The sequence below is a fragment of the Stenotrophomonas sp. VV52 genome, assembly GCF_002893095.1.
GTDB lineage: Bacteria > Pseudomonadota > Gammaproteobacteria > Xanthomonadales > Xanthomonadaceae > Stenotrophomonas > Stenotrophomonas aracearum.
On sequence record NZ_PKQQ01000007.1, the window covers coordinates 57,672 to 169,986 of the forward strand.

The following is a 112,315-nucleotide window of genomic DNA, read 5'->3' on the forward strand; positions in this document are numbered from 1 at the left end:
GCCACGCCTTCACCCCGAAGCTGCGCACCAACCTGATCTACGCGCGCAGCGATTACGACAACGACAGCGTGCTCGGCCCCCTGGTCACCAAGAGCGTGCAGAGCATCCGCGGCAACATCTTTTACACACCGATGCCCAAGGTCGATATCGGTGCGGAGTACATGTACGGCGTGCGCGAGATCGAAGACGGTCGCAAGGGCGACATCAACCGCGTGCAGTTCACCACGAAATACAGCTTCTAAATACAACGAACGCCGGTCCACGGGCCGGCGACATCCACGATTGCTTCGGAGGGGAAGCGTCCCATGTCCACCACACCATTGCCTGCAAAGTCAGAGCTCACCAAGGGCCACAAGAAGGTCATCTTCGCGTCCAGCCTGGGTACCGTTTTCGAATGGTATGACTTCTTCCTGTACGGCTCGCTGGCGGCGATCATCGCCAAGCAGTTCTTCAGCGGGGTCAACGAAACCACGGGCATGATCTTCGCCCTGCTGGCCTTCGCCGCCGGCTTCTTCGTACGTCCGTTCGGCGCGGCCTTCTTCGGCAGCCTCGGCGACCGCATCGGCCGCAAGTACACCTTCCTGGTCACGATCCTGATCATGGGCATCTCGACCTTCCTGGTCGGCGTGCTGCCCAACTACGCCTCGATCGGTTTCGCCGCCCCGGTGATCCTGATCGTGCTGCGCCTGGCCCAGGGCCTGGCGATGGGCGGCGAGTACGGTGGCGCGGCCACCTACGTGGCCGAACATGCACCGGAAGACAAGCGCGGCCTGTACACCAGCTTCATCCAGTGCACCGCCACGCTCGGCCTGTTCATGTCGCTGCTGATCATCCTGGCCTGCCGTTACTTCCTGGGCAACGAAGCCTTTGAAGCCTGGGGCTGGCGCATTCCGTTCCTGGTCTCGATCATCCTGCTGGGCATTTCGGTGTGGATCCGCCTGCAGCTGAGCGAATCCCCGCTGTTCCAGCAGATGAAGGCCGAAGGCAAGGGCTCCAAGACCCCGTTCCGCGACAGCCTGAAGGGCGGCAACCTCAAGCTGATGCTGCTGGTGCTGCTCGGTGCCGCGGCCGGCCAGGCCGTGGTGTGGTACGGCGGCCAGTTCTACGCACTGTTCTTCCTGAGCAGCATGCTCAAGGTCGATGCCACCACCTCCTACCTGCTGATCGCCGCGGCGCTGGCCCTGGGCACGCCGTTCTTCATCTTCTTCGGCTGGCTGTCGGACCGCATCGGCCGCAAGAAGATCATCCTGGCCGGCTGTCTGCTGGCGGCGGTGACCTACATCCCGATCTTCAAGGGCCTGACCCACTTCGCCAACCCGGGCATCGAAGAAGCCCGCAGCGGTTCGCCGGCGCTGGTCATCGCCGACCCGAACACCTGCTCGTTCCAGTTCGATCCGGTCGGCCTGCGCAAGTTCACCAGCTCCTGCGACGTGGCCACTGCCGCGCTGACCAAGGCCGGTGTGCCGTATGACGTGCAGCCTGCCGCCGCCGGTTCGCTGGCGATGGTGAGCGTGGGCAACACCCAGGTGACCTCGTTCGAAGCGGCCGGGCTGACCAAGGACGAGCTCAAGGCCAAGGGTGATGCGTTCGGTAGTGAGTTGAAGGGTGCATTGACCGCGGCGGGTTATCCGGCGAAGGCCGACAACGCCCGCATCAACATCGCCGGCACGGTGTTCATGCTGTGGCTGCTGGTGCTGTACGTCACCATGGTCTATGGCCCGATCGCGGCCTACCTGGTCGAGCTGTTCCCGACCCGCATCCGCTACACCTCGATGTCGCTGCCGTACCACATCGGCAACGGCTGGTTCGGTGGCTTCCTGCCGGCGATCTCGTTCGCGCTGGTGGCCGGTACCGGCAACCTGTACTACGGCCTGTGGTACCCGATCATCATCGCGCTGATGACGGTCGTGGTGGGCGGGTTGTTCCTGCGCGAAACCAAGGGTGTGGATATCACCAAGTAAGTTCCATGGGTGATTGATGGACCGAGGGGCCGTGGCGTTTGCCGCGGCCCTTTTTCGTTCGGGTGCCCGTGGGACACGCATGGCGTGTCGCTACGCGGGTGGCGACGATGGTCATCCCGGGCGGCGTAGCGACACGCCATGCGTGTCCTCGCGGTGCCTCCCGAAACCATTGCTATATTCCCCCCATGGACCCCACCCACACCGCCCCCGCTGCGCTCCCGGCCCTTCTCCGCACCCTGCGCCAGGCGTGGCAAAGCAACCGTCCATCCCTCGACCAGCGCCGCAACGATCTCCAGCGCCTCCGCACTACGTTGAAATCGCGCCTGCCCGAAATGGCCGAGGCCATCGCCGCCGACTTCGGGCACCGTTCCACCCACGAATCGCTGATCGCCGACGGCATGACCGTGCTCAACGAGATCGACCACCTGCTCGGCCACCTGCGGGGCTGGATGCGCCCGCGCCGGGTCGGGGTGGGCTGGCGGTTCTGGCCAGCGCACGCGCAGACCCGGCCGGTGCCGCTGGGCGTGGTCGGGGTGATCTCGCCGTGGAACTACCCGGTGAACCTCGCGCTGATTCCGCTCGCCACCGCGATTGCTGCCGGCAACCACGTCATCCTCAAGCCGTCCGAACACACCCCGCGCACCAGCGCGTTCCTGCAGGACCTGCTCGCATCGGTATTTCCGGCCGACCGCGTGGCGGTGGTGCAGGGCGACGGCGAACTCGCCGCTGCGCTGTCCGGCTCACCGCTGGACCATCTGGTATTCACCGGCTCCACCGCCGTGGGCCGCAAGGTCATGGCCGCCGCCGCCCGGCACCTGACTCCGCTCACCCTGGAGCTGGGCGGCAAGTCGCCGGCCATCGTCTGCAGCGACTACCCGCTGGACAAGGCCGCCGCGCGCCTCGCCACCGGCAAGTGGTTCAACGCCGGGCAGACCTGCATCGCGCCGGATTACGTGCTGATCGACGGCCGCCGCCAGCGCGAGCTGGTGCAGCAGCTGCAGACCCGGGTGCGGGAGCGCTACGGCGATTTCAGCGACGCCAGCGACTACACCCGCATCATCCACGAGGGCCAGTACCAGCGCCTGCTCGGCTACCTGGCCCAGGCCCGCGAACGCGGCGTGCCGGTGATCGAACTGGCCACTGTCGACCCCGAGCGCGCGCGCCGCGAACGGCTGATCGTGCCGACCATCGTGCTCGACCCGCCGGCCGACCTGGACCTGATGCAGGAGGAAATCTTCGGCCCGATCCTGCCGGTGTGCGCCTATCCGGACCTGGATGCCGCGCTGGCCGAGGTGCAGGGCCGCGACCGGCCGTTGGCGTTGTATGTCTTCAGTGATGAGCGAGACGTGGTGGAGCGTGTGCTGGGCCAGGTCGTGGCCGGTGGCGTCACCGTCAACGACACCCTGCTGCACTTCGCGATCAACGGCCTGCCGTTCGGCGGGGTGGGTCCCAGCGGCATGGGCGCGTACCACGGGCGGGCCGGGTTCGATGCGATGAGCAAGCAGCTGCCGATCCTGTGGCAAGCACGCTGGGCGGCGAGTGATCTGTTGAAACCGCCGTATTCAAAGATCGCGGGGTTGTTGAAGGCGTTGGTGCGGTAGGGGCGGGTAGAATGCCCCCATGAAAATCGCCTCCTGGAACGTCAACTCCCTCAACGTGCGCCTGCCGCACCTGGAACAATGGCTCACGGCGTTCGCGCCGGACGTGGTCGGAATCCAGGAAACCAAGATGGAGGACCACAAGTTCCCCGACGCGGTGCTGGCCGGGCTCGGCTACCGCAGCGTGTTCGCGGGGCAGAAGACCTACAACGGCGTCGCGCTGCTCTCGCGCGAACCGGCCCAGGACGTGCAGATCGGCATTCCCGGCTTCGAGGACGAGCAGAAGCGCGTCATCGCCGGCACCGTCAACGGCGTGCGCATCATCAACCTGTACGTGGTCAACGGCCAGGACGTGGGCACCGACAAGTATGAGTACAAGCTTCGCTGGCTCGAAGCGGTGCATGCCTGGGTCGCCGCCGAACTGGCGAAGTACCCCGAACTGGTGGTGATGGGCGACTTCAACATCGCCCCGGAAGGGCGCGACACCCACGACCCGCTGGTCTGGAACGAGAACCACATCCTCACTTCCACCGCCGAACGCGGCGCGCTCAACAAGCTGCTGCAGCTGGGCCTGCACGACGCGTTCCGCCTGCACAGCGAAGAACAAGGCGTGTTCAGCTGGTGGGACTACCGCGCCGCCGGTTTCCGCCGCAACCTGGGCCTGCGCATCGACCTGACCCTGGTCTCCGACGCGCTCAAGGCACGCGCACTGGCCTCGGGTATCGATCGCGAACCGCGCACCTGGGACCGGCCGAGCGACCATGCCCCGGCGTGGGTGCAGCTGGGCTGAAAAAGAAAAGGCCCGGCGGGTGCCGGGCCTTTCCCTTGTCCACCGGCGTTGTTTACCGGATGCGCTTGCGCGTAAACAGGTTCACGATGGCCAGCAGGATCACCGCGCCGATCAGCGAGTACAGGAACGACCACAGCGAAATGCCGTCGTTGATGTTGCCGCCGAACAGGAACCCTGCAATCAACGCACCCACGATGCCGACCACGATGTTCAGGATGATGCCCTGCTGCGCGTCGCGACGCATGATGATGCTGGCCAGCCAGCCCACGATGCCACCGACGATCAACCAGATGATGATGCCCATGTTGGTGACTCCCTCTGAGTGGATGAAGCGGCGCCAGTTGAAGGCAACCCCCGTGAAGTCCCCGTGCAGTGGGCTTGGCGGGGCCTTGGCATGAGCCTGCCGGCCACCCTGGACGGCCCCTGGCGGTTCGGCCCGGTCACGGTCTGGCGGCTGCCGCACGTGCCCGGCACCCGCGGCGAGCCGCAGGCCCGGGTGCTGCTGGCCGAGCAGCTCGGCGGCGGCCCCGAGACCCTGCCGCTGCAGCGCGACCCGCGCGGCCGCCCCGAGCTGCACGGCCCGCTGGCGCACATGGGCACCGGCTGGAGCCACAGCCACGGCCTGCTGCTGGTCGGGCTGGGCGAGGGCGTGCGGCTGGGGGTGGACCTGGAACCGCTGCGGCCCCGCCCGCGCATGGCCGAGATCATCGAGCGCTTCTTCCACCCTTCCGAAGTGGCCTGGCTGCTCGGCCTGGACGACACCGCCCGCAACCATTGGTTCTTCCGGGTCTGGTGCGCCAAGGAAGCCATCCTCAAGGCGCAGGGCCAGGGCATCTCGTTCGGCCTGCATCGCCTGCACCTGGCCCCGGGACCGGACGGCGCCCTGCACCTGGCCTGGGCCGACCCCGAACTGGGCCCGGCCGCGCGCTGGCACCTGCACGAATGGCAGGCAGCGGATGATTTCCGCGCCGCGCTGGCCTGGCACGCGCTCTGATCGCGCCGAATCCGCGCAGTACGACCGGCGCCACCCTGCGATAATGGGCGCATGACCGAGCACACTCTTCCTTCCAACGTGGCTGCCGAGCTTGAAAAAGGCCTGGCCGCCATGGGCCTGGACGCCGCCCTGGCGCCGCCGCTGCTGACCTACCTGACCCTGCTCAACCGCTGGAACAAGACCTACAACCTGACCGCGATCCGCGATCCGCTGGAGATGGTCACCCGCCACCTGCTCGATTCGCTGGCGATGCAGCCGTACCTGGAGCAGGGCACGCTGGCCGACCTCGGCACCGGCCCGGGGCTGCCGGGCATCCCGCTGGCCATCGCCCGCCCGCAGCTGCAGGTGACCCTGGTCGAAAGCAACGGCAAGAAGGCGCGCTTCATGCGCGAAGCGGTGCGCCAGCTGGGCCTGGGCAACGCCCGCGTAGCCGAGTCGCGCGCCGAAGCGCTGGACGAGCCGGCCGCGTATGACAACCTGACCGCGCGCGCGATGGACACCCTGGCCGGGATCATTGCGGTCGGCGGCCACCTGCTGCGCCCGGGCGGGCGCCTGTTGGCGATGAAGGGCGTGTACCCGCACGACGAGATCGCCCAGCTGCCGGCCGGCTGGCAGGTCGAACAGGTGTTGCCGCTCAAGGTTCCCGGCCTCACCGGCGAGCGTCACCTGGTCGTGGTGGCCGGGCCATGAAGGGGCCCGGCGCGCATCTCACAGTGCATGACACGGCCGCTGACCGCATAATGCCCAGTCCCACTCCCTGCCGATGAGGCTCACCCGCATGGCTCGCATCATCGCCATCGCCAACCAGAAAGGTGGCGTCGGCAAGACCACGACGGCCGTCAATCTGGCCGCCGCCCTGGCTGCTGCACCCAAGCGCGTGCTGCTGGTCGACCTCGATTCCCAGGGCAATGCGACCATGGGCAGCGGCGTGGACAAGCGCGAAGTGGCTGCCTCCACCTGCGACCTGCTGCTCGGCGAGAGCACCGCGGCGGAGATCCGGGTGACCACCCCGGAAGGCTTCGACCTGCTGCCGGGCAACATCGACCTGACCGCCGCCGAGATCCAGCTGATGGACCAGGGCGAGCGCGAACAGCGCCTCAAGCGCGCACTGGCGCCGATCCAGGAGGAGTACGACTTCATCCTGATCGACTGCCCGCCGGCGCTGTCGCTGCTGACCCTCAACGCCCTGGCCGCCGCCGATTCGGTGATCGTGCCGATGCAGTGCGAGTACTACGCGCTGGAAGGCCTGAGCGCGCTGGTGGAAACCATCGACGCGCTGCGCGCCAACCTCAATCCCAGCCTGGAGATCGAGGGCGTGCTGCGCACCATGTTCGACGTGCGCAACAACCTGGCCAATGCCGTGTCGGCTGAACTGACCGAGCATTTCGGCGACCGCGTGTTCCGCACCATCGTGCCGCGCAACGTGCGCCTGGCCGAGGCGCCCAGCCACGGGCAGAGCATTGTCGGCTACGACCGCGCCTCGCGCGGCGGCGTGGCCTACCTCGGCCTGGCCGGCGAAATCATCCGCCGCCACCACCAACGCAACACGGCCGGCAAGGCCATGGAGACCGCCTGATGAGCAGCAAGCCCGCCCCCGGCAAGAAACGCGGCCTCGGCCGTGGCCTCGATGCGCTGCTGGGGCCCAAGGGCGCGGTGACACAGGTGCAGGCGGCGGCGGTGGTCGAACCGCTGCCGGGTGAAGTGCTGCGCAGGCTGCCGGTCCAGCACCTGCAGCCGGGCAAGTACCAGCCGCGTCGCGAGATGGACGAAACCAAGCTCGCCGAGCTGGCCGAGTCGATCAAGGCGCAGGGCGTGATCCAGCCGATCCTGGTCCGCCAGCTCGGCCCGGACAGCTTCGAGATCGTGGCCGGCGAACGCCGCTGGCGCGCCTCGCAGCTGGCCGGCCTGGACGAAGTGCCGGTGGTGGTGCGCGAGCTGGAAGACCGCACCGTCATCGCGATGGCGCTGATCGAGAACATCCAGCGCGAAGACCTCAACCCGCTGGAAGAAGCCGAAGCGCTGCAGCGGCTGATCAGCGAATTCGCGCTGACCCATGCCGAAGCCGCCCAGGCCGTCGGCCGCTCGCGCGCTTCGGTGTCGAACCTGCTGCGCCTGCTGGAGCTACCGGTAGCGATCCGCCTGCTGCTGGAAACCCGTCGCCTGGAAATGGGCCATGCCCGCGCGCTGCTGACCCTGGCCCCGGAACTGGCCAGCAAGCTGGCCCAGGAAGCGGCCGACCAGGGCTGGTCGGTGCGCGAGGTCGAACACCGCGCGCAGCAGTTCGCGGCCGGCAAGGTGCCTGCCAACCTGCGCAAAAAGCCCAGTGCCAGCGCGCCGCAGGCCGATATCGCCTCGCTGGAAACCGAGCTGTCCGAATCGCTGGGCGCGCGCGTGGCGATCAACCATGGCCGTGGCGGCAAGGGCAAGCTGATCATCCACTACACCGACCTGGACACCCTGGACGGCGTGCTCGAAAAGCTGCGCGTCCGCAAGGACTGAGCCCATGACCGTCCTTGTCACCGGCGCGGCGGGTTTCATCGGCGCCTACACCGTGCGTGCCCTGCTCGAAGCCGGGCAGCGGGCGGTCGGGCTGGACAACTACAACGACTACTACGATCCGCAGATCAAGCGCGACCGCGTGGCCGCGCTGTGCCCGGATGCCGACATCCGCGTGCTCGACCTCACCGACCGCGACGGCCTGGCCGCGCTGTTCGATGAGGTGCAGCCCACCCGCGTGATCCACCTGGCCGCCCAGGCAGGGGTGCGCTACTCGCTGCAGAACCCGCAGGCCTACGTCGACAGCAACCTCACCGGGTTCGTCAACATGCTGGAGCTGTGCCGCCATCGCGGCGTGGCCCACCTGGTGTATGCCTCCAGCAGCTCGGTCTACGGCGATTCGGCCACGCCGCCGTTCTCCGAAGACCAGCGCATCGACAAACCGCGCTCGCTGTACGCCGCGACCAAGGCCGCCAACGAGCTGATGGCCTACACCTACGCGCAGCTGTACGGCCTGCATGCCACCGGCCTGCGCTTTTTCACCGTGTACGGACCGTGGGGCCGCCCGGACATGGCGCCGCTGCTGTTCTCGCGCGCAGTACTGGCCGGACGCCCGATCGAGGTGTTCAACGAAGGCCGCATGCAGCGCGACTTCACACATGTTTCCGACATCGTGGCCGGTATCCTCGGCGCGCTGGCGCATCCGTCCAGTGACGATGTGCCGCACCGCGTGTTCAACCTGGGCAACCACACCCCGATCGAGCTCGAGCGTTTCATCGGGATCATCGAGGATGCCGCCGGACGCCCGGCGCACAAGGTGTACAAGCCGATGCAGCCGGGCGACATGGTCCGCACCATGGCCGACACGCAGCGTGCGCATGACGCCTTTGGCTATGAACCGGCCACGCCCATCGAGCGCGGGCTGCCGCCGGTGGTGGCCTGGTGCCGCGATTATTTCGGCGTTCGCGCCTGACTCACAACGTCGGGTTCATCTTCGGATAACCTTGATTGCGGAAAATGCGCGGTCTTTTTCACGCTTGCCCCTCGCAGAGCCCGAACATGAGCCACCCCCAGTTGTCGGTCGTCGTCCCGGTGTTCAATGAGCGCGACAACGTACAGCCGTTGATCGACGAGATCACCGCTGCGCTGCGCGGACACATCGCCTTCGAGATCGTCTACATCGACGACCACTCGCGCGACGACACCCTGGCCGTGCTCGAATCGCTGAAGGCGGCCAACCCGGAACTGCGGGTGCTGCACCATGTGACCCAGAGCGGGCAGAGCACGGCCGTGCGCAACGGCGTCAAGCAGGCGCGCGCGCCCTGGATCGCCACCCTGGACGGCGACGGCCAGAACGATCCGGCCGACATTCCCAGGCTGCTGGCCGCCCGTGCCGGTGCCGAAGCACAGGTCAAACTGTTCGCCGGCTGGCGGGTCAACCGCCAGGACAGCGGCAGCAAGCGCTGGGCCAGCAAGTGGGCCAATGCGATCCGCGCGCGTATGCTGCGCGACGACACCCCCGACACCGGCTGCGGCATCAAGCTGTTCGAGCGCGATGCCTTCCTGGACCTGCCGTATTTCGACCACATGCACCGGTACTTGCCGGCGCTGATGCAGCGGGCCGGCTGGAAAACCGTAAGCGTGCCGGTCAACCACCGCCACCGCACCGCCGGGGTCTCCAAGTACAACAACCTGGGCCGCGCGCTGGTCGGCATCCGCGACCTGCGCGGGGTGGCCTGGCTCATCACGCGCAGCCGGCGCACCGCCGTGGAAGAGCGTTGATGGAAATCCACTGGCTCGACCAACCGCTGACCTGGCTGTTCTGGACCGGCCTGCACGTGACCGGCTGGAAGCTGATCGGCTACACCGGCGCGCTGATGTTCGGCGGCCGCTGGCTGGTCCAGTTCGTGGCCTCGCGCCGCGCCGGCAAGCCGGTGATCCCGCGCCTGTTCTGGTACATGAGCGTGGTCGGCAGCCTGATGACGCTGAGCTACTTCCTGTTCTCGGCCAAGCAGGACTCGGTGGGCGTGCTGCAGAACCTGTTCCCGGCGTTCACGGCGTTGTACAGCCTGAAGCTGGATATCCAGCACCGGGGCTGGAAACGGGATCGCGCGGAACACTGATGTGCATGACAATCGGTCCATGCGCAGGCCAGACCGGGGTGCCATGATCGGGGTTTGCCGTCCCCTGGGAACCCCTGATCGTGAAATCACCGCTCGTTGCTGCGTTGCTGCTCGCCCTGGCCCTTCCTGCCCACGCCATGCAGGCCGCACCGCCGGCCAACGCCGCCGCGCCGGCCAGCCTGGCCGCTGAATCCCCGGCCGACGCCGCGTTCCGGGCCATCTACGAGAAGGAATGGGCCTGGCGCCAGACCGGCGGCGGTGAGGCCAGCGAAGACAGCGACGGCCCGGCCAACGCCACCCGCATGCCCGACGTGGGCGCGGCCGCGCAGCAGGCGCGCCTGGTGGTCTGGGACGACGTGCTGGCCCAGCTCGACACGCTCGACACCAAGGCGCTCTCGCCGACCAACCGGGTCAACTACGCCATCTACCGCGACCAGGTCTACAACCTCGCCGCCGACGTGCGCCTGCGCGCGTACGAAATGCCGTTCAATTCGGACTCCTCGTTCTGGTCCGGCATCTCGTTCATGGCGCGCCGAGAGATGAAGACCGCCAAGGACTACCGCAACTACATCGCCAAGCTCAACGATGTGCCGCGGTACTTCGACCAGCAGACGGAGAACATGCGCGCCGGCCTCAAGCGCGGTTTCAGCGTGCCGCAGGCCGTGCTCGACGGCCGCGAGGTCTCCATCGCCACCGTGTCCGAGCTGAAGGACCCGACCCAGTCGCCTCTGTACGCGCCTTTCAGGAAGCTGCCGGCCAGCATTCCCGCGGCCGAGCAGGCCGAACTGCAGGCCCAGGCCCGCCAGGCGATCAGCGGCAGCGTGGTGCCCGCGTTCGCCAAGCTGCGCACCTTCTTCGTCAGCGAATACGTGCCGCAGGCGCGCACCACCCTGGCCGCCGAAGCGATGCCGGACGGCAAGGCCTACTACCAGCAGCAGATCCACGAATACACCACGCTCGACCTCACCCCGCAGCAGATCCACGAGATCGGCCTGAAGGAAGTGGCGCGCATCCAGAAGGAAATGAACGACGTCATCAAGCAGGTCGGGTTCAAGGGCAGCTTCGCCGAGTTCCTGACCTTCCTGCGCACCGACCCGCAGTTCTACGCCAAGACACCGGACGAGCTGCTGCACCGCGCCGCGTGGATCTCCAAGCGCGTGGACGGGGTGATCGGCAAGTACATGACCCTGCCGCGCGCCCGCTTCACCATCGTGCCGGTGCCGCCGGACATCGCCCCGTTCTGGACCGCCGGCCGTGGCGGCATGGGCACCTACTGGGTGAACACCTACAACCTGCCGGCGCGTCCGCTGTACAACCTCCCGGCGCTGACCCTGCACGAGTCCGACCCGGGCCATGCGCTGCAGGGCGCGCTGGCCGCCGAGCAGGGCGAACAGCCCGAGTTCCGCCGCAACGCCTACATCTCCGCGTATGGCGAAGGCTGGGGCCTGTACAGCGAACGGCTCGGCATCGAAATGGGCATCTACGAAACCCCGTACGAGGATTTCGGTCGCCTGACCTATGAAATGTGGCGCGCCGCGCGCCTGGTGATCGACACCGGCGTGCACCACAAGGGCTGGACCCGCGAGCAGGCGCTGGCCTACCTGCGCGACCACACCGCGCTGAGCGAACACGAAGTCACCACCGAAGTGGACCGCTACATCTCCTGGCCGGGCCAGGCGCTGAGCTACAAGCTGGGGGAGATCGCGATCGTGCGCCTGCGTGGTGAAGCGGAGAAGGCATTGGGCGACCGCTTCGACGTCAAGGCCTTCCACGACGCCGTGCTCAAGCAGGGCTCGGTGCCGTTGCCGGTGCTGGATGCACAGATCCGCGCGTACATCGACGCGAACCGCGCCCCCTGATGTCGGCAATGGCCATGGCCGATGTGCGCTGGCGCACGCATCGGCACATGGCCTTCCGGCACGATGCGGAAACTGCTTAGCGCGTCGCAGAGCGCGCCCGGCAGATGGCTAGGCTGGTCGACCCCCATAAGGAGCTCGACCATGCTGGATGCCCTGTCCGCACTGAAGTACCGTCTGATTTCTTCGCTCTCCCCGCGCGCGGCGCGTCGTCGTCCCGCCGCGACGCCGCGCCTGCTGGAAGTACATAACCGGCCTGCTGCCGGCGCGACGGCGCTTCGGCCGGACACGGCACCCCCACGCCCGCCCAAGCCCGACCCGTTGCAGCGCTTCGCCGTGCCGTCCGGCCATGTGCAGGTGCTGGTCCCGTTGATGCAGAAGTATCGCCGCCTGCTCGACTCGCAGTACGCGATGCCGTTGCAGGACCGCGATGAGCGCAGCGCGATCGAGAGCTTCTTCACCACGCGCGCGCAGCTGGTGGATGCCGCGCTGGGTGCCCCGGCGCAGGCGCTCGGCGTGCGCCGCCCGTGGCCCGACCTCGCGCCGCCCTCCAGCCACGCCAGACTGCTGGAACGGCTTTATCAGTGCTCCAACGGGCTGGTGATCGGCGAAAACCATGCTGCCCAGGGCAGCAAGCGCCTGTTGATCGACCACATGGACACGCTCCGGAAGCTGGGCGTGACCACGCTGTACCTGGAACACCTGCAGGACGACATCCACGGCGACGACCTCAGGCAGCTGCATCGCACGGGCACTCCGTCGCTCGCACTGGAGCGCTTCCTGGCCGCGCAGGACATGGGCCACAACACCCACGCGGCCAGCGGAGGCACCTTCCGTGCCCTGGTGCAGGCGGCGGCGGACGCGGGCATCCGCGTCGTCGCGCTGGACCTGATGGCCAGCTACCACCTGGGGGGCGCGCAGGGAACGGCCGGGTTGGATTCGCTCGAGCTGCGCATCAAGGTCATGAACCACGTGGCCGCCCAACGCATCGCGCACGATCAGCGGCAGCAGCGCGCCATCGCGCCCATGCAGCGCTGGGTGGCGCTGGTCGGCGACGCGCACGCCGGTGACTTCAACGACACGGTCGGGTTGGGTGAACGCCTGGGTGTGCCAAGCCTGCGGGTGGAGGACATCAGCCCGTCCTTCTCGCACCGGGTGCGGGTCGGCTGCGACCCGGTACGCACCGTACCGGGCAGCCTGGGCCGCAGTGACGGCACGGTGCAGTGCGACTACCTGCTGCAGGTGCCGACCTGCGACGGCCGCGCGCGCAAGCCGACACCGGGCCCATGCACCGCGGCCGAAGCCCTGCGCCAGCACGACCAGCACCAGGCCCGCTATGCCCCCGCAACGGCGCGCACGGCATGAACGGCCGCGCCCGCTGCGATTGTGTAACGGACATCGGCGCGGCTACCCTGCGCCGATGATGTCCCGCCTGCGCCGCCACCTGTCGCTGCCGCTCCGCCTGCTGATGCTGGTGGTGCTGCTGCTTGGCACGGCCGGTGGTGCGCTGGCCTCGGCCCTGGGTGACCTGCACGCGTTGTCGCATGCCGATGTGACCGGGCAGGCGCATGCGGCGTCGCATGCACCGCCGACGAGCGGTGCAGCGGACGACGACATCGATGGCACGCACGACGATGACGACGGTGCGCGCCTGCTGCACGCGCTGGTGCATTGCGGGCAGTGCCATGGCCATGGCGGCGTGCTGCCGCTGGCCGCTTCGTCCTGGTCGTTGCCGGCCGCGCCCGCACATGCGGTGCCGGCCGGACTGACCGCGCAGCTGCTGGCGCAGCCACCCGAGAGCCTGCTGCGCCCCCCGATAGCGGTGTGACCCACGCGGCGCGATGCCGCGACGTCACCTTTGAACCGCAACTCGGAGATTCCCCATGTGGATGCGTCTGGCAGCCGTTGCTGCCATTGCGTTCGTGCCGTGCGCGCATGCGCAGGGCAGCACGCCTGTCACCCCGTTCGTCGATGTCCCTCCCGCGGTCGCCATGCCGTCGACCACCCCGCTCAGCCTGGACCAGGCCATCGCCCGCGTCGCGCGGCAGCACCCGGACCTGCGCTTGGCCGACGCCCAGCGCCCGATCTGGGAGGCCCGCCGCGACGCCGCCGCCTTCGGCCCGCCGCTGACCGTTGGCGTTGAGCTGGAGAACGCACTGGGCAGTGGCGCCAACCGCGGTTTCGACGCCGCCGAACTCACCGTCACCCTGGCCGGCGTGCTGGAGCGGGGCGGCAAGCTCGACGCCCGTCGCGTGCTGGCCCAGGCCAATCTGGACGCCCTCGCGCCGCAGCGCGAGATCGCCCGCCTGGACCTGATGGCGGCAGTGGCCCAGCGCTACCTGGCCATCACCGAAGCGCGCGCGCAGCTGGCCATCGCCCAGACCGACATCGAGCAGCGGCGCCGCGCGGTGGCAGCCGCACGGCTGCGGCTGCAGGCCGGTGCCTCGCCCGAGTCGGTGCTGCTGACCGCCCAGGCCATGCTGGCGCAGGCCGAAGTCGACCGCGACCGCGCGCTGCAGGCCGACCGCGCCGCGCGCGTGGCCCTGGCCGCGCTCTGGCGCGAGCGCGAACCCGGTTTCGACGTGGTCAGCGGCGACCCGCTGCAGCTGCCCGCGCTGCAGCCGTTCGACGTGCTGGCAGAGGAACTGCAGCGCACCCCGGAGCTGGCGGTGCTGGCCGGCGAACGCCGGGTGCGCGACGCCCAGCTTCAACTCGCGCGCACCCAGGCGCGGCCGGATTTCAACTGGCAGGTCGGCGTGCGCAACAGCCGCGACAGCCGCGACAGCCGCGACACCTCACTGGTCGGCGGCTTCAGCCTGGCGCTGGGCAGCGTCGCGCGTGCCGCGCCGGAGATCCGCGCCGCCGAGGCCGAACTCGCGCTCAACGGCGTGGAGCGCGAAGCGCGCGCGCTGCAGCTGTACGCCACCCTGGCCGACGCACACGGTCGCTACGAAACTTCACGGCTGGAAGTGCAGCGGATGGCGCGCGATGTGCTGCCGCAACTCCAGCGCGCTGAAAACGCCGCCGAAAAGGCCTGGCGTGCGGGGGCGATCAGTTACATGGAGTGGGCCCAGCTGCAGGCCATGCGCATCGAAGCGCGGCAGCGCCAGCTGGATGCGGCAATCGCTGCGCAGACCGGCCTGATCGAGATCCAGCGCCTTACCGGGCAGAGCATGCTCGCCGCCACGTCAGAGGAAGACCGTCCATGAACTTCTCAATCATTTCGCGCGCATCGCGCATGGCCTTCCTGCTGCTGTGTCTGTCTGCCTTGTCGGGCTGTGGCAGGGATGTACCGTCGGATGCCGGGGATGGCGAGCGGGACGGGCACGCCCAGGACACCGCATGGCGTGTCGCTACGCGGCGATGATCACGGCGATTCGCCCGGGAGCATCGGCGCCGATGCGCCGGAGAGCACGGTCATTCCCGCTGCCATGGCCGAACAGTCGGGCATCCGGGTTGCGCCCGTCGCCGCCGGCAGGATTGCCGACGAGCACGATGTGCAGGGCCTGCTGACCCCGGTGGACGGACGCGTGGCCCAGGTGATGGCACGCTTCCCCGGGCCGATCCGTTCGCTGCGGGCCAACGTCGGCGACACGGTCAAGGCCGGGCAGGTGCTGGCCAGCATCGAAAGCAACCTCAGCCTCACCACCTACACGGTGAGCGCGCCGATCAGCGGCGTGGTGCTGGCGCGCCAGGCCCAGGTCGGTGGCGTGGCGGGCGAGGGTACTCCCCTGTTCGAGATCGGCGATCTGTCCACGCTGTGGGTCGACCTGCACATCTTCGGCAACGACACCCAGCACATCACCGCCGGCGTGCCGGTCACCGTCTCGCGCATGACCGACGGCGTCACCCAGGCGACCACGCTGGAACGCGTGCTGCCGGGAACTGCCACCGCCAGCCAGAGCACGGTGGCCCGCGCCACCCTGCGCAACGACGACGGCCTGTGGAGGCCGGGCGCGGCGGTGAAGGCGCGCATCGTGGTGGCCACGAGGCCGGCCGCGCAGGTGGTGCCGCTGAGCGCGCTGCAGACGCTGGATGGCAAGGACGTGGTGTTCGTGCGCACCGGCGACACCTACACCGCGCGCAATGTGCGGCTGGGTGCGCGCGATGCCACGCAGATCGAGGTACTCGACGGCCTGGCGGTAGGCGAGAACGTGGTGGTCGAACAGAGCTACGTAGTGAAGGCCGACATCGGCAAGGCAGGGGCCGCGCATGAACACTGAGCGCCCCGCGTTGCTTGAACGCATCATCGCCACTTCCATCGCGCATCGCTGGCTGATGATGACCCTCACCGCCGCGCTGGTCGCGGTGGGCGTGTGGAGCTTCACCAAGCTGCCGATCGACGCCACGCCGGACATCACCAACGTCCAGGTGCAGATCAACACCGCCGCGCCGGGCTACTCGCCACTGGAGGCCGAACAACGCATCACCTACCCGGTGGAAACGGTGATGGCCGGCCTGCCGCGCATGGAGCAGGCGCGCTCGCTGTCGCGCTATGGGCTGTCGCAGGTCACCGTGGTGTTCGAGGATGGCACCGACATCTACTTCGCGCGGCAACAGGTCGCCGAACGCCTGCAGCAGGTGAAGTCGCAGATCCCGGCCGGGCTGGACCCGCAGCTGGGGCCGATTTCCACCGGCCTCGGCGAGATCTTCATGTACACCGTCGACGCCGATCCGGCGGCGCGCAAACCCGATGGCAGCGCCTACACCGCCACCGACCTGCGCACCCTGCAGGACTGGGTGATCCGCCCGCAGCTGCGCAACGTGCCGGGGGTGACCGAGGTCAACACCATCGGTGGGTTCCAGCGCCAAGTGCACATCACGCCCGACCCGGCGCGCCTGCGCGCGCTGGGCTTTACCCTGGAAGACGTGGCCCAGGCGGTGGAAAGCAACAACCAGAACGTCGGCGCCGGCTACATCGAACGCAACGGCCAGCAGTTCCTGGTGCGCATTCCCGGCCAGGTCGCCAACCTGGAAGAGATCGGCAACATCGTGCTGGCCCGCCGCGAAGGCGTGCCGATCCACGTGCACGACGTGGCCGAGGTCGCCGACGGGCCCGAGCTGCGCAGCGGCGCCGCCACCCAGGACGGGCACGAAGTGGTGATGGGCACGGTGGTGATGCTGATCGGTGCGAACAGCCGCGAAGTGGCCCAGGCCGCCGCGGCCAGGCTGGAGCAGGCGCAACGCAGCCTGCCCGAAGGCGTCACCGTCACCGCCAGCTACGACCGCACCAGCCTGGTCGACCGCACCATCCAGACCGTTGCGAAGAACCTGGTGGAAGGTGCGCTGCTGGTGATCGTGGTGCTGTTCCTGCTGCTCGGCAATTTCCGCGCCGCGCTGATCACGGCCGCGGTGATTCCGCTGGCCATGCTCTTCACCCTTACCGGCATGGCGCGCGGTGGGGTCTCGGCCAACCTCATGAGCCTGGGCGCGCTGGATTTCGGCCTGATCGTCGACGGCGCGGTCATCATCATCGAGAACTGCCTGCGCCGCTTCGGCGAACGCCAGCATGCGCTGGGTCGGGCCATGACCCGTGAGGAGCGCTTTGCCGAAACCGCCAGCGCCACCGCCGAGGTGATCCGTCCCAGCCTGTTCGGGCTGGGCATCATCACCGCGGTATACCTGCCGATCTTCGCGTTGTCGGGCGTGGAAGGAAAAATGTTCCACCCCATGGCAATCACCGTGGTGCTGGCGCTGAGCGGTGCGATGCTGCTGGCGCTGACCTTCGTGCCGGCCGCCATCGCGCTGTTCCTGGGCGGCAACGTGCAGGAAAAGGAGAACCGCGTGATGGCCTGGGTGCGTCGGCGCTATGAGCCGCTGTTGGCCTTCGCGCTGCGACGTGGACGCTGGATGGTCGCCGGTGCGCTGGTGCTGGTGGTTGGCTGCGGACTGCTCGCCACCCGTCTGGGCAGCGAGTTCGTACCCAACCTGGACGAGGGCGACGTGGCCATGCATGCCATGCGCATTCCCGGCACCAGCCTGAGCCAGTCGATCGAGATGCAGAAGCTGATCGAGACCCGCCTGGTGCAGTTCCCGGAAGTGAGCAGGGTGTTCTCCAAGATCGGCACGCCCGAGGTCGCCTCCGACCCGATGCCGCCGTCGGTGGCCGACACCTTCATCATGATGAAACCGCGCAAGGCGTGGCCGGACCCGCGCAAGCCGCGCGCCGCCCTGCTGGCCGAGCTGGAAACGGCGGTGGAGCAGCTGCCCGGCAACAACTACGAGTTCACCCAGCCGATCCAGATGCGCACCAACGAATTGATCTCCGGCGTGCGTGCCGACGTGGCGGTGATGTTGTTCGGTGACGACCTGGAGACCCTGTTGTCGGTCGGCAAGCGAATCGCCAGCGTGGCCGGAAGCGTGCCTGGCGCAGCTGATGTGCGGGTAGAGGAAACCAGCGGCCTGCCACTGCTCACCGTGACGCCCAACCGCAGTGCACTGGCAGGCTACGGACTCAACCCCGGCCAGGTGCAGTCCACCGTGGCTACGGCCGTGGGCGGGCAGGTGGCCGGCCAGCTGTTCGAGGGCGACCGCCGCTTCGACATCGTGGTGCGCCTGCCCGAGGCGCTGCGCCAGGACCCGGCTGCCCTGGCCGACCTGCCGGTGTCGCTGGCGCCGGCGCTGGACGGCGGCGATGCCGACGAATCCAGCCAGGCCGGCGGCTGGACCAGCGGCACCGCGCGCACCGTGCCGCTGCGCGAACTGGCCGCCCTGGCCAACAGCGAAGGCCCGAACCAGATCAACCGCGAAAACGGCAAGCGCCGCATCGTGGTCACCGCCAACGTGCGCGACCGCGACCTGGGCAGCTTCGTCAGCGACCTGCAGCAGGCGATCACCCGCGACGTGCAGGTGCCCAACGGCTACTGGATCGAGTACGGCGGCAGCTTCGAGCAGCTGATCTCGGCCAGCCAGCGCCTGGCGATCGTGGTGCCGGTCACCTTGATCGTGATCTTCGCGCTGCTGTTCTGGGCGTTCGGGTCGGTCAAGGACGCCGCCATCGTGTTCAGCGGCGTGCCGCTGGCCCTCACTGGCGGCGTACTCGCGCTGGCCGCGCGCGGCATTCCGCTGTCGATCTCGGCCGGTGTTGGCTTCATCGCGCTGTCCGGCGTGGCGGTGCTCAACGGCCTGGTGATGATCAGCTTCGTGCGCAGCCTGCGCGAAGGCGGCATGCCGCTGCTGGAGGCAGTGCGCGAAGGGGCGCTGGGTCGCCTGCGCCCGGTGCTGATGACCGCACTGGTAGCGTCGCTCGGCTTCGTGCCGATGGCCTTCAACGTCGGCGCCGGATCGGAAGTGCAGCGTCCGCTGGCCACGGTAGTGATCGGCGGCATCGTCTCCTCCACGCTGCTCACCCTGCTGGTGCTGCCGGTGCTGTACCGGTGGTTGCACCGAAAAAACGTCACCTGATGTCGAAAGACTGCGGTAGCGCCGAAGAGAACGGCAGGAGCCGTTCTCTTCGGCGCTACCGATCTGGGTGCATGCCTGTAATGAGCCTGACAGCTGTCGAAACGCCGTTTTCCAACGCCATGGCGTCTCCCAGCGCCGCTGCCCGTGATCGCACGCTCCCTTGTTCGGCGTATGCAATGGAACGAGCCAACGTGTCGCTGTCCAGCCGCTTCTGTGACAATGGCGCAGGTGCCACGCCAAGAGCCTGCAACCGTGCTGCCCAGAAGAACTGGTCTGCGGCAAACGGCATGACCACCGACGGTACACCGGCACGACAGGCAGAATGCGTAGTGCCGCTGCCACCGTGATGGATCACCATCGCGCAGCGCGGGAACAGCCCCTCGTGCGGGGTAGGGCCAACCACGAATACGTTCGCAGGCAACGGTCCGTCCGGCACGCCGGCCCAGCCGGGAAACAAGAGCACGCGTCGCGGTGCCAACGCCTGCAGCAGTGACGGCATCACGCTGCGGTCGAAGCCGGTCATGCTGCCAAAGCCCAGATAGACAGGGGCAGGGCCTGCGTCCAGGAACGCCTGAAGTGCAGGCTCTGGGTGCCAGTCCACATCCGGCGCGCGCCATTGCCCACACACATGGTGATCTGCCGGCCAGTCCGCAGGTGGTGGCATCAGGCTGGGCGAGATGCCGTACAGCATCGGCAGGTCGTGCCAGAGCGAGCGTCGCGCGGCCATGCCCATTGCCTTGCGCGCCGCGTTGATCGGCTTGCGGAACGTCCGCCACACCGCGTGGTTGACCAGGCTGTAGCTCAACCGGTTGAACGCACCTGGCAGCGACACCCGCGGCAGGAACGGCGACGGGAAGTCACCGGTGGGCGTCAGCGGAATCATGCCGGTCCCGATGGCCGGCAGCCCATGGTGCTCGGCCACGCTCATGCCCACGAACGCCGCCAGCCCGCCGGTCAGCACCGCATCGCAACCGGCCGCCGCCGCATCGGCCTGCCGCATCCACGCCGGCACGTGCCGCTGCGCCATCCGGGCCAGCCCACGTGACGCCGCCGCCAGGTTGTTACCCCGCGACACCAGCGCTACCACCTCATCATGGATGTCGCCCTCCAGCGCCGCATGCGGCACACCCAACGCCAGCGCCGTGCCCAGCGTCCCGCCCTCCGCGAGCAGCATCACCTCATGCCCCGCCGCCTGCAGCCCATGGCACAGCATCACCAGCGGCCGGGTGTCGCCTTCGGTTCCATAGGTCACTGCAAGCAGCCGCATCAGGTTCTCCTGCGTAAAGGCGCCAGTATCGCCAGTGGCTGCGACCGCCATGTGCAGGCGGCGGCCTGTTCAGGCAGGCACCCCCGGGGATCTGTGGACAACTTGCGCTGCTGGGGCTGCTGCTGCATAATGCGCGGCTCGCTGTGTCCGGATTTGTCCGGATTGGCGGCCGGGAACACGTCATCCGGTCTGCCCTCGTCAGCGTAACCCTTTGATTCTCATGACGTGTGGCGGGAAACCGTCGAGGCCGCCGTCGCCCGGGCTATGGGCTGACACATACTTTCATCGAGGTGCGCAATGTCCCGCGTATGCCAAGTTTCCGGCAAGCGAGTGCAGACGGGTAACAACGTCTCGCACGCCAACAACAAGACCCGTCGTCGTTTCCTGCCCAACCTGCACGAGCGCCGCTTCTGGGTTGCCAGCGAGAACCGCTGGGTCAAGCTTCGTGTTTCCGCGCATGCACTGCGCACCATCGACAAGAACGGCATCGATTCCGTTCTGGCTGAGCTGCGTGCGCGCGGCGAAAAGGTCTGAGGAGTAGACGATCATGGCAGGCAAGCGCGATAAGGTCCGTATGATTTCGACCGCCGGTACCGGTCACTTCTACACGACCGACAAGAACAAGAAGAACACCCCCGGGAAGATGGAATTCTCGAAGTACGATCCGGTCGTGCGCAAGCACGTCCCGTACAAGGAAGGCAAGATCAAGTAATCCGTCACCGGATTGCCTGAGTGCCAACGAACGAACCCGCCTTCCGGCGGGTTCTTTCGTTTCCGGCCACGCATGGCAGAATACCCGCACACCCCGACAAGGGCGAACCGATGCTGTTCGAATGGCTGCTGGGTTCCTGGTTGCTGCTGCTGGACTGGCTGATCCGGCTGGCGGCGCTGTTGTGGATTCCCAGCCGCACCACGCCGGGGGCCGCGCGCAGCTGGCTCCTGCTGGTCGGGTTCGTGCCGCTGCTGGGGTTGCCGCTGTACCTGCTGTTCGGCCACCCGTGGCTGTCGCGCCAGCGCGTGCAGCGCCAGGCCGAGGCCTCGCAGGTGATTCGTGAAGAACAGGCCCTGCAGCCGCCACTGCGCTGGACCCCGCTGCCCGACACCGCCACGGCGGAAATGGTGCCGCTGGTGGAGCGCCAGGGCGATTTCATGCCGGTGCACGGCAATGCGGTCGAGCTGCTGACCGACTACGACGGCTCGCTGCAGGCCCTGCTGGACGACATCGACCAGGCCCGCGACCGCGTCCACCTGCTGTACTACCTGATGTTCGACGATGGGGTCGGCGAGTTGATCGCCCAGGCCCTGCAGCGGGCTGCCGCGCGTGGCGTGCAGTGCCGCCTGCTGCTGGACGCGGTGGGTGCCAAGCGTGGCCTGCGCCGCTACCGCCACCGCCTGCAGGCGGTGGACGTGGACGTGCGCGCGATGCTGCCCGGCGGCCTGCGCTGGCGACGCAGCGGCCGCATGGACCTGCGCAACCACCGCAAGATCGCGGTGATCGACAACCGGGTCGGCTACATCGGCTCGCAGAACCTGGCCCAGGCCGAGTTCGTGCCGGGCTTTCCCAACCGCGAACTGGTCGCACGCGTGCGCGGTCCGGCGGTGGCGCACCTGGAAGCAGTGTTCGCCAGCGACTGGTACATGGAAACCGGCCAGCGCCTGGAAGTGATGATGGTCGAGCCGGTCTGCGCCGACGACGTGCCGACCCAGCTGCTGCCCAGCGGCCCGGCGTATCCCTTCAGCAACGCACGCGACGCGGTGAACGCGTTGATCCACCTGGCGCGCCGCCGCATCGTGCTGGTCACGCCGTACTTCGTGCCCGACGAAGCCACGCTCAGCGCGCTGCGCATCGCCGCGTTGTCCGGCGTGCAGGTGCAGCTGATCCTGTCGGCCAGCAACAACCAGCACCTCACCGCGTGGGCGCAGGAGGCGTATTACGACGAACTGCTGCGCGCCGGCGTGCGCATCGCGCTGTACGAACCGCACTTCCTGCACGCCAAGCACCTCACCGTGGATGACGACATCGCGCTGGTCGGCTCGATCAACCTGGACATCCGCTCGTTCGCGCTCAATGCAGAGATCGGCATGCTCTGCTACGCGCCGACGCTGGTGCGGCAGCTGATCGACATCGAGGCCGACTACCTGCGCCAGTCGCGTCAGCTCGACCTCGATGCGTGGCGCCAGCGCCCGGCATGGCGGCGCAGCCGCGAAGGCATAGCACGGCTGGCCGATGCCTTGATGTAGCGCACAGACGCATCACCCCCATGACCTACAATGCAGCGCATGACTGCATCTGATTCCACGCGCCAGGCAGACCTGGCCATCATCGGTGGCGGCGCCGCCGGCACGCTGGTGGCGCTGAACGCGCTGCGCAATGCCACCACCGGCATGCAGATCGCGCTGTTCGAACCCGCCTCCACGCTGGCCCAGGGCATCGCCTACGCCACGCCGTGGCCGGAGCACCTGCTGAATGTGCCGGCGGCAAAAATGAGCGCGCTGCCGGAGTCGCCCGGTGATTTCCTCGATTACCTGCTGCAGGCCGATGCGCTGCCGGGGGTGCCGCGCGAGGTGTTGGCCGACACCTTCGTGCCGCGTCGCCACTACGCCGCTTACCTGCAGCACCGCCTCGACGACGCCCAGGCCGCCAGCCCGGCCCAGCTCCAGGTCGTGCAGGACGCCGTGGTGGCGCTGCACCCGGGCGAGCCGCTGTGCGAACTGCGGCTCGCCGACGGCGACACCTGGCAGGCCCGCCAGGTGGTGCTCGCCTGCGGCAACAGCATGCGACCGCTGCCCGCCCCCGGAGCGGAGGCCCTGCCACCGGGCCGCGTGGTCGACGCCTGGGATTACGACGGTGTGCGCCTGCTGGCCGGCGACGACGACCTGGCGATCATCGGCTCCGGCCTGAGCATGGCCGACAGCGTGCTTGCCCTGACCGCCGCCGGCCATCGCGGCCGCATCCACGTACTGTCGCGGCATGCACTGCTGCCATTGCCGCACGCGCATGGCGCCAGTGCCGGCTTCGATCCGCAGCCGCTGCTGGCGCAGCCGCTGCGCGTGCGCCTGCGCGCACTTCGCGGCCATGCGCGCGACGCCGAGGCACAGGGTGTGCCGTGGCAGGCGGTGATGGACCGCCTGCGCCCGCTCGGGCAGGCACTGTGGCAGGGCATGGACGAGGCCGACCAGGGACGCTTCCTGCGCCACGTAGTGCGCTACTGGGACGTGCACCGCCACCGCATTGCCGAGGGCGTGCACGCCCAGCTGGAAACGCTGGAGCAGTCCGGCCAGCTGCAGCGCCACCGGGCCCGGCTGGACGCGCTGCTGGTGCAGGGCAACACCCTGCAGCTGCACGCACACAGTGCGCGGGGCGGTTTGGCACCCCTGAGCGTGAGCGCGGTGATTAACGCCACCGGCGTGGAAACCCGCGCGCTGGGCATGCGCAACCCGCTGGTACAGCAACTGCTGGCCGACGACCACGCCCGCCCCGGCCCGCACGGGCTGGGCCTGGACAGCGATGCGTCCGGCCACCTGCGCACGGCGCAGGGCGAGCCGCATCCGAACATCCAGGTGATCGGCAGCCTGCGCATCGGCACCCTGTGGGAAAGCCTGGCGATTCCCGAACTGCGGGTGCAGGCGCAGGCGGCTGCGGTGAATGCGCAGTAGCGCCTGAACCGGTTGCGGGGTTCACGCCTGCGGCGGCAGCCGACGGGGTAAAATGCGCGCATGGATGTTTCCCATTTGCTCGACGGGCTCAACCCCGCCCAGCGCGAGGCTGTGTCCGCACCGCCCGGCCACCATCTGGTGCTTGCCGGTGCCGGCTCCGGCAAGACCCGCGTACTGACCCACCGCATCGCCTGGCTGCATGAAGTCTGCGGCGTGCCCACCCATGGCATTTTCGCGGTGACCTTCACCAACAAGGCCGCCGGCGAAATGCGCCACCGCATCGACGTGCAGCTGCCGCACGGCAGCCGCGGTGCGTGGATCGGCACCTTCCACGGCCTGGCCCACCGCCTGCTGCGCCTGCACTACCAGGACGCCAAGCTGCCCGACAGCTTCCAGGTGCTGGACTCGGACGACCAGCTGCGCCTGGTCAAGCGCGTGGTGCAGCAGCTGGAGATCGACGACAGCAAGCATCCGCCCAAGCAGATCGCGTGGTGGATCAACGAGCAGAAGGACGAAGGTCGTCGCCCGCAGCACATCCAGCCGGAGCCGAATGACGCCTGGCTTGAGACCATGCGCCAGGCCTACGCGGCCTACCAGGAGCGCTGCGACCGCGCCGGCCTGGTCGACTTCGCCGAACTGCTGCTGCGCGCGCACGAACTGCTGCGCGACAACCCGGCGCTGCTGGCCCACTACCGTTCGCGCTTCCGCGAAATCCTGGTGGACGAGTTCCAGGACACCAACGCCATCCAGTACGCCTTCGTGCGCGTGCTGGCGGGCGACAGCGGCCACGTGTTCGTGGTCGGCGACGACGACCAGGCCATCTACGGCTGGCGCGGCGCCAAGGTCGAGAACGTACAGCGCTTCCTGAAGGATTTCCCGGGCGCGCAGACCGTGCGCCTGGAGCAGAACTACCGCTCCAGTGCCAACATCCTGGGCGCGGCCAACGCGGTGATCGCGCACAACCCGGACCGGATCGGCAAGGAACTGTGGACCGACAGCGGTGACGGCGAACCGATCGACCTGTATGCGGCCTACAACGAAATGGACGAGGCGCGGTACGTGGTCGAGCGCGCGCGCCAGTGGGTGCGCGACGGTGGCAGCTATGGCGACGCCGCCGTGCTTTACCGCAGCAATGCGCAGTCGCGTGCGTTCGAAGAAGCGCTGCTCTCCGAGCAGGTGCCGTACCGGGTGTACGGCGGCATGCGCTTCTTCGAGCGTGCCGAAATCAAGGACGCGCTGGCCTACCTGCGGTTGATGACCAACCGCAATGACGACGCCGCCTTCGAACGTGCGGTCAACACGCCCACCCGCGGCATTGGCGACCGCACCCTGGACGAAGTGCGCCGGCTGGCGCGCAGCCAGGCGATCTCGCTGTGGGAGGCCACCATGCTGACCACCCAGGGCAACGAACTGGCCGCACGCGCCCGCAACGCGCTGGCCGGCTTCCTCACCCTGGTCAACCAGCTGGAGCACGAAGCCGGCGAGATGACCTTGGCCGAACGCATCGACCATGTGTTGATCCGCTCGGGCCTGCGTGAGCACTGGTCGAAGGAAAGCCGCAACGCGCTGGATTCCGAATCGCGCGCCGACAACCTGGACGAACTGGTCTCGGTGGCCTCGCGCTTCACCCGGCGCGAAGACGACATCGAGGAAACCGGTGAGACCATGAGCGAGCTGGTCGCGTTCCTGTCCTATGCCTCGCTGGAAGCCGGCGAAGGCCAGGCCCAGGCGGGCGAGGAGGGCGTGCAGCTGATGACCCTGCACTCGGCCAAGGGCCTGGAGTTCCCGCTGGTGTTCCTGGCCGGCATGGAAGACGGGCTGTTCCCGAGCGCGCGTTCGCTGGAAGAAAGTGGTCGCCTCGAAGAAGAGCGTCGCCTGGCCTACGTGGGCATCACCCGCGCACGCCAGAAGCTGGTGCTGAGCTACGCCGAGTCGCGCCGCATCCACGGCCAGGAAAACTACAACGTGCCCTCGCGCTTCCTGCGAGAGATTCCGCGCGAGCTGCTCAACGAAGTGCGCCCCAAGGTGCAGGTCTCGCGCAGTGCCTCGCTGGGCGCCAGCCGCCCGGCCGGCCACGCCGCGCTGGAAGCGCCGCCGCTCAAGCTCGGTGCGCTGGTCACCCACGCCCGCTTCGGCGAAGGCATGGTCACCGACTACGAAGGCAGCGGCGCGCACGCGCGCGTGCAGGTGGAATTCGCCGAGGCCGGCAGCAAGTGGCTGGTGATGGCGTACGCCAACCTGACGGTGATCTGACCCCGGCATGTCACGGACGACGCGCAACGTACCCAACCGGTAGAGCCACGCCCTGCGTGGCTGAGCGGTGCCGATCGCCACGCAGCCACGCAGGGCGTGGCTCTACCATTCCACCCACCTTCCTTGTCGGCTCATTCCATGTCCACGACCCCGCTCTCCCTCAACGTCAAATTGAATGCCCGCCTGCAGCCCGAACATCGCCTGCAGCTGTTCGAGGATCCGCTCGATGCCATGCTGGAAGGCGCCGGCATCGGCGAGATCATGGGCGGCGGCACCGCGCTGTCCGAAGACGGTGAGGTCGAGTACGGGGATCTCGAGATCCTGCTGCACGACGGCGCCGCTCTTCCCAACCTGATCGAGGCGCTGGAACAGCTCGGCGCGCCGAAGGGCTCGCTGATCCAGCGCGAAGGCGAACCCGACCTGGCATTCGGCAGCACCGAAGGCCTGGCGCTGTACCTCAACGGCACCGACCTGCCGGACGAGGTCTACGAACAGTGCGACTCGAACTACGTGTTTGACCAGATCGTGGAACGCATCGACGGCCACGGCGAAGTCTGCAGCTGGTGGCAGGGCCCCAGCGAAACCGCGCTGTATTTGTATGGCGCCTCGTTCGAGACGATGCGCGAGCGCATTGCCGAGCTGGTGGCCACCTATCCGCTGTGCCAGGGCGCGCGGATCGTGCAGGTCGCCTGACTCCGGCGCGGGGCGGGGTCATTCCCGCTCCCGCCCGCCAGCTTCGCCCCTGCGGTAACGCGACTCATCCCGGATTTCACCCAGTTCGTCGCGTGCTCCTTGTAGCGCCCCGGCGACGCGCCCAGAGTCTGGCGCTGTCTGCTGGGAGCGCGCACATGAACAAGGGAATTCCGTACCTGATGGCGGCACTGGTCGCGCTGACATTGTCGGCGGGCTGGGCAGCACCGGTGCTGGCCCTGTTCGACCAGGTGGCCGCGTGCCTGGACAGCGGCGGCCACCTGGACCTGTTGCAGCTGCGCTGCGCGCCGCCAGGGGTGACCCGGGACCTGATGTTGGGCGGCTGGGTGTTCTGGCTGACCGCCGCCAGCGTGGTCGTCGTCGTGCTGGTGGCCACCCGCAGCCGTCCACCGCGTCGGCGACGGCTTGCTGCACCGTAAGCGCAGGCACTTTGCACGCAGTCCGAACCGGCAACGTCGACAGACACTGCTAGTGTCCGTGCCCTGTTCATGACGGGCGCGCCCCTTGATTCCCAACACCGCCTTCGATGCGTCACCGCCGCCTGCGCCGTCGAGGCGGAGCAGGCAGCCGCCGGCGCGCGGGCTGTCGCCCCGGCTGCCGCTCGAACAGGTCAGCAACGTAGAGCCACTCGGCCCGCGCCCGCTCGATCTGGCGCGCTGCCCGGCCACGCCCTGGCAGGGCGCGGGCAGCCAGCCGGCGGTGATGGTCATGCGCGACCAAGAGCGCTGGCGGGTCAAGGCCACCGCCGACAGCGCCAGCAGTGCCATCGAAGTCAGCTTGGGCAAGCTCTTCCAACTGACCGGGCTGCTGGCGCCCGACCACGCACTGGTGTCGGCGGCGGAGGGCCTGGCCCGCACCGGACAGCACGTGGGCACCCGCTACGACCCCGCGTTCCAGGACCTGGGCGACTTCCTGCTCAGCGATGCGGCGGCCGATGAGGCGGCGGCGGGCGATCCCGACGCGCGTCGCGGCTACGACGCATTGCGCGCCTGGCATGCGAAGGCCGTAGCCGACAACGCCGCCCTGCTGCGCGGGGCGGGGGTCGACTGGTGGGCCCTGCAGGGCGCCGACGCGCGCCGGCATGCGGCTACCGACCAGGCCCGCTTCGACGCGCTGGAGGCGATGAACCGCATGCTGCCGGTGGACCTGCGCTGCGAACAGCTGCGCCATTACGTGGTGTCACGCTGGCTGGGCAACTGGGACCAGCTCAACTACCGGCTGGAGAACTTCGGCTACACCATGCGCGACGGCGCGCGGGTCGGCATGTCGCTGGACTTCGGCTCGAGCGGTCCGCTCGGCTTCCGCCACCCGCAGTCGGGCGCCATGCTGCCCAAGGCCGACAGCCGCACGGTGGCCATGGCGCAGCGACCACCCGCCCTGTTCCCGATACCGAACGCATTTGCTTCCAACGTCGCCGAATTCGATGCGTTCGGGCCGGACCCCGGCAATCTGCAGGACATCCTGGCCTGGCCTTACGGCTTCCAGTCCGAGAGTGTTGCCGCCCCGTTCCGCCCACCGGTGGCGCCGAATCCGGCGGTCGCCGACACCCTGGCCGAGATGGGCTACCGCCTGGCCCTGGTGCCGCATGCAGCGATCGCCAGGGTGATCGAGTGCCACTGGCCAGTGGCGACGGAATGGCCCCCTCCGCAGGCGATGGCGCAGCGGCTGGTCGAACGCCGCAACGCGCTGGTGGCGCGGTTCGCCCCCGCCCAGATCCACGAGTGGATCCAGGCCGATCCGTCGCGCGCGCTCCAGGTCCGGCAATCGGTCGCCGGCGCGCTCACTGCTGTCCTCGGGCCGGTTGCGGCCGCGCGCGGGCACACGGCCCTGGAGCGGGTCCACGCACGGCTGTCGCGGACCGATTGATCGTGCTCAAGGCATCGCCTGCACGCCGGGTGTGCAATGGTGGTCCCATCGCCACTGCCAAGGAGCATGCCATGTACAAGCGGATCCTGATTGCCACCGACGGTTCGGAGCTGTCCGAAAAGGGCCTGCTCAAGGGCCTGGAGCTGGCCCGCGACCTGGATGCGGAGGTCGACATCGTCACCGTGTCCGAGCCGTGGGCGGTCGGCATGTACGACGCCATGGGCTGGAGCGTGGGCTACATGAACAGCCCCGAGTACAAGGCCGACCGGGAAGAGACCGCGTCGAAGATCCTGGCCCCGGCCAAGGCCGCATGCGAAGCGCAGGGGCTGCGTTCGACCACCCTGCACGTGCTCGACCGCTACGCCGCCGACGGCATCATCGACACCGCCACCGAGCGCAACAGCGACCTGATCGTGATGACCTCGCATGGCCGCCGCGGCGTGACCCGGGTACTGCTGGGCAGCCAGACCGCCGAGGTGCTTGCGCGCAGCACGGTCCCGGTGCTGGTCATTCGCTGACGTAGTGCCGGGCTCTGCCCGGCACTGCCTCACGGACGGATCTTCAGCGTCTGCGATTCATCGAGCGTGCCATCGGCCTGCACCACCACGTACTTCTGCCCGCTACGGTCGTACAGCACCGGCACCGCGTCGCGGAAGATCGGGCGGCGAACGAAGCGCAGCTGCCAGCCGAACTGCTCCAGCGTGTCCACCGTGTGGCGCTGCTCGGCGCTGAGCCCCTCACGCAGCGGGGCGGGATCGATGGGCTTGCGACGTTCCGGCGTATTCATCGGGTACTACGGGCCCTGCTCACCAGCTGTAGAGCTTCCAGTACACCGGCGCGGTTCCGTCCTTGCTGCGGTCCACGCCGCCGGTCCGGTTGCCTTCGTACATGTAATACGGCGCCCCGCGCGAGGGCGTGACCTTGACCATGCGGAGCTGGCCGCCTACCCGGTACTCCTCGATGGTGTCGCCGTTGTCCATGGTGCGCTTGGCAACATCGGCCCCGGTCACGTCGACCGGAGGAACGCCGGCACCGCCGGTGGTCGCACAACCAGCCAACACAAGCAGACCTGCCAGCATCAGTGTCTTCATGGACCGGGGTTCCTGGGGCGGGGGGGAGCCGTGATTATGCCCCATGCCCCGTGATGCCGGTGCCGCGATCGGTCACGGCCGGGCGCGTAGAATCGTCGCATGAGCCGATTAGTCCTGATTGACGGGTCCAGTTACCTGTATCGCGCGTTCCACGCGCTTCCGCCGCTGACCAACGCGGCCGGTGAACCCACCGGCGCGCTGTTCGGCGTGGTCAACATGCTGCGCGCCACCCTCAAGGAGCGCCCGGAGTACGTCGCCTTCGTGGTCGACGCCCCCGGCAAGACCTTCCGTGACGACCTGTATGCCGACTACAAGGCCAACCGTCCGCCGATGCCGGACGACCTGCGCCCGCAGATCGAACCCATGTGCCAGATCGTCGAGGCGCTGGGCCTGACCATCCTGCGCATTCCCGGCGTGGAAGCCGACGATGTGATCGGCACCCTGGCCCTGCAGGGCCACCGCGAGGGCATGACGGTCACCATTTCCACCGGCGACAAGGACTTCGCCCAGCTTGTCCGCCCGGGCATCGAGCTGGTCAACACCATGACCGGCAGCCGGATGGACTCGGACGCGGCGGTGATGGAGAAGTTCGGCGTGCGCGCCGACCAGATCGTCGACCTGCTGGCACTGATGGGCGACGCCGTGGACAACGTTCCGGGCGTGGAGAAGTGCGGTCCCAAGACCGCCGCCAAGTGGCTGGCCGAGTACCAGCACCTGGACGGGGTGATGGCCGCCGCGCCGGGCATGAAGGGCAAGATCGGCGAGAACCTGCGCGCCGCGCTGGAGCGCCTGCCGCTGAACCGCGAGCTGGTGACGATCCGCACCGATGTGTCGCTGGATGCCACTCCGCAGACCCTGCCGCTGCGCGACCCGGACGTGCCGGTGCTGGGCGAGCTGTACCTGCGCTATGGCTTCACCCAGGCACTGAAGGAGCTCGGCGGCCCGGCCGCAGCGGCCACCGCGGCCAGCGACGCGCCGGTGAGCCTGCGCGGCACCGCCGCCGGCTATGCAAAGGCCCCGGCCGGCGAGCCGGCCACCGCGCTCGACCCGGCGCTGTCGGCCCCGGGCGAGTACGAGACGGTGCTGACGACTGAGCAGCTGCAGGCCTGGGTCGCCCGTGCCGAAACGGCCGAGCTGATCGCCTTCGACACCGAAACCGACGCGCTCGACGCGATGCGCGCCAACCTGGTCGGGATCAGCCTGGCGGTGGAGCCGGGCAAGGCCGCCTACATCCCGGTCGGGCATGACTACCCCGGCGCCCCGGCGCAGCTGCCGCGCCAGCAGGTACTGGACGCGCTGCGCCCGGTGCTGGAGAACCCGGAGAAGAAGAAGCTCGGCCAGCACGGCAAGTACGACCTGCATGTACTGCGGCGCCACGGCGTGGACGTGCAGGGCTACCACGACGACACCATGCTCGAGAGCTTCGTGCTCAACTCCACCGCCACCCGCCACGACATGGATTCGCTGGCGATGCGCTACCTGGGCTACACCACCATCAAGTTCGAGGACGTGGCCGGCAAGGGCGCCAAGCAGATCCCGTTCTCGCAGGTGGGGCTCGACGAAGCCAGCCGCTACGCTGCCGAAGACGCCGACATCACCCTGCGCCTGCACCGGGTGCTGCAGCCGCAGCTGCTGGCCTCGGCCCCGCTGGACAACGTGTACCGCAGCATCGAAATGCCGCTGGTGCCGGTGCTGGCCCGGATCGAGGCCAACGGGGTCTACATCGACAGCGCCGAGCTGCGCCGGCAGAGCCAGGACCTGGGCGCGCGCATGCTGGCTGCCCAGCAGAAGGCCACCGAGCTGGCCGGGCACACCTTCAGCCTGGACTCGCCCAAGCAGCTGCAGGCAGTGCTGTTCGACGAGCTGAAGCTGCCGGCACTGGTGAAGACGCCCAAGGGCCAGCCCAGCACCAATGAAGAGGCGCTGGAGGCGATCGCCGAGCAGCACGAGCTGCCGCGGGTGATCCTGGAGTACCGGGGCCTGGCCAAGCTGCGCAGCACGTACACCGACAAGCTGCCGGAAATGGTCAACCCCGACACCGGCCGCGTTCACACCAGCTACCACCAGTCCGGCGCGGCCACCGGTCGGTTGTCCTCGTCCGACCCGAACCTGCAGAACATCCCGATCCGCACCGAGGACGGCCGCCGCATACGCCGCGCCTTCGTGGCCCCGCCGGGGCACAAGCTGCTGGCCTGCGACTACTCGCAGATCGAACTGCGGATCATGGCCCACCTGTCCGAGGACCCGGGCCTGGTCCGCGCCTTCGAGCAGGGCGTGGACGTGCACCGCGCCACCGCCGCCGAAGTATTCAGCCGCGCGCTGGACGAGGTCACCCCGAACGAGCGGCGTGCGGCCAAGGCGATCAACTTCGGCCTGATGTACGGCATGAGCGCGTTCGGCCTCGCCCGCAACCTGGGCATCGACCGGGGCCAGGCGCAGGACTACGTGGCGCTGTACTTCAGCCGCTATCCGGGCGTGCGCGACTTCATGGAACGCATGCGCCAGCAGGCCCGCGACCAGGGCTACGTGGAAACCATCGAAGGCCGCCGGCTGTACCTGAACGACATCCACGCCCGCAACCAGGGCCTGCGTGCCGGTGCCGAGCGCGCCGCGATCAACGCGCCCATGCAGGGCACCGCGGCGGACATCATCAAGCGCGCCATGGTGAAGGTGGACGACTGGCTGCAGGGGCAGGGCGGTCGCGCGCGGATGATTCTTCAGGTCCACGACGAACTGGTATTCGAAACCGAAAGCGAGTTTCTGGAAACCTTGCGCACGCAGGTGGTCGAACTAATGTCGTCTTCTGCTCAGTTGCGCGTTCCGCTGGTGGTCGACGCCGGCGTCGGCGATAACTGGGACGAGGCGCATTAAGCCCAGGAAATCGCGTTGAAAAAGCTGAATTGGTTCACGGCAGGGCCAAAAACTGACTCTTGGATGAATGTTTCAAGATTCACTGCAGTATTAATTGGCCCCCTTCACGAATCATCAATGTTCGAGGTGCTTTTATAGACCTCGACAGGCGCAACGCCTGTTGTGGATCTCTCCCATCCCCTGGAGCAGATCTCGGAACGGGGGCTCCTCCCCAAGCGCCCGTTCCCCGGCCCCGCTGACCTCCCCCTGGTCGGCGGGGCTTTTTATTTACGGCCCCCAGACAGCCCCGACCGATATGCTCGCCGCATCATCCTTCGGACGTCCCGCATGACCGACCTGTTCGACCTGGCCATGCCCTGGTGGGAATTCATCCTGCGCGCGGTAGTGGTGTACGTGGTGGTGCTGGGCATGGTGCGGCTCTCGGGCAAGCGCGCGCTGGGCCAGATCACCCCGTTCGACGTGCTGCTGATCGTGTTGCTGGGCAACGCGGTGCAGAACGCGCTGCTGGGCCAGGACACCTCCCTGGGCGGCGGCCTGCTGCTGGCCGCCACGCTGATCCTGCTCAACTACGGCGTGGGCTGGCTGAGCACCCGCAGTCGGCGCGTGGAGCGGCTGGTGGAAGGCGAGCCGGTGCTGATCGCCCGCGACGGCAAGGTGCTGGAATCGGTACTGCGGCGCGAGCTCGTCACCCTGCAGGACCTGGACGCAGCGATGCGCCAGCAGGGCTGCACCCACATCGGCGAAGTCTCCATGGCGCTGCTGGAAATCAACGGCCACATCACCATCGTCCCGCGCGAAAAGTCGTCGTGATCCGGTAGCGTCGGCCGCTGGCCGACCCGGGCGGTCCCTCACCAGGCGATTTCCGCCAGCGACGACAGATCGAATCCTGAAAGCGCTCCTGCATTTCCCCTGCTGAAATCGGCCGCATCAGGGCCGCCGCCCGGGTGGCCCATGCAACGGAGATGCCTGCCATGCCCCTCGACTCCCCCACTGCTTCCACGCTGCGCCCCTGGGTCGCCGTCTACACCACACGCTCCACCGCGACCCGCTTCCGCGAAGAGCCGCCGCCCACCTACGACGAAGCCGTGCGCATTCCGCCGATCCAGCACGCACCGCATCTGCTGCCGCCGTCGCGTGCGGTGCCGTTGCAGGTGGAAAACCGGGCGCGCAGCTGGCGGCCGTTCTCCGTGCCCCCGCACCCGCTCAAGCAGGAGCGGAAACTGCAGAAGCAGCTGGAGCGGCGCGAGCGCACGCAACGCAAGCTGGACGCCGCCCAGGAGCATCTGCACCGGATACTGCAGCGACACGCGGACTTTTCGGCGTCCGGCCGCGTCTACTGCGGCGGTGGTTTGTTCGACGACGAAGAATGCACCGCCATCACCCTGGCGCGGCACGCCGTGGAGCACTACGCGGAGAAAAAGATCGAACTGCAGGATGCCCACGCCGCGCAGCTGCGCCGACGGAACCAAACGCAGAGCGGCTGATCTCCAGCGGCTGGCTTCAACCGAGGTTGAGCCAGTCGCGCGGCACCAGGTAATCGCCCAGCCGCGCTTCGGCGCTGCCGGGCTCGGGCTGGAAGCCGTATTCCCAGCGCACGCGCGGGGGCAGGCTCATCAGGATGCTCTCGCTGCGCCCGCCGCTCTGCAGGCCGAACAGGGTGCCGCGGTCGTAGACCAGGTTGAATTCCACGTAGCGGCCACGCCGGTACAGCTGGAACTCGCGTTCGCGTTCGCCGAAGGTCGTGTCCTTGCGGCGTTCCACGATCGGCAGGTAGGCGTCCAGGAAGCCGTCGCCGACTGCGCGCAGGTAGGCGAAGTCGCGCTCGAAGTCGCCGTGCAGGTCGTCGAAGAACAATCCACCTACGCCGCGCGTCTCATTGCGGTGGCGCAGGAAGAAGTACTCGTCGCACCAGCGCTTGTGCGCCGCATAACGCTCCTCGCCGAACGGCGCGCACAGGTCATGGGCGACCTGGTGCCAGTGCTGCACGTCCTCGTCGAACGGGTAGAACGGGGTCAGGTCGAAGCCGCCGCCGAACCAGGAAGCGACCTGTTCGCCGTCGCGCTCGGCGCTGAAGTAGCGCACGTTGGCATGGGTGGTGGGCAGGTACGGATTGAGTGGGTGGAACACCAGTGACACGCCGGTGGCGCGCCACGAGGCCCCAGCCAGTTCCGGCCGGTTGGCCGAGGCCGACGGCGGCAGGCGGGTGCCGGACACGTCCGAAAACCCGATGCCGGCCTGCTCGAACACCGCGCCGTCGCGCAGGATGCGGGTGCGCCCGCCACCGCCCTCGGCACGCGGCCAGAGGTCTTCGGCGAAGCGGGCCTGGCCGTCGGCGGTTTCCACTGCAGCGCAGATGCGGTCCTGCAGGTCGGTGAGGTAGGCGCGGACGCGCTCGAAATCGTTCATGCCGGTAATGTACCGCACGGCCGGGCAGAGCCCGGCGCTACGTGGACGCGTTGCGGTTGAACCAGCGCTGGACGTCGGGGCGCTGCAGGCGCAGCACCAGCCACGCGTGCAGGGCGGCGAAGGACAGCGCGGTCATCACGGTGATGCCGGTGTACAGCACGCGCTGCAGGCGCAGGTCGGTGCGCACCTGGTCGGCATCTGCAGGGTCCATGTGGCCCGGCAGGTGCACGATCAGGTAGCTGAAGATCTCGTCGATCACCCAGACGCCGACGAAGTTGAGCAGGGCGGTCAGTACCAGCAGAACGATGAAGGTCCACAGCGCCCAGCGCTGACGGCGCAGCAGGCCCCAGCAGGCCACGGCGCCGGCCACGCACAGGGCGAACAGCCCCAGGTTCACCGCAACCGCGTGGCGGCCGAACCAGCGCAGCGATGGGGGTACCCACGACAGGTCCGCACCGTGCAGCTGTTCCTGCAGCCATGCCGAGTTGTGCAGCAGCAGGGCAAGCACGACACAGCCGGCCCAGCACACCGCCGAGACAATGCACATCACCAGGATCGATTTGGCCATCGGGCCGAGGAAGCGGGGCGCGGCCTCGCCCGTGGGGCGGGCCGCCGCTGCGGCGGCAGCGGAAGGCAGAAGCGGGGGAAGCGTCGAAGACATCCGGTGTCCTGGCAGGTGGCGGTGGGGTCAGCCCGACGCAATGACGCGCGCGGCCGCCGGCAGGATATGGTCTTCGCTCAAGGGTGCCAAGCGGTGCCCGTGCGGGGGCCGCAGCGGCACCCAGGCCAGCTCGGCGATCTCGGCGCGGGCCCGTGGGGTGCCCGACACCCGGGCCCACCACACCTCGGCCTGCACCCGGCAGCCGGTCTCATGCACGGCCCAGTCGCTGAAGGTGCCCAGCGGCACCGCCGTGGCGGGATCCAGCTGCACGCCCAGTTCTTCGTCCAGCTCGCGCGCCAGCGCGGCCAGCGGCGCCTCGCCCGGCTCCGGCTTGCCGCCGGGCTGGATGAACACCGCCGAGCCGTGCTTGCGCACCACCAGCACCCGCTGCGCGGGGTCGGTGATGACCGCGGCGACGATCCGTATCGTCACCGCGGCATGGCTCACTTCAGGGTCTCGTTGAACAGCTTGAGGATGCGCTTGTACTGGTCCAGCCAGGAGTCGGCACGGACATAGCCGTGGCGTTCCAGCGGGTAGGGCGCGATGCTCCAGTTGTCCTTGTGCAGCTCGATCAGCTTCTGGGTCAGGTTGACCGAGTCCTGGAAGAACACGTTGTCGTCCATCATCCCGTGTGCGATCAGCAGGTGGTCCTGCAGGCCTTCGGCGTACTCGATCGGCGACGATTTACGGTACGCCTCCGGGTCGATGTCCGGGGTGTTGAGGATGTTGGCGGTGTAGCCGTGGTTGTACTGGTGCCAGTCGACCACCGGGCGCAGCGCGGCGCCAGCCTTGAAGGTGCCCGGCGAACGGAACAGCGCCATGAAGGTCATGAAGCCGCCGTAGGAGCCGCCGTAGATGCCGGCGTGGTCGCGGTCGCCCTGCTGGGTCGCCACCAGCCACTCCAGGCCGTCCTTGTAGTCTTCCAGCTCCGGGTGGCCCATGTTGCGGTAGATCGCGGTGCGCCAGTCGCGGCCGTAGCCTTCGCTACCGCGGTAGTCCATGTCCAGCACCACGTAGCCCTGCTGCACCAGCAGGTTGTGGAACATCTGCTCACGGAAGTAGGCCGGGTAGCGCTGGTGCACGTTCTGCAGGTAGCCGGCGCCGTGCACGAACATGGCGATCGGGTACTTCTTGCCGGGTTCCAGCTTCTCCGGGCCGTAGTACTTGGCCCAGACCACGCCCGCGCCGTGCTTCGACGGCACCTGCACCAGCTTCGGCTGGATCCACTCGCGGGCCTTGAAGGCGGCCGTGCGGGTGTCGGTCAGCACCTTGGCCTGGCCACCGGCGCTGGGCACCACCGCCAGCTGTGCCGGCAGGTAGGCACCGGAGTAGCGCACCAGCAGCTGCTGGCCGTCCGGCGACAGCGAGAAGTCTTCCACGCCGTTGAGCGAGGTCAGCTCACGCACCTGGCGCGAAGCGGTGTCCACCGCGCAGACTTCGTAGTCGCCCGGGGCCTGCTGGTTGCACAGCACGTAGAAGCCACGGCCATCAGCGCTGGGCACCGGCATCGAGGTTTCCCACTTGCCGCTGGTCAGCGCCTGCGGCTTGGCCGTGCCCTGCTGCGTGTACAGGTGCGAGTAGCCGGACTCTTCCGACAGCAGCCACAGCGTGCGGTTGTCGCTGGACCAGCCGAAGTCGTTGAAGCCCCAGTTGATCCAGGCGTTGTCGGTCAGGCGGTGGCGGGTCTGCAGCCTGGCCTCGGCCGGGCTCACGCTGGCGATCCAGCGATCCTTGTTGTCGTTGGCGCGCAGCAGGATCGCAGCCTGCTGGCCGTCGTTGCTCCAGCGGATGCCAGGCGCGCCGGGGCCGCCCAGGACCTGCACCGGGCGGTTGCCCTTCAGTGCGTCCTTGCCGGCCGCCTTGCGCAGCGCCGCCAGCGGGTCGGTGCCGATGCCCGGCAGGCCGTCCAGCGACAGCGGCTTGACCGTGCCGGTGACCGCGTCGACCAGCCACAGCGCGTTCGGTTCCGGGTCATTGCGGCCGACCCGGGTACGGGTGTCTTCGAATTCCTCGTAGCCCGACTCGGTCACGTACTTCGGCATCTTGCCGCCGCGGCCTTCGTCGAAGCCCTTCGGCTTGGTCACCACGATCAGGCTGCGGGTGTCCGGCGACAGCGCGCTGTCGACGATCTCCACCTCGGCGCCGAGGTAGACCGGGCCCGGCGCGCGGGTGCTGTCGGCGCGGCGCCAGCTGGCTTCCTGCTCCTTCAACGCGTCACGCTGGGCGCGGTCGTTGCGCAGGGTGGCGAGGGTGCGCATCTGCTGGTCGCGCAGCACGTCGGGCTTGGGCGCGTCGTCCGGGTTCTTTTCGGCCTTCAGGCTGGCCACCTGCTGCACGCCGCCGGCGGCGGTCCAGTGGAACCAGTTCTGGCCGGTGCGCCAGATCACCCCGCCGTCGCGGGCAAAGCCCACCGCGCCGGCCTTCTCGGTGCTGCGGGTCAGCTGGGTCAGCGCGCCGCTGCGCAGGTCGCGCAGGAACACGTCGCCGTTGCGCACGAACGCGGCGCGCTGGCGGGTGCTGTCGTAGACCGGGTTCTCGACGTCCAGGCTGCCGCGCTGGTCATCGGCGACCTGGCTGGCCGCGCCGCCGTTGACCGGCTGGCGGAAGGTGTCGCGGACCGGGCTGCCGGTGCGCTTGAGCTGGTACTCGACCTGCTGGCTGTTCCAGGACCACCACGCGCTTTCGACCGGCGGACCGATCCAGTCCGGGTCGGCCATGGCCTGTTCAATGGTGATCGGCGTCGGTGCCGCATGGGCCGTACCGCCAAGGGCGGCAAGCAGCAGCAGGGACAAGGGCAGCGTTCTGGGCATTGCGGGCAGCACCGTGAAGGAAAACCCGGCAAGCGTAGCAGCCGGACCCGCGCAGGGAGGGGGCCACAGGTAATGGAACCACCCCGGTAGAGCCACGCCCTGCGTGGCTGCCCCGCCCACCCTGCGACAAAGTGAAGCAGCGCGTCACCCAGTCGCATGCCCTCTTCACGAAAACAGGCCCAGACTGGTGCGGATTCCAGAATGTGCGGAGGCGTCGCTTGGACGCGTTGTTGTTGTCCCGGATCCAGTTCGGGTTCGTCATCAGTTTCCATGTGCTGTTCCCCGCCTTCACCATCGGGACGGCGAGCTGGCTGGCGTTTGTCGAGGGCCAGTGGCTGCGTACGAAAAAGCCCATCTGGCGCGAGCTGTACTTCTTCTGGCAGAAGATCTTCGCGGTGTCCTTCGGCATGGGCGTGGTCAGCGGCATCGTCATGGCCTTCCAGTTCGGCACCAACTGGCCGCGCCTGAGCCAGGTGGCCGGCAGCGTGATCGGGCCGCTGCTCACCTACGAGGTGCTCACCGCGTTCTTCCTGGAAGCCAGCTTCCTGGGCGTGATGATGTTCGGCTGGGGCAAGGTCTCGCCGCGCCTGCACTTCTTCTCCACCTGCATGGTGGCGCTGGGCACGCTGGTCTCCACGTTCTGGATCCTGTCCTCCAACAGCTGGCTGCAGACCCCGGCCGGGCACGCCATCATCGACGGCATCGTGGTGCCGCAGGACTGGTGGCAGGTGGTGTTCAACCCCTCCTTCCCGTACCGGCTGGCGCACATGGCGCTGGGCTCGTTCATCACCACCTGTTTCGTGATCGGCGGCGTCGGCGCGTGGTACCTGCGCAAGGGAAAACACGTGGAAGCGGGGCGCACCATGCTGCTGGCGGCGGTTGCGTTCGCCGCGCTGACGGTGCCGGTGCAGATCTTCGTGGGCGACATGCACGGCCTGAACACGCTCAAGCACCAGCCGATGAAGATCGCGGCGGTGGAAGCGCACTGGCATGCGGAAGGCGAGGGCGAAGGCGTGCCGCTGGTGGTGTTCGCCGTGCCCAATGAGAAAGCCGAGCGCAACGACTTCGAGATCGCCATCCCACGCCTGGGCAGCCTGATCCTGACCCATTCGCTGGACGGCACCTTCGACCCGCTGACCGCGGTGCCGGCCAGCGAGCGTCCGCCCGTGGTGCCGGTGTTCTACGCCTTCCGGATCATGGTCGGGCTGGGCACTTTGATGCTGCTGTTGGCCTGGGCCTCGGCCTTCCAGTGGTGGCGCGGCCGCCTGCTGGAGTCGCGCTGGCTGGTGCGCGGCTGGAACTGGATGCTGCCCAGCGGTTTCATCGCGCTGGTCTCGGGCTGGTTCGTCACCGAAATGGGCCGCCAGCCGTGGGTGGTGTACGGCGTGCTGCGCACCGCCGACGCGGTGGGCCCGCAGAGCGCGTGGATGACCGCGCTGTCGCTGGGCGTATACATCGTCGGCTACGCGTTCGTGTTCGGCTGGGGCATCTGGTACCTGGTGAAGATCATCCGCACCGGCCCGAAGCCGCACGATACGCAGCCCCCCATCGAGGACGGCAGCCATACCCCGGCCCGGCCGCTGTCCGGCGCCGATGAACCGCTGGAGGAGCGCTGACATGGAGATGACGACCTGGCTGCCGGTGGCGTGGTTCGCGGTGATCGGCTTTGGCGTGCTGATGTACGTGGTGCTGGACGGCTTCGTGCTCGGCATCGGCATCCTCGCGCCGATGGCCGAGGATGAAGCACAGCTCGATGTGATGATGAACACCGCCGCGCCGATCTGGGACGGCAACGAGACCTGGTTGGTGCTGGGCGGGGCCGGGCTGATGGCGGCCTTCCCCAAGGCCTATGCGGCGCTGCTGTCGGCGCTGTACCTGCCGGTGCTGCTGCTGGTGGTGGCGCTGGTGTTCCGCGGCGTGGCGTTCGAGTTCCGCTTCAAGGCGCACCGCTCGCGCCGGCTGTGGAGCGTGGCGTTCGGGCTGGGTTCGCTGCTGGCCGCGTTCGCGCAGGGCGTGATCCTGGGCGCGCTGGTGCAGGGCCTGCAGGTGGTGGACGGCAACTACGTGGGCGGGCCGTTTGGCTGGTTCAGCCCGTTCTCGATGCTGACCGGGGCAGCGGTGGTGTTCGGTTACGCGCTGCTGGGCAGCACCTGGCTGATCCTGAAGACCGAAGGCCGCGAGCAGGCGGTGGCACGGACCCTGACCCGGCCGCTGGTGGTGGCGGTGATCGTGTTCATGGGCCTGGTCAGCGCCTGGCTGCCGTTCCTGGACTCGCGCCTGATGGCGCGTTGGTTCAGCGACGGCAACTTCTGGTGGTTGTCGCCGGTGCCGTTGCTGACGTTGGCGGTGGCAGTGGCGCTGTGGCGCAGCGCCATGCACCCGCGCCGCGACCTGCCGCCGTTCCTGCTGACCCTGGCGCTGTTCGTACTCGGCTTCATCGGGCTGGTGCTGGGCATGTGGCCGTACCTGCTGCCGCCGAGCATGACCTTGTGGGAGGCCGCCGCGCCGGCCTCGTCGATGGGCTTCAGCCTGGTCGGGCTGGTGGTGCTGCTGCCGGTGATCCTGGGGTACACCGCGTGGTCGTACCGGGTGTTCCGGGGCAAGGTGCGCGCGGACGTTGGGTATCACTGATCGCACGCCCTCCCTGGGCCGGCCAACGGCCGGCGCTACCGTCAGGTCGGTGGATCCCGGTAGCGCCGGCCGTTGGCCGGCCCAGGCGGTGCATGAGATCGCGACGTAGCGCCGGGCTGTGCCGGGCTGCGTTACCCGTGAAGACCTTCGATCTCCACCAGCAGCTCGGCCCGGCACACTTCGGCGTGCAGCACCACGAAGGCCGGTGAACCGGGAAGCGCGGCCATTCGCGCGGCGATCGCCGGCATGTCCCCGGCCCGGCGCACATAGACCTTCAACAGCGAGCCCACGCCCAGCTGCGCCGGCAATGCCGGTCGCTGCGCGCGCGCGGCATCCACCAGGCTCTGCAGGTTGGTCAGGGTCTCGGCCAGCTGTTCTTCCACCGAGCCGGTGTGCTGTGAGACATGGCCGACAATCGCGGCCGTCCCTGACTGCAGCAGCGGCAGGCCGGTCGCCAGCGGCGGCAGCAGCGCACGCGAGAAGCTCGGCGACTGCGGCCCGTACTGGCGCGGGTAGCGGAACGCACTGACCTGGCGCGGGTTCTCCAGCGGCAGGCCCGGCTCACGCGCGGCCAGCCAATACACCTGCAGCCGGCGCACGCCGTCGAAGCGGCCGATGCAGGTCGCCGCCGGCAGCGCGGCCTCGTCCAGCTCGCGCAGCCCACGCACGCGGCCCACGCAGAAGCGCCGATAGCGCTCCTGGTCACCTTCGCCTTCGGTCACCGCATCCAGGTAATTCCAGGTCCGCAGCAGGTGCGGGAAGCCGCAGGTGGACAGAAAACCACTCAAGCGTGCATAGGCATCTGCCGCAGCCGACTCGATATCGCTGTCGACTTCATCAATCTCGATCGCACCGAACAGGAGCGTGTCGGTGGCCGACCAGCGCACCCCGTCGCGCACGCCATGCTGCACGGGGCCGGCGCCCTGCCAGACTTCGATCCGTGCCGGTCCCTGTTCGGCCAGCGGCACCTGCAGCCAGCGCGGGTCGTCGCAGGCCGCTTGGTCAGCGGAAAATCCGAACACGGCCAGGGTCCGCGGATCGGCCAGGAGGGCGTCGCGACGTTCGGCCGGGGCATAGAACGCGTGGAACAGCGCCGGGTCCGACGAGGAAGAAGGGACCTGCGCGGCCGTCGCGCTGTGGATCGTGCTACTCATTTCAGATTGTGAAAGCTGCCAGTGCCAAGGGTGGCATGATAGCGTGCGCTCCTTTCGCGGCGTGTCCCGTCACGCTGGACAACCATGTTGGCGTGAATGATCGAGTTCTCAGTAGTGGATTGGTCGGCCTGGGCACCGGGACTGACCACGAAATCGGCATGGCAGGCGTGGGCGATGGCGCCGACCCTGCCCGAAGGCCCTGACACCCCCGCCCTGCCGGAGGTTCCCCCCATGCAGCGCCGCCGCATCGAGCGCCTGGGGCGGATGGCCATCCAGGCCGCATGCTGGTGCGAGCAGCCCGACGACGCAGGGCAGGTGCCGTTGGTGTTCGCCTCGCGCCATGGCGACGTGGCGCGCTCGATGGAGCTGCTGGATACCCTGCGCCAGGACACTCCCATGTCGCCGACCGCCTTCGGCCTCTCGGTGCACAACGCGGTGGCCGCGCTGTACTCCATTGCACGCGGGCAGCGTGGCAACTACCTGGCCCTGGCCGGCGGGCGCGGCACGGTCGAGGCCGCCTGCGTGGAGGCCTTCGGCCTGCTCGCCGATGGTGCCCCGGAAGTGCGCGTGATCGCCTATGAGTCGCCGTTGCCTGCCGTGTACGCCGGTTTCGCCGACGAACCCGACCCGTTCTTCGCCTGGTGCTGGCGGCTGGCCCGGGCCGACGTGCCCGGTACCCGGCTGTCGCTGGGCTGGGGCGGTGGGGCTTCGGACAGCGGCACGCCGGACAGTCCGGCCGGCGTCCTGCCGCACAGTCTGGAGGCGCTACGCTTCCTGCTTTCCGGCGAGTCGCGCCTGCAGCTGCAGGCCGACGGCCAGCAGTGGACCTGGCAGCGCCGTGGCTGAGCGCTGGCCCGCCCGCCTCGACCGCGCCTGGCGCGTGGTCGGCACCGGCATCAGCTTCGCGGCCTTCGGGGTCGGCGGGCTGGTCCTGGGCGGGGTGCTGCCGTTGCTGTTCCTGCTGCCGGCGGCCCGGAGACGCGTGCTGGCACGTCGGCTGGTCCAGTCCAGTTTCGCCAGTCATGTGGCCCTGATGCGGTGGCTGGGGCTGATGACCTATGAGATCCACGGGCGCGAGCGCCTGCAGCGCAACGGTCTGCTGATCCTGGCCAACCATCCGACCCTGATCGATGTGGTGTTGCTGGTGTCGCTGCTGCCCAACGCCGACTGCGTGGTCAAGCATGCTGTCGCGCGCAACCCGTTCATGCGCGGCCCGGTCCGTGCGGCGGGCTATGTGGCCAACAGCGACGGCGCCGGACTGGTGGATGACTGCATTGCCGCCGTCCACGCCGGGGGGAACCTGGTGATCTTCCCGGAGGGCACCCGGACCGAGCCGGGCCAGCCGCTGCGCCTGCAGCGGGGAGCCGCCAACATCGCGGTACGCGGGCGGCTGGACATCACCCCGGTGCGGATCACCTGCACCCCGCTCACGCTGACCAAGGGACAGAAATGGTATCGTGTGCCATCACGTCGTTTTCACGTTCAGCTGGAAGTCGGGGACGATCTCCCGATCGCCCCGTTCCTGACCGGGGCAGACGACACGCCCAGGGGGGATGCCTTGGCGGCCCGGCGCGTGACCGATCACCTTGCCCATTACTTTGACTTCGCTGGAGAACCAAGCCGTGCAGGCACTTGAGCACGAGATCAAGGAATTGATCATTTCATCGCTTTCATTGGAAGACATCGCTCCAGACGACATCGATGCCGAGGCGCCCCTGTTCGTCGAGGGCCTGGGGCTGGATTCCATCGACGCGCTTGAGCTTGGTTTGGCCCTGCAGAAAAAGTACGGTGTCAGCCTGTCCGCCGATTCGGAAGAAACCCGTCGCCATTTTTCCAGCGTGCGTGCCTTGAGCGAATTCGTCGCCGCACGCCAGCCGTCGTAACGGCGCGTCAGGATTTGTCATGACCAAGAACGAACTTTTCGATCGCATCGTCAAGATCCTCAAGGACAGCTTTGAGATCGAACCGGTGCGCATCACCCCGCAGGCCCGCCTGTACGACGACCTGGACATCGACAGCATCGACGCGGTCGACCTGATCGTGCAGCTCAAGCCACTCCTGGGTCGCAACCTGCAACCTGAAGCGTTCAAGTCGGTACGCACCGTCCAGGACATCGTCGATGTCGTGCACGGTTTGCTGCCCGGGCAAGCGGCCGCCTGACGGCTGCCGCTGAAGGTCGACCATGGTCCGGGTGCGGGTCGCGGCGTTTGCAGTGCTGTCGCTGGCGTACCCGCTGGTGGTGTACCTGTCGCTCGGCCGCTTCGAGCCGCGCTGGATGGCGCTGCTGCTGTTCGCCCTGGCCGCCCTGCGCGCGCTGACCACCCGCCAGCCGGTGTGGTGGGTGGCCGCGGTCGGTGGCGGCCTGCTGGCCCTGCTGGCCACCGCGTTCAACCAGGCGTTGCCCCTCAAGTTGTACCCGGCCCTGGTCAATGCCGTCATGCTGGTGATCTTCGCCACCAGCCTGCGTTTCCCGCCCAGCGCGGTGGAGCGGCTGGCGCGGTTGACCGAGCCGGACCTGCCGCCATTCGCGGTGCTCTATACCCGCCGCGTCACCCAGGTGTGGTGCGGCTTTTTCGTTCTCAACGGGGCCCTGGCCCTGGTCACGGCGTTCTGGGCCTCGAACCAGGTCTGGGCGCTCTACAACGGACTGTTGGCGTACGTGATGATGGGTGTCTTGTTCGCAGGTGAGTGGCTGGTGCGGCGACGGGTGAAGGCGGCGCACGCGCATGGCTGAGTGGATCGCGCTGGACCAGATGGTCGTTGTGCCGCAGCCCGGACGTATCGTCGGCATCGACGCCGACGGCCGCCGCGTGGCGCATGCGGAATTCCGCACCCGGGTGCTGGGCTGGCAGCAGGCGTTCGCCGCCGCGCCGGGACGCGACTGGGCGCTGTACTTCGACGACACCCTGGCCTTCGCTGCCGCCCTGCTGGGCGCGTGGCACGCCGGCAAACGGGTGTTCCTGGGCGGCGACAACCTGCCGGCCACGCTGGACGGCCTGGTCCCGCGCGTGGACGGGTTTGCCGGGGATGTGCCGGATCGACATGCGCCGCTGCAGTCCCTGGCCAACGTGGACCCGGACAGCCTGCTCGATGCGCTGGACGAAGACACGCTGGAACTGGTGGTGTTCACTTCCGGCAGCACCGGTGCGCCCAGCGCCATCGGCAAGCGCCTGCGCCAGCTCACCCGTGAGGTCGACGCGCTGCAGGCCGCCTTCGGCGACCAGCTCGACGGTGCGCAGGTGCACGGCACCGTGTCGCACCAGCATATCTACGGGCTGCTGTTCCGCGTGCTGTGGCCGCTGGCGGCCGGGCGTCCGATCCAGCCGCGGCGGTTCTTCCATGAAGACCTGGTCAGTGCGCTGGCCGAACAGCCTTCGGTGCTGGTGGCGACGCCCGCCCACCTCAAGCGGCTGCCCGAACAGCTGGACTGGTCGGCGTTGAACGGACGCCTGCGCGCGGTGTTTTCTTCCGGCGGCCCGCTACCCGTCGAAGCCGCCCTGCAGGCGCGCGCGCTGCTTGGCGTGGCGCCCACTGAAGTGTTCGGCAGCAGCGAAACCGGCGGCATCGCGTGGCGTCGCTGGAGTGCCGATGCGCCGCAGTGGCACCCGCTGCCGGGCGTGGCGTGGCGAATCGAAGACGGCTGCCTGTCAGTGTCGTCGCCGCACCTGGCCGACAGTGCCTGGTGGCAGACCCAGGACCGCGTCGAGGCCGACGCCGGGCAGAGCTTCCGCCTGCTCGGACGCGTCGACCGCATCGTCAAGATCGAGGAGCGCAGGGTCTCGCTCGACGCGCTGGAACAGCAGCTGCGCGCGCACCCGCAGGTGCAGGATGTACGCGTGCTGGTACTGCCGGGCGCGCGCGAACAGCTCGCCGCCGTGGTGGTACCGCGTGCGGTCGATCCCGCAGAGTGGGACGACGCCGCGCGCCGCCAGTTCGCCCGGCAGCTGGGCGAGCACCTGGCGCAGAGCCATGATGCGGTCACTCGGCCGCGGCGCTGGCGTTTCGTTGACGAACTGCCGTACAACGCGCAGGGCAAGACCACCGCCGTGGCGCTTGCAGCGCTGTTCCGGCCGCTGCTGCCTTCCGCGCAGTGGCAGCAACGCGACGCCGACGCCGCGCTGCTGGTGCTGCCGCTCGAACCGGACCTCGTCGCCTTCGACGGTCATTTTCCGCAGGCGAAGATCCTGCCCGGGGTGGTCCAACTGGACTGGGCGATCCATTACGCACGCGAAGTGTTCGCGATGCCGCTGCGTTTCGAACGCATGGATGCGCTGAAATTCCAGCACGTCGCGCGCCCGGGCGACCGCCTGCAGCTGACCCTCGGCTGGGACGCGGTCAAGTCGGTGCTCAGCTTCCGCTACGTCTCCGACCACGGTGTGCACGCCAGTGGCCGGGTGGTGTTCGGCGATGCGTGAGGCCACGCTGGTGGTGATTCCGGTCTACGACCACGAACACGCCATCGGCGCCGTGGTGCAGGGCGTGCTTGCCAGCGGCCTGCCCTGCCTGCTGGTCGATGACGGCTCGCACGCCGCCTGCGCGGCGACGCTGCAGGACCTCGCCGACGCGCAGCCGGATCACGTTGCGCTGCTGCGGTTGCCGACCAACCAGGGCAAGGGCGGTGCGATGCTGGCCGGGTTTGCCGAAGCGGCGCGGCGCGGGTACAGCCACGTGCTGCAGATCGACGCCGACGGCCAGCACGAGCCGGGCGACATTCCACGGTTCCAGGCACTGGCCCGGCAGCACCCGCATGCGGTGATCTGCGGCACGCCGGCCTACGACGAAAGCGTGCCGAAGGCGCGCCTGTATGGGCGCTACGCCACCCACATCTGGGTCTGGATCAACACGCTGTCGCTGCAGATCCGCGATTCGATGTGTGGCTTTCGGGTCTATCCGCTGGCGCCGGTGATCCGGCTCGTGGGCGAGGAAACCATCGGCCGCCGCATGGACTTCGACAGCGAGATCCTGGTGCGGCTGTTCTGGCGGGAGGTGCAGGTGATCAGCGTGCCGACCCGGGTCACCTATCCCAGTGACGGCGTTTCGCATTTCGACGTGTGGCGCGACAACGTCCGTATCAGCCGCATGCACACCCGGCTGTTCTTCGGCATGCTCGCGCGCGCACCGCGCCTGCTGTGGCGCCGCCGCAGAGGCACCCGCGCAGCATGAATACGCCAGCATCCGCCAACGCCCCGCATTGGGCCGACCTGGGCGAGAGCACGTCGGCGGCCGGTGTGCTGTTCCTGTGCGGGGTGCACCGCTGGTTCGGGCGCTGGCCGTTCCGGCTGTGCGTGTACCCGGTGGTGCTGTGCCACTGGCTGGGCAACGGCGTGGCGCGGCGCGCCTCGCTGCAGTACCTGCAGCGGCTGCAGGCGCACACCGGCGTATTCGGCGGCGCCCCAGGGTATTGGGCCAGCCTGAAGCATTTCGCGCTGTTCGCCGACACGATGCTGGACAAGCTGCTCGGCCTCGGCGGGCGTTACCCGCCCGAGCGCATCCACCTGCAGCGCGACCTGATGCTGGAAAAGATCGCGCGCCGCGAGGGCGGGCTGATCCTCACCGCGCATATCGGCTGCCTGGAGCTGTGCCAGGTGCTGGCCGAACAGGTGCCGGGGTTCCATATCACCGTGCTGGTGCACACCGCGCACGCGCAGCGCTTCAACCGGCTGATGCAGCGGCTGGACCCGCTGGCGTCGGTGGAACTGATGCAGGTCACCGACATGGGCCCGGCCACCGCGGTGGAACTGCAGCGTCGCGTGCAGGCCGGCGGCTTCGTCGCCATCGTCGGCGACCGCGTGCCCCTGCGCGGCGGTCGCACCGTGCCGGCGCCGTTCCTGGGCCACACCGCGCAGTTCCCGATCGGCGCCTATGTGCTGGCGGCAGCGCTGGGCTGCCCGGTGTACAGCATGGCCTGCCTGCATGAAGGTAATGGCTACCGTGTGCGCTTCGAGCATTTCAGCGACCGCATCGTGCTGCCGCGCGGGTCGCGCGACGCCGCGCTGACCGCGCAGGCCGAACATTTCGCGCGGTGGCTGGAACTCCAGGTCACCGAAGCACCCTTGGACTGGTTCAACTTCTTCCCCTTCTGGGATCAGGCATCTCATGGCACGTAACGCAGGCTCTACTCCGGCACGCACGGTCCGCTTCGGCGACGCGCCGCTGACCATCGAAGACGTGGTTGCGCTGTCGCAGCGCCAGGCTGACGCGGTCGTCACCGACGACCCCGCGTTCACCGCGCGCATCCAGCGTGGCGCCGACTTCCTCGACCGCCTGTTGCGCGAAGACGGGGTAATCTACGGCGTGACCACCGGCTATGGCGACTCGTGCACGGTGAACATTCCGCCGGCACTGGTGGCCGAGCTGCCGCATCACCTGTTCACGTACCACGGCTGCGGCCTGGGCCGGTTCCTGGACGAGCAGGAAACCCGCGCGGTGATCGCTGCGCGCCTCGCCTCGCTGGTACGCGGCATGTCCGGGGTCAGCCATCCGCTGCTGCAGGGCCTGGCCACGTTGCTGCGCCACGACGTGCTGCCGCTGATTCCGGCCGAAGGCTCGGTCGGCGCCAGTGGCGACCTGACCCCGCTGTCCTACGTGGCCGCCGTGCTGTGTGGCGAGCGCGAGGTGATGTACCAGGGCGCGCGCCGCCCGGCGGCCGAAGTGCTGGCCGAGATCGGCATGGCGCCGCTGCGGCTGCGCCCCAAGGAAGGCCTGGCGATCATGAACGGCACCGCCGTGATGACCGCTCTGGCCTGCCTGGCTTACGAACGCGCGGACTACCTGACCCGGCTCGCTACCCGCCTCACGGCATTCAACGTATTGGCCAGCGACGGCAACGCGCACCACTTCGACGAGATGCTGTTCGCGGCCAAGCCGCACCCGGGCCAGATGCAGATCGCCGCGCGCCTGCGCGACGACCTGCACAGCGACCGCCCGCCGCGCAACGAACAGCGCCTGCAGGACCGCTACTCGCTGCGTTGCGCGCCGCACGTGATCGGCGTGGTCCAGGACGCGCTGCCGTTCCTGCGCCAGCTGATCGAAACCGAACTCAACAGCGCCAACGACAACCCGCTGATCGACGCCGACGGCGAGCGCATCCTGCACGGTGGCCACTTCTACGGCGGGCATATCGCCTTCGCCATGGATGCCTTGAAGAACACCATCGCCAACCTGGCCGACCTGCTCGACCGGCAGTTGGCGCTGGTGGTGGACGCACGCTTCAACCACGGGTTGCCAGCCAACCTGTCGGCCTCGACCGGCGAGCGCGCGCCGATCAACCACGGCCTGAAGGCGCTGCAGATCAGCGTCTCGGCGTGGACCGCCGAAGCGCTGAAGCAGACCATGCCAGCCTCGGTGTTCTCGCGCTCCACCGAGTGCCACAACCAGGACAAGGTCAGCATGGGCACCATTGCCGCGCGCGACTGCCTGCGCGTGATCGAGCTGACCGAACAGGTGGTGGCCGGCATGCTGATCGCGGCGCGCCAGGGCGTCGCCCTGCGCGAGCGCGTGGGCATGAATGCCACCCTGCACGGCGAGCTGGCCGCCATGTACCAGGACCTGTGCGGGCGCATCGCGCTGGTCGAGGAAGACCGTGCCCTGGACGGCGAACTGCGCGGCCTGCTGGATGACATCCGCGGGCAGCGCTGGAGCCTGTATGACAACGCCTGACCTGAGCTTCGAGGTCGCGCTGTCGCCGACCTTCCACGACTGCGATCCGATGCACGTGGTCTGGCACGGCAACTACTTCAAGTATTTTGAAGTGGCCCGCTGCGCGCTGCTGCAGCGCTACGACTACGACTACCCGCAGATGCGCGACTCCGGCTACATCTGGCCGGTGGTCGACGCGCGCGTGAAGTACATCCGCCCGCTGCTGTACGGGCAGGCGCTGCGCGTGCGCGCCACCATCACCGAATGGGAGAACCGCCTGAAGATCGCCTACGAGATCCTCGACGCAGGTACCGGCAAGGTGCTGACCCGCGCCCATACCATCCAGGTCGCGGTCGATGCGGCCACCAACGAAATGCTGTACCTGTGCCCCTCGGTGCTGTGGGAACGGCTGGGAGTAGACGCGCCATGACCCGTTTCCTGCGCACGCTGGGCGTGCTGTTGCTGCTGGCCGTGTGCGCGCCGGCGTTCGCCGCGCCCGGTGCAGACGTCGACCTGGTCAAGCAGCGCGTAGCGAAGGTGGGCGTGCTGCGCGGCGAGTTCAACCAGGACAAGCAGGTGGCCGGTTTCAAGAACCCGCTGCGTTCGCAGGGCCGCTTCGTGCTGGCCCAGGATCGCGGCGTGATCTGGACCACGCTCAAGCCGTTCCCCTCCGAAGTGGTGGTCACCCGCGACCGCATCCTCAGCCGCCAGCGCGACGGCAGCAGCCGGGTCGAACTGGACGGCCGCCAGCAGCCGGCGATGCGCTCGGTCAACGCGATCATGTTCGCGCTGATGAGCGGCGACGCACAGGCGCTGTCGGCGCAGTTCGTGGTCAAGGTGGAGGCGCTGCCGGACAACGGCTGGAGCATGCAGCTGACCCCACGCTCGGCGATGCTGGCCAAGGTGTTCAGCGCGCTCAGCCTGAGCGGCGACCGCTACGTGCGCGAGGTGCAGATCACCGAAGCCAACCAGGACGTTACCCGCATCCACTTTGCCGCCCTGAGCGAAACCCCGGCGCAGTTGAGCGCCGACGAGGGCCGCCGGTTTGAATGAGGCGTTGAGTTCGGCGTGGCGCGAGAACGGTCGCCTGCAGCGTGCCTGGCGCTGGTTGGCCGTGGCCTGGCTGCTGGTGCTGATCGGCCTGGGCGTGCAGCAGTGGCGGTTGTGGCAGCAGGAGTCGCGGATCGACACCGATATCCTGGCTCTGCTGCCGCAGGATGCGCATGACCGCCTGCTCTCGGACGTGACCCGCCGCATCGCCGACGCCAATGCACGCCAGGTCGTGGTGCTGCTTGGCAGCGCCGATGCCGCGCAGACCAAGGCCGCCGAACAGGCGTTCCGCGATGCGATCTCGCCCTCCGCCGTAGAACGGGGCTCTGCCCCGCTGGCAGCAGGGCAGAGCCCCGCTCTACGGGAGGCAGGCTCCATCGAAGGCTGGTTCGATCAGGCGCGCGCGTTCTACGCGCCCTATCGCGACCGCCTGCTCACGGATCAGCAGCGCCAGCGCCTGCAGGACGAATCCGCCGAAAGCCTGTCCGAGTCTGCGCTGGCCGCGCTGTACGGTCCGATGGGCGCACCGCGCCTGACCGAATGGCGGCAGGACCCGTTGTCGCTGTGGCCGCAGTGGTGGCAGGAACGCGCAGTGGGCTCTGGCCTGCGCATGGGCGATGACGGGCTGCTTGAAGCCGACGGCAAGCACTGGTCGGTACTCCAGTTCGAAACCATCGGCTCGGCCTTCCAGCTGGACGGCGAACGCCATATCGACCTGCTGCTGGACGCCGCCACCGCAGCGGCGAGCAAACAGGCGCCCGGCCTGGACGTGCTGCGCGCCGGCGTACCCCTGCATGCGGAAGCAGCAGCGGTGCAGGCCAACCGCGAAATCAACACGATCGGCTGGGGTTCGCTGGCGGCGGTGCTGCTGCTGGTGTGGCTGGCGTTCCGCTCGCTGCGGCCGATCCTGCTGGTCGGCGCCTCGCTGCTGATCGGCTGCGGCGTGGCGCTGGCGGTGACGGTCCTGGTGTTCGGCAAGGTGCACGTGCTGACCCTGGTGTTCGGCGCCTCGCTGGTCGGCGTGGCCGAGGACTACGGCATCCACTGGTTCGCTTCGCGCCAGGCCGAACCGGCCGACCGTCGCTGGAAGCTGCTGCGGCACCTGCTGCCGGGGTTGTGGCTGGCATTGCTGACCAGCGCGCTCGCCTACCTGGCGCTTGGCCTGGCTCCATTCCCGGGTCTGCGGCAGATGGCGTTGTTCTCGGTGGTGGGCCTGGCCGCGGCCTTCCTCACGGTGATCTTCTGGTTCCCGTGGCTGGACGGCGGCGAGATCCGCAGCACCCGCTTCGCACGCTGGCTCGGCGCCACGCTGGAGCGCTGGCCGCGCCTGCACGGACGTCGCCCGGTAGCCCTGTTCCTCGGCGCAGTGGTGGTGGTTTCCGCCGTGGGCATGCTGCGCCTGCAGCCCAACGACGACCTGCGCAGCCTGCAGTCCTCGCCGATGTCGCTGAGCAGCCAGCAGATCCGCATCAGCCAGATGCTGGGCATGCCCAGCCCCGCGCAGTTCTATCTGGTGCAGGGCGACAGCGCCGAGCAGGTACTGGAGCGCGAGGAAGCCCTGGTCGCCCGCCTGCGCGTGCTGTCGGCGGACAAGCAGATCGGCGGCTATCGCGCCCTCAGCGAGTGGCTGCCATCGGTGCAGCGGCAGCACGCCGACGCTGCGCTGACCGCACAAGTGGAACCGCAGGTGCTGGCTGCCGTGGGCGACACGGTCGGCGAAAGCCTGGAACGACCGGCTTACGCCGCGCAGGACCTGCAGGCCGACGCGTTCCTGGCCTCGCCGGCGTCGATGCCGTTCCGGCACCTGTGGTTGGGTGAAGTGGGGCAGGGCATGGCCTCGGTGGTGATGGTCGACGACCTCTCACGCGCCGACGCGCTGAGCCTGCTGGAAGCGCAGGCCACCGGCATCGACGGTGTACGCTGGGTCGACCGCACTGCCGATTTCTCCGCATTGCTCAAGCACTACCGCAAGCTGATGAGCGCGCTGCTGCTGGTTGGCATCGTGCTGGTGTTCGCGGTGCTGTACTGGCGTTACCGCGCCCAGGCCTGGCGCGTGTTCGCTCCGACCCTGGCCGCCGGTGCGCTCACCCTGGGCCTGCTCGGCCTGTTCGGCCAGCCGTTGCAGCTGTTCAATGTGCTGGCGCTGATGCTGCTGCTGGGCATGGGCATCGACTACGGCATCTTCCTGGTCGAACACCGCGGCGACGCCAGTGCGTGGCTGGCGGTGTGCGTGGGCGCGGCCAGCACCTGGCTGTCGTTCGGCCTGCTCGGCCTGTCGGCGACCCCGGCGCTGCGCGCATTCGGTCTCACCCTGTTGTTCGGCATCGGCCTGGTCTGGCTGATCTCGCCGCTGTTCCGTCCTCAACCGCACGACGCACCGCACTGAGCGACCGCGCCGAAGCCCTTTTGTCTTGATCATGGATGCATCGATGAACGCAGCACTGGAAAAAACTGAAATCCTCGTGATCGGCGCCGGTCCTGCCGGTTCGGTTGCCGCTGCCATGCTCCGCAAGCAGGGCCGCCAGGTGCTGATGCTGGAGCGCCAGCAGTTCCCGCGCTTCTCCATCGGCGAGAGCCTGCTGCCGCAGAGCATGGAATACATCGAAGCGGCCGGCCTGCTGCAGGATGTGGTGGAAGCCGGCTTCCAGTACAAGAACGGCGCGGCGTTCGTGCGTGGCGAGCGCACCACCGAATTCGACTTCCGCGACAAGTTCTCACCAGGCTGGGGCACCACCTACCAGGTACAGCGCGCCAACTTCGACGACGTGCTCGCGCGCGGCGCCGAGCGCATGGGCACCACCCTGCGCTTCGGCGATGAAGTGCTCTCGGTCGAACCGGGCAGCCCGGCCCGCGTCCAGGTGCGCCGCCCGGACGGCAGCGAGTACACCATCGAAGCCGGTTTCATCCTCGACGCCAGCGGCTTCGCGCGCCTGCTGCCACGGCTGCTCAAGCTGGAGTCGCCGTCGAACTTCCCGGTGCGTGGCGCGATCTTCTGCCACGTGCGCGACAACATCCCGGCCGACGGCGGCTTCGACCGCAACAAGATCCTGATCACCACCCATCCCGAACACGTGGACGTGTGGTACTGGACCATTCCGTTCTCCAACGGCTGCTGCTCGCTGGGCGTGGTCGCCGAGCCGAGCTTCTTCGAGAAGTACGGCGGCACCGACCTGGAAAAGCTGCAGGCCATCGTCGGCGAAGACCCCAACCTGACCCGCCTGCTCAAGGACGCGGAATGGGCGGTGCTGCCGGTGCGCACCATCACCGGCTACTCGGCCAACGTCAGCTCGCTGTGGGGCGAGGGCTACGCACTGCTGGGCAACGCCGGCGAGTTCCTCGACCCGGTGTTCTCTTCCGGCGTGACCATCGCGTTCAAGTCGGCGCAGCTGGCCAGCGACTGCCTGGCCCGCCGCCACGCCGGTGAACAGGTGGACTGGGAGCGCGAGTTCGCGATTCCGCTGCGCGCCGGCGTGAAGACCTTCCGACGCTTCGTTGAAGCGTGGTACGCCGGCGGCTTCCAGAAGATCATCTACCATCCTGACCAGCAGCCGGAGATCCGCCGCATGATTTCCTCGATCCTTGCCGGCTATGCCTGGGACACCCGGAATCCGTACGTGGCCGACGACAGCGGTCGTCGCCTGCGGGTGCTGGAGGAACTGTGCAGCGCCTGATCCTGACCCTGCTGTTGAGCGTACTGCTGGCCGCCTGTGCCAGCACCCGCATGCCCGTGCCGCGGGTGCAGCTGCCGACCCTGCAGCTGCCACCCTCGGCGCTGGCGCAGCCGTTGCAGCTGCAGCAGCGCCTGCAGTTCCGCTTCGGCAGTCACGAACGCGAGCTCGACGCACTGCTTGAAGCCGATGGCGAACAGGTCAGGCTGGCGGTGCAGGCGATGGGACAGACCGGCGTGCGCATGGTCTGGGACGGGCATACGCTGGAACAGACCCGCGCACCCTGGCTGCCACCGCAGGTGCGCGGCGAGCGCGTGCTGGACGACCTTCAGTTCGCGCTGTGGCCGGCCGATGCCATCCGGGCGGCGCTACCGTCCGGATGGACGCTGGTCGAGGACGGCGGTAGGCGTCGCCTGGAGCAGAACGGCAAGGCCTGGCTGGTGCTGGAACCGCTGGAAAACGGCCGCGTGCGCCTGCGCAACCTGGCCGAAGGCTATGAACTGGTCATCGAATCGTTGGACATGGGACAGGCGGAATCGTGAGCAGTACGGCGGTATATCTGAATGAACTGGGCGTGGTCTGCGCACTGGGCAGTGGGCGCGCGCAGGTGCGCGACGGCCTGTTCGCCGACCAGCCCGGTGGCCTCCGTGACAACGACCAGATGATCCCCGGGCGCACCTTGGCGCTGGGTGAGGTGGCCGACCCGCTGCCGGACCTGTCGGACCTGCCGGTGGCGCTGCGCGGGCGCAACAACGCGCTGCTGGAAGGTGCGCTGCTGCAGATCCGCCCGGCCGTGGACGCGGCGATCAGGCAGTACGGTGCCGACCGCGTGGCGGTGATCATCGGCACCAGCACCTCGGGGATCGGCGAGTCGGAGAACGCCCTGCGCATGCAGGCCGACGAAGGCCGCTGGCCCGATGACTTCCACTATGCGCAGCAGGAAATGGGCACTTCGGCCCGCTTCGTGCGCGAGCGCATCGGCAGCGCCGGGCCGTCCTGGACCATTTCCACCGCCTGTTCGTCCAGCGCCAAGGCGCTGATGTCGGCGGCGCGGCTGCTGCGTGCCGGGGTCGTCGACGCCGTGGTGGCCGGCGGCGACGACTCGCTGTGCCGCTTCACCGTGGCCGGCTTCTGCGCGCTGGAGTCGGTCTCGGCGGCGCGCTGCAACCCGTTCTCGCGGCACCGCAACGGCATCAACATCGGTGAGGGCGCGGCCCTGTTCCTGATGACCCGCGAACCGGGCCCGGTGCGGCTGTCGGGCTGGGGCGAGTCGTCCGACGCGCATCACATGTCCGCGCCCGACCCGCAGGCGCGCGGCGCCATCGATGCCATGCAGCAGGCGCTGGACCGCGCCGGACTGGCGCCGCAGCAGGTCGACTATGTGAACCTGCACGGCACCGCTACCGGTCACAACGACGCCATGGAGAGCGTGGCCGTGGCGCAGGTGCTGGGGACCGCGGTGCCGGCCAGTTCGACCAAGCCGCTGACCGGGCACACCCTGGGGGCCTCCGGTGCGATTGAAGCCGCGCTGTGCTGGATGACCCTGGCCGACAATCCGGACCAGCGCCTGCCCACCCACTGGTGGGACGGCGAGGCCGACGAGGCATTGCCGACGCTGGCCCTGGTCGCCCCGGGCACGCGCGCGTCGCACCCGCTGCAGCACGTGCTCAGCCATTCCTTCGCGTTCGGCGGCAGCAATGCCGTGCTGGCGCTGGCACGGGGTTGAGCATGCAGCTTCCCACCGATATCGAAAGCGTACTGCCGCACCGCGACAGCCTGCGCCTGGTCGACCGGGTCATCGACTGGCAGCCCGAATCCATCGTGGTCGAGGTGGACGTGCCCGCGCAGGGCCTGTTCTCCGGCCCCGACGGCGTGCCGGCCTGGGTCGGCGTGGAGTACATGGCGCAGGCGATTGCGGCCTGGGCCGGATGCCGGGCCCGCGCCGAAGGGCGCGAACCCTCGATCGGGTTCCTGCTCGGCACGCGGCGCTACACCGCCCACCAGCCGGCCTTCACGCCGGGCACCTGCCTGCGGGTGGAGGCACAGTGCGAGCTGATGGGCGAAAATGGCCTGGGCATGTTTGCCTGCCGGATCCTGGCAGGCGATGTTGAATTGGCGGTCGCCAACGTATCGGTGTTCGAACCACGCGATGCAATGGCCTATCTGGAGAGTGGAGAGGCATGACAGGGAACTTGACCGTGCTGGTGACCGGCGCCAGCCGGGGCATCGGCCGCGCCGTGGCGCTGCGAATCGCGCGCGACGGCTTCGACGTGGTGGTGCATTGCCGCAGCCGTGTCGAGGAAGCACAGCAGGTAGTCGCGCAGATCCAGGCACTGGGTCGGCAGGCGCGCGTGCTGGTGTTCGACGTCTCCGACCGCGACGCTGCGCGTACCGCGCTGGAAGCGGACATCGAGGCGCACGGCACCTATTACGGCGTGGTCTGCAATGCCGGCATCGCACGTGATGGCGCGTTCCCGGCCATGCCTGCCGAGGACTGGGACGCGGTGGTGCACACCAACCTGGACAGCTTCTACAACGTGCTGCACCCGCTGGTGATGCCGATGGTGCGGCGGCGCAGGCCGGGCCGCATCGTCACCCTGTCCTCGGTCTCGGGGCTGGTCGGCAACCGCGGCCAGACCAACTACAGTGCGGCCAAGGCCGGGATCATCGGCGCCACCAAGGCGCTGGCACTGGAACTGGCCAGCCGCGCGATCACCGTCAACTGCGTGGCACCCGGCCTGATCGAGACCGAGATGGTCAACCAGGAGGTGCTCGACCACGCACTCAAGCTCATTCCCGCCGGCCGCATGGGCCAGCCGGACGAGGTCGCGCACGCGGTTTCGTTCCTGTTGTCCGAATCGGCCGGGTACATCACCCGCCAGGTGATTTCGGTGAACGGAGGCATGGTCTGATGCGCGGTCCCGAACGTCGCGTGGTGGTCACCGGTGCCGCCGCGATCAGTCCGCTGGGCAACGACTGGCCGAGCATCCGCACGCGCCTGCATGAACAGCGCAACGCGGTGCGCTACATCCCGGAGTGGGAAGTGTTCGATGGCCTGAACACCCGCCTGGCTGCGCCGGCGCAGGATTACGAACTGCCGTCCAACTACAACCGCAAGACCACCCGCAGCATGGGCAAGGTGGCGGTGATGTCGGTGCGCGCCACCGAACTGGCGCTGGAAGCGGCCGGCCTGCTCGGCCACCCGGTGCTGCGCAGCGGCCTGGCCGGCGTGGCCTACGGCTCCTCGTCGGGCAGCCACGAAGCCACCGCCGAATTCGGCCGCATGCAGCACGACCACACCACCGAAGGCATCAGCGCCACCACCTACCTGAAGATGATGAGCCACACCTCGCCGGTGAACATCGGCGTGTTCTTCGGCTTGTCCGGGCGGGTCTACACCACCTCCAGTGCCTGTACCTCGGGCAGCCAGGGCGTGGGCTCGGGCTATGAAGCGATCCGCAGTGGCAAGCAGACGGTGATGGTCACCGGCGGCGCTGAACAGCTCGACGCCACCGCTGCTGCAGTGTTCGACACCCTGTTCGCCACCAGCGTGCGCAACGACGCACCGCAGACCACGCCCAGCCCGTTCGACGCGCACCGCGATGGCCTGGTGCTGGGCGAAGGCGCCGGCACCCTGATCCTGGAAGAGCTGGAGCACGCGCAGGCGCGCGGCGCCACCATCCTGGCCGAAGTGGTCGGCTATGGCACCAACAGCGACGGCCAGCACGTCACCCAGCCGACCGCCGACACCATGGCCCAGGCCATGCGCCTGGCGTTGGAAGATGCGGGCCTGGAACCGGGCCAGATCGGCTACGTCAACGCGCACGGCACCGCCACCGAGCACGGCGACATCGCCGAAACCCAGGCCACGGCCCAGGTATTCGGCGCGGGTATGCCGATCAGTTCGCTGAAGAGCTATGTCGGCCACATGCTCGGCGCCTGCGGCGCGTTCGAAGCCTGGGTCACCATTGAAATGATGCGCGAAGGCTGGTTCGCCCCGACCCTGAACCTGCACGAGGTCGACCCGCGCTGCGGCGCGCTGGATTTCATCCGGGGCGAAGGCCGCCTCATGCAGCCTGAGTACGTGATGAGCAACAACTTCGCCTTCGGCGGCATCAACACCTCGTTGATCTTCCGCCGCTGGCAGGACTGAGCAACACCCCCGACTTACAACAAGGAGAAAGTTGAATGCGTCGTTTTGCCCTGTTTGCCGCTGCCGCCCTGCTCACCGTCGCCAGCACCGCCCACGCCCGTGAAACCCGTGTCGAGCAGTCGCTGCGCAGCCTGATCGAATCCCCTGAAGCCAAGGCCGCCGGTATCGACGGCAGCGTGCGTTTCTACCTGGCCGGCGAAAAGGTCAACGTCCAGCAGCGGATGGGTGAAGACGTGACCAACAAGAAGACCAACGCCGCCAACAAGAGCGACGAGGTGGCCTGCAACTGGGTGGCGCTGTCGGCCCTGAAGGCCCTGCAGGACGGCGCGAAGTCGCGCGGCGCCAATGCCGTGGTCGACATCGTCAGCTACTACAAGAAGAACGAATTCAAGAGCACCACCAACTACGAATGCTATGCCGGCGCCATCCTCGCTGGCGTCGCGCTGAAGGGTACCTACGCAAAGGTGAAATGAGGCGAAGCCTGATTTCACCGGTAGCGCCGGCCGCTGGCCGGCCCATGCATGCGCCGGCGACCCAGGATTGCCGCCGCCCACCACAACGGCGGCAATCTCTACCTGAACAACCCCACCACATTGATGAACCTGAATCTGCCCCGCGCCTGAAAACCGACGCCCCACGCGGCAGATACCTATCGGACTTGCGTGGTTTCCGACACAATCGACGCATCTATTCCCAGGGCCACCGCCCCGCGGGCAATGCAAGCCTACGTCTACAAAAGCCAACGCAAGCAGGACACCTACGTCTACCTCGCCGCCCGTGACGCCTTCGATGCCCTCCCGGATGCATTGAAAGCCACGCTGGCGCCGCTCGCATTCGTGCTGGAAGTCGCCCTGACCCCGGACCGTCGCCTCGCCCTGGCCGACGTCGACCAGGTGCGCGCCAACCTGGCCGAGCGTGGTTTCCACCTGCAGATGCCCCCGCCGCCGGTCCCGCCGGTGCGCGTGCCGCGCCGCGATGACCCGCGATGACTGACACCCTGCGCACCCGCGCTGCCGCCATTGCCGTTGCCGTCGGCAGCCTGCTGTCGCTGGCCGTGGTGCTGGGCGGCGTGCCGGCCGCGCTCGGTGCGGCGCTGGCGCAGCCGGCGTTCGCGCTGGGCGTGTCGTGGTGGCGGCGCAGCCGTGCGGTCCCTGCGTTGCCGCAGCTGGGCCGGCAGGACCTGCCGGCGCTCGGCGCCTTGTGGGCGCTGGGTCCGGCGCTGTTTGCGCTGTTGGTGTCCTGGCCGCTGGCCGCACTGCACGACAGCGGCAGCCTCGCCGCGGTGCTCGGCCTGAGCGTGGCGGTCAGCGCCGCCCTGCTCGGCGTATGGCGCACCTGGCCGCTCTGGAATGAGATCGAACGTAGCGACGGCAGCCTGGCGCGGCACTGGCGCACCCTGGCCGCGCGCGACCTGAGCGCCTGGCGCGGGCTGATCGTGGCCGGCCTGGTGGTCGCGGTCTGCGCGCTGGTGGTGGTGCCGGCCTGGCCGGGCCTGCTGCCGGACACCCTGCGCTGGCCGTTCGCGCTGCTGGTGCTGATCGGGTCGCCGCTGGCCCACTTCGCCCTGCAGCGCATTGCACCGGCCGACCCGCTGCCCACCCGCAGCGTGCTGGAACCGGCGAGCGCCGCCTTCGCCGCTGCCGCGCACCCGGACGATGCCAGCCAGCCGCTGGAACCGCTGGGCCAGCACGAACGCCTGCCCGCCCTGTACGACGCTGCGCGCAGTGGTCGGGTCGACCGCGCCCTGCAGCTGCTGGCCGCCGGGGCCGACCCGCACGGCCTCCCGGATCCGAACTGGCGCGACCAGCGCAGCCTGGTGGTGCTGGCGGCGGTGCTGCCCGACCTGCGCCTGCTGCGCGAACTGATCGCGCGCGGCGTGGGCGTGAACACCCCGCACCGCGGCATGACCCCGCTGCTGGCGGCCACCCGCGACAGCTGGCACGGCCGCCCCGAAGCGGTGATGACCCTGCTCGCCAACGGTGCCGATTCGCGTGCAGTCGACAGCGACGGCAACACCCCGCTGCACCATGCCGCGCGCAGTTCCGACCCCGGCGTGGCCGCGCTGCTGCGCGACGCCGCCGCCGAAGTGGACGCGCTCAACAACGACGGCTGGTCGCCGCTGGCGGTGGCCTGCCAGGTCGGCAACTGGCGCCTGGCGCGTTTCCTGCTCGAGCGTGGCGCGCGGACCGAGCCGGCCGAGGGCACCCCGGTGCTGCTGGCTGCGGCCGGCACCGAAGAAGACGACACCGCCGGCGTGCAGCTGCTGCTCAAGCACAAGGCGCGCGCCGACGCCCGCGACCGCCAGCGCCGCAGTGCACTGCATGAAGCCGCACTGGCCGGGCACGTGGACATCATCGAGGTCCTGCTGGCCGCCGGCGCCAACCTGGAATCGCGCGATGCGCTGTCGCGCACGCCATGGCTGGAAGCGGCCCGGGCCGGTCGCGCCGCCGTGGTCGAACACCTGCTGCCGCACAAACCCGACCTGCACGCGGTGGACGTAGAAGGCCGCAACGCGGTACTGCTGGCCTGCATGGCCGACACCGTGTCGCCGCTGCTGGTACGCCGCCTGCTCGACCTGGGCATCGCCGCGGATGTACCGGACCCACAGGGCCGCCGCGCGGTGGACATCGCCGCCGCCGCCGGGCGCTGGACCATCGTGTCGCTGCTGGACCGCAGCTATCCGCTGCCGGCCGCGGTGAGCGACGGCCTGGCCAATGCCGCCGACAGCGACGCTGACGCGGGCACGCCAATCCTGCCGGACCGCCCGCCGCTGGACCTGCTGCGCGAAGCGCTGGGCTTCGGCAACGTCGACGGGATGGCCACCTTGGCGCGCCTGTGCAACCCCGAAGAACTGGGCGGCCTGCTGCACGACGCCGAGCTGGCGCTGGACCCGCATGCGGTGGAATGGCTGCTGGCGCACGGCGCCGCGCCGGAAGTGCTGGACGCCTGTGGCGACACCCCGATGTTCGCGCTGCTGGCGCGTGGTGTCGACGCGGTGCCCGCGCTGCAGGTGCTGCTGCGCCGGGGCGTGTCGCCGGCCGGTGCCGGTGGCCTGGCGCGCCTGCTGGCCGCCTGCGCGCAGCACGACCAGGCCGGGCGTGGGCTGGAACAGCTCGCGCTGGAACTGCTTGAGCGTGGTGCCGACCCGTTCGCGGCCTCGCCGGCCGGCGACCCGCCGCTGTCGCTGGCGGTGCGGCTGGGCTGGCTGCGCCTGCAGCAGGCGCTGCTCAGTCTGGGCGTGGACCGCGAAGCGCGCGACAGCCACGGCATGACCGCGCTGCACCTGGCGACGGCGCTGGCCCGCGAAGGCTCGTTGAAGCTGCTGGTGCAGCAGGGCGCCTCGCCCGAAGCGCGTGCCGCCGACGGCCAGACTCCGCTGGGCGTGGCGCTGTCGATCGGCCGCCGCGACCTCGCCGATTGGCTGGACTGGCGCGTGTGGCCGCTGCCCGGCCGCGCGCTGCGCGCCGCCGACCTGCCGGCCGCGGCCATGGCCGGTGATGCCGATGCAGTGCGCCGTTTGAACGACCTGGGCTTTGCGATCGACGTGGTCGACGCGCAGGGCTGCACCGCGCTGCTGCGTGCCGCCGGCGGTGGCCACCTGGCCGTGGTCGACCTGCTGCTGGCGCGCGGAGCCAACCCGCAGCACGCGGCCGCGAGCGGCGCCACGCCGTTGTCGGCGGCGGTGAGCATGCGCCAGATCGACATCGTCTCGGCCCTGCTCGATGCGGGTGCCGAGCTGGAATACCGCCTGCCCGGCGGGGTCACCGTGCTGATGCTGGCCTCGGCGCTGGGCCTGCCCGACATCGCCGCGCGCCTGCTCACCGCCGGTGCCAACGTGCATGCCGGCGACGCGCAGCAGCTGGGTCCGCTGCACTGCGCGGCCCTGTATGGCTTCGGTGCCCGCGACCGCTCGCGCCTGCTGGCGCTGCTGGACACGCTGCTGCTGGCCGGTGCCGAGCCCGATCAGGCGGCCGCCGGTTCGGTCACACCGCTGCTGCTGGTGCTGGGTGCCCGCGCAGAGCCTGGCACCGCCTGCGACGAACAGGTCGTGCTGGCTGCGGTGGAACGCCTGCTGGATGAAGACGTGTCGCTGGACGCGCGCGACCCGCGTGGTTTTGGCCCGCTGCACCTGGCCGCCCTGCACGGGTTGCCGCTGCTGGTGCAGCGCCTGCTGCGCGCCGGTGCCGACCCGGACGTGCGCGATGCGCTCAACCGCAGCCCGCGCGAGATCGCGGTGATGCGCGGCTTCATCGACGTCGCCGGCGAATTCGAACCGCGCGTACCGGGCGTGTCCTCGATGGCCCGGTTCCTGCGCGACAACGGCTGATCACTCGCGGCGGTCGTTGTCCGTTCCGCCGTCGCGTTCGGCATCCGCTTCGAACAACCGCATCAGATCCGCCCTGGCATCGCGTGAGGTCTGCATCACCGCAGCCTCGTCGTCATAGACCAGGTACTGGTCGCGCAGCAGTTTCTCATCGTGTTCGCGGAACTGCTTCACGTGCGCTGCTGCAACGGCCTCGGAAATGCCCAGCGCCGTCAGCACGCGCTCGCTCATGTCCAGGCTGGACCCGAACACCTCGCGGAACGGTTCGGCCGACATGTCCATCAAGCGCCACGCATGCTGGCGGTTGCGCGCGCGGGCCAGCACCACCGCGTCCGGATACATGCGCCGGATCAGCCGGGTGGCGCGCATGTTCGCCTCCGGGTCGTCCAGCGTCACCACATACACCCGCACGTTCTCGCTGCCGGCCGCACGCAGGATCTCCGGTCGGGTCGGGTCGCCGTAGTACAGCTTGTTGCCGAACCGGCGCAGGTCCGACACGGTGTCCGGGTTCGCTTCCAATGCCACGAAGGGAATCTTCTGCGCGGTCAACAGGCGCGCGACGATCTGGCCGAAACGCCCCATGCCGGCAATCATCACCGTGGGTTCGGTGCCGCCGTTGTCGATGGTGTCGGCCGGGCGCTTGTCCTTGGCCAACTCGTGCTCGCTGCCCAGCAGTCGCAGCAGCAGGATCATCAGCAGCGGCGTCAGCGCCATCGACAGACCGACGATCGCCACCAGCCGGTCGTGGTTGGCATTGCCCAGCAGGTTGGCGCGCTGCGCCTCATTGAACACCACGAAGGCAAACTCGCCGCCCAGCCACAGCACGCTGCCCAGCAGCACGGCATGCCGGGTACTGAGTTTCGCCAGCTTGCCGATGCCGAACAGCAGACCGAACTTCACCACCAGCAGGACCGCCACCCCGATGGCGATCGCCCACGGCTCGGCGATCACGCGGTCCAGGTCGATGCCCATGCCCACCGCGATGAAGAACAGGCCCAGCAGCAGGCCCTTGAACGGTTCGATCTGCGATTCCAGCTCGTGGCGGAACTCCGAATCTGACAGCAGCACGCCGGCCAGGAACGCGCCCAGGCTGGGACTGAGCCCGACCTCCTGCATGAACCACGCGGTGCCCAGCACCACCAACAGCGCCATCGCAGTAAACACTTCGGGGCTGCGCGTGCGCGCCACGGTACTGAACAGCCAGCGCAGTACCGGCCGCCCGCACACGATCACCACCGCCAGTGCACCCAGCGCCAGCGTTACATCACCCCAGTCCAGGGTTTCGTTCTTCGCCCCGCCCAGCAGCGGAATGGCCGCCAGCAGCGGGATTGCGATCAGGTCCTGGAACAGCAGGATCGCGAAGCCCAACCGCCCGTAGTCGGTGTTGAGGCCCTTGTGTTCGGACAACAGCTGCAGGCCCACTGCGGTGGACGACAGCGCCAGCGCGATGCCCACGATCAACGCGCCCTTCCACTGGAAGTGGTCCAGCATCAGCAGGCTGCCCAGCACCAGCGCGCTCAGCGCCACCTGCGCCGTACCCGCACCGAACACCGAGCGCCGCATCACCTTCAGGCGCGCGGGCGAAAGCTCCAGCCCGATCACGAACAGCAGCATGACCACGCCGATCTCGGCCGCGCCCAGGATCCGGTCGGCGTCCTGCACGAAGCCCAATCCGTCCGGGCCCAGCACCACGCCGGCGACCAGGTAGCCCAGCACCGCGCCCAGCCCGAGCTTCTTGAATATCGGCACGGCGATCACCGCAGCCAGCAACAACACCAGGGCCAGGACCAGCGCACCGCTATGCATGGGGAAACCTGCGCATCGCATCATCGGCCTGTCGCCGGTGGCCCATTATGCGGCCCGCCGCGTCAACGACCTTCAACCGCGCCTGACCCCCTGCGCCGCAGGGGTTGACCCGGCCTGCCCACGGGTCCAGACTCCCGCCCGCTGGCCGCGCCCACCGGTGCGCCCCGCAACACCCTTCCGGAGTCCACACCCATGTCCAGCGACAGTAGAAGTCGACCTTGCTCGACGCCAGCGATGGCCACCGCCTGACATCGGGACGGTTCGCCAGCGTTGGCGTCGCGCGAACGCGATCCACAAGGCGAACCCCATGAACCAGAAAGACCTCCTGCGCCCGGCGGCCGACGCCGCCCTGAGCGCACCCCTGCAGGACTTCAACACCGCCGACGCGGTGGAATACCTCAACACCCTCGAGCTGTCGCGCGCCGCCGACACCCTGGCCGCGCTGCCGTTGCCGCGCGCGGTGAAGATGCTCGAACAGCCCGAGCTCACCCGCAGTGGCGATCTCGTTGCCGCGCTGCCGGTGGCCAAGGCCGCCGCGCTGCTCGGCCTGATGGCCGACGACCGTGCCACCGACATCGTCCATGAACTGGACGAGGACGAACGCGCGCGCCTGATTCCGCTGCTCAGCGCCGAGTCGCGCCAGGCCATCCAGCAGCTGCTCAGTTATCCGGCGCACACCGCTGGTGCGCTGATGACCACCGAATTCGTCAGCGTGCCCGCCGACTGGACCGTGGGCCGCACCCTGCAGCACATCCGCGAGGTCGAGCGCACCCGCGAAACCGTATACGCCATCTACGTGCTCGACCCGCGCACCCAGGCCCTGCAGCAGGTGGTGACCATGCGCCGCCTGATCACCGGGCTGCCGGACGAGCCGATCCTGGACGTGGCCCAGGTCAACCCGCCGGTGACCGTGGACGCGCTGCTCGACCAGGAAGAGGTGGCCCAGCTGATCCGCCGCCACGACCTGCTCGCCATCCCGGTGGTGGACGCGCGCCAGCAGGTGCTCGGCATCGTCACCGTAGACGACATCCTGGACGCGCTGATCGAAGAGTCCACCGAAGACGTGCACAAGTTCGGCGGCATGGAAGCGTTGGAAAAGCCGTACATGCAGATCGGCTTCTTCGAGATGCTGCGCAAGCGTGCCGGCTGGCTCAGCGTGTTGTTCCTCGGCGAGATGCTTACCGCCAGCGCCATGCAGCATTACGAAGACGAACTGGCCCGCGCCGTGGTGCTGACCCTGTTCATCCCGCTGATCATGAGCTCGGGCGGCAACTCCGGTTCGCAGGCCACCTCGCTGCTGATCCGCAGCCTGGCGCTGCGCGAACTGCGCCTGCGTGACTGGTGGAAGGTGGCGTTGCGCGAAGTGCCCACCGGCATCACCCTGGGCGCGATCCTTGGCGTGCTGGCGGTGATCCGCATCGTGTCCTGGCAGCTGCTGGGCCTGCACGACTATGGCGAGCACTGGAAGCTGCTGGCGCTCACCATCGGCGCGGCGTTGGTGGGCATCGTCACCTTCGGCTCGTTGTCCGGCTCGATGCTGCCCTTCATCCTCAAGCGCCTCGGCTTCGACCCGGCCAGCGCCTCGGCCCCGTTCGTGGCCACGCTGGTCGACGTGACCGGCCTGGTGATCTACTTCAGCATCGCCGCCGCGATCTTGAGCGGCGCCTTGTTGTAATGCACGTGGCTCTACCGGATTGCGCCGGATCATACCGACAGCACGGCCGCCCGTGTACCGTGTAGCCCATGAGCACCTATCACCTGCAGTCCGTATTCCGTCCGCAGTCGGTGGCCGTCGTCGGCGGCAGCCCGCGCGAGCGTTCCGCCGGCCGCGCGGTGATGCGCAACCTGCGCGCCACCGGGTTTCCCGGCAAGGTCGCGTGGATCAACCCGCGTTACGGCGAGATCGACGGCATCAGCACGGTCAAGCGGCTCAAGGACTTGGACTGGGTGCCGGAGCTGATCGTCATCACCGCGCCGGCCAGCATCGTGCCGCAGGTGGTCGCCACGGCCGCCGAGCGCGGCGTGGCAGCCGCCATCATCCTCACCGCGAACCTCGGCCAGGGACCGGGTTCCCTCAGCGAGCAGGTCGAAGCGGCCGCACGCCCCAAGGGCCTGCGCATCCTCGGCCCGCACTGCCTGGGTGTGATCGCCCCGCATGCGCGCCTCAACGCCAGCATTGCCGCGCATTTCCCGCAGGCCGGCGACCTCGCACTGATCTCCGAATCCAGCGCGATTGCGGCTGCGCTGGTCGAATGGGGCGTGGCGCGTTCGGTGGGTTTCTCCGCCGTGGTCTCGCTCGGCGACGCGCTGGATGTCGACTTCGGCGACCTGCTCGACTATTTCGCTACCGACTACCGTACCCGCGCCATCCTGCTCTACGTCGAACACATCCGTGACGCGCGCAAGTTCATGTCGGCCGCACGTGCCGCCGCGCGCGCCAAGCCGGTGGTGGTGGTGAAGTCCGGCCGCCACATCCGCATCGATCCCGACGGCGACACCCACGTGCAGGCGCTGGCCAGCTCCGACGCGGTGTATGGCGCTGCGTTCAACCGTGCCGGCCTGCTGCGGGTGAGCGCACTGGACGAGCTGTTCACCGCCGCTGAAACGCTGGGTCGGCTCGGCACCTTCCCGGGCCGTCGGCTGGCCATCCTCAGCAACGGCGGCGGGGTGGGGCGGCTGGCCGTGGACCAGTTGCTGGCCCTGCGCGGCAGCCTGGCCGAACTGTCGCCCGCCACCATCGACGCGCTCGACGGCGTGCTGCCGGAAGGCTGGTCGCGCAGCAACCCGGTCGACATCGTGGTCGACGCCGACGGTGAACGTTACGCCGCCGCGATTGACGCGCTGATGTCCGACCCCGGCAACGACGCGGTGCTGGTGGTCAACGTGCCGACCGCGTTCACCTCCTCGGCCGACGCTGCGCAGGCGCTCACCCGCACGCTCGGCCTGCGCCCGCGCCACCACCGCGACAAGCCGGTGTTCGCGGTGTGGCTGGGCAACGACGACCGCGCCACCGCCACCCTCAATGCCGCGCGCGTGCCGACCTATCCGACCGAGGCCGAAGCCGTGCGCGGCTTCCAGCACCTGGTGCGCTACCGCGACGCGCAGGCCGCGTTGATGGAAACCCCGCCCAGCCTGCCGCAGGATTTCGTGGTCGACACCGCCGCCGCGCGCGCGATCGTCGAGGCCGCACTAGCGGCCGGCCAGCAGTGGCTGGATCCGATCGCCACCCACCAGCTGCTGTCGGCGTACGGCATTCCCTCCGCGCCGGTGATGCAGGCGCGCGACGCGCACGAAGCGATGGACCTGGCCCAGCCGCTGCTGGAGCAGGGCGCCACGGTGGCAGTGAAGGTGTTTTCCGCCGACATCCCGCACAAGTCAGACGTGGATGGCGTACGCCTCAACCTGGGCACGCTGCAGGCGGTGCAGGCCGCGGCCAGCTCCATCCTCGCGCGCGCCCGCGAGCTGCGCCCGAACGCGCGCATCGAAGGCGTGCTGGTGCAGCCCACCATCGTGCGGCCGAAGGCGCGCGAGCTGATCGCCGGCATCGCCGACGATCCGACCTTCGGCCCGGTGGTGGTGTTCGGCCGCGGCGGCACCGCCGTGGAAGTGATCGACGACAAGGCGCTGGCCCTGCCGCCGCTGGACCTGCGCCTGGCCCATGAGCTGATCGGCCGCACCCGCGTCTCGCGCATCCTCAAGGCGTATCGCGACGTTCCCGCAGCCGACGAGCGCGTGGTCGCGCTGATCCTGGTCAAGCTGGCCCAGCTCGCCGCCGACATTCCCGAAGTGCGCACGCTGGACATCAATCCGCTGCTGGCCGATCGCGACGGCGTCATCGCACTGGATGCGCGCGTGGCCATCGCCCCGTCGCGCAAACTGCACAAGGGCCGGGGCCACCCGCGCTTCGCCGTGTTCCCGTATCCCAAGGAGTGGGAGCGTACGATCACGCTGTCCGACGGCGCACCGGCATTCGTGCGTCCGGTGCGGCCGGAAGACGATGCGCTGTTCCGCGCCTTCTTCGCGCGCGTGACCGACGACGACCTGCGCCTGCGCTTCTTCCAGTCGGTGAAGCATTTCAGCCACGAGTTCATCGCACGCCTGACCCAGCTCGACTACGCCCGTTCCATCGCCCTGGTCGCGATCGACCCGCGCAGCGGCGACATGCTTGGCGCGGTGCGCCTGCATGCCGACGCCGACTACGACCGCGGCGAATACGGCATCCTGATCCGCTCGGACTTGAAGGGCCACGGCATCGGCTGGCGCCTGATGAGCATCATGATCGAGTACGCCCAGTGGCTTGGCCTGAACATCGTCGAAGGCCAGGTGCTGCGCGAGAACAGCACCATGCTGGCGATGTGCCAGGCGCTGGGCTTCAAGACAAAGCTGGACCCTGACGATCCCACCGTGATGGTGGTGACCCTGCCGGTGCAGGAGGCACAGGCGGCGGTACCGCCGGAGGGCATCACGCACTGACCGGCGCGGAACACACAGGACCGGTGACAAGACGCCATTGCCGGCTGGATCACCGACAATGGCCGCATGACCGAACGCACTCCTCTGTTGCTGCTGCCAGGCCTGCTCAACGACGCCGAACTCTGGCGCGCGCAGATTGCAGACCTTTCCGACATCGCCGACTGCACGGTCGGCGACCAGACCCGGGGCGAAACCCTGCAGGCCGTAGTCGACGACGTACTGGCGCAGGCCCCGCCGCGCTTCGCCCTGGCTGGCTTTTCGCTGGGCGGGTTCGTCGCCCAGCAGATCCTGCGCGTGGCGCCTGAGCGTGTGTTGCGGCTGGCGCTGATCGACACGTCGATCCACGCCGACTCGCCCGAACGCGCCGCCCAGCGCCAGAGCCAACGCGCCAGCGTGCGCCTGCCCGGCACCTTCCATGGCTTCGGCGACAAACTGATGCGCAGCTACATCGACGCCTCGCGGCTGGACGACTACGTCCTGGTGCAGCGCGTGCGCGACATGACCGCGCGCCTGGGCGCCGACGTCTTCCTGCGCCAGAGTGCCCTCGAGCGCAGCGACGGCCACGACGTGCTGGCCGGCTACCGCGACCCGCTGCTGATCGTCTGCGGCGCCAACGACCGCATCACCCCGCTGCCGATCAGCGAGGAGATGCACGCGCTTGTCCCCGGCTCAACCCTGGTGGTGATTCCCGACTGCGGCCACCTGGCGCCGATGGAAAAGCCGGAAGAGGTCAGCGACGCCATGCGGGAGTGGCTGCTGGCCTGACGTGCGCGGATTTACCCGGTAGGGTCGCATCCCGATCGACCGCCGATAACGGTGCAACGCCCGTTTGTGGCATGACCCACAATCGAAATGCTGCACCTCACCGCCATCAATCCCACGCCGGTGCGATCCCCTCCGGGTTCGCCAATCGCTGCCCGCGATCAAGCGTCGCGATCTGTGCCATGTCCTCGTCGGTCAACGTGAGATCGGCCGCCAGCAGGTTGCTGGCCAGGTTCTCGCGACGGGTGGACGACGGAATCACCGCGAAGCCCTGCTGCAGCGCCCAGGCCAATGCCACCTGTGCCGGGGTGGCGTCGTGGCGGTCGGCAATCGCCTGGATCACCGGGTCCTTCAGCACCTCGCCGTAGGCCAGGCTCATGTACGCAGTGACATGGATACCCTGTTCGCGCAGGAACGCGATCAGCGAACGGTTCTGCAGGTACGGATGCACCTCGACCTGGTTGGTGGCGATGGCATCGGCACCGAAGATCGCAATGGCCTGGCGGGTCAGCTCGATGGTGAAGTTGGAGATGCCGATCTGCCGGGTCAGCCCTTCATCCTTCGCCTGCTTCAGCGCACCCAGGTACTCGGCCATCGGCACCGCGTCGTCCGGCGACGGCCAGTGGATCAGGGTCAGGTCGACATGGTCGGTGCGCAGCTTGCGCAGGCTTTCGCGCAGGCTCTCCAGCAGCGCGTCCTGCTGGAAGCTGGCGATCCAGATCTTGGTGGTGAGGAACAGGTCTTCGCGCGCCACGCCGGACTCGGCGATGGCCTGGCCGACCTCGGTTTCGTTGCCGTAGATCTGCGCGGTGTCGATGGCGCGGTAGCCCACCTCCAGTGCGTTGCGGACCGAGTCGATGACGGTCTGGCCTTTCAGGCGGAAGGTGCCGAGGCCGAATGCGGGAATGCTCATGGAAACTCCTTCAGGGGGGAGGGCAGTGCAGGCTACGCCGGGCACTGTTAAACGAGGGAAATCGCACCGATCAATGCGCGGCAACCACCAGGCCGTCGGCGCGTTCGGCAACACCGTCGCGGCGATCCAGCCGGCCGCTCAGCACGGTCAGGCCCAGCGCACCCAGCACCACCAGTGCGCCCAGCCACGGCGTGTGCATCAGCCCAAGATGGTCCACCACCAGGCCGCCGAGCGAGGCGCCCATCGCGATGCCGACGTTGAACGCGGCGATGTTCAGGCCCGAGGCCACGTCTGCCGCCTGCGGGGCGAAGCGCTGCGCCTGTTTGACCACATACACCTGCAGACCGGGCACGTTGCCGAATGCCACCGCGCCCAACGCCAGCACGGTAAGCAGCACCAGCCACGTGTTGTGCGCGGTGAAGGTCAGCGCGAACAGCACCAGCGCCAGCAGCCCGAAGATCAGCTTCAGCGCCGGCACCGGGCCACGACGGTCGGCCAGGCGGCCGCCCCACAGGTTGCCGATCGCCACCGAGACGCCGTACACCAGCAGCACCAGGCTCACCGCGTTGGGCGAGAAGCCCGTGACGTCCTGCAGGATCGAGGCCAGGTAGGTGAAGGACAGGAAGGTACCGCCGTAACCCAGCGCGGTGATCGCGTACACCAGCAGCAGTCGTGGCTGCGCCAGCACCGCCAGCTGCTGGCCGAAGGTGGCCGGCTCGCTGCGCTGCAGGTTGCGCGGCACGAACAGCAGGCTGCCGACCAGGGCGACCACGCCGAGCGCGGCGACCGCCAGGAAGGTGGCGCGCCAGCCCAGGTGCTGGCCGATGAAGGTGCCCAGCGGCACGCCGGTGACCAGCGCCACGGTGAGACCGGTGAACATGATCGCGATGGCGCTGGCCGCCTTCTCCTTCGGCACCACCGAGGTGGCGATGATCGAGCCGATCGAGAAGAACACGCCATGCGCCAGGCCAGTCAGCACCCTCGCCACGATTAGCGACCCGTAACTGGGCGCCATCCACGCGATCACGTTGCCCAGGGTGAACAGCACCATCAGGGCCACCAGCAGGGTCTTGCGCGGCACCCGCCCGGTCAGCGCGGTCAGCACCGGCGCGCCCACGGCCACGCCCAGCGCGTACAGGGACACCAGCAGGCCTGCCGAGGGCAGGGACACGCCCAGGTCGGCGGCGATGGTCGGGATCAGCCCGACGATGACGAATTCAGTGGTGCCGATGGCGTACGCACCGAGCGTGAGCGCCAGCAAGGCCAAGGGGATGCCACGGGACATGACGGTTACCGGTGGAAGAAGAAGGTGCGCAGTCTGCGCGCCGCACTCTTGCCGAAAAACCGGTCTTCACGCCAATGACTCTTGCTTCATGGTCAATAATGGGCGGTATGAAGACCACCCTGGATGAAATGCAGGCGTTCATCGCCGTGATCGACAGCGGCTCGATCACCGCTGCCGCCGAGCAGCTGGGTCAGACCACCTCCGGGGTCAGCCGTGCGCTGGCGCGGCTGGAGGAAAAGCTCGGCACCACCCTGCTGACCCGCACCACCCGGCGCCTGCAGCTCACCGAAGAAGGCGACGCCTTCCTGGCCCAGGCCCGTGCCATCGTGGCCTCGGTCGAAGCGGCGGAAGAACAGGTCGCCGCGCGCCGGCAACGCCCGGCCGGGCGGCTGCGCGTGGATGCGGCCACCCCGTTCGTGCTGCACGTGATCGCCCCGCTGGTGGCCGGCTACCGTGCGCGGTACCCCGAGGTGCAGCTGGAACTCAACAGCAGCGAGCGCTACATCGACCTGCTCGAACGCCGCACCGACGTGGCCATCCGGATCGGGCCGCTGGCCGACTCCACCCTGCACGCGCGCCCGCTCGCGCACAGCCGCCTGCGGGTGCTGGCCAGTCCGGCCTACCTCGCTGAGCGCGGCACGCCGCAGGCCGTGGACGACCTGGCCGGGCACGCACTGCTCGGCTTCAACGAACCCGACTCGCTCAACCACTGGCCGCTGCCCGGAAATACCGACGCGCTGCTGCACATCCGCCCGGCGGTGGCGGTGTCCAGTGGTGAAACCCTGCGCCGGCTGGCGCTGGAGGGTGCCGGCATGGTCTGCCTGTCCGACTTCATGACCCAGCGCGACCGCGATGCCGGCACCCTGGTCCAGGTACTGCCCGCGCTCACCGTGGAGGTGCGCCAGCCCATCCACGCCGTCTACTACCGCAACACGGCGGTATCGGCCCGGATCACCTCGTTCCTGGACTACCTCGCAGAGAACCTCACCGGGCAGGCATTCCTCCGGTAGCGTCGGCCGTTGGCCGACCCATGCACCCGTTTCACCGTCCATGAGGGTCGGCAAACGGCGGACGCTACCCAACGGCTGTCTAATATGTAACTATTCGTGTTACATGAAATCTAGCAACCAGTTCTCCGACGCGCTCCACATCATGGCCCACCTGGTTGGCCAGGCCGGACCGCGCACCTCCGAACAGCTCGCGACCTGCCTGCCGACCCATCCGGTGGTGATCCGCCGCCTGCTCGCCGCCCTGCACAAGGGCGGGCTGGTGCACACCGCGCGCGGCCATGGCGGGGGCAGCCAGCTCGCGCGCGACCCGGCCAGCATCACCCTGCATGACGTCTACCGTGCGATCGGCTCGCCCGCGCTGCTGCACACCGGCGTGCGCGAAACCGGCCGGAGCTGCCCGGTCCAGCAGGTGGTCAACACCGCCCTGGATGAAAGCTACCAACAGGCGCAGGCCCTGCTCGAAACCCGCCTGCGCGCCACCACCCTGGCCACCCCGGGCGAAGCCTTCGCCCAGCACCTGGCCCACCCTGCAGCAGGAGTTCCGCATGAGCTTTGATGCCGTGATCGTCGGCGGCAGTTTCGCCGGCCTGTCCGCCGCGATGATGCTGGCGCGTGCGCGCCGCAGCGTGCTGGTGGTCGACAGCGGGCTGCCGCGCAACCGCTTTTCCAGCCATTCGCATGGCGTGCTTGGGTTGGATGGGATCTCTGGCAGCGACCTGCTGCGCCAGGCCAAGGCGCAGCTGCTGGACTACTCCACCGTGCGCTGGGCGACCGACACCGTGACCGACGCGCAGGCCACCGTGGACGGCTTTGCGGTCACCACCGCCAGCGGTGAAACCTGGGCGGCGCGCAAGCTGTTGCTGGCTACCGGCATCACCGACGTGCTGCCGGAACTGCCCGGCCTGGCCGAGCGCTGGGGCCACAGTGTGCTGCACTGCCCGTACTGCCATGGTTATGAAATCGGCGGCGGCGAGATCGGCCTGCTCGGCGGGCATGCGCTGTCCAGCATGATGGCCGGGGTGCTGGCCGACTGGGGCAGGGTCACCCTGTTCGCACATGGCATGGAACTCGACGATGAGACGCTCGCGACCCTGCAGCGGCGCGGGGTGCGCATCGAAACCGAAGCGGTGGTTGCGTTGGAAGGCGAGGCACCGCAGCTCAGCGCCGCCCTGTTGGCCGATGGCCGCCGCATCGATCTGCGCGCGCTGTTTGTGAGCGCGCGCCAGCAGATGGCGTCAGCGCTGGTGGAGCAGCTGGGCTGCGAACTGGATGAAAGCCCGGTAGGCGTGTTGATCCGCGTGGACGCGCAGAAGCAGACCACGGTGCCGGGTGTGTATGCGGCCGGCGATGCGACCGTGATGGGCAACATCACCCTGGCCAGTGCAGAAGGCGTGCGTGCAGGGGTCAGCCTGCACCACGCGTTGATCGCGGAAGACGCCACCACCCCGTAGTGCCGGCCGCTGGCCGGCTCTGCACGGGGTATGCAATCGCCTGGAGCCGGCCGGCGGCCGGCACTACGCGCTTGCGGACTCCAATTGGGCTACGTCCTCTGCGGTCAATCCCACCTGCGCCGCGGCCAACACATCGCGCAACTGCTCCACGCTGGTCGCACTGACAATCGGCGCGGTAATACCCGGCCGCGCGATCAACCACGCGATCGCCACCTGCGCCGGCGTCGCCTTGTGGCTGCTGGCCACATCATCCAGTGCCTGCAGGATGCGCAGGCCGCGCGGGTTCACGTACTTGCCCACCACGCTGCTGCCGCGCGAGCTGCTCTTGCCGGCATCGTCGGCACTGCGGTACTTGCCGCTCAGGAAGCCGCTGGCCAGCGAGTAGTAGCTGATCACGCCCAGCCCATGCTCGCGCGCCACCGCTTCCAACCCGTCTTCGTACCCGGCTCGGTCATAAAGGTTGTACTCCGGCTGCAGCGTCTCGTAGCGCGGCAGCTTGTAATCCTCGGAGACCTTCAACGCCGCCTGCAGCCGCTCAGCGCTGTAGTTGGATGCGCCAATTGCGCGCACCTTGCCCTGTTCGATCAGCCGCCCGAACGCGGCCAGCGTGGTTTCCAGCGGCGTGGATTCATCGTCCTCGTGCGCCTGGTACAGGTCGATCACATCGGTCTGCAGCCGCCGGAGGGAATCTTCCACCGCCGCGCTGATGTTGTCGGCCGACAGTCCGGGGTGTTCGGCCCACTTGGCGACCTTGGTGGCCAGCACCACCTTGTCGCGCTTGCCGCTGCGCTGGAACCAGCGGCCCAGGATCGCTTCGGACTCGCCGCCCTGGTTGCCCGGTACCCAGGCCGAATACACATCGGCGGTGTCGACCAGGTTGTAGCCGGCGTCGACAAACGCATCGAGCAGCGCGAACGAGGTCTTCTCGTCCGCACCCCAGCCAAACACATTGCCGCCGAACGCGATGGGAAGCACCTTCAGGCCGGAACGGCCGAGTTCGCGGGGTGCAGTCATGGGCAATCCTCCAATCCAAAGCAAGAGTCACAGCATAAGTGCCCGTCCATGACACCGCTGCGGCGCCGGCCACAAAACAGTGTTCCGCTTCGCTGCACTGCACTAACGTTTTGTGAACACCTTTGACATCGCGGCTGCTAGGCTCGCCGCATCCCGTCCACCGTAGGTGATTCGATGAAAGCCCGTTCGCTCAGCTGTGCCTGCCTGTTCACCGTCTCCACCCTGTTGCTTGCCCCCCCCGCCATGGCGATCAAGCCGGCCGGCGCCAACGCCCAGGTCGCGATCACCCCGGCCGTGCAGGCCGCCGTGGACGGCAAAGGCCGCGATGCGGCCAACGTGAAGCGTGACGCATACCGCCACCCGGCGCAGACGCTGTCCTTCTTCGGCGTGGAGCCGGGCAAGACCGTGGTCGAAATCACCCCCGGTGGCGGCTGGTATTCGGAAATCCTGGCGCCGCTGCTGCGCGACAAGGGCACCTACGTCGCCGCCGTGGTCGACCCCAAGGCCGTGGCCGAAGGCAAGGGCCGTGACTACCAGCAGCGCCAGATCGACGGCCTGCAGAAGAAGTTCGCGGCGACCCCGGGCATGTACGACAAGGCCACCGTGGTGCAGTTCGACCCGAACGCACCCACCTTCGGCGCGGACAACTCAGCCGACGTGGTGCTGACCTTCCGCAACGTGCACAACTGGCGCACCGCCAACCAGGCCGAAGGCATGTTCAAGGGCTTCTACAAGGTGCTCAAGCCCGGCGGCGTGCTCGGCGTGGTCGAGCATCGCGCCAAGACCGACGTGCCCGCCGACGACAAGAGCGGCTACGTGGGCCAGGCCCAGGTGATCGCCATGGCCGAAGCGGCCGGGTTCAAGCTGGCCGGCACCAGCGAGATCAACACCAATCCGCGCGACACCAAGGACCATCCCAATGGCGTGTGGACCCTGCCGCCGGTGAACAACCATGACGCCGCAGACGATGCGAAGTACAAGGCGATCGGCGAAAGCGACCGCATGACCCTGCGCTTCGTGAAGTCGTAACGCCGCAACCCCGATGGGTGGGACAATGGCGCACCGCCGCTGCTGTCCCACCCATGCTCATCGCCTTCAACAAGCCGTTCAACGTCCTGTGCCAGTTCACCGACAGCAGCCAGCCGCCACGTGCCACGCTGGCCGGGTTCGGGCTGCCGCCGGACGTGTATGCGGCGGGGCGGCTGGACTATGACAGCGAAGGCCTGCTGCTGCTGACCGACGACGGCCGGCTGGCGCATCGGTTGACCGACCCGCGCCACAAGGAAGACAAGACCTACTGGGTGCAGGTGGAGGGCACGCCCGGCGACGAACAGTTGCAGGCATTGCGCCGTGGCGTGCAGTTGAACGACGGGCCGACCTTGCCGGCGCGGGTGGAGCGGTTGGACACGCCGACGTTATGGGAACGTAATCCACCGGTGCGGTTTCGCAAGACCGTGCCGGATGCGTGGTTGGCGATCACGTTGCGCGAAGGGCGGAACCGGCAGGTGCGGCGCATGACCGCAGCGGTGGGATTGCCGACGTTGCGGCTGGTGCGCGTGGCGATGGGGCCGCACGGTCTTGAAGGGTTGCAGCCCGGCCAATGGCGCACCCTCCGGTAGAGCCACGCCCTGCGTGGCTGAACGCGGTGCCGATCAACGTTGCAGCCACGCAGGGCGTGGCTCTACCGGCAAAGAAAAACCGCCGGGCAAGCCGGCGGTTTTCAATTCGGCGTAGTGCAGCAATCAGGCGTCGCTGCCGATGTCGCTGTGCTCGTCCACCACGGTGGTGTTGCGGCGGTTGCGCGCGTTGATGCGTTCGGCCTGGCCGTTGACCACGTGGCCGTTGGCCAGCTTCTTCTTCTGCTGCTTGCGGTACAGCGCATAGCCCAGCAGGCCCACGCCCACCGCAGCCACTGCGATGGTCGCCGCCGGGTTGCGGCGCACGGCCTTGGCCGCCACCTTGCTGCCGGTCTTCACCGCCCCGAGCGCCGCACCGGTCTTGATCCAGTCGGTCGCCTGCGGGCCGAGGTGGCGCAGGTGGCTGCCGGCATGCTTCAGGCCGTCGCCGGCGTTGCTTGCCAGATCCAGTGCACGCTCCAGGGCGCGGTCGGTAATCACGGTCAGTCTGCTCATTGGGGGGTCCTTTGCCTCGGTTCGGGATCCAGTGTCGCGCGAGGGCCGTGTAGGGCGTGTTATCCGCCGGCCACGATCCGGTCACCACCATAACCAATCCGCAGCATTGATTCAGCTTGCGCACCCCGGGGTAGAGCCACGCCCTGCGTGGCTCCACGCGGAATCAGGTCCCCCGCGGCTTGGCCCGATGCGTAGCCGTAGCCGTCCAGGGATCATCCGGCCAGGGATGCTTCGGATACCGCCCCTTCATCTCCTTCTTTACCTCGGCATACGTGTTCGCCCAGAAGTTCCGCAGGTCCTGGGTCACCTGCAGCGGGCGTCCGCCCGGGGACAGCAGGTGCAGCGTCAGCGGCACGCGCCCGTCGGCGATGCGCGGGGTGTCGGCCAGCCCGAACAGCTCCTGCAGCTTCACTGCCAGCACCGGCGGCTGCGGGGTGTGGCCGTCCGCCTCAAGCGCGTACTGGATGCCGCGCTCCATCCCCGACGGCACCGCCATCCGCAACGGCGCATGGCGGTCGACCAGTTGCCGCTGCGCCCACGGCATCGGCGACTTCAGCGCTTCGCCCAACGCCGACTCATCCAGCGCATCCAACCGGGTTTTCCCGTTGAATGCAGGCGTCAGCCATGTCGGCAACGACGCCATCAGCGCGGCATCGGAGACATCCGGCAGTTCCAGTTCCGGCATCCACGTGCGCAGTGCAACGGCGCGCGCCTGCCACTGGCGCAGCCCGTCCGTCCACGGCAGGGCCTCCAGGCCAAGCTCGCGCACCGCGTCGGTCAGGGCCTGCGCGGCCTGTGCCGGGTCGACCCGGCCGGCCGAACGGCTGTCCAGCACGATGCGGTCGAAGCGGCTCTCGCGGCGGGCCACCAGGGCGCGTTTTTCCGCATCCCAGCGCACTACGTCTTCCTGCTGGAAGCGGTCGGGGAAATCGTGGCGCAGCCGGTTCTCGTCCACCGGCGCCGCACGCAGCAACAGCGCGTCGCGCGCTTCGTAGCGGAGTTCCACCGCCACCAGCCACGGTTCACCGCGCAGGTCGCTGGGGTCGAACAGGCGCGCGCTGCGGCCGTTGGCCAGCAGGTAGCGCTGCGGGTCGGTCGGGTGGCGGGCGGCGATCCGGTCCGGGAAGGCATGCGCGAGCAGGTCGCCCAGCTGGTGCGCTTCCACCGTGTTCGGGGGCGCGCTGTCGCAGCGCAGGCGCCGACGCCACTGCTTGCTGGCCGCGTCGATGGCCGCCAGCGCGCCGCGGTTGGCATCGTGCGGTGCACGCCCCTGCCGGAACGCCGCCAGCGCCCGCCAGCGCGCGGCCAGCGCATCACCGCCCTGGCGCAGCGGGTCGCGCGCCTCCACCAGCGCGGCCAGGTCGCAGGCCAGCGCCTGTTCGCTGCCGTTGCCGGCCGCCAACAACATCGCCGCCAGGCGCGGGTGCGTGCCCAGCGCCAGCATGCGCCGGCCCAGCGCCGTCAGCGCGCCATTGCCCCCCAGGGCGCCCAGCCGCTGCAGCAGTTCGCGCGCGGCCGCCATCGCACCCACCGGCGGGGCGTCCACGAAGCGCAGGTCATCGCTGCCCCACGCCGCCAGCTCCAGCGCCAGCGCCGCCAGTTCCACCTGTGCGATCTCCGGTCGGCGCTGCGCTTCCAGTCGCTGCGACTGCGGCCACAGCCGCCACGCCCAGCCATCTGCAACGCGTCCGGCACGGCCGGCGCGCTGGTCGGCCGAGGCCTGCGCGATGCTCACCACGTCCAGCCGCGAGAAACCGCTGTTGGGGTCGTAGCGCGGTTCGCGCGCCAGCCCGGCATCGATCACCACGCGCACGCCCGGCAGGGTCACCGAGGACTCGGCCACGTTGGTGGCCAGCACCACCCGGCGTTGCCCGTTCGGGTCCGGCTGCAGCACGCGCGACTGCTGTTCCACCGGCAGTTCGCCGTGCAGGGGCAGCACCTGGATGTCGCCCGGCAGCGCCTGGTCCAACGCCGCCAGGGTGCGGGAGATCTCACGCTGGCCGGGCAGGAACACCAGCACGTCGCCGGGGTGTTCCGCCAGCGCCTGTTCCACCGCACGCCGTGCCTGCGCTTCCAGCGCCTCGTCACGGCGGGCCGGGAAGTGGCTCACCGCGACCGGAAAACTGCGTCCGGCGCTGCCCAGGCGCGGTGCGTCCAGGAACTGCGCCAGCCGCTCGCCGTCCAGCGTGGCCGACATCACCACGATGCGCAGGTCATCGCGCAGCTGTGCCTGCACATCCAGCGCCAGCGCCAGGCCGAGGTCGGCGGCGAGGTGGCGTTCGTGGAACTCATCGAACAGCAACGCACCCACGCCCTCCAGCATCGGGTCGTCCTGCAGCATGCGGGTCAGGATGCCTTCGGTCACCACTTCCACCCGGGTGCGCGCCGACACCTTGTTCTCGAAGCGGATCCGGTAGCCCACCGTCTCGCCCACGTCTTCGCCCAGCTGTCGCGCCATGAACTGCGCGGCACTGCGCGCGGCCACGCGGCGCGGTTCCAGCATGATGATCTTCCGTCCTTCCAGCCACGGCGCGTCCAGCAGTGCCAGCGGCACCTGGGTGGTCTTGCCGGCGCCGGGTGGCGCTTCCAGCACCAAGCGCGGGTGCGCGGCCAGGTGTGCAGCGATCTGCGGCAGCAGCGGGGAAATCGGGAAATCAGGCGAGCTCATGCCGCAAGGATACGGGCCGCGGGCAGGGCCCGCACGGGCGGCACGCTACAATGGCGCGATCAACTGCCCTGTAGCTGCCCCATGCAACTGATCGATATCGGCGCCAACCTCACCCACGATTCCTTCGACCGCGACCGCGACGCCGTACTTGCCCGCGCGCGCAACGCCGGCGTGGTGCAGATGGTGCTGACCGGCGCCAGCCGCGAGCACTCGCCGATGGCACTGGACCTGGCCCGCCAGCATCCTGGCTTCCTGTACGCCACCGCCGGCGTACACCCGCACCACGCGGTGGAATACACCGACGAGTGCGACGCCGAAATGCGCGCCCTGCATGCGCATGCCGAAGTGGTGGCGGTGGGTGAGTGTGGCCTGGACTACTTCCGCGACTTCGCCCCGCGCCCGGCGCAGCACCGCGCCTTCGAGCGGCAGCTGCAGCTGGCCAGCGAGGTGCGCGCGGCGGATGGTGCATTGAAGCCGCTGTTCCTGCACCAGCGCGACGCCCATGCCGACTTCATGGCGCAGATGAAGAACTTCGACGGCCGCATCGGCGCGGCGGTGGTGCATTGCTTCACCGGTGAGCGCCAGGAGCTGTTCGACTACCTGGACCAGGACTGGTACATCGGCATCACCGGCTGGCTGTGCGACGAACGCCGTGGCGCGCACCTGCGTGAACTGGTCAAGCACATTCCGGCCGAGCGCCTGATGATCGAAACCGACGCGCCATACCTGCTGCCGCGCAGCCTGAAGCCGATGCCAAAGGATCGCCGCAACGAGCCGATGTTCCTCAAGCACATCGTGGAAGAGCTGGCACGGGATCGGGGCGAGGACGTGGCGACCACGGCAGCGAATGCCACCGCGGCAACGCGCACGTTCTTCCGCCTTCCACCCGTCGAATGATCCGGTAGAGCCACGCCCTGCGTGGCTGACGCGCCGACCATTCCTGGTATCCGGGCATTGCAGCCACGCAGGGCGTGGCTCTACCCCCTGAACGCGTCCTGCAGGCCTTCGCGATAGGTCGCGAACCTCGGCGCCCACTGCAGCGCCTCACGTGTTCCTCGGCTGTCGATCCGCTTGCACCCGGCATAGAACCGCCGCAACGCCGGGCTCAACGAGGGATCGTCCCACGCCACGGCAGGCGGCATCTCGAATCCCCCCAACGCCGCCGCATACGCCAGCACCGCCTGCGGCGCCGCCGCTTCATCATCGCAGGGCAGATACAACGCCTCGGGCTCGGCACGGCGCATCGCCGCCACCACCGCGGTTGCAAGGTCTTCCACGTGCAGCCGGTTGAACACCAGCCCCGGCTTCAGCACATGCCGCGCGCGTCCTTCCGCCAGCTGCACCAGCGCATTTCGTCCGCGCCCATACAGTCCGGGCAGACGGAATACCGACGATGCGATGCCCTTGTCCCGCGCAAGCGCGCGCCACTGCCGCTCGGCCAGCAAGCGCCGTCGCGCCGTCTCATCCACGGCATCCGCATCCGACTGCTCATCCACCCAACCACCATCGCGGTCGGCATATACGGCAGTAGAAGAGAGGTAGCCCACCCACCGCAGCGCAGGGCTCTCGCGCAGTTCCGCCGTCAACAACCCCAAAACAGGATCGCCGTCTTCATCCGGCGGCACCGTACAAAGCACCGCCTCCGCATCGCGAATGACCTCCGGCGCTACGTCGACATCCCGCACCTTCCCACTGCACGCCACGCCCAACGACTGCAGCAACGCGGCAACGTGCTGGCCGGCGTACCCCAGCCCCAGCACCAGCACCCGCGCCGGAAGCGCACCGGCGGTCACATTCAACCCGCGCGGTTGCGCTGGTACGCCTGCAGATGCGCATACGCCACCGCCAGCAGCGGCGCCGCCTGGCCTGCCGCACGCGCCCGCGCCAGCATGTCGCCCACGATCTGCTCCGCCTCCACCTGCTGGCCGGCTTCCAGATCGCGCAACATCGACGCCTTCAACGCCGAGCCCTCCTGGGTCAGCGCAGACAGCGCAATCGCGCGCGCCTTCTCCGGAACCGGCTCACCGGCCGCCTCGGCCACCGCCAGGCACTCGTCATACAGGCCACGCACCACCGCGGCGCCGTCGTCGGTCGCCACGATCGTGCCCACATCGGCCCGCATCACACACGTCGCAGCCGCCAGCGCGGTCAGGAACGTGTACTTGACCCACTGTTCCTGCCCGATCGCATCACTGGCCACATGGTCCACCCCGGCCTGCACGCACGCCGCCGCCAGTGCCAACACCCGCGCACTGCTGCCGGCCGTATCGCGCTCGCCAAAGGTGATCTTCGCGGCAGGTGCCAGGTGCAGCACCGCGCCATCCCCAGCCTTGGCAGCACTGATGAAACACAGCCCGCCCAGCACCGCATCGCGCCCGAAGCGCGCATCCAAAGCCGCGTAATGGCGCAATCCATTGAGGATCGGCAGCACCGTCGTACGCGACGACACCGCCGGCGCAATCGCCTCGATCGAGCTCTCAAGGTCATAGGCCTTGCAGCTCAGCATCACCAGGTCGAACGGCTGTTCCGCCGCCAGCGCAGGCAACGCGTCAGCCGTCACGTGCGCCACGGGGAACGCCGCATCACCCAACGGACTGCGGATCACCAGCCCATCGCGCTCGAGCTGTGCCGCGCGGGCCGGCCGCACCAGGAACGTGACATCCACCCCGGCCTGGGCAAGCCGCCCGCCAAAGTAGCCACCGGTGCCACCGGCACCCAGTACAAGGATGCGCATCAGCTGCGCATCCCGACGCCACGCTTCAGCAACCACAGCGCCAGCGCGGTCAGTGCCACCACGAAGCCGATCATCAGCGCGTAGGCCACCCACAGCGGCACGTCGCTGGTGCCCAGCAGGCCATAGCGGAACGCGTTGACCATGTAGAAGATCGGGTTCGCATGGGTGGCCGCCTCGGCCCAGCCCGGCAGCAGCTTCACCGAATAGAACACCCCACCCAGGTAGGTCAGCGGGGTCAGGATGAAGGTCGGCACGATCGCCACGTCATCGAACTTCTTGGCGTACACCGCGTTGATGAAACCGGCCAGCGAGAAGATCGTCGCGCCCAGCAGCACCGTGGTCAGCGTCACCAGCGGGTGCGGAATGCGCACCGGCGTGAAGAACATCGCGATGATCAGCACGATGATGCCCACCATCAGACCGCGCAGCACCGCGCCGGCCACGTAACCCCACAGGATCACCCAGTTCGGCATCGGGCTCACCAGCAGCTCTTCCACGTGCCGCCCGAACTTCGCCCCGAAGAACGACGAACTGATGTTGCCGTAGCTGTTCTGGATCACGCTCATCATCACCAGGCCCGGCACGATGAACTGCATGTAGCTGTAGCCGCCCATCTCGCCCACGCGCGAACCGATCAGCCCGCCGAAGATCAGGAAGTACAGCGTCATCGTGATCGCCGGCGGCACCAGGGTCTGGCCCCAGATGCGCAGGATGCGCGCTACTTCGCGGCGCACGATCGTCATCAGCGCGATCCGGTTGCGCTGGCCGTCGGTCAGGACCGGGGTCGGGGTGCTGCTCATGCCGCGTTCTCCTGGTTGCCGGTGAGCCGCACGAACAGCTCCTCCAGCCGGTTGCTCTTGGTCCGCATCGAACGCACCCGGATCCCCGACGCGTTCAGCGCCGCGAACACCCGGTTCAGGTCCATCGCGCGCGGCATGTCCACGTCCAGCGTGTGCCCGTCGATGGCCGTGATCGTGGTGCCCTCGATCACCGGCAGCTGCGCCGGCAGCTCACCGTCGATATCGAACAGGAAGCCTTCCACGTCCAGCTTGGCCAGCAGTTCGCGCATCGGGCCCTGGGTGACGATCTGGCCGTGGTTGATGATCGCCAGGTTGCGGCACAGGTGCTCGGCTTCTTCCAGGTAATGCGTGGTCAGGATGATCGTCGTCCCGGCCGCGTTGATCTCCTTCAGCACCCGCCACATGTCGCGGCGGATCTCGATGTCCACGCCCGCGGTGGGTTCGTCCAGGATCAGCAGCCGCGGCCGGGTCATCATCGCGCGGGCAATCATCAGCCGGCGCTTCATGCCGCCCGACAAGGTGCGGCTCATCACCTGCGCCTTCTCCCACAGGTGGGCACGCTTGAGCTCCACTTCGGCCATCTGCTCGGCCTCCGCGCGCGCCACCCCGTAGAACCCGGCGTAGTTCACCAGGATGTCGAAGGGCTTCTCGAACAGGTTGAAGTTGATTTCCTGCGGCACCAGCCCGATCAGGCGCATGGTGGCACTGCGGCTGCGCACCAGGTCGCTGCCGAACACCTCCACCTGGCCTTCACTCAGGTTCACCAGCGAGCTGATGATGCCGATCAGGGTGGACTTGCCGGCCCCGTTCGGGCCCAGCAGCGCGAAGAAGTCACCCGGGGCAACGTCCAGCGAAACGCCTTTCAGCGCCTGGGTGCCGTTGTCATAGGTCTTGCGGAGGTCGCGCACCCGCAGGGCGGGGGCGGTACTGGTCGCGGGGGGATTCTGGGATGCCAAGCTCTTGCCTTCGCGCCCAAGGGTCGGCGCTGGATAGGGGCGGGGGAGCGGCTATTATAGAAGGCCTCAGGGGTTTTGCCCCGGCTACACACTGTTTCCCAAATTCGTGCCTGTTCAATTCCCCCTCAAGCTGATCGACCGGCGCATGCTGGCCCCCACCGTCGGCCATTACCAGTTCCTGCGTGATGACGGCCAACCGCTGGATTTCCAGCCCGGCCAGTTCATCCAGGTCCATTTCGAGTACGCCGACGGCACCGCCACCAAGCGCAGCTACTCGCTGGCCACCATCCACGACCACGCCCTGGCACCGGGCGAAGCCGTTGATATTGCAGTCAGTTTCGTGCCTGGCGGCGCTGCCACGGCCCTGTTCGAGGGCCTGGACCTGGGCGGCCACGTGACCGCCAGCGGACCGTTCGGCCGGTTCTGCCTGATGCCCGGCGACCACAACGCCCGCTACCTGCTGATCGCCACCGGCACCGGGGTCACCCCGTACCGTTCCATGCTGCCGCTGCTGGCCACCGCCATGGCCGAGCGCGGGGTCGAGGTGGTGCTGCTGCAGGGGGCCCGCACCCCCGAAGAGCTGCTCTACAGCGACGACTTCTACGCCTTCGCCGCCGCCCACCCGGGCTTCCGCTACGTCCCGTGCCTGTCCCGCGAGCTGCCGGAAGACCCGCACCCGGACGTGCGTCACGGCTACGTGCAGCAGCACCTGGCCGAATTCGCCCCCAACCCGGCCACCGACATCGCCTACCTGTGCGGCAACCCGGACATGGTCGACGCCACCTTCGAGATCCTGAAGGACGCCGGCCTGCCCACCCCCCAGGTGCGCCGCGAAAAGTACGTCAGCAGCAAGTAGCGCCGGGCTCTGCCCGGCGGGGGCTCCCGCGCCCCCGCAACCGGTAGTGCCGGCCGCCGGCCGGCAACCTCATGAAGGCCAAAAACCTCGGCAGAGCAGCAGCACTGTAGAGTTTCCTGCTCATAGCGTCACTTCTCGCAACTGAGAGTTCTCCGAATCACTGGATAGCGCGCCTATCCATCACGAACTCAGTTCTCAATTCTGCAATTCAGGCCATCTATCGCAAGGCTCAATGCGGGCAAAAACGCCACAGGGTAGAGGTCGTCAATGAAACTGCGCAAATCGATAGACAAAATCTAATTGTCTTGTTGCGAACCAGCGCGCACGGTGAACCTCGGAGCGCAAAACTCTTGAGCATGCTGGATGTGGGCTCCGATCCCCTCGCCATTCCGTCGAGGACTACAACCATTGGAGGTCAACCGTGCAAAAGCAGATTCCGGTCTTGAAGATCCAAGGCCAATGGCTGCGTGAGATCGGCTTCACCGCAGGGTCGAAACTGAAGATCGAAGCCAGGAAAGGCGTCATCACCATCAAGGTGGATCCGCCTGTGAAGTTTCCACTCGCCACGGGTCGTCCTGGGGTGACCTACCACCCGATGTCCCGGATCTCCCCAACAAAGTACTTCTACGCGAAGGTGGAAGCAGAAACGCACTGAGGGGGTCTGGCCCCTGCGAATGCCAACCAATGCCCGCCATGTGCGGGCATTCTTACTTTCATCGCGCCACACTTGGCCCGCTTGCGAGATAGGTGGCCAGTGCACGATCCTCGATCTCGTACTCGCCCTTGACCCCCTTGGGTGCGAGCACCAAGGCCTTCACAAGTCGGGCCACGGCGGTCTGAATGCGTTGCGGGTTGTACGAGGTATTGTCGTCAAGTCGCTCAGTCGCCAGAGCGCTGAACTCGCTGCCAAAAAGGCTTTCCGATTGCCGGGTTGCCAGATGCTCCAGGATGAACCTGTCTACTGGCTTCAGCATCAGCCACTGCTCGCGCAATCCTGTTTCGCCTATCTCGTCCTGCCACCTGCGCAGGCCCTCCCATGGGTCGGACGTTATGCCCACCACCATGTGCAGGATGATCTGATTGAGGTAGAGCGGTACGTGCGCAATGCGCTCGAAGACGTTTCCCAACTCCGCCTCGTCAACGCTCCGTCCCGTCATCTTCTGAAAGATGAAAGCACGGTTCTGCACGAAGTCTTCGTCCAGCTCGGGAAGCGGCAAAGACAGTGCGGCATCGAAGAGGGGGGCTTTTCGCTTGCGGAACATTGCATTGAGTGCTTCGCGAGAAGAGCCGGTAAAAAACAACTTCAACCTGGGTTGAAGTTCCAGCATCGAGGCGCGGAAGGCAGCGATGAAATCTTCGTGCATGCCGTTGGCGAGCGTCTGGAACTCATCCAGGATGAGCAGGACAGGTTGATCATTGGCATACGCCAAACTGCGCATCGCGTTCCTCAGCCTGCCCTGCAAGTCCAGCTCACCAGTGTTTGGCAGCCACTCCGCATGGACACCTGATCCTCCGTAGCCCGCCTTTGCGGTCAACTTGTCAGGCTTGATCGCCCGCGCCAGGAGCCCCTTGGGCCGCACGGCAGCCTCCAGTTCCTGGACCAGCGCCACCTCTGGGTGGTCGCGCCTGACCCACAGGTCGATGTAGCACGCCCGCCAACCCCATGCCTCTGCAGCTGGAACAAGGTCATTCTTCACGAAAAGCGTTTTGCCCATGCGCCGTGCAGCGAACATGGTGATTGCATGTGTCAGCCCTGAGCCAAGCGCCTGGTGAACCGTCTGGACCAACTGTTCTCGGGGAAAATAGTGGATGTCCGCAAGCGTGTTCATTATGGGGATTTATGCCAATCGCCATAATTATGGGCGATGCCATAATATGCCATAAATGGACCCGGCAAGCTGTGACGGCGTGCCCGAAACCATTGGGCCACAAGCGTCACGGCCAATCAGGGGTGGACTGCTCAGCTACGAGCGGCCTGATAGGTGCTCGCGCCACGAACCAACGAGAACCCCGTCACCTCGTTCTCTGCGTTGCGGGTGACGTTCAACACCATGTCCTGATCGGTAGTGAAGAACGCTGTTGGAGACTGAGCATGCAGCTCCATGCGCGCTGCGCCGAACAGATCGCTCTGCAGATACAGGCGCTCGCCTTCCGCACTGATCACTACTGGCGTGTCCATCAGTCGATAGGTGCCTGCAATCTGCTGGTTGTTCGTCGCGTCGCCGGCATTGGCCACTTTCTCGGTCACCTTGAACTCCGGCCAGCCGTACTCGGCGGAAATGCTGCGGTTCCCCATCGGCGTTGACCACACCGTAAGCACGCGCCCACTCGACGCGGCCGTTCTCGATCAGCGCGATGCTCACAGCCGGGACCTTGTGGAAGGTCATGCGCTCGCGCAGGTCCATCTTTCCGCTGCCGCCTCCCCTGATCACCACCGGCAGGCGCGGGAGCCCAGGTCTTCGGTCACATCCGCCGCGACCCGACGTCATGGCATGCTGAGCCCCTTCAACCAAGGACGTGATCGAAATGCGACTTTCCCGCCGTCCCCTGGCCGCCAGCGCAGCCGTGCTGCTGCTGGCTGCCTGCCAGGCCACCCCGGAAGCGCCCCCGCAAGGGGCGGCGCGTCAGTACGGAACACTGACGTTCAAGCCCTGCACCCTGACCAGCGCCCGGGCCAGCAGCAACGTGGAAGCCGAATGCACCACGCTGCAGGTGGCGGAGAACCCGGCCGCGCCGGACGGCCGGAGGATCGACCTCAACATCGCGCTGCTGGACACCGAGAACGAAGGAGAGGAAAAGCAGGACCCTGTGTTCTTCCTGGCCGGCGGCCCGGGCCAGTCGGCCACCGAGGTGGCGGCCATCATCAACCAGTCGCTGCGTGAGGTCCGCAAGAAGCGCGACATCATCCTGGTCGACCAGCGTGGCACCGGCAAGTCCAACCCGCTCAGCTGCGTCGACGCCGACGGCAAGGCGCTGGCGTTCGACGAGAACGCGGACCCCACGCCCGAGGTAATGGCTGAGTACGCCAAGCGCTGCGCGGCGGCGCTGGTGGACCGGGCCGACACCCGCTTCTACACCACCACCGAAGCCATCGGCGACCTGGATGCTGTCCGCGCCGCGCTCGGCGTAAACAAAGTCAACCTGGTCGGCGGTTCCTACGGCACCCGCGTGGCCCAGCAGTACGCCGCGCGCTTTCCGCAGCACACCCGGGCGGTAGTGATCGACGGCGTGGCTCCGAATGACCTGGCGGTGGGCGGCGACTTCGCCAACACCTTCGAGTCCGCGATCGAGCTGCAGTCGGCCCAGTGCCGGAAGGACGCGGCCTGCGCCAAGCGTTTCCCGGTGGACACCCACACCCAGCTGCGCAACGTGATCTCCACGCTGGCCAAGGCCCCGGTGGAGGTCGAGTATCGCGACCCGGGCACCGCCGCGGTCCGGCGTGACCCGATCAGCTCCAACACCGTGATCAACCTGGCCTTCATGTTCTCGTACATGCCGGAGTCGGCCTCGCTGCTGCCGGTGGTGCTGGATGAAGCCGCCCAAGGCCGCTATGCACCGCTGATGTCGCTCAACAGCCTGGCCACCCGCAACATGGCCGGGCAGATGAACCAGGGCATGCAGTGGTCGGTGATCTGCGCCGAAGACGCCGATCGTTACGTGGAATCGCCTGCCGGCGACCGCATCCTCGGTCCGGAGGTGGCGCGCATGTTCTTTGCCGCCTGCCCGGCCTGGAACGTGGGCACGCGCCCGAAGGACTTCACCGCTCCGCTGAGCACCGACGTGCCGGTGCTGCTGCTGTCCGGCGAGTTCGACCCGGTCACCCCGCCGCGCTACGCCGAACAGGTGCTCAAGCACCTGCCCAACGGCCGCCACATCGTGGCCAAGGGGCAGGGCCACGGCACCCTCGGTGCCGGCTGCATGCCGCGCCTGCTGGCGCAGTTCATGGACACGGCCAACGCCAAAACGCTCGATGCCGCCTGCCTGGATACCCTCGCGCCGGTACCGGCCTTCACCTCGTTCAACGGATGGGCACCATGATCGTCGCCGAGAACCTGCATAAAGCGTTCAAGACCAAGACCGGCCTGATCAAGGCGGTGGAGAACGTCGGCTTCCAGGCCGAGGACGGCCGCATCACCGGCCTGCTCGGCCCGAATGGCGCCGGCAAGACCACCACCATGCGCATGCTCTACACCCTGATGACGCCCGACCAGGGCCGGGTGCTGGTGGACGGCCTGGACGCGTCCACCCAGGCGGTGGAAGTACGTCGTCGCCTGGGCGTGCTGCCGGATGCGCGCGGCGTGTACAAGCGGCTGACCGCGCGCGAGAACATCGCCTACTTCGGTGAGCTGCATGGCATGAGCGCGGCGCAGATCCGCGAGCGCACCAAGGTGCTTTCCAAGGCGCTGGACATGGAAGACATCCTCGACCGCCAGACCGACGGCTTCTCGCAGGGGCAGCGCACCAAGACCGCCATCGCGCGGGCGCTGGTGCATGACCCGCGCAACGTGATTCTGGACGAGCCGACCAACGGCCTGGACGTGATGACCACCCGCGCCCTGCGCGGATTCCTGCGCGAGCTGCGCGACGAAGGCCGCTGCGTGATCTTCTCCAGCCACATCATGCAGGAGGTGGCCGCGCTGTGCGACACCATCGTGGTCATCGCCAAGGGCACGGTGATGGCGGCCGGCACCGCCGACGAACTGCGCGCGCAGACCGGTGAAGCGAACCTGGAAGACGCCTTCGTGAAGGCGATCGGCAATGAAGAAGGACTGCACGCATGAGCGCGTTTGCCACGTTGTTGACCGTAATGCGCAAGGAACTGCGCGACCTCTCGCGTGATCGCCGTACCCTGGCGCTCACCCTGCTGCTCGGGCCACTGCTGTACCCGGTGCTGTTCCTGGGCATGGGCAAGCTGGCCGAAAGCCGGGTCAAGACCCAGATCGACAAGCCGCTGGATATCCCCACCATCGGCCGCGAGAACGCCCCCAACCTGGTCCGCTTTCTCGCCTCGCAGGGGCTCAACGCGGTCGACCCGCCGAAGGACCTGACCGCCGAGATCCGCGACCAGAAGATCGACATCGCGCTGCGCATCAGCCCGGACTTCGGCAAGGACTGGGCCGAAGGCCGCCCGGCACTGGTGGAGATCGTGCAGGACAGCACCCGCCGCGACGCCGACATCCCGACCGCCCGCCTGAAGGCCGCGCTCAGCGGCTACAGCCAGCAGGTCGGTTCACTGCGGCTGCTGGCGCGCGGTATCGACGCCCAGGTGGCGCGTCCGCTGGACGTGGCTACCCAGGACCTGGCCACGGTCGAGGCCAAGCGTGGGGTGATGCTGTCGATGCTGATGCCGATCCTGCTCACCATCACCTCGTTCCTGGGGGGTGCCTACCTGGTGATGGATACCACCGCCGGCGAGCGTGAGCGGCAGTCGCTGGAGCCGCTGCTGGCCACCCCGGCCAAACGCGGTGCCATCGTCAGCGGCAAGATCGCGGCGGCCTGCGTGGTGGGCGTGGTCTCGCTGCTGCTGACGCTGGCCGCGTTCAAGCTCAGCGCGCAATTGTCCACCGGCGCGGCCGCGCGGCAGCTCAACATGGGCCTGCTGTCCATGCTGCAGATGCTGTTCGTGATGATGCCGATCCTGTTCATCGGCACCTCGCTGCTGACCTTCCTCTCGGCCGCGGCCAAGAGCATGAAGGAAGCGCAGAGCCACATGACCTGGCTGATGCTGCTGCCGATGCTGCCGGGCTATGCCCTGATGGTGTACCCGGTGAAGAGCGAGCTGTGGCAGCTGGCGGTGCCGTTCCTGGCGCAGAACCAGATGCTGCTGAAGATCATCCGCCACGAGCCGATCAGCGCGCAGATGTGGGGTGTGTACCTGGCGGCCGGCTTCGGCCTGGCGGCGCTGCTGTGGTTCGCGGCGGTACGCCGTTACCACCAGGAGCGCCTGGCGATCTCAGGCTGACGGTACCGACCAACAAAAAACCCCGGATCGCTCCGGGGTTTTTCTTTTGCGGCATTGCCAGCGATCAACCGCCCGGCGCGAACGCCAGCGTGCGGCGGGTGGTGGTCGGTGCGGCCACCGGCTCGAACTTCCACTTCTTCACCGCGCCCAGCGCTTCGCGATCGAAGATGCGGGCCGGGGTGGCGCGCAGCACGCGTGCGTTGGTGACCGAACCGTCGGTGCCTACCGTGATTTCCACCAGCACTTCGCCCGAGGTGCCCGAGCGCAGCGCGTCGGCCGGGTAACGCGGCGCCGGGGTGCTGATCGGGCGCAGGGTGGCAGCGGCAGCCTGTGCGGCGGCCGGCGCGCGGGCCGCAGCGGCCTGCGCGGCAGCAGCCGCCTGCTGGCGCTGTTCGGCTTCACGACGGGCCGCGGCCTGGCGCTCCCCGTCCTGGCGCTCGCTTTCGCGGCGGGCGGCGTCCTGCTGCGCGGCGATCTGCCTGGCGGCTTCGGCCTCGCTGGCCTGCTGCTGGCGCTGCTGTTCGGCCAGCTGCTTGGTCTTGTTCTCGGCGTCCTTCTTGACCTTGTCGGTCTCTTCCTGGGTCCGCTTCAGCGCGATTTCCGTGCCCTTGGTGATGCCGGTCTTCAGGCGGGGCAGGGCGGCAGCGTTGGGGTCGACCTTCTCGATCAGCGCCACCAGGCGCTGGCCTTCGGTGAAGTCCTCACGGGCCAGGCTCTGCTCGGCGGCGATCAGCACGTACGGCTGCAGGTCGGTCAGCGCGCTCTTGATCGAGGCGTCGTCCGGGGTCTTCTCGCGCAGCGCCAGGTAGTACTCCATGGCGTTGTCGCCGGCCGGGGCGTACATGCGGTTCTCGCGCAGGGCCTTGCTGGCCAGCTCGCGCAATTCCTCGGTGCCCATCGACTGGACCTTGGCCGACACCGCCGGTGCCGGTGCCGGCGTGGCGGCGGGTGCGGCAGCCGGTGCTGCGGCGGTCGGCGCGGCCGGCGCTGCGGTTTCATCCTTGCCCGAGCAGGCGGCCAGAGCCACCACCAGGGTCAGCGGCACCAGCAGGCGCGCCTTGGCGTTCGTGTTGACGTGCGACATCCAACTCCCCTTTGAAGAACGGCGATACGTAGGGCCTGATGCGGTCAGGCCGACCGAGGGCCCTGGACGATTCCCAGCGTCCAGGCCATGCAACAAGTGCTCAATCTAGCATCCCCGCGCCCCGCTGGGGGGCGGCAGGTGGGGCGGGGCGGCACGCCGGGGCGCGCCGCCGCCCAAGGGCCGGTCTCAGTGGGCCAGTGACTTGCTCGGGGTGTGGGCCATCAGCTTGTCGGTGTAGGCGATGCCGATCGCCGACAGGATGAAGGCGGCATGGATGATGGTCTGCCACATCACGCCGTCGCTGGTCATGGTGGTGCAGATCTGCTTGGCATCCGGACCGTACTTGAGCGTCAGGTCGGCAGCCGCGGCGTAATAGGCCTCGGTATTGCACAGCGGCACGCCGCCCAGGTTGCCCGCACCGATGAAGGTCTTGAGCAGGTGGATCGAGGAGATGCCGATGATCGACAGGGCCAGCTTCACCTTCAGCACGCTGGCGTTGACGTGGCTCAGCCACTCCGGCTGGTCCGGGTGGTTCTCCAGGCGCAGGCGGGAAACAAAGGTTTCGTAGCCGCCCACGATCACCATGACCAGCAGGTTGGAGATCATCACCACGTCGATCAGGCCCAGCACCAGCAGCATGATCTCCTGCTCGCCCATGGCATTGGCCTTGTGCACCAGGTGCCAGAGTTCCTTGCCGAACAGGAACACGTAAACGCACTGCGCCAGGATCAGGCCCAGGTACAGCGGCAGCTGCAGCCAGCGCGAGGCGAAGATCAGGGACGACAGGGGACTGATGGGCTTGGCGGATGGGCTCATGCGGAAAGCGCTGCGGGACAGGGATCGGGCAGGGTACCGGGCCGGAATGTCGATGCCAAGACACCGAGCGTCGGGGAGCTGAATGGGAGTACAGGCGGGCCGGTACCGTCCTCGCGTGTCGCCAGCGGCTTGCCGTGGAAAACGCCAGTGAGGGCCTATCTAATTGATTCTAAGAGATTATTCAACGCGCCAGCAGGGTCGGCTTCCTAGAGTTTCCACTGGTCATCACCACCCACCATTGGAGAACGAATGAAGGCACTTGCATGCGGTTGTTTACTCTCAGCGCTGGCCATGACGTCACTGTCCGCCTCAGGTCTTCCTGCAACGGGGCGCGACAGTAACGAAGACGCGGGGTCTCGCCTTGGTACCGCTAGTGCCGTCCAGTGGGACAGCAGGGGAATCGGCAAGGCGTACCCGTCAGCCAGCGACGTCAGCATCGATCCTCGCTGGCGGGCATACCGGTTCGAGCGGGACGGCATCGACTACCTGCAGATCAATGACCTCTCTGGTCGTGTGCATCTGATTATCGGCAGGGTGGACGACCTCTTCTGGGAACTGCCTGCGGGCGACCCGCCGGTGAAGGTATCCCTTCCGCACAACCGACTTCCTGTTCCGGAAGGGTCAACACCGAAGAGGGTGTACCAGCAGGCTGAGTTCGCACTCGTCCACTACAGTGGAGAAGCGGCCCAATGGTCCATCGAACTCCCAGGATCAGAGCGCCAGTCTGAGGGCTCAACGCCGAAAGTCTGCTGCCCGGGCGACGATCACCATAATGAGATCCAGACCCGCGACTCAGTCGTCGAGTAGAAGGATACGCACCCGATTGCGGCGGCACTGGACAGTGCCGCCGTATGCCAATGTTCGCCCGGTAAGCGTTTCGATGGCTTTGGAGGAGGTCGAATGGGAGATCCGGTGACCCGCATCGCCGACGGCCACAACGACCATGATTCCATTAGTGCTCCCGACCTGACCGCAACGGGCGTTCACTCTGATCTGCCCCTTCTCCTCCCTTAGCAACAGAGAGACGGCATCCGTCAACGTCCGGTACGCCGCAAGCTGCAAGGCGACCGACAGGCGGCAGGGATCGCCGGTCAGACGTGGCCGGAGCATGCGCTCGGTTTCATCCCAGATTTCGCTTATGCCCCCGATTTGAAGGGCCAGGTAAAGGCCTACATGTTCCAATGCGGTCGGGTAAACCAAGCTCGCCTGCGCCCTGAACTTTCGGGAATAGAAGGCGGACGTCCTGATCAGACTGAATGCGACCGCGTCATGTCCATGGCGCTTGAGCCAATCAGCGGTTTCGCTGAGCTGAACATCGATTCCCTCGCCAACTCGATTGATATCCAGGGCCCGCTCGCGCAATGCCTGTTCGCCTGTAGCGTTCGATTCCCTGGTAAGTGCAATCATCCGCCTGCTTGCCGAGTCGCCTGCGCTGCAGCGGTGGTAGTAGTGGGTAATGAATGACCCGAGTATCAGCAGCGCACTGCCTGTTATCGCCAGGATCTGCTGGACGGCGAATGTTTCGGAGTCGAATGACCAAGGCTTCCCGGTGCTCGGCATCGTCATGCCGATGACGAAGTTCAACAGAGGCACTGCAACCGCCGCACCACGCCAGCCATGGAGACAGGTCAGCGCAATCGCAGGCAGTGCCATCGAGAGCTGCAAGGTAGTGGCGAACGAGGCATGTTCACGCGGAACAAGAGGTGCGGAAACACCAAGGGCAAGGATCACCAGTACGCATGCAACGGTGCCCGCGGGATGGCGAAAGCGCCATTTTTCTGTGTAGGTGCGGCTGATCCAAAGCAACGCCAGGGGCGCCACAGTCATGATGCCGATGTAGTCGCCGAGACTGTAGCGAACCATTCGTTCGACGGCCGGGATGCTGGGTGGGGTAGGCCACAGCAGTTGTGCCATGGTGACGTTGATGAAGGTCAGCGAGACGCCGGTGATGGAAGCCAGGCTGACGAGCCATCCAATCGACGTCGTGGTGATGGAGGCCAAGTGCAGCCGCACGATCAAGGCGGCGACAGGCATGAGCAGTGCGGACCTCAGTACCGCCCACGCAATGCCATACCTTTCAAGCATCGGATGAATCGAGTGTGCCAGGTACGCATACTCGCCCAGGATCAGATAGGGCCAGAGCCGGGTCGGGAACAGCAACAACGCAGATACGCGAACACCTGCAGCAAGGTAGAACTGGTCAACCGACACCTGGCGAACCACCCAGCAGATCACCGCGTAGGCCATTGCCAGTATCAGGCCTTCCATCCGTACCTGGAATTTCAGTTGAAATCCCTTTCGTAATACATGTGCAAGCACGCAACCGCTCCCGTTATGACTCCCGGTCGCGGTATGTCCGAACGCGGGAGCGCAGATGCGGTGAAAGCTAGCGATGCGATTTCAGGGCCGCAATCGATTTCCGGAATTTTCAGAATCAAACGAAAAGCAGTGATGTTTCAATATCAAACCTCCGTCACGCAGCGCGGTTGACGTTCATCGCGTTACGGCCTCTGTCGCAGTCAATGCGGGTCGCGTTTGGCCCATGCCCAGCAGGAGGTTTACGACACACCATTTCGTCGCAACCAGCCTCACCCGCTCCCCTCCAAACGTTATTTGGGCTGTCGCATTCCACCCCGTACACTCGGGCTTCCTGACGCCCAAGGTTCCGCCATGATCGATCTGTACTATTGGCCTACCCCCAATGGCCACAAAGTCACCCTGCTGCTGGAAGAGCTGGGCCTGCCGTACACCATCAAGCCGGTGAACATCGGCAGCGGCGACCAGTTCAAGCCGGAGTTCCTGGCGATCTCGCCGAACAACAAGATGCCGGCGCTGGTGGACCACCAGCCTACCGACGGCGGCGCGCCGCAGAGCGTGTTCGAGTCCGGTGCGATCCTGCTGTACCTGGCCGAGAAGACCGGCAAATTCCTGCCGGCCGATACCCGTGGCCGGGTGGCGGTGCTGGAATGGCTGTTCTGGCAGATGGCCGGGCTGGGCCCGATGAGCGGGCAGATGGGGCACTTCAGTGTGTATGCGCCCGAGCAGATTCCGTATGCCATCGAGCGCTACGGCAATGAAGTGCGCCGCCTGCACGGGGTGATGGACAAGCGTCTGGCTGAAAGCGCGTTCCTAGCCGGGGACGAGTACAGCATTGCGGACATGGCCAGCTTCCCGTGGATTGGCGCCTACGACAAGCTGCCGGCCGATTTCGCCGCGTTCCCGAACCTGAAGCGCTGGCACGAGGCGATTGCCGCGCGCCCGGCCACCGGGCGGGCCTACGCGTTGCGCCAGAAGGTGAACCCCGACGCGGGCAAGCCGTTGAGCGACGAAGAGCGCAAGCACCTGTTCGGCAAGCGGTAAACGGTTGTTCCGGTAGTGCCGGCCGCCGGCCGGCTCCAAGGGTTGCCCGGCATCGCGTGGAGCCGGCCAGCGGCCGGCATTACCAGCCATCCAGGCGGGGCGCATACCTGCGGTAGGATGCGTGTCCGGGTCGCCTCGCGCCCCGAACGCCCTGCCGCCGCCGGAACCTTTCATGCGCCACCTCGTTGCCTCGCTCGCCCTCATGCTCGCCACCACCACTTTCGCCCACGCCGAGAAGCTCACCCTGGATGCCATCACCGGGCCGCTGCCGCTGTCCGGGCCGACCCTGATGAAGCCCAAGGTGGCGCCGGACGGCTCGCGCGTGAGCTTCCTGCGTGGCAAGGAGGCCGACCGCAACCAGCTGGACCTGTGGGCCTACGACATCGGCAGCGGCCAGACCCGCCTGCTGGTGGACTCCAAGGTGGTGCTGCCCGGCGATGAAACCCTGAGCGATGCCGAGAAGGCGCGCCGCGAACGCCAGCGCATTGCCGCGATGACCGGCATCGTCGATTACCAGTGGTCGCCGGACGCCCGCACCCTGCTGTTCCCGCTGGGCGGCGAACTGTACCTGTACGACCTCGGCAAGCAGGGCAAGGCCGCCGTGCGCCAGCTCACCCATGGCGAGGGCTTTGCCACCGACGCCAAGCTCTCGCCCAAGGGCGGTTTCGTCAGCTTCGTGCGCGACCGCAACCTGTGGGTGATCGACCTGGCCAGCGGCAAGCAGCTCCAGCTCACCCGCGACGGCAGCGACACCATCGGCAACGGCGTGGCCGAATTCGTCGCCGACGAGGAAATGGACCGCCACACCGGCTACTGGTGGGCGCCGGATGACTCGGCGATTGCCTTCGCCCGCATCGACGAATCGCCGGTGCCGGTGCAGAAGCGCTACGAAATGTACGCCGACCGCACCGAGATGATCGAGCAGCGCTACCCGGCTGCCGGCGACCACAACGTCACCGTGAAGCTGGGCGTGATCGCCCCGCGCGTCGAAGCCGCCCCCAAGTGGATCGACCTCGGCCGCAATGAAGACATCTACCTGGCCCGCGTCGACTGGCGCGACCCGCAGCGCCTGACCTTCCAGCGCCAGTCGCGCGACCAGAAGACCCTGGAGCTGATCCAGGCCGACCTGGCCAGCGGAAAACAGCACACGCTGGTGACCGAAACCTCGCCGACCTGGGTGCCGCTGCACAACAGCCTGCGCTTCCTGAAGCAGGGCGGCTTCGTGTGGTCGTCCGAGCGCAGCGGCTTCGAACATCTGTACCGCGTGTCCGACGACGGCACGACCGTCGCCCTGACCCAGGGCAACTGGCCGGTGGACGAACTGCTGGCAGTGGACGAAGACGCCGGCAAGGTCTACTTCCGCGCCGGTGTGGAAAACGCACGCGAGAGCCAGATCTACGCCGTGCCGCTGCAGGGCGGGCCGCTGCAGCGCCTGTCGCAGCAGCCGGGCATGCATACCGCCAGCTTCGCGCGCAACGCCAGCGTGTACGTGGACAGCTGGTCCAACACCACCACGCCGCCGCAGATCGCGCTGCACCGGGCCAGCGGCGAGAAGATCGCCACGCTGGTGGAAAACAACCTGGAAGATCCCAACCACCCGTACGCGCGCTACCTGGACGCGCAGCGCCCGGTCACCTTCGGCACGCTTACGGCCGCTGACGGCCGCACCCCGCTCAACTACAGCCTGGTCAAGCCCGCCGGTTTCGATCCGTCCAAGCGCTACCCGGTGGTGGTGTACGTGTATGGCGGCCCGGCCAGCCAGACCGTTACCGACAGCTGGCCCGGCCGTGGCGACCACCTGTTCAACCAGTACCTGGCCCAGCAGGGCTACGTGGTGTTCTCGCTGGACAATCGCGGCACGCCGCGTCGTGGCCGCGATTTCGGCGGCTCGCTGTACGGCGTGCAGGGCACCGTGGAAGTGGCCGACCAGCTCAAGGGCGTGGAATGGCTGAAGCAGCAGCCGTGGGTGGACCCGGCGCGCATCGGCGTGCAGGGCTGGTCCAACGGCGGCTACATGACCCTGATGCTGCTGGCCAAGGCCTCGGACCAGTACGCCTGCGGCGTGGCTGGCGCACCGGTGACCGACTGGGGCCTGTACGACAGCCACTACACCGAACGCTACATGGACCTGCCGGCGCGCAACGCCAAGGGCTATGAGGAGGCGCGCGTGCTGGCCCACATCGACGGCCTGCGCTCGCGCCTGCTGCTGATCCACGGCATGGCCGACGACAACGTGCTGTTCACCAACTCCACCTCGCTGATGAGCGCCCTGCAGAAGCGCGGCCAGACGTTCGAGCTGATGACCTACCCGGGCGCCAAGCACGGGCTGTCCGGCAGCAATGCGCTGCACCGCTACCGCCTGGCCGAAGACTTCCTCGGCCGCTGCCTGAAGCCGTAACCGGTGCCCGCCCCCGCTGGCCCGGGGGCGGGCATGACCTCCGGCCGATTGCCGCGTACCGCCTGAGTGCGTAGGGTCGCAGGGAACCGCTCACCGGAGTCCTGCATGAAGCCGCTTGCCCTTGCCGTCGCGTTGGCCCTTTCCGTTCCCGCCGCGCTCAGTGCGCCGCCGGCCCTTGCCGCCGCTCCTGTTGCCAGCAAGGCGCCGGCCAGTGCCGCGTGGGTGACCCGCAGCAAGGAACTGGCCCAGATCCTGCTCAATGCGCAGGGCCCGTTCCAGCCGGAAGAAACCGGCTTCTTCGGCGTGCCCGGCTACGACGACAAGGTGGCCGACTTCGGCCCGGACAACGGCAAGCGCTACCGCGAAGCGATGGCCAAGGCGCGCAGCGAACTGCAGGCCAAGCTGGCGACCGAGCGCGACCCGAACGTGCGCCAGGACCTGGCGATCATGATCGCCGCCGCCACCGAGAACATTGAGGGCAGCGAGCTCAACGAGAAATACCTGCTGCCGTGGACCGACACCCCGCAGGTGGTGTTCAGCGGCATCAACCTGCTGCTCTCCGACCAGGTGCCGGCCGAACGCCGCGCCAAGGCGCTGGACCGCCTGAAGGCGTATGCCGGCCTGGCCCCGGGCAGCACCGCGGTGACCACGCTGTCGCGCCAGCGCTATGAAGAGCGCCTGAAGGACTCCAGCCTGCTGCAGCCGACGAAGATCGAGGTGGAGCAGTCACTCGAGAATGTCGACACCTACATCACGGGTATCGAGAAGCTGTTCGGGAAGTACAAGGTGGCCGGTGCGGACGAGGCGCTGAAGACCATCGCCACCCAGCTGCGCGAGTACCGCGACTGGACCCGTGCAGAGGTGCTGCCCAAGGCCCGCGCCGACGCGCGCCTGCCCGCACCGCTGTACGCGTTCCAGCTCAAGCGCGTGGGCATCGACATCGACCCGCAGCTGCTGATGCAGCGTGCGCAGCTGGAGTTCATGGAAACCCGTTCGGCGATGCGCCAGCTGGCGCCGCTGGTGGTCAAGGCCAAGGGCCTGAAGGTCGCCGACCCGACCGACCCGGTCGCGGTGATCCGCGCGCTGAAGACCGACAAGATCGCCAACGACCAGCTCGAGCACCACTACCGTGGCGTGATCGATGCGATCGACCCGATCATCCGCGCGCAGAAGATCGTCGACGTGCCGCAGCGCCCGATGCAGATGCGCCTGGGCTCGGCAGCCGAAAGCGCCGCCTCGCCCGCACCGCACTTCCTGCCGGCGCCGCTGGTGGGCAATACCGGCCAGCAGGGCACGTTCGTGCTGCCGCTGGGCAACCCGGCGGCCGGCGACAACGCCGCGCAGTACGACGACTTCAACTTCGGCTCCGCTGCGTGGACCCTGAGCGCGCACGAGGGCCGCCCCGGCCATGAGCTGCAGTTCACCGCGATGGTGGAGCGTGGCGTGTCGCTGGCGCGCACCATGTTCGCGTTCAATTCGGTCAACGTGGAAGGCTGGGCGCTGTATGCCGAAGCCGAAATGGTCCCCTACGAACCGCTGGACGGGCAGCTGATCGCGCTGCAGTTCCGCCTGCTGCGCGCGGCCCGCGCGATGCTCGACCCGATGCTCAACCTGGGCCTGATCGACCGTGCGAAGGCCGAACGCGTACTGATCGACGAAGTGGGCCTGTCGCAGGCCATGGCCACCCAGGAACTGGACCGCTACATGGTGCGTTCGCCGGGCCAGGCCGGCAGCTACTTCTACGGCTACACCCGGATCCTGGAACTGCGCATGCAGACCGAGCTGGCGCTGGGCGACAAGTTCGACCGCTTGGCCTTCAACAACTTCCTGCTGGACCAGGGGCTGTTGCCGCCGGACCAGCTGGCCAAGGCGGTCAACGAAGTGTTCATTCCGAAATACCGCTGAGGAGACGTGGTGCCGGCCGCTGGCCGGCACCACCACCGGTAGGGATTACGGTTTGATGGTTTGCGCCGGCAGGCGTTCAACCGGCGCCGGGTTCGGCACCCAGATGGCCACGCCCGCTGCACGCCGCTGCGTGGTCGGAATGCCGATGCCCACGCCGCCACCGCTGTGCGAACCGTAGCTGCCGCCGCCCACCGACAGGCCGCCGCCCGAGCTGCTGGACTCCACGCCCATCAGGATCACCCCGTTGGCACCCAGCGCCGCGGCTTCCTTCTTCAATCGCGCGATCGCCGCATCGGTCTGGCCCTGGGTTCCGAAGCCCGCCGCGCTGGACGACTCCAGCTGCGCGATCTCGATCGACCCCGGCGGCGGGGTGGAATAGATCTGCACCAGTGCTGGATCGGTCGGCGCACGGGCCTGCCCGATCATCACCTTGGACGAGCTGGCGCAGCCGGCCGTCACCAGCAGCACGCCCAGCAGTGGAAGCATTCGAAGGTTCATCGCTACACCCCTTGTTCGGCCGGGTCGGCCTGCGCCTGGATCATCCGGGCTGGCCGCTGAATCGGTGCCAACCCCACTCTGGCAGACGGTAACATCGACCGGGTGAGTCCGCCGCATCCCGGTCTTGCCGCCGCCATCACACGCCGCAGGCAGGCCGGTCGCTACGCTGCGGCCAGCATTTTTCTGTAAGGGGAGCAGGGCATGGGACTGATCAGTCTGTTGTGGGGTGTGCTGGCCGTGTTGTGGATGATCCTGGCGCTGATTCCGCTGCTGGGCTGGGGCAACTGGTTCCTGATCCCGTTCGCCGCGGTGGGCGCGGTGATCGGCGCGCTGGGCATCCTGTTCACCCATCCCACCAAGCGCGGCCGCGCCTGGACCGGCCTGATCCTCAACGCCGTGGTCGTGGTGGTCGGCATCGTTCGCCTGTCCATCGGCGGCGGCGTCATCTGATCCATGACCCAAACCCCGTAGAGCGGGGCTCTGCCCCGCTGCACGCATCCTGCGACACCCCGTCGCACCTGCCAGCGCGTCGCACCCAAGGGCGTAGAATGACCGCCCCATGATCATTCGTCCCCGCCCCCACGGCTGGCAGCTGCTGTACATCCTGCGCGGCTCCATCGTGCCTGCCATCGCGCCCAAGGTCGCCGCCATCTTCGTGCTGGCGGTCGCCGTGGCCGCCTTCGCCGAACTGGCCCACCCGCCAGGCATCGAGCGGGTGTCGGTCGCACCGTTCACCCTGCTGGGCCTGGTGCTGTCGATCTTCCTGAGCTTCCGCAACAACGCCTGCTTCGACCGCTGGTGGGAAGGGCGCAAGCTGTGGGGCCAGCTCATCTTCGAAGCGCGCAGCCTGGCCCGGCTGTGCACCACGCTGCTGGCCGGGCAGCCGCAGCGGGCCGCGCGCATCTGCCGCCTGTGCATCGGCTTCGCGCACGCCCTGGCCGCCCGCCTGCGTGGCCAGGACGCGGCGCTGGCCGGTCTGCCGTGGGTGGACGAGGCCGACCGCGCGCGCTACGCGCAGCGCCAGAACATGCCGGACCAGCTGCTGGCGATGATCGCCGCCGAAACCACCGCCGCACTGCGCGCCGAGGAGATCGATTCGATCCTGTATGCCCAGTTCGAAACCCGCCTGCACGCGCTGTCCAGCGTCCAGGCCGGCTGCGAGCGGATCCTGCTGACCCCGCTGCCGTTCGCCTATACCCTGCTGCTGCACCGCTGCGCGTGGATGTTCTGCGTGCTGCTGCCGTTCGGCCTGGCCAGTTCGCTGGGCTGGGCCACCCCGGTGGTATCGGCGGTGCTGGCCTATGCCTTCTTCGGGCTGGACCAGCTGGGTGAGGAAATGGAAGAGCCGTTCGGGCTGGAGCCCAACGACCTGCCGCTGGACGCCATGGTGCGTACCCTGGAAATCGACCTGCTCGACAGCCTGGGCGAGCGCCCGCTGCCGGACCCCCTGCAACCGCAGCGCTACCTGCTGCAGTAACCGACCCTGTCTGGAGCATCCCATGGCCCACCCCGACTACCGCCCCCGCCGCATGCGCCACGACGAGTTCTCGCGCCGGCTGATGCGTGAGAACACGCTGACCACCGACGACCTGATCTACCCGGTATTCGTGCACGAGCTGGCCGGGCGCGCGCCGGTGGCCTCGATGCCGGGCGTGGAGCGCCTGTCCATCGACGAGCTGCTGAAGGTGGCCGAGGAAGCGCTGGAGCTGGGCATTCCGGTGATCGACCTGTTCCCGGTGATCGACCCGGCCGGCAAGTCGCTGGACGCCGCTGCGGCATGGGACGAGAACGGCCTGGCGCAGCGGGCGATCCGCGCGCTGAAGTCGCGCTTCCCCGAGCTGGGGGTGATGACCGACGTGGCGCTGGACCCGTACACCACCCATGGCCAGGACGGGATCATCGACGACAAGGGCTACGTGCTCAACGACATCACGGTGGCCGCGCTGGTCAAGCAGTCGCTGTCGCATGCCGAAGCGGGCGTGGACATCGTCTCGCCCTCGGACATGATGGACGGCCGCATCGGCGCGATCCGCCGCGCGCTGGACGCCGGCAACCACGTCAACGTGCGGATCATGGCCTACTCGGCCAAGTACGCCTCGGCGTTCTACGGTCCGTTCCGCGACGCGGTGGGCAGCTCGGCCAGCCTGGGCAAGGCCGACAAGAAGACCTACCAGATGGACCCGGCCAACGGCGACGAGGCCCTGCGCGAGATCGCGCTGGACCTGGAAGAGGGCGCGGACATGGTGATGGTCAAGCCGGGCATGCCCTACCTGGACCTGGTGCACCGGGTGAAGCAGCAGTTCGGCGTGCCGACGTTTGCGTACCAGGTCAGCGGCGAGTACGCGATGATGAAGGCCGCCTTCGCCAATGGCTGGCTGGACGAACGCGCCTGCGTGCTGGAGTCGCTGATCGGGTTCAAGCGTGCCGGCGCCGATGGCGTGCTGACCTATTTCGCGCCGCAGGTGGCGCGTTGGCTGCGCGAACGCTGACAATACGCCCCAACAGGAATCGAGGACGACGACGATGCAGACGATGGGATGGGTACAGTGGCTGACCTGGGGCACCGGGGTAACGGTGTTCGCGGTGGTGATCGCCCTGGTCATCCGCAGCGCGGTGCGTGCGTCGAAGCGCGCGCCGGAGCAACCCTCGGCGGCCGCCCGCCTGGCGCGCGAAGCCAACCTGTCGCCGGCCGTGCAGGCCGACCTGGCCGCATTGAACCGGCGCAAGGACAACGGCGAGATCAGCGAAGCCGAGTACGAACAGCAGCGCGCCGCATTGTTGCGCGCGCGGTGACGCAGCCGGGCAGAGCCCGGCTCTACCCGGCCGCTCCTCGCCTCAGCGGCAAACCACCCCCGGCGCCCGCATCCGATACAGATCCAACCCACCCGCCTTCGGCGACCGCGCCTGCCCGGCCAGCACCAGCTCCCCCGGCTTGGATGCATCCACCACCGGCGCCCCGGTCTGCCCCTCGGCGGTATTGAACGACAGCCCCAACGGCACCGCCGCCTGCGCGTAATCGCACCCCACCACCCACACCTGCGAGTGCCCATCGGCCACGCGGGTCAGCGCCAGCGCCCCGTCGTTCCCCAGCCATTCCGCACCCAGCTCATCGGCCGCACTGTTCAGCGGCGCCGGCAACGCCGAGGCTTCCGCAAAACCGCTACCTGCCACCTCGGCCCGATATAGATCAAACCCACCCTGGCCGCCCTTGCCGTTGCGTGCGAACAACAGCACCCGCCCATCCGGGCGCAGGGCAGGGCGACGCTCGTCCGCACGCTTGTTGATCGACGCCGCCAGCGCCGTCACCGGTCCAAACCCGCCGTCTGCCAGCACCGCCAGCCGGTACAGGTCGAACCCCCCGCGTCCCCCCGGTCGGTTCGAGGCGAAAAACAGGGCTTTCCCGTCATGGCTGAAATACGGGTCGGTTTCGTCGGCGCCGGTGTTCACCGCCAGCGGCTCCGGGTCCTGCCAGCGCCCATCCCGCAGGCGGGCCTGCCACAGGTCCCAGCCCCCGGCGCCGCCGGCCCGGTCGCTGGCCCACACGATCCGCTGCCCGTCGGGTGAGATCGTGGCCTGGGCTTCATTGGCCTTGGTCGAGACCACGCCCATGCCCTCGATGCCGAATTCGGAAAGCGCCATCGCGCCCGGTGCGAAGAGTAAACTCAGGCTCAACGCGAGCAGAGACAAGGGAGTGCGCATAGTCGCTTCCATTGGGGTTTGCGTTTCAATCCAGGCCGGAGTTTAAGACACCCATGACCGCCCGTTACGCCGTATTCGGCCAGCCCATCGCCCACTCACTGTCGCCGTACATCCACACCGCGTTCGCGCGGCAGGAAGGCATCGCGATGGAGTACGAGGCCATTGAAGCCAGTGCCGCCGAGTTCCCGGCCGTGCTTGAAGCGTTCGCCGCCAACGGTGGCATGGGCGCCAACGTGACCGCGCCGCTGAAGGAAGTGGCGTTTGCGCTGTGCAGGACCTTCACCTCGCGCGCCAAGCTGGCCGGTTCGGTCAACACCCTGCTGCGCAAGGGCGACAGCTGGCACGGCGACACCACCGACGGCGTCGGTCTGGTGCGCGACCTGACCGAGCGCCACCTGCTGGACCTGCGTGGCCGCCGCGTGCTGCTGCTGGGTGCCGGGGGTTCGGCACGCAGCGTGGCCCCGGCCCTGCTCGATGCCGGCATCCTGGAGTTGATGGTGGTCAACCGTACCTCGGAGCGCGCCGACGAACTGGTGGACGCCATCGGCGAACCCGGCCGCGCCAAGACCCGGCGCTGGGAAGACCTGCACGAGCTTGGCGACTTCGAGCTGATCGTCAACGCCACCTCGGCCGGCCGCGATCCCACCGCCAACTTCGTCCTGCCGATGTCGCTGGTCAACAGCATGACCACGGCGGTGGACCTGAACTACGGTGAGGCCGCCATTGCCTTCCTGGCCTGGGCCCGCGCAATGAACTGCCGCAACAGGGTGGATGGCTTGGGCATGCTGGTGGAGCAGGCGGCGAGCAGCTTCCAGCAGTGGCACGAAGTGCGTCCGGAAACCGATCCGGTCTATGCCGAGCTTCGCGCCCGCCACGTGCTGGCAGGCGCCGAGTGAATCTCGACCTGCTGCTCAGCCTGCTCGGCATAGCTGCCGTGCGGCTGCCGCTGCTGATCGCGCTGGGGATCTCGCTGGTGTGGGTGGTGGACACCCCGCGCGGCGCGATCCGCAGCGTGGCGCTGTGGGCATTGGCGCTGCTGGCGCTCGGCACGCTGGCCGGGCTGGTGCTGAACATCGTGCCCACGTACCTGGTCCAGCAGGGCAACTACGGCAACGTGCAGATGTTGTCGTGGTGGCTGCGCGGCGGCCACTTCGCGCTCAGCCTGGTCAATGCGCTCGGCATGGTGCTGCTGGTCTGGGCCATGACCCGCGCCCTGCGCAACCGCAGCGCGCCACCGGCGCCCTGATCCAGGGCGACCCCGGTCACGGATCTGAACCGGCGCGGAAAACTCTGCGCCGGTCCCGGCCCCCGGGCATGAGAAAATACCCGCCTGATCCAGGCAGGACCCTTCCGGCGTGACCGAAAAAGTTGAAGCCCCGCGCGCGCTGAACGACGAGCTCAAGACCGTCATCCGCGATGCCTACGCCAAGCTGCAGGCCAATACCCCCGGCTTCAGCACGCGGCGTTCGCAGAGCCAGATGATCGGCGTGGTCTCGCGTGCGCTGTCGCAGAGCGGTGGCGTGGGCGTGGTTGAAGCGCCCACCGGCGTCGGCAAGAGCCTGGGCTACCTCACCGCCGGCGTGCCGATTGCGCTGGCGACCAAAAAGAAGTTGGTGATCAGCACCGGCACCGTGGCCCTGCAGTCGCAGCTGGTGGAGCGCGACATCCCCAACTTCCTCAAGGCCACCGGGCTGGACGCCACCGTCGCCCTGGCCAAGGGCCGCACCCGCTACCTGTGCACGCGCAATGCCGCTGAAGCCCATGGCGACGGCGCCCAGGAAGGCATGTTCGAGGACGAGCAGCCGCTGTTCGACCGCCCGTTGGCGCCGATTGAAATGGACCTGGCGCAGAAGCTGAGCAAGGACTTCGTGGAAGGGCGCTGGAACGGCGACCTGGACAATGCCCCGGACACCATCAGCCCCTCGCTGCGCTCGCGCATCACCACCCCCGCGTCGGGCTGTGCCGGCCGCAAATGTGCCTACTCGGCGCAGTGCGCGGTGCTGCGCGCGCGCAATACCGTGCGCGACGCGCAGATCGTGGTCACCAACCACGCGCTGCTGCTGTCGGCGCTGTCCATTGGCGAGAGCGACAACGGCCAGCCGTTGATCGCGCCGCCGTCGGACATGCTGCTGGTGCTGGACGAAGGCCACCATATCGGCAACGTGGCCATCGACCAGGGCGCGGCCAGCCTGGCCCTGGACGAAATGGCCAAGCGCACCGGCCGCCTGCAGATCCTGATCGCCGCCGCCTACCGCGCGGTGGACAAGGACAAGCTGGGCAACCTGCTGCCGAACGAGGCCATCGACGTGGCCGCGCGGGTCAGCAAACAGCTGCGCGCGTTCCGCGACGTCATCGACCGCAGCTGGCAGCCCGACCCGACCGCGCAGGAACCGATGTGGCGCGCGCCAAATGGGCGCCTGCCGGACATCTGGATGGCCGATATCGAAGCGCTGGCCGACGACACCCGCGCGCTGTTCAACTGGGCCCACGCCGCGCAGTCGCAGGTGGCCAAGGGCAAGCCCGAGGACGCCGCGCGCGAGCGCCTGCAGCGCACTTTGGGCATGGCGCTGGAGATGATCGAACAGCAGCACAACCTCTGGACCGCCTGGCGTCGAGAAGACAAGGACGGCCAGCCGCCCACCGCGCGCTGGGTCACCCTGTCGCGCGACGGCGACCTGATCCTGCATGGCTCACCGGTGTCGGCGGCCAACGTGCTGCGCAAGCTGCTGTGGGACGAAGTGGACTCGGTGGTGATGACCTCGGCCACCCTGACCGGTGGCGGCGACTTCCAGGCGCTGGCGATCGACAACGGCATTCCGCCCGAAGCCGAAATGGTCTCGCTGGCCTCGCCCTTCGACCTGCCGAACCAGGCCGAGCTGATCGTGCCGAACTTCCCGGTGACTCCGGACGATCGCGACCGCCATCCGAAGGAAGTGGCCAAGTACCTGGTCAAGGAACTGGACTGGAGCAAGGGCAGCATCGTGCTGTTCACCTCGCGCTGGAAGATGGAGAAGGTGGCCGAGCTGATGCCGGCCGCGCAGCGCAAGCAGGTGCTGGTGCAGGGCGAGACCGCCAAGCAGAAGATGATCGACGAACATCTGCGGCGTACGGCGGCGGGGGAGGGGTCGGTGCTGTTCGGGTTGAACTCGTTCGGCGAAGGCCTGGACCTGCCGGGCGAAGCCTGCACCACGGTGGTGATCACCCAGGTGCCGTTCGCGGTACCGACCGACCCCCAGACCTCCACGCTGAGCGAGTGGTTCGAGAGTCGTGGGTTGAACGCGTTCAACCTGATTGCGATTCCGCATGCGCTGCGCACGCTGACCCAGTTCGCCGGACGCTTGATCCGTACCTCCACCGACACCGGGCGCGTGATCATCCTGGATTCGCGGTTGATCAGCCGGCGCTATGGCAAGCGCATCATCGATGCGTTGCCGCCGTTCAAGCGGGTGATCGGGTAACCGGACGTTGCATGCATTGCGTTGGACACGCATGGCGTGTCGCTACGCGAGGGCGCGACGGCCGCGGGATGCATGGGATGGCCTCCGGTCGCGTAGTGACACGCCATGCGTGTCAACGCGGTCTCACAATTTGCCCAGATCCCGAACGGCGCCCTTATCCGCGCTGGTAGCCAACAACGCATACGCTTTCAATGCGCCGGTCACCTTGCGCGGCCGCGCCTCACGCGGCTGCCAGCCCAACGCATCCTGCTCCGCACGGCGCGCTGCCAGCACGCTGTCGTCGAGCAACACATCAATCCGCCGCGCCGGAATGTCGATCCGGATCCGGTCACCATCGCGTACCAGGCCAATGGTGCCCCCGGCCGCCGCTTCCGGCGACGCATGCCCGATCGACAGCCCGGAGGTACCGCCGGAAAAACGACCGTCAGTGAGCAAGGCGCACTGCTTGCCCAGCCCCTTGGACTTGAGATAGCTGGTCGGGTACAGCATCTCCTGCATTCCAGGCCCACCGCGCGGACCTTCGTAGCGGATCACCACCACGTCGCCTGCCTTCACCTGGTCGGCGAGAATCCCCTGCACGGCCGCATCCTGGCTTTCGAACACGCGCGCCGTTCCCTCGAACACATGGATGGATTCATCCACCCCGGCGGTTTTCACCACGCACCCGTCTTCGGCCAGATTGCCCCGCAGCACCGCCAAGCCGCCTTCGGCCGAGTACGCATTGGCGACATCTCGGATGCAGCCGTCGGCGCGGTCCACGTCCAGCGACGGCCAGCGCGTCGCCTGGCTGAAGGCGATCTGGGTGGGAATACCGGCTGGGCCGGCCTTGAAGAATTCATGCACGCCCGCATCGTCGGTCACCGCCACGTCCCAGCGCGCAATCGCGTCGGCCAGGGTGCGGCTGTGCACGGTCGGCACCTGCGTATGCAGCAGCCCGCCGCGCGCCAGCGAGCCCAGGATCGCGAACACGCCACCGGCGCGGTGCACATCTTCCATGTGGTACTTCGGCGTGTTCGGCGCCACCTTGCACAGCTGCGGCACCCGCCGCGACAACGCATCGATGGCATGCAGGTCGAAGTCGACTTCCGCCTCCTGCGCGGCCGCCAGCAGATGCAGGATGGTATTGGTCGAACCGCCCATCGCGATGTCCAGCGTCATCGCATTCTCGAACGCGTCACGGGTGGCGATGCCGCGCGGCAACGCGGTGGCATCTTCACCGCCGTACCAGCGATGGCACAGCTCCACCACCAGCCGCCCGGCGCGGCGGAACAGCTGCTCGCGGTCGGCGTGGGTGGCCAGGGTCGAGCCGTTGCCCGGCAGCGACAGCCCCAACGCTTCGGTCAGGCAGTTCATCGAATTGGCGGTGAACATGCCCGAGCACGACCCGCAGGTGGGGCAGGCGCTGCGCTCGTACTCGGCCACCTTTTCGTCGGAGGCACTGGCGTCGGCGGCAATCACCATCGCGTCCACCAGGTCCAGCTTGTGCTCGGCCAGGCGGGTCTTTCCCGCTTCCATCGGCCCGCCGGACACGAACACAACGGGAATGTTCAGCCGCAGCGCAGCCATCAGCATGCCCGGGGTGATCTTGTCGCAGTTGGAAATGCACACCAGCGCGTCGGCGCAGTGCGCATTGACCATGTACTCGACCGAGTCGGCGATGATCTCGCGGCTGGGCAGCGAGTACAGCATGCCGTCGTGGCCCATCGCGATGCCGTCGTCCACCGCGATGGTGTTGAACTCCTTGGCGACGCCGCCCACCTGTTCGATCTCGCGCGCCACCAGCTGGCCCAGGTCCTTGAGGTGCACGTGGCCGGGCACGAACTGGGTGAATGAATTGGCGATGGCGATGATCGGCTTGTGGAAGTCCGCATCGGTCATGCCGGTGGCGCGCCACAGGGCGCGGGCACCGGCCATGTTGCGGCCGGCGGTGGAGGTACGGGAGCGGTATTCAGGCATGGGGGCTGGCAGGATCTGGCGGGCCGTGGGGGCGCGTTGCCACTCGATTCTGCCGAAAAAATCCGGTTGCGTTTGCAACCGTAGCAGCGCGCCATCCTGAAACGCCGTTCATCTTTTCGACTTTGCCGGTTTTGGTTGTTGGCCTCGATCAGGCATGATTGAGGGGATAACCGCAAAAAGGGGGGCACGCCGCCATGAAACGTTCCAGGACCACCGCACTGCTGCTGATGAGCGCCGCACCGCTGCTGTTCACCGCCTGCTCCAAGCAGGAAGGCGTGCAGACGCAGGAAGGGCTTTACACCTCGGTGGAGGCCTGTACCGAAGCCACCGGCGACCCCTCCAGCTGCCGTACCGCCTTTGCCGAAGCGCAGAAGCAGTCGGCCGACGCGGCGCCCAAGTACGCTTCGCGTGCCGAATGCGAAGCCGATTACCCGGCCGAGCAGTGCAAACAGCAGACCACCTCCACCGGCCATTCGTTCATCGGGCCGATGATGATGGGCTTCTTCATGTCGCAGATGCTCAGCAACCGTGGCGCCGGCCTGGCGCAGGCTCCGGCGGCATCGCCGGCGTACCAGGACAAGGCCAACGGCTGGGCGCGCCCGGCCCCGGGCGGCAGTGGTGGCCTCAACACCGCCAGCGGCATCGGCGCCGGCAAGGCCGGCCTGGCCCCGGTCAACGCCACCCCGAACCGCGCCGTGACCGCCAGCCGTGGCGGCTTCGGCAATACCAGCAGCAGCCGCAGCAGCTACGGCGGTTGATCCAATGAAGCGTGTGCGTATCGACGAGCGCAGCCAGTGGCGCGCTCGTGCGGCCGAGTCCGGCTTCCGCTTCCACACCATCGACGGGCTGCCGTACTGGGATGAAACCGCGTACTACGCGTTCACCC

Annotated in this window: 105 protein-coding genes and 1 pseudogene (2 of these 106 only partly in view); 79 read left to right on the forward strand and 27 right to left on the reverse strand. The window is 68.1% G+C overall.

The annotated features are described in order from the left end of the window. From C2U58_RS12610 to xth, 4 genes are all read left to right on the forward strand, one after another. Window positions 1-242, forward strand: the final stretch of a protein-coding gene (locus C2U58_RS12610; RefSeq protein WP_102946179.1) for a DcaP family trimeric outer membrane transporter. 1,186 nt of this gene lie to the left of the window's left edge; only the last 242 of its 1,428 coding nucleotides appear in the window; its start codon lies off the left edge, out of view; it ends in the stop codon at window positions 240-242. A gap of 63 nt (window positions 243-305) precedes the next feature. Then, the gene (locus tag C2U58_RS12615; protein WP_102946180.1) at window positions 306-1,961 is read left to right on the forward strand and encodes an MFS transporter; all 1,656 of its coding nucleotides are present in this window, start codon (window positions 306-308) and stop codon (window positions 1,959-1,961) included. A 185-nt stretch (window positions 1,962-2,146) separates the two neighbouring features. Then, a complete protein-coding gene (locus C2U58_RS12620; RefSeq protein ID WP_102946181.1) occupies window positions 2,147-3,562 on the forward strand; it encodes a coniferyl aldehyde dehydrogenase in 1,416 nt (471 codons plus the stop codon). A gap of 19 nt (window positions 3,563-3,581) precedes the next feature. Beyond that, window positions 3,582-4,349: an exodeoxyribonuclease III gene (gene xth / locus C2U58_RS12625; RefSeq protein ID WP_102946182.1), complete on the forward strand. Its 768-nt coding sequence runs from the start codon at window positions 3,582-3,584 to the stop codon at window positions 4,347-4,349. 52 nt (window positions 4,350-4,401) lie between these two features. Here xth and C2U58_RS12630 read toward each other — a convergent pair whose 3' ends face one another. Continuing rightward, window positions 4,402-4,653 (reverse strand): GlsB/YeaQ/YmgE family stress response membrane protein, encoded by a 252-nt coding sequence (locus C2U58_RS12630; RefSeq protein WP_102946183.1) that lies wholly within the window; start codon window positions 4,651-4,653, stop codon window positions 4,402-4,404. Window positions 4,654-4,743: 90 nt separating this feature from the next. On the opposite strand from C2U58_RS12630, the gene C2U58_RS12635 reads away from it, so the two are divergent. The 13 genes and pseudogenes from C2U58_RS12635 (at window position 4,744) to C2U58_RS12695 (ending at window position 19,222) form a co-directional block, all read left to right on the forward strand. Beyond that, entirely contained in the window at window positions 4,744-5,343 is a 600-nt protein-coding gene (locus C2U58_RS12635) for a 4'-phosphopantetheinyl transferase superfamily protein (protein ID WP_102946184.1), read from the forward strand. Between the two features lie 51 nt (window positions 5,344-5,394). Beyond that, entirely contained in the window at window positions 5,395-6,033 is a 639-nt protein-coding gene (gene rsmG / locus C2U58_RS12640; protein WP_102946185.1) for a 16S rRNA (guanine(527)-N(7))-methyltransferase RsmG, read from the forward strand. 88 nt (window positions 6,034-6,121) lie between these two features. Beyond that, window positions 6,122-6,919: a ParA family protein gene (locus C2U58_RS12645; protein ID WP_070209267.1), complete on the forward strand. Its 798-nt coding sequence runs from the start codon at window positions 6,122-6,124 to the stop codon at window positions 6,917-6,919. Beyond that, a complete protein-coding gene (locus C2U58_RS12650; protein WP_102946186.1) occupies window positions 6,919-7,842 on the forward strand; it encodes a ParB/RepB/Spo0J family partition protein in 924 nt (307 codons plus the stop codon). The genes C2U58_RS12645 and C2U58_RS12650 overlap by 1 nt, the downstream gene beginning before the upstream one ends. Window positions 7,843-7,846: 4 nt before the next feature. Continuing rightward, the gene (locus tag C2U58_RS12655) at window positions 7,847-8,812 is read left to right on the forward strand and encodes an SDR family NAD(P)-dependent oxidoreductase (protein ID WP_102946187.1); all 966 of its coding nucleotides are present in this window, start codon (window positions 7,847-7,849) and stop codon (window positions 8,810-8,812) included. 86 nt (window positions 8,813-8,898) lie between these two features. Beyond that, window positions 8,899-9,621 carry a glycosyltransferase family 2 protein gene (locus C2U58_RS12660; protein WP_102946188.1) on the forward strand — a complete coding sequence of 241 codons (723 nt, stop codon included), beginning with the start codon at window positions 8,899-8,901 and terminating at the stop codon, window positions 9,619-9,621. Next, window positions 9,621-9,962, forward strand: a complete 342-nt coding sequence (locus C2U58_RS12665) for a lipid-A-disaccharide synthase N-terminal domain-containing protein (protein WP_102946189.1) — start codon at window positions 9,621-9,623, stop codon at window positions 9,960-9,962. Before C2U58_RS12660 ends, C2U58_RS12665 begins: the two co-directional genes overlap by 1 nt. 137 nt (window positions 9,963-10,099) lie before the next feature. Next, window positions 10,100-11,821: a DUF885 family protein gene (locus C2U58_RS12670; RefSeq protein ID WP_253256740.1), complete on the forward strand. Its 1,722-nt coding sequence runs from the start codon at window positions 10,100-10,102 to the stop codon at window positions 11,819-11,821. Between the two features lie 141 nt (window positions 11,822-11,962). Beyond that, on the forward strand, window positions 11,963-13,183 hold the full coding sequence (locus C2U58_RS12675) for a membrane-targeted effector domain-containing toxin (RefSeq protein ID WP_146033461.1): 1,221 nt from the start codon (window positions 11,963-11,965) through the stop codon (window positions 13,181-13,183). A 58-nt stretch (window positions 13,184-13,241) separates the two neighbouring features. Then, a complete protein-coding gene (locus C2U58_RS12680; protein ID WP_253256731.1) occupies window positions 13,242-13,646 on the forward strand; it encodes a hypothetical protein in 405 nt (134 codons plus the stop codon). Window positions 13,647-13,701: 55 nt separating this feature from the next. Further along, a complete protein-coding gene (locus C2U58_RS12685; protein ID WP_102946192.1) occupies window positions 13,702-15,027 on the forward strand; it encodes a TolC family protein in 1,326 nt (441 codons plus the stop codon). A gap of 204 nt (window positions 15,028-15,231) precedes the next feature. After that, a pseudogene (locus C2U58_RS12690) lies at window positions 15,232-16,041 on the forward strand (efflux RND transporter periplasmic adaptor subunit); the annotation flags it as partial. A gap of 10 nt (window positions 16,042-16,051) precedes the next feature. Beyond that, a complete protein-coding gene (locus C2U58_RS12695) occupies window positions 16,052-19,222 on the forward strand; it encodes a CusA/CzcA family heavy metal efflux RND transporter (RefSeq protein ID WP_172448147.1) in 3,171 nt (1,056 codons plus the stop codon). A gap of 55 nt (window positions 19,223-19,277) precedes the next feature. Here C2U58_RS12695 and C2U58_RS12700 read toward each other — a convergent pair whose 3' ends face one another. Beyond that, window positions 19,278-20,489 (reverse strand): glycosyltransferase, encoded by a 1,212-nt coding sequence (locus C2U58_RS12700; RefSeq protein WP_102946308.1) that lies wholly within the window; start codon window positions 20,487-20,489, stop codon window positions 19,278-19,280. A gap of 297 nt (window positions 20,490-20,786) precedes the next feature. Between C2U58_RS12700 and rpmB the strand changes: the two genes are divergently transcribed. From rpmB to C2U58_RS12745, 9 genes are all read left to right on the forward strand, one after another. Continuing rightward, a complete protein-coding gene (gene rpmB / locus C2U58_RS12705; RefSeq protein WP_005411638.1) occupies window positions 20,787-21,023 on the forward strand; it encodes a 50S ribosomal protein L28 in 237 nt (78 codons plus the stop codon). A gap of 10 nt (window positions 21,024-21,033) precedes the next feature. Further along, a complete protein-coding gene (gene rpmG / locus C2U58_RS12710) occupies window positions 21,034-21,201 on the forward strand; it encodes a 50S ribosomal protein L33 (RefSeq protein ID WP_170272460.1) in 168 nt (55 codons plus the stop codon). A gap of 110 nt (window positions 21,202-21,311) precedes the next feature. Beyond that, the gene (gene cls / locus C2U58_RS12715; protein WP_102946194.1) at window positions 21,312-22,730 is read left to right on the forward strand and encodes a cardiolipin synthase; all 1,419 of its coding nucleotides are present in this window, start codon (window positions 21,312-21,314) and stop codon (window positions 22,728-22,730) included. Window positions 22,731-22,769: 39 nt separating this feature from the next. Then, window positions 22,770-24,146 (forward strand): FAD/NAD(P)-binding protein, encoded by a 1,377-nt coding sequence (locus C2U58_RS12720; protein ID WP_253256732.1) that lies wholly within the window; start codon window positions 22,770-22,772, stop codon window positions 24,144-24,146. Window positions 24,147-24,206: 60 nt separating this feature from the next. Continuing rightward, window positions 24,207-26,399 (forward strand): DNA helicase II, encoded by a 2,193-nt coding sequence (gene uvrD / locus C2U58_RS12725; RefSeq protein ID WP_102946196.1) that lies wholly within the window; start codon window positions 24,207-24,209, stop codon window positions 26,397-26,399. A 138-nt stretch (window positions 26,400-26,537) separates the two neighbouring features. Further along, window positions 26,538-27,092: a hypothetical protein gene (locus tag C2U58_RS12730; RefSeq protein ID WP_102946197.1), complete on the forward strand. Its 555-nt coding sequence runs from the start codon at window positions 26,538-26,540 to the stop codon at window positions 27,090-27,092. A gap of 155 nt (window positions 27,093-27,247) precedes the next feature. After that, window positions 27,248-27,529 carry a hypothetical protein gene (locus tag C2U58_RS12735; RefSeq protein WP_102946198.1) on the forward strand — a complete coding sequence of 94 codons (282 nt, stop codon included), beginning with the start codon at window positions 27,248-27,250 and terminating at the stop codon, window positions 27,527-27,529. 85 nt (window positions 27,530-27,614) lie between these two features. Beyond that, window positions 27,615-28,976, forward strand: a complete 1,362-nt coding sequence (locus C2U58_RS12740; protein WP_102946199.1) for a hypothetical protein — start codon at window positions 27,615-27,617, stop codon at window positions 28,974-28,976. Window positions 28,977-29,047: 71 nt separating this feature from the next. After that, window positions 29,048-29,494 carry a universal stress protein gene (locus tag C2U58_RS12745; RefSeq protein WP_070207184.1) on the forward strand — a complete coding sequence of 149 codons (447 nt, stop codon included), beginning with the start codon at window positions 29,048-29,050 and terminating at the stop codon, window positions 29,492-29,494. A gap of 29 nt (window positions 29,495-29,523) precedes the next feature. On the opposite strand, the gene C2U58_RS12750 is transcribed toward C2U58_RS12745, so the two are convergent. Both C2U58_RS12750 and C2U58_RS12755 read right to left on the reverse strand, forming a co-directional pair. Beyond that, the gene (locus tag C2U58_RS12750) at window positions 29,524-29,763 is read right to left on the reverse strand and encodes a hypothetical protein (protein WP_102946200.1); all 240 of its coding nucleotides are present in this window, start codon (window positions 29,761-29,763) and stop codon (window positions 29,524-29,526) included. Window positions 29,764-29,782: 19 nt separating this feature from the next. Next, window positions 29,783-30,067, reverse strand: a complete 285-nt coding sequence (locus tag C2U58_RS12755) for a DUF2782 domain-containing protein (protein ID WP_070207170.1) — start codon at window positions 30,065-30,067, stop codon at window positions 29,783-29,785. 99 nt (window positions 30,068-30,166) lie between these two features. On the opposite strand from C2U58_RS12755, the gene polA reads away from it, so the two are divergent. From polA to C2U58_RS12770, 3 genes are all read left to right on the forward strand, one after another. After that, window positions 30,167-32,938 carry a DNA polymerase I gene (polA, locus tag C2U58_RS12760; RefSeq protein ID WP_102946201.1) on the forward strand — a complete coding sequence of 924 codons (2,772 nt, stop codon included), beginning with the start codon at window positions 30,167-30,169 and terminating at the stop codon, window positions 32,936-32,938. A 327-nt stretch (window positions 32,939-33,265) separates the two neighbouring features. Further along, complete coding sequence (locus C2U58_RS12765) at window positions 33,266-33,748, forward strand: YetF domain-containing protein (RefSeq protein ID WP_102946202.1); 483 nt, start codon at window positions 33,266-33,268, stop codon at window positions 33,746-33,748. A gap of 161 nt (window positions 33,749-33,909) precedes the next feature. Next, window positions 33,910-34,422, forward strand: a complete 513-nt coding sequence (locus C2U58_RS12770) for a hypothetical protein (protein WP_102946203.1) — start codon at window positions 33,910-33,912, stop codon at window positions 34,420-34,422. Between the two features lie 16 nt (window positions 34,423-34,438). On the opposite strand, the gene hemF is transcribed toward C2U58_RS12770, so the two are convergent. From hemF to C2U58_RS12790, 4 genes are read right to left on the reverse strand one after another with little or no spacing between them, the layout of a single operon-like run. Continuing rightward, window positions 34,439-35,344, reverse strand: a complete 906-nt coding sequence (gene hemF / locus C2U58_RS12775; protein ID WP_102946204.1) for an oxygen-dependent coproporphyrinogen oxidase — start codon at window positions 35,342-35,344, stop codon at window positions 34,439-34,441. Between the two features lie 37 nt (window positions 35,345-35,381). Further along, window positions 35,382-36,005 (reverse strand): hypothetical protein, encoded by a 624-nt coding sequence (locus tag C2U58_RS12780; RefSeq protein ID WP_146033462.1) that lies wholly within the window; start codon window positions 36,003-36,005, stop codon window positions 35,382-35,384. A 27-nt stretch (window positions 36,006-36,032) separates the two neighbouring features. Next, window positions 36,033-36,452: an NUDIX domain-containing protein gene (locus C2U58_RS12785; RefSeq protein WP_102946206.1), complete on the reverse strand. Its 420-nt coding sequence runs from the start codon at window positions 36,450-36,452 to the stop codon at window positions 36,033-36,035. After that, window positions 36,449-38,815 carry a S9 family peptidase gene (locus tag C2U58_RS12790; RefSeq protein ID WP_172448141.1) on the reverse strand — a complete coding sequence of 789 codons (2,367 nt, stop codon included), beginning with the start codon at window positions 38,813-38,815 and terminating at the stop codon, window positions 36,449-36,451. The genes C2U58_RS12785 and C2U58_RS12790 overlap by 4 nt, the downstream gene beginning before the upstream one ends. Window positions 38,816-39,033: 218 nt before the next feature. Between C2U58_RS12790 and C2U58_RS12795 the strand changes: the two genes are divergently transcribed. Continuing rightward, a complete protein-coding gene (locus tag C2U58_RS12795; protein ID WP_102946208.1) occupies window positions 39,034-40,431 on the forward strand; it encodes a cytochrome ubiquinol oxidase subunit I in 1,398 nt (465 codons plus the stop codon). Window position 40,432: 1 nt separating this feature from the next. Next, complete coding sequence (gene cydB, locus C2U58_RS12800; protein ID WP_102946209.1) at window positions 40,433-41,446, forward strand: cytochrome d ubiquinol oxidase subunit II; 1,014 nt, start codon at window positions 40,433-40,435, stop codon at window positions 41,444-41,446. A 131-nt stretch (window positions 41,447-41,577) separates the two neighbouring features. Here the strand turns inward: cydB and C2U58_RS12805 are convergent, their stop codons facing one another. Continuing rightward, window positions 41,578-42,600 (reverse strand): pteridine-dependent deoxygenase, encoded by a 1,023-nt coding sequence (locus C2U58_RS12805; protein ID WP_253256733.1) that lies wholly within the window; start codon window positions 42,598-42,600, stop codon window positions 41,578-41,580. 96 nt (window positions 42,601-42,696) lie between these two features. Here C2U58_RS12805 and C2U58_RS12810 point away from each other — a divergent pair, with 96 nt between their 5' ends. The 21 genes from C2U58_RS12810 to C2U58_RS12910 all read left to right on the forward strand — a co-directional run bounded on the left by C2U58_RS12810 (window position 42,697) and on the right by C2U58_RS12910 (window position 63,436). After that, entirely contained in the window at window positions 42,697-43,446 is a 750-nt protein-coding gene (locus C2U58_RS12810) for a beta-ketoacyl synthase chain length factor (RefSeq protein ID WP_102946210.1), read from the forward strand. Beyond that, entirely contained in the window at window positions 43,439-44,236 is a 798-nt protein-coding gene (locus C2U58_RS12815) for a lysophospholipid acyltransferase family protein (RefSeq protein ID WP_102946211.1), read from the forward strand. Before C2U58_RS12810 ends, C2U58_RS12815 begins: the two co-directional genes overlap by 8 nt. After that, window positions 44,223-44,483, forward strand: coding sequence for a phosphopantetheine-binding protein (locus C2U58_RS12820; protein WP_102946212.1), 261 nt, complete (start codon window positions 44,223-44,225; stop codon window positions 44,481-44,483). Before C2U58_RS12815 ends, C2U58_RS12820 begins: the two co-directional genes overlap by 14 nt. A gap of 19 nt (window positions 44,484-44,502) precedes the next feature. After that, window positions 44,503-44,760 (forward strand): acyl carrier protein, encoded by a 258-nt coding sequence (locus tag C2U58_RS12825; protein WP_102946213.1) that lies wholly within the window; start codon window positions 44,503-44,505, stop codon window positions 44,758-44,760. 22 nt (window positions 44,761-44,782) lie between these two features. Further along, window positions 44,783-45,334, forward strand: a complete 552-nt coding sequence (locus C2U58_RS12830) for a hypothetical protein (protein WP_102946214.1) — start codon at window positions 44,783-44,785, stop codon at window positions 45,332-45,334. Then, window positions 45,327-47,015: an AMP-binding protein gene (locus C2U58_RS12835; RefSeq protein WP_102946215.1), complete on the forward strand. Its 1,689-nt coding sequence runs from the start codon at window positions 45,327-45,329 to the stop codon at window positions 47,013-47,015. The genes C2U58_RS12830 and C2U58_RS12835 overlap by 8 nt, the downstream gene beginning before the upstream one ends. Next, the gene (locus C2U58_RS12840) at window positions 47,008-47,763 is read left to right on the forward strand and encodes a glycosyltransferase family 2 protein (protein WP_102946216.1); all 756 of its coding nucleotides are present in this window, start codon (window positions 47,008-47,010) and stop codon (window positions 47,761-47,763) included. Before C2U58_RS12835 ends, C2U58_RS12840 begins: the two co-directional genes overlap by 8 nt. Beyond that, entirely contained in the window at window positions 47,760-48,707 is a 948-nt protein-coding gene (locus C2U58_RS12845) for an acyltransferase (protein ID WP_102946310.1), read from the forward strand. The genes C2U58_RS12840 and C2U58_RS12845 overlap by 4 nt, the downstream gene beginning before the upstream one ends. Continuing rightward, window positions 48,697-50,259 (forward strand): aromatic amino acid ammonia-lyase, encoded by a 1,563-nt coding sequence (locus C2U58_RS12850; protein WP_102946217.1) that lies wholly within the window; start codon window positions 48,697-48,699, stop codon window positions 50,257-50,259. Before C2U58_RS12845 ends, C2U58_RS12850 begins: the two co-directional genes overlap by 11 nt. Beyond that, window positions 50,246-50,668: an acyl-CoA thioesterase gene (locus C2U58_RS12855; RefSeq protein WP_102946218.1), complete on the forward strand. Its 423-nt coding sequence runs from the start codon at window positions 50,246-50,248 to the stop codon at window positions 50,666-50,668. The genes C2U58_RS12850 and C2U58_RS12855 overlap by 14 nt, the downstream gene beginning before the upstream one ends. After that, window positions 50,665-51,291: an outer membrane lipoprotein carrier protein LolA gene (locus tag C2U58_RS12860; protein WP_102946219.1), complete on the forward strand. Its 627-nt coding sequence runs from the start codon at window positions 50,665-50,667 to the stop codon at window positions 51,289-51,291. The genes C2U58_RS12855 and C2U58_RS12860 overlap by 4 nt, the downstream gene beginning before the upstream one ends. Next, window positions 51,284-53,674, forward strand: coding sequence for an MMPL family transporter (locus tag C2U58_RS12865; RefSeq protein WP_102946220.1), 2,391 nt, complete (start codon window positions 51,284-51,286; stop codon window positions 53,672-53,674). Before C2U58_RS12860 ends, C2U58_RS12865 begins: the two co-directional genes overlap by 8 nt. 31 nt (window positions 53,675-53,705) lie before the next feature. Continuing rightward, complete coding sequence (locus C2U58_RS12870; protein ID WP_102946221.1) at window positions 53,706-54,959, forward strand: NAD(P)/FAD-dependent oxidoreductase; 1,254 nt, start codon at window positions 53,706-53,708, stop codon at window positions 54,957-54,959. Next, a complete protein-coding gene (locus C2U58_RS12875) occupies window positions 54,947-55,498 on the forward strand; it encodes a DUF3261 domain-containing protein (protein WP_102946222.1) in 552 nt (183 codons plus the stop codon). The genes C2U58_RS12870 and C2U58_RS12875 overlap by 13 nt, the downstream gene beginning before the upstream one ends. Further along, window positions 55,495-56,682, forward strand: coding sequence for a beta-ketoacyl-[acyl-carrier-protein] synthase family protein (locus C2U58_RS12880; RefSeq protein ID WP_102946223.1), 1,188 nt, complete (start codon window positions 55,495-55,497; stop codon window positions 56,680-56,682). Before C2U58_RS12875 ends, C2U58_RS12880 begins: the two co-directional genes overlap by 4 nt. A 2-nt stretch (window positions 56,683-56,684) precedes the next feature. Beyond that, window positions 56,685-57,140 (forward strand): hypothetical protein, encoded by a 456-nt coding sequence (locus C2U58_RS12885; protein WP_102946224.1) that lies wholly within the window; start codon window positions 56,685-56,687, stop codon window positions 57,138-57,140. Continuing rightward, the gene (gene fabG / locus C2U58_RS12890; protein ID WP_102946225.1) at window positions 57,137-57,868 is read left to right on the forward strand and encodes a 3-oxoacyl-ACP reductase FabG; all 732 of its coding nucleotides are present in this window, start codon (window positions 57,137-57,139) and stop codon (window positions 57,866-57,868) included. Before C2U58_RS12885 ends, fabG begins: the two co-directional genes overlap by 4 nt. Further along, the gene (locus C2U58_RS12895; protein ID WP_102946226.1) at window positions 57,868-59,109 is read left to right on the forward strand and encodes a beta-ketoacyl-ACP synthase; all 1,242 of its coding nucleotides are present in this window, start codon (window positions 57,868-57,870) and stop codon (window positions 59,107-59,109) included. The genes fabG and C2U58_RS12895 overlap by 1 nt, the downstream gene beginning before the upstream one ends. Window positions 59,110-59,144: 35 nt before the next feature. Then, window positions 59,145-59,582 (forward strand): excinuclease ATPase subunit, encoded by a 438-nt coding sequence (locus C2U58_RS12900; RefSeq protein WP_102946227.1) that lies wholly within the window; start codon window positions 59,145-59,147, stop codon window positions 59,580-59,582. Window positions 59,583-59,825: 243 nt separating this feature from the next. Beyond that, a complete protein-coding gene (locus C2U58_RS12905) occupies window positions 59,826-60,098 on the forward strand; it encodes a YcgL domain-containing protein (RefSeq protein ID WP_102946228.1) in 273 nt (90 codons plus the stop codon). Continuing rightward, window positions 60,095-63,436: an ankyrin repeat domain-containing protein gene (locus C2U58_RS12910; protein WP_102946229.1), complete on the forward strand. Its 3,342-nt coding sequence runs from the start codon at window positions 60,095-60,097 to the stop codon at window positions 63,434-63,436. Before C2U58_RS12905 ends, C2U58_RS12910 begins: the two co-directional genes overlap by 4 nt. Here C2U58_RS12910 and C2U58_RS12915 read toward each other — a convergent pair whose 3' ends face one another. Then, the gene (locus C2U58_RS12915; protein ID WP_102946230.1) at window positions 63,437-65,239 is read right to left on the reverse strand and encodes a monovalent cation:proton antiporter-2 (CPA2) family protein; all 1,803 of its coding nucleotides are present in this window, start codon (window positions 65,237-65,239) and stop codon (window positions 63,437-63,439) included. 307 nt (window positions 65,240-65,546) lie between these two features. On the opposite strand from C2U58_RS12915, the gene mgtE reads away from it, so the two are divergent. The 3 genes from mgtE to C2U58_RS12935 all read left to right on the forward strand — a co-directional run bounded on the left by mgtE (window position 65,547) and on the right by C2U58_RS12935 (window position 70,477). Then, entirely contained in the window at window positions 65,547-66,914 is a 1,368-nt protein-coding gene (gene mgtE / locus C2U58_RS12925; protein WP_102946231.1) for a magnesium transporter, read from the forward strand. 68 nt (window positions 66,915-66,982) lie between these two features. Next, the gene (locus C2U58_RS12930) at window positions 66,983-69,712 is read left to right on the forward strand and encodes a bifunctional acetate--CoA ligase family protein/GNAT family N-acetyltransferase (RefSeq protein ID WP_102946232.1); all 2,730 of its coding nucleotides are present in this window, start codon (window positions 66,983-66,985) and stop codon (window positions 69,710-69,712) included. A gap of 66 nt (window positions 69,713-69,778) precedes the next feature. Beyond that, window positions 69,779-70,477, forward strand: coding sequence for an alpha/beta hydrolase (locus C2U58_RS12935; protein WP_102946233.1), 699 nt, complete (start codon window positions 69,779-69,781; stop codon window positions 70,475-70,477). A 106-nt stretch (window positions 70,478-70,583) separates the two neighbouring features. Here the strand turns inward: C2U58_RS12935 and dkgB are convergent, their stop codons facing one another. Beyond that, complete coding sequence (dkgB, locus tag C2U58_RS12940) at window positions 70,584-71,387, reverse strand: 2,5-didehydrogluconate reductase DkgB (RefSeq protein ID WP_102946234.1); 804 nt, start codon at window positions 71,385-71,387, stop codon at window positions 70,584-70,586. 70 nt (window positions 71,388-71,457) lie between these two features. Next, window positions 71,458-72,672, reverse strand: a complete 1,215-nt coding sequence (locus C2U58_RS12945) for an MFS transporter (RefSeq protein WP_102946235.1) — start codon at window positions 72,670-72,672, stop codon at window positions 71,458-71,460. Between the two features lie 107 nt (window positions 72,673-72,779). Between C2U58_RS12945 and C2U58_RS12950 the strand changes: the two genes are divergently transcribed. From C2U58_RS12950 to C2U58_RS12960, 3 genes are all read left to right on the forward strand, one after another. Beyond that, window positions 72,780-73,682 (forward strand): LysR family transcriptional regulator, encoded by a 903-nt coding sequence (locus tag C2U58_RS12950; RefSeq protein WP_102946236.1) that lies wholly within the window; start codon window positions 72,780-72,782, stop codon window positions 73,680-73,682. 103 nt (window positions 73,683-73,785) lie between these two features. Then, entirely contained in the window at window positions 73,786-74,238 is a 453-nt protein-coding gene (locus C2U58_RS12955) for an Rrf2 family transcriptional regulator (RefSeq protein WP_102946237.1), read from the forward strand. Next, window positions 74,228-75,133: an NAD(P)/FAD-dependent oxidoreductase gene (locus C2U58_RS12960; protein WP_102946238.1), complete on the forward strand. Its 906-nt coding sequence runs from the start codon at window positions 74,228-74,230 to the stop codon at window positions 75,131-75,133. Before C2U58_RS12955 ends, C2U58_RS12960 begins: the two co-directional genes overlap by 11 nt. Before the next feature lie 63 nt (window positions 75,134-75,196). Here C2U58_RS12960 and C2U58_RS12965 read toward each other — a convergent pair whose 3' ends face one another. Beyond that, window positions 75,197-76,147, reverse strand: coding sequence for an aldo/keto reductase (locus C2U58_RS12965; RefSeq protein ID WP_102946239.1), 951 nt, complete (start codon window positions 76,145-76,147; stop codon window positions 75,197-75,199). Between the two features lie 174 nt (window positions 76,148-76,321). Between C2U58_RS12965 and C2U58_RS12970 the strand changes: the two genes are divergently transcribed. Then, window positions 76,322-77,176 (forward strand): methyltransferase domain-containing protein, encoded by an 855-nt coding sequence (locus C2U58_RS12970; protein ID WP_102946240.1) that lies wholly within the window; start codon window positions 76,322-76,324, stop codon window positions 77,174-77,176. A 53-nt stretch (window positions 77,177-77,229) separates the two neighbouring features. Then, window positions 77,230-77,766: a pseudouridine synthase gene (locus C2U58_RS12975; RefSeq protein WP_102946241.1), complete on the forward strand. Its 537-nt coding sequence runs from the start codon at window positions 77,230-77,232 to the stop codon at window positions 77,764-77,766. Between the two features lie 123 nt (window positions 77,767-77,889). Here C2U58_RS12975 and C2U58_RS12980 read toward each other — a convergent pair whose 3' ends face one another. Next, complete coding sequence (locus tag C2U58_RS12980) at window positions 77,890-78,279, reverse strand: hypothetical protein (RefSeq protein ID WP_070207147.1); 390 nt, start codon at window positions 78,277-78,279, stop codon at window positions 77,890-77,892. A gap of 163 nt (window positions 78,280-78,442) precedes the next feature. Then, window positions 78,443-80,947 (reverse strand): ATP-dependent helicase HrpB, encoded by a 2,505-nt coding sequence (hrpB, locus tag C2U58_RS12985; RefSeq protein ID WP_102946242.1) that lies wholly within the window; start codon window positions 80,945-80,947, stop codon window positions 78,443-78,445. An 81-nt stretch (window positions 80,948-81,028) separates the two neighbouring features. Between hrpB and C2U58_RS12990 the strand changes: the two genes are divergently transcribed. Continuing rightward, window positions 81,029-81,844: a TatD family hydrolase gene (locus C2U58_RS12990; RefSeq protein ID WP_102946243.1), complete on the forward strand. Its 816-nt coding sequence runs from the start codon at window positions 81,029-81,031 to the stop codon at window positions 81,842-81,844. Between the two features lie 80 nt (window positions 81,845-81,924). On the opposite strand, the gene C2U58_RS12995 is transcribed toward C2U58_RS12990, so the two are convergent. The 4 genes from C2U58_RS12995 to C2U58_RS13010 are packed head-to-tail and all read right to left on the reverse strand — an operon-like array spanning window position 81,925 to window position 85,437. After that, window positions 81,925-82,740 (reverse strand): epimerase, encoded by an 816-nt coding sequence (locus C2U58_RS12995; RefSeq protein WP_253256735.1) that lies wholly within the window; start codon window positions 82,738-82,740, stop codon window positions 81,925-81,927. A 2-nt stretch (window positions 82,741-82,742) separates the two neighbouring features. Beyond that, window positions 82,743-83,681: a 2-dehydropantoate 2-reductase gene (gene panE / locus C2U58_RS13000; protein WP_102946245.1), complete on the reverse strand. Its 939-nt coding sequence runs from the start codon at window positions 83,679-83,681 to the stop codon at window positions 82,743-82,745. Next, window positions 83,681-84,481 (reverse strand): ABC transporter permease, encoded by an 801-nt coding sequence (locus C2U58_RS13005; protein WP_102946246.1) that lies wholly within the window; start codon window positions 84,479-84,481, stop codon window positions 83,681-83,683. Before C2U58_RS13005 ends, panE begins: the two co-directional genes overlap by 1 nt. After that, entirely contained in the window at window positions 84,478-85,437 is a 960-nt protein-coding gene (locus C2U58_RS13010; protein ID WP_070209484.1) for an ABC transporter ATP-binding protein, read from the reverse strand. Before C2U58_RS13010 ends, C2U58_RS13005 begins: the two co-directional genes overlap by 4 nt. Before the next feature lie 91 nt (window positions 85,438-85,528). On the opposite strand from C2U58_RS13010, the gene C2U58_RS13015 reads away from it, so the two are divergent. Then, window positions 85,529-86,293: a ferredoxin--NADP reductase gene (locus C2U58_RS13015; RefSeq protein WP_253256741.1), complete on the forward strand. Its 765-nt coding sequence runs from the start codon at window positions 85,529-85,531 to the stop codon at window positions 86,291-86,293. A 421-nt stretch (window positions 86,294-86,714) separates the two neighbouring features. After that, window positions 86,715-86,948, forward strand: coding sequence for a SymE family type I addiction module toxin (locus C2U58_RS13020; protein ID WP_102946248.1), 234 nt, complete (start codon window positions 86,715-86,717; stop codon window positions 86,946-86,948). Between the two features lie 58 nt (window positions 86,949-87,006). Here the strand turns inward: C2U58_RS13020 and C2U58_RS13025 are convergent, their stop codons facing one another. Together C2U58_RS13025 and C2U58_RS13030 are read right to left on the reverse strand one after the other, a co-directional pair. Beyond that, entirely contained in the window at window positions 87,007-88,122 is a 1,116-nt protein-coding gene (locus C2U58_RS13025) for a hypothetical protein (protein ID WP_102946249.1), read from the reverse strand. Window positions 88,123-88,253: 131 nt separating this feature from the next. After that, window positions 88,254-88,613, reverse strand: a complete 360-nt coding sequence (locus C2U58_RS13030) for a hypothetical protein (protein WP_146033463.1) — start codon at window positions 88,611-88,613, stop codon at window positions 88,254-88,256. Window positions 88,614-88,819: 206 nt separating this feature from the next. On the opposite strand from C2U58_RS13030, the gene C2U58_RS13035 reads away from it, so the two are divergent. The 3 genes from C2U58_RS13035 to C2U58_RS13045 are packed head-to-tail and all read left to right on the forward strand — an operon-like array spanning window position 88,820 to window position 92,255. Beyond that, window positions 88,820-90,331: an alpha/beta hydrolase gene (locus C2U58_RS13035; RefSeq protein WP_102946311.1), complete on the forward strand. Its 1,512-nt coding sequence runs from the start codon at window positions 88,820-88,822 to the stop codon at window positions 90,329-90,331. Continuing rightward, window positions 90,328-91,074, forward strand: coding sequence for an ATP-binding cassette domain-containing protein (locus tag C2U58_RS13040; RefSeq protein WP_102946312.1), 747 nt, complete (start codon window positions 90,328-90,330; stop codon window positions 91,072-91,074). The genes C2U58_RS13035 and C2U58_RS13040 overlap by 4 nt, the downstream gene beginning before the upstream one ends. Further along, on the forward strand, window positions 91,071-92,255 hold the full coding sequence (locus tag C2U58_RS13045; RefSeq protein WP_102946251.1) for an ABC transporter permease: 1,185 nt from the start codon (window positions 91,071-91,073) through the stop codon (window positions 92,253-92,255). The genes C2U58_RS13040 and C2U58_RS13045 overlap by 4 nt, the downstream gene beginning before the upstream one ends. A gap of 64 nt (window positions 92,256-92,319) precedes the next feature. Here C2U58_RS13045 and C2U58_RS13050 read toward each other — a convergent pair whose 3' ends face one another. Next, on the reverse strand, window positions 92,320-93,339 hold the full coding sequence (locus C2U58_RS13050) for an energy transducer TonB (RefSeq protein WP_102946252.1): 1,020 nt from the start codon (window positions 93,337-93,339) through the stop codon (window positions 92,320-92,322). 186 nt (window positions 93,340-93,525) lie between these two features. Next, entirely contained in the window at window positions 93,526-94,155 is a 630-nt protein-coding gene (locus C2U58_RS13055; RefSeq protein ID WP_102946253.1) for a TIGR00645 family protein, read from the reverse strand. Window positions 94,156-94,404: 249 nt separating this feature from the next. On the opposite strand from C2U58_RS13055, the gene C2U58_RS13060 reads away from it, so the two are divergent. Then, a complete protein-coding gene (locus C2U58_RS13060; protein ID WP_146033464.1) occupies window positions 94,405-94,962 on the forward strand; it encodes a hypothetical protein in 558 nt (185 codons plus the stop codon). On the opposite strand, the gene C2U58_RS13065 is transcribed toward C2U58_RS13060, so the two are convergent. Further along, window positions 94,948-96,474 carry an MASE1 domain-containing protein gene (locus C2U58_RS13065; protein WP_146033465.1) on the reverse strand — a complete coding sequence of 509 codons (1,527 nt, stop codon included), beginning with the start codon at window positions 96,472-96,474 and terminating at the stop codon, window positions 94,948-94,950. The genes C2U58_RS13060 and C2U58_RS13065 overlap by 15 nt on opposite strands. Before the next feature lie 351 nt (window positions 96,475-96,825). Here C2U58_RS13065 and C2U58_RS13070 point away from each other — a divergent pair, with 351 nt between their 5' ends. The 3 genes from C2U58_RS13070 to C2U58_RS13080 all read left to right on the forward strand — a co-directional run bounded on the left by C2U58_RS13070 (window position 96,826) and on the right by C2U58_RS13080 (window position 101,818). Beyond that, window positions 96,826-97,515 carry a glutathione S-transferase N-terminal domain-containing protein gene (locus C2U58_RS13070; protein WP_102946256.1) on the forward strand — a complete coding sequence of 230 codons (690 nt, stop codon included), beginning with the start codon at window positions 96,826-96,828 and terminating at the stop codon, window positions 97,513-97,515. Window positions 97,516-97,687: 172 nt separating this feature from the next. Then, on the forward strand, window positions 97,688-99,913 hold the full coding sequence (locus C2U58_RS13075; RefSeq protein ID WP_102946257.1) for a S9 family peptidase: 2,226 nt from the start codon (window positions 97,688-97,690) through the stop codon (window positions 99,911-99,913). A 105-nt stretch (window positions 99,914-100,018) separates the two neighbouring features. After that, window positions 100,019-101,818, forward strand: coding sequence for a DUF885 domain-containing protein (locus C2U58_RS13080; protein ID WP_102946258.1), 1,800 nt, complete (start codon window positions 100,019-100,021; stop codon window positions 101,816-101,818). A gap of 45 nt (window positions 101,819-101,863) precedes the next feature. Here C2U58_RS13080 and C2U58_RS13085 read toward each other — a convergent pair whose 3' ends face one another. Then, on the reverse strand, window positions 101,864-102,316 hold the full coding sequence (locus C2U58_RS13085; RefSeq protein ID WP_102946259.1) for a hypothetical protein: 453 nt from the start codon (window positions 102,314-102,316) through the stop codon (window positions 101,864-101,866). Window positions 102,317-102,517: 201 nt separating this feature from the next. On the opposite strand from C2U58_RS13085, the gene C2U58_RS13090 reads away from it, so the two are divergent. The 4 genes from C2U58_RS13090 to C2U58_RS13105 all read left to right on the forward strand — a co-directional run bounded on the left by C2U58_RS13090 (window position 102,518) and on the right by C2U58_RS13105 (window position 105,109). Further along, complete coding sequence (locus C2U58_RS13090; RefSeq protein ID WP_102946260.1) at window positions 102,518-102,766, forward strand: hypothetical protein; 249 nt, start codon at window positions 102,518-102,520, stop codon at window positions 102,764-102,766. Between the two features lie 109 nt (window positions 102,767-102,875). Continuing rightward, complete coding sequence (locus C2U58_RS13095) at window positions 102,876-103,793, forward strand: bestrophin family ion channel (protein ID WP_102946261.1); 918 nt, start codon at window positions 102,876-102,878, stop codon at window positions 103,791-103,793. Between the two features lie 22 nt (window positions 103,794-103,815). Beyond that, window positions 103,816-104,805: a porphobilinogen synthase gene (hemB, locus tag C2U58_RS13100; RefSeq protein ID WP_102946262.1), complete on the forward strand. Its 990-nt coding sequence runs from the start codon at window positions 103,816-103,818 to the stop codon at window positions 104,803-104,805. A 34-nt stretch (window positions 104,806-104,839) separates the two neighbouring features. Beyond that, window positions 104,840-105,109 carry an SHOCT domain-containing protein gene (locus C2U58_RS13105; protein ID WP_102946263.1) on the forward strand — a complete coding sequence of 90 codons (270 nt, stop codon included), beginning with the start codon at window positions 104,840-104,842 and terminating at the stop codon, window positions 105,107-105,109. A 42-nt stretch (window positions 105,110-105,151) separates the two neighbouring features. On the opposite strand, the gene C2U58_RS13110 is transcribed toward C2U58_RS13105, so the two are convergent. Further along, window positions 105,152-106,015, reverse strand: coding sequence for a PD40 domain-containing protein (locus tag C2U58_RS13110; RefSeq protein WP_102946264.1), 864 nt, complete (start codon window positions 106,013-106,015; stop codon window positions 105,152-105,154). A 53-nt stretch (window positions 106,016-106,068) separates the two neighbouring features. Between C2U58_RS13110 and aroE the strand changes: the two genes are divergently transcribed. The 3 genes from aroE to dinG all read left to right on the forward strand — a co-directional run bounded on the left by aroE (window position 106,069) and on the right by dinG (window position 109,473). Then, window positions 106,069-106,911 carry a shikimate dehydrogenase gene (aroE, locus tag C2U58_RS13115; protein ID WP_102946265.1) on the forward strand — a complete coding sequence of 281 codons (843 nt, stop codon included), beginning with the start codon at window positions 106,069-106,071 and terminating at the stop codon, window positions 106,909-106,911. Continuing rightward, on the forward strand, window positions 106,908-107,261 hold the full coding sequence (locus C2U58_RS13120) for a hypothetical protein (protein ID WP_253256736.1): 354 nt from the start codon (window positions 106,908-106,910) through the stop codon (window positions 107,259-107,261). The genes aroE and C2U58_RS13120 overlap by 4 nt, the downstream gene beginning before the upstream one ends. Before the next feature lie 109 nt (window positions 107,262-107,370). Beyond that, the gene (dinG, locus tag C2U58_RS13125; protein ID WP_102946266.1) at window positions 107,371-109,473 is read left to right on the forward strand and encodes an ATP-dependent DNA helicase DinG; all 2,103 of its coding nucleotides are present in this window, start codon (window positions 107,371-107,373) and stop codon (window positions 109,471-109,473) included. 123 nt (window positions 109,474-109,596) lie between these two features. Here dinG and ilvD read toward each other — a convergent pair whose 3' ends face one another. After that, window positions 109,597-111,429 (reverse strand): dihydroxy-acid dehydratase, encoded by a 1,833-nt coding sequence (gene ilvD, locus C2U58_RS13130; RefSeq protein WP_102946267.1) that lies wholly within the window; start codon window positions 111,427-111,429, stop codon window positions 109,597-109,599. A 194-nt stretch (window positions 111,430-111,623) separates the two neighbouring features. Between ilvD and C2U58_RS13135 the strand changes: the two genes are divergently transcribed. Both C2U58_RS13135 and C2U58_RS13140 read left to right on the forward strand, forming a co-directional pair. Beyond that, window positions 111,624-112,187: a DUF1190 domain-containing protein gene (locus tag C2U58_RS13135; protein ID WP_102946268.1), complete on the forward strand. Its 564-nt coding sequence runs from the start codon at window positions 111,624-111,626 to the stop codon at window positions 112,185-112,187. 4 nt (window positions 112,188-112,191) lie between these two features. Continuing rightward, window positions 112,192-112,315 carry the 5' portion of a glutathionylspermidine synthase family protein gene (locus tag C2U58_RS13140; protein ID WP_102946269.1) on the forward strand. 1,055 nt of this gene lie beyond the right edge of the window, so only the first 124 of its 1,179 coding nucleotides appear in the window; its start codon is at window positions 112,192-112,194; the stop codon falls past the right edge of the window.

What these genes read in the sequence shown, in the direction of transcription:
- C2U58_RS12615 (WP_102946180.1), top strand. Translation starts at nt 306, where the DNA reads ATGTCCACCACACCATTGCCTGCAAAGTCAGAGCTCACCAAGGGCCAC.
- C2U58_RS12620 (WP_102946181.1), top strand. Translation starts at nt 2,147, where the DNA reads ATGGACCCCACCCACACCGCCCCCGCTGCGCTCCCGGCCCTTCTCCGC.
- xth (WP_102946182.1), top strand. Translation starts at nt 3,582, where the DNA reads ATGAAAATCGCCTCCTGGAACGTCAACTCCCTCAACGTGCGCCTGCCG.
- C2U58_RS12630 (WP_102946183.1), bottom strand. Translation starts at nt 4,653, where the DNA reads ATGGGCATCATCATCTGGTTGATCGTCGGTGGCATCGTGGGCTGGCTG.
- C2U58_RS12635 (WP_102946184.1), top strand. Translation starts at nt 4,744, where the DNA reads ATGAGCCTGCCGGCCACCCTGGACGGCCCCTGGCGGTTCGGCCCGGTC.
- rsmG (WP_102946185.1), top strand. Translation starts at nt 5,395, where the DNA reads ATGACCGAGCACACTCTTCCTTCCAACGTGGCTGCCGAGCTTGAAAAA.
- C2U58_RS12645 (WP_070209267.1), top strand. Translation starts at nt 6,122, where the DNA reads ATGGCTCGCATCATCGCCATCGCCAACCAGAAAGGTGGCGTCGGCAAG.
- C2U58_RS12650 (WP_102946186.1), top strand. Translation starts at nt 6,919, where the DNA reads ATGAGCAGCAAGCCCGCCCCCGGCAAGAAACGCGGCCTCGGCCGTGGC.
- C2U58_RS12655 (WP_102946187.1), top strand. Translation starts at nt 7,847, where the DNA reads ATGACCGTCCTTGTCACCGGCGCGGCGGGTTTCATCGGCGCCTACACC.
- C2U58_RS12660 (WP_102946188.1), top strand. Translation starts at nt 8,899, where the DNA reads ATGAGCCACCCCCAGTTGTCGGTCGTCGTCCCGGTGTTCAATGAGCGC.
- C2U58_RS12665 (WP_102946189.1), top strand. Translation starts at nt 9,621, where the DNA reads ATGGAAATCCACTGGCTCGACCAACCGCTGACCTGGCTGTTCTGGACC.
- C2U58_RS12670 (WP_253256740.1), top strand. Translation starts at nt 10,100, where the DNA reads ATGCAGGCCGCACCGCCGGCCAACGCCGCCGCGCCGGCCAGCCTGGCC.
- C2U58_RS12675 (WP_146033461.1), top strand. Translation starts at nt 11,963, where the DNA reads ATGCTGGATGCCCTGTCCGCACTGAAGTACCGTCTGATTTCTTCGCTC.
- C2U58_RS12680 (WP_253256731.1), top strand. Translation starts at nt 13,242, where the DNA reads ATGTCCCGCCTGCGCCGCCACCTGTCGCTGCCGCTCCGCCTGCTGATG.
- C2U58_RS12685 (WP_102946192.1), top strand. Translation starts at nt 13,702, where the DNA reads ATGTGGATGCGTCTGGCAGCCGTTGCTGCCATTGCGTTCGTGCCGTGC.
- C2U58_RS12700 (WP_102946308.1), bottom strand. Translation starts at nt 20,489, where the DNA reads ATGCGGCTGCTTGCAGTGACCTATGGAACCGAAGGCGACACCCGGCCG.
- rpmB (WP_005411638.1), top strand. Translation starts at nt 20,787, where the DNA reads ATGTCCCGCGTATGCCAAGTTTCCGGCAAGCGAGTGCAGACGGGTAAC.
- cls (WP_102946194.1), top strand. Translation starts at nt 21,312, where the DNA reads ATGCTGTTCGAATGGCTGCTGGGTTCCTGGTTGCTGCTGCTGGACTGG.
- C2U58_RS12720 (WP_253256732.1), top strand. Translation starts at nt 22,770, where the DNA reads ATGACTGCATCTGATTCCACGCGCCAGGCAGACCTGGCCATCATCGGT.
- uvrD (WP_102946196.1), top strand. Translation starts at nt 24,207, where the DNA reads ATGGATGTTTCCCATTTGCTCGACGGGCTCAACCCCGCCCAGCGCGAG.
- C2U58_RS12730 (WP_102946197.1), top strand. Translation starts at nt 26,538, where the DNA reads ATGTCCACGACCCCGCTCTCCCTCAACGTCAAATTGAATGCCCGCCTG.
- C2U58_RS12735 (WP_102946198.1), top strand. Translation starts at nt 27,248, where the DNA reads ATGAACAAGGGAATTCCGTACCTGATGGCGGCACTGGTCGCGCTGACA.
- C2U58_RS12745 (WP_070207184.1), top strand. Translation starts at nt 29,048, where the DNA reads ATGTACAAGCGGATCCTGATTGCCACCGACGGTTCGGAGCTGTCCGAA.
- C2U58_RS12750 (WP_102946200.1), bottom strand. Translation starts at nt 29,763, where the DNA reads ATGAATACGCCGGAACGTCGCAAGCCCATCGATCCCGCCCCGCTGCGT.
- C2U58_RS12755 (WP_070207170.1), bottom strand. Translation starts at nt 30,067, where the DNA reads ATGAAGACACTGATGCTGGCAGGTCTGCTTGTGTTGGCTGGTTGTGCG.
- polA (WP_102946201.1), top strand. Translation starts at nt 30,167, where the DNA reads ATGAGCCGATTAGTCCTGATTGACGGGTCCAGTTACCTGTATCGCGCG.
- C2U58_RS12765 (WP_102946202.1), top strand. Translation starts at nt 33,266, where the DNA reads ATGACCGACCTGTTCGACCTGGCCATGCCCTGGTGGGAATTCATCCTG.
- C2U58_RS12770 (WP_102946203.1), top strand. Translation starts at nt 33,910, where the DNA reads ATGCCCCTCGACTCCCCCACTGCTTCCACGCTGCGCCCCTGGGTCGCC.
- hemF (WP_102946204.1), bottom strand. Translation starts at nt 35,344, where the DNA reads ATGAACGATTTCGAGCGCGTCCGCGCCTACCTCACCGACCTGCAGGAC.
- C2U58_RS12780 (WP_146033462.1), bottom strand. Translation starts at nt 36,005, where the DNA reads ATGTCTTCGACGCTTCCCCCGCTTCTGCCTTCCGCTGCCGCCGCAGCG.
- C2U58_RS12790 (WP_172448141.1), bottom strand. Translation starts at nt 38,815, where the DNA reads ATGCCCAGAACGCTGCCCTTGTCCCTGCTGCTGCTTGCCGCCCTTGGC.
- cydB (WP_102946209.1), top strand. Translation starts at nt 40,433, where the DNA reads ATGGAGATGACGACCTGGCTGCCGGTGGCGTGGTTCGCGGTGATCGGC.
- C2U58_RS12805 (WP_253256733.1), bottom strand. Translation starts at nt 42,600, where the DNA reads ATGAGTAGCACGATCCACAGCGCGACGGCCGCGCAGGTCCCTTCTTCC.
- C2U58_RS12810 (WP_102946210.1), top strand. Translation starts at nt 42,697, where the DNA reads ATGATCGAGTTCTCAGTAGTGGATTGGTCGGCCTGGGCACCGGGACTG.
- C2U58_RS12825 (WP_102946213.1), top strand. Translation starts at nt 44,503, where the DNA reads ATGACCAAGAACGAACTTTTCGATCGCATCGTCAAGATCCTCAAGGAC.
- C2U58_RS12830 (WP_102946214.1), top strand. Translation starts at nt 44,783, where the DNA reads ATGGTCCGGGTGCGGGTCGCGGCGTTTGCAGTGCTGTCGCTGGCGTAC.
- C2U58_RS12835 (WP_102946215.1), top strand. Translation starts at nt 45,327, where the DNA reads ATGGCTGAGTGGATCGCGCTGGACCAGATGGTCGTTGTGCCGCAGCCC.
- C2U58_RS12840 (WP_102946216.1), top strand. Translation starts at nt 47,008, where the DNA reads ATGCGTGAGGCCACGCTGGTGGTGATTCCGGTCTACGACCACGAACAC.
- C2U58_RS12845 (WP_102946310.1), top strand. Translation starts at nt 47,760, where the DNA reads ATGAATACGCCAGCATCCGCCAACGCCCCGCATTGGGCCGACCTGGGC.
- C2U58_RS12850 (WP_102946217.1), top strand. Translation starts at nt 48,697, where the DNA reads ATGGCACGTAACGCAGGCTCTACTCCGGCACGCACGGTCCGCTTCGGC.
- C2U58_RS12855 (WP_102946218.1), top strand. Translation starts at nt 50,246, where the DNA reads ATGACAACGCCTGACCTGAGCTTCGAGGTCGCGCTGTCGCCGACCTTC.
- C2U58_RS12860 (WP_102946219.1), top strand. Translation starts at nt 50,665, where the DNA reads ATGACCCGTTTCCTGCGCACGCTGGGCGTGCTGTTGCTGCTGGCCGTG.
- C2U58_RS12870 (WP_102946221.1), top strand. Translation starts at nt 53,706, where the DNA reads ATGGATGCATCGATGAACGCAGCACTGGAAAAAACTGAAATCCTCGTG.
- C2U58_RS12885 (WP_102946224.1), top strand. Translation starts at nt 56,685, where the DNA reads ATGCAGCTTCCCACCGATATCGAAAGCGTACTGCCGCACCGCGACAGC.
- fabG (WP_102946225.1), top strand. Translation starts at nt 57,137, where the DNA reads ATGACAGGGAACTTGACCGTGCTGGTGACCGGCGCCAGCCGGGGCATC.
- C2U58_RS12895 (WP_102946226.1), top strand. Translation starts at nt 57,868, where the DNA reads ATGCGCGGTCCCGAACGTCGCGTGGTGGTCACCGGTGCCGCCGCGATC.
- C2U58_RS12900 (WP_102946227.1), top strand. Translation starts at nt 59,145, where the DNA reads ATGCGTCGTTTTGCCCTGTTTGCCGCTGCCGCCCTGCTCACCGTCGCC.
- C2U58_RS12905 (WP_102946228.1), top strand. Translation starts at nt 59,826, where the DNA reads ATGCAAGCCTACGTCTACAAAAGCCAACGCAAGCAGGACACCTACGTC.
- C2U58_RS12910 (WP_102946229.1), top strand. Translation starts at nt 60,095, where the DNA reads ATGACTGACACCCTGCGCACCCGCGCTGCCGCCATTGCCGTTGCCGTC.
- C2U58_RS12915 (WP_102946230.1), bottom strand. Translation starts at nt 65,239, where the DNA reads ATGCATAGCGGTGCGCTGGTCCTGGCCCTGGTGTTGTTGCTGGCTGCG.
- mgtE (WP_102946231.1), top strand. Translation starts at nt 65,547, where the DNA reads ATGAACCAGAAAGACCTCCTGCGCCCGGCGGCCGACGCCGCCCTGAGC.
- C2U58_RS12930 (WP_102946232.1), top strand. Translation starts at nt 66,983, where the DNA reads ATGAGCACCTATCACCTGCAGTCCGTATTCCGTCCGCAGTCGGTGGCC.
- C2U58_RS12935 (WP_102946233.1), top strand. Translation starts at nt 69,779, where the DNA reads ATGACCGAACGCACTCCTCTGTTGCTGCTGCCAGGCCTGCTCAACGAC.
- dkgB (WP_102946234.1), bottom strand. Translation starts at nt 71,387, where the DNA reads ATGAGCATTCCCGCATTCGGCCTCGGCACCTTCCGCCTGAAAGGCCAG.
- C2U58_RS12945 (WP_102946235.1), bottom strand. Translation starts at nt 72,672, where the DNA reads ATGTCCCGTGGCATCCCCTTGGCCTTGCTGGCGCTCACGCTCGGTGCG.
- C2U58_RS12950 (WP_102946236.1), top strand. Translation starts at nt 72,780, where the DNA reads ATGAAGACCACCCTGGATGAAATGCAGGCGTTCATCGCCGTGATCGAC.
- C2U58_RS12955 (WP_102946237.1), top strand. Translation starts at nt 73,786, where the DNA reads ATGAAATCTAGCAACCAGTTCTCCGACGCGCTCCACATCATGGCCCAC.
- C2U58_RS12960 (WP_102946238.1), top strand. Translation starts at nt 74,228, where the DNA reads ATGAGCTTTGATGCCGTGATCGTCGGCGGCAGTTTCGCCGGCCTGTCC.
- C2U58_RS12965 (WP_102946239.1), bottom strand. Translation starts at nt 76,147, where the DNA reads ATGACTGCACCCCGCGAACTCGGCCGTTCCGGCCTGAAGGTGCTTCCC.
- C2U58_RS12970 (WP_102946240.1), top strand. Translation starts at nt 76,322, where the DNA reads ATGAAAGCCCGTTCGCTCAGCTGTGCCTGCCTGTTCACCGTCTCCACC.
- C2U58_RS12975 (WP_102946241.1), top strand. Translation starts at nt 77,230, where the DNA reads ATGCTCATCGCCTTCAACAAGCCGTTCAACGTCCTGTGCCAGTTCACC.
- C2U58_RS12980 (WP_070207147.1), bottom strand. Translation starts at nt 78,279, where the DNA reads ATGAGCAGACTGACCGTGATTACCGACCGCGCCCTGGAGCGTGCACTG.
- hrpB (WP_102946242.1), bottom strand. Translation starts at nt 80,947, where the DNA reads ATGAGCTCGCCTGATTTCCCGATTTCCCCGCTGCTGCCGCAGATCGCT.
- C2U58_RS12990 (WP_102946243.1), top strand. Translation starts at nt 81,029, where the DNA reads ATGCAACTGATCGATATCGGCGCCAACCTCACCCACGATTCCTTCGAC.
- panE (WP_102946245.1), bottom strand. Translation starts at nt 83,681, where the DNA reads ATGCGCATCCTTGTACTGGGTGCCGGTGGCACCGGTGGCTACTTTGGC.
- C2U58_RS13005 (WP_102946246.1), bottom strand. Translation starts at nt 84,481, where the DNA reads ATGAGCAGCACCCCGACCCCGGTCCTGACCGACGGCCAGCGCAACCGG.
- C2U58_RS13025 (WP_102946249.1), bottom strand. Translation starts at nt 88,122, where the DNA reads ATGAACACGCTTGCGGACATCCACTATTTTCCCCGAGAACAGTTGGTC.
- C2U58_RS13035 (WP_102946311.1), top strand. Translation starts at nt 88,820, where the DNA reads ATGCGACTTTCCCGCCGTCCCCTGGCCGCCAGCGCAGCCGTGCTGCTG.
- C2U58_RS13040 (WP_102946312.1), top strand. Translation starts at nt 90,328, where the DNA reads ATGATCGTCGCCGAGAACCTGCATAAAGCGTTCAAGACCAAGACCGGC.
- C2U58_RS13045 (WP_102946251.1), top strand. Translation starts at nt 91,071, where the DNA reads ATGAGCGCGTTTGCCACGTTGTTGACCGTAATGCGCAAGGAACTGCGC.
- C2U58_RS13050 (WP_102946252.1), bottom strand. Translation starts at nt 93,339, where the DNA reads ATGTCGCACGTCAACACGAACGCCAAGGCGCGCCTGCTGGTGCCGCTG.
- C2U58_RS13055 (WP_102946253.1), bottom strand. Translation starts at nt 94,155, where the DNA reads ATGAGCCCATCCGCCAAGCCCATCAGTCCCCTGTCGTCCCTGATCTTC.
- C2U58_RS13060 (WP_146033464.1), top strand. Translation starts at nt 94,405, where the DNA reads ATGAAGGCACTTGCATGCGGTTGTTTACTCTCAGCGCTGGCCATGACG.
- C2U58_RS13070 (WP_102946256.1), top strand. Translation starts at nt 96,826, where the DNA reads ATGATCGATCTGTACTATTGGCCTACCCCCAATGGCCACAAAGTCACC.
- C2U58_RS13075 (WP_102946257.1), top strand. Translation starts at nt 97,688, where the DNA reads ATGCGCCACCTCGTTGCCTCGCTCGCCCTCATGCTCGCCACCACCACT.
- C2U58_RS13080 (WP_102946258.1), top strand. Translation starts at nt 100,019, where the DNA reads ATGAAGCCGCTTGCCCTTGCCGTCGCGTTGGCCCTTTCCGTTCCCGCC.
- C2U58_RS13085 (WP_102946259.1), bottom strand. Translation starts at nt 102,316, where the DNA reads ATGAACCTTCGAATGCTTCCACTGCTGGGCGTGCTGCTGGTGACGGCC.
- C2U58_RS13090 (WP_102946260.1), top strand. Translation starts at nt 102,518, where the DNA reads ATGGGACTGATCAGTCTGTTGTGGGGTGTGCTGGCCGTGTTGTGGATG.
- C2U58_RS13095 (WP_102946261.1), top strand. Translation starts at nt 102,876, where the DNA reads ATGATCATTCGTCCCCGCCCCCACGGCTGGCAGCTGCTGTACATCCTG.
- hemB (WP_102946262.1), top strand. Translation starts at nt 103,816, where the DNA reads ATGGCCCACCCCGACTACCGCCCCCGCCGCATGCGCCACGACGAGTTC.
- C2U58_RS13105 (WP_102946263.1), top strand. Translation starts at nt 104,840, where the DNA reads ATGCAGACGATGGGATGGGTACAGTGGCTGACCTGGGGCACCGGGGTA.
- C2U58_RS13110 (WP_102946264.1), bottom strand. Translation starts at nt 106,015, where the DNA reads ATGCGCACTCCCTTGTCTCTGCTCGCGTTGAGCCTGAGTTTACTCTTC.
- aroE (WP_102946265.1), top strand. Translation starts at nt 106,069, where the DNA reads ATGACCGCCCGTTACGCCGTATTCGGCCAGCCCATCGCCCACTCACTG.
- ilvD (WP_102946267.1), bottom strand. Translation starts at nt 111,429, where the DNA reads ATGCCTGAATACCGCTCCCGTACCTCCACCGCCGGCCGCAACATGGCC.
- C2U58_RS13135 (WP_102946268.1), top strand. Translation starts at nt 111,624, where the DNA reads ATGAAACGTTCCAGGACCACCGCACTGCTGCTGATGAGCGCCGCACCG.